At 54.6% G+C, this 100387-nt stretch carries 92 protein-coding genes, 2 tRNA genes and 1 pseudogene; 43 read left to right on the top strand and 52 right to left on the bottom strand.

Features of this window, described 5'->3' with window-relative positions; translation table 11 throughout:
• Positions 1–150: 150 nt before the first annotated feature.
• Positions 151–345: pseudogene (locus ACSZO1_RS00990) on the top strand (ChuX/HutX family heme-like substrate-binding protein); the annotation flags it as partial.
• A 57-nt stretch (positions 346–402) separates the two neighbouring features.
• Here ACSZO1_RS00990 and ACSZO1_RS00985 read toward each other — a convergent pair.
• From ACSZO1_RS00985 to rlmE, 17 genes are all read right to left on the bottom strand, one after another.
• Complete coding sequence (locus tag ACSZO1_RS00985; protein ID WP_437608625.1) at positions 403–2286, bottom strand: DEAD/DEAH family ATP-dependent RNA helicase; 1884 nt, start codon at positions 2284–2286, stop codon at positions 403–405.
• Positions 2287–2302: 16 nt separating this feature from the next.
• Entirely contained in the window at positions 2303–2359 is a 57-nt protein-coding gene (gene yrbN / locus ACSZO1_RS00980; protein WP_437608627.1) for a protein YrbN, read from the bottom strand.
• Positions 2360–2463: 104 nt separating this feature from the next.
• On the bottom strand, positions 2464–3348 hold the full coding sequence (gene nlpI, locus ACSZO1_RS00975; protein ID WP_437608623.1) for a lipoprotein NlpI: 885 nt from the start codon (positions 3346–3348) through the stop codon (positions 2464–2466).
• A gap of 122 nt (positions 3349–3470) precedes the next feature.
• On the bottom strand, positions 3471–5597 hold the full coding sequence (gene pnp, locus ACSZO1_RS00970) for a polyribonucleotide nucleotidyltransferase (RefSeq protein ID WP_437608621.1): 2127 nt from the start codon (positions 5595–5597) through the stop codon (positions 3471–3473).
• A gap of 312 nt (positions 5598–5909) precedes the next feature.
• Positions 5910–6179 (bottom strand): 30S ribosomal protein S15, encoded by a 270-nt coding sequence (rpsO, locus tag ACSZO1_RS00965; RefSeq protein ID WP_437608619.1) that lies wholly within the window; start codon positions 6177–6179, stop codon positions 5910–5912.
• A gap of 125 nt (positions 6180–6304) precedes the next feature.
• Positions 6305–7249: a tRNA pseudouridine(55) synthase TruB gene (gene truB / locus ACSZO1_RS00960; protein ID WP_437608617.1), complete on the bottom strand. Its 945-nt coding sequence runs from the start codon at positions 7247–7249 to the stop codon at positions 6305–6307.
• A complete protein-coding gene (gene rbfA, locus ACSZO1_RS00955; RefSeq protein ID WP_437608615.1) occupies positions 7249–7650 on the bottom strand; it encodes a 30S ribosome-binding factor RbfA in 402 nt (133 codons plus the stop codon). The genes truB and rbfA overlap by 1 nt, the downstream gene beginning before the upstream one ends.
• Positions 7651–7717: 67 nt before the next feature.
• Complete coding sequence (gene infB / locus ACSZO1_RS00950) at positions 7718–10390, bottom strand: translation initiation factor IF-2 (RefSeq protein WP_437608613.1); 2673 nt, start codon at positions 10388–10390, stop codon at positions 7718–7720.
• Between the two features lie 17 nt (positions 10391–10407).
• Positions 10408–11895 (bottom strand): transcription termination factor NusA, encoded by a 1488-nt coding sequence (nusA, locus tag ACSZO1_RS00945; RefSeq protein WP_437608611.1) that lies wholly within the window; start codon positions 11893–11895, stop codon positions 10408–10410.
• A gap of 24 nt (positions 11896–11919) precedes the next feature.
• The gene (rimP, locus tag ACSZO1_RS00940) at positions 11920–12372 is read right to left on the bottom strand and encodes a ribosome maturation factor RimP (RefSeq protein WP_437608609.1); all 453 of its coding nucleotides are present in this window, start codon (positions 12370–12372) and stop codon (positions 11920–11922) included.
• 212 nt (positions 12373–12584) lie between these two features.
• Positions 12585–12661: transfer RNA gene (locus ACSZO1_RS00935), tRNA-Met, on the bottom strand.
• Positions 12662–12720: 59 nt separating this feature from the next.
• A tRNA-Leu gene (locus ACSZO1_RS00930) sits at positions 12721–12807 on the bottom strand.
• 78 nt (positions 12808–12885) lie between these two features.
• Positions 12886–13218 (bottom strand): preprotein translocase subunit SecG, encoded by a 333-nt coding sequence (gene secG, locus ACSZO1_RS00925; RefSeq protein WP_437608607.1) that lies wholly within the window; start codon positions 13216–13218, stop codon positions 12886–12888.
• A gap of 218 nt (positions 13219–13436) precedes the next feature.
• Positions 13437–14771 carry a phosphoglucosamine mutase gene (gene glmM, locus ACSZO1_RS00920; RefSeq protein WP_437608605.1) on the bottom strand — a complete coding sequence of 445 codons (1335 nt, stop codon included), beginning with the start codon at positions 14769–14771 and terminating at the stop codon, positions 13437–13439.
• 4 nt (positions 14772–14775) lie between these two features.
• Entirely contained in the window at positions 14776–15612 is an 837-nt protein-coding gene (gene folP, locus ACSZO1_RS00915) for a dihydropteroate synthase (RefSeq protein WP_437608603.1), read from the bottom strand.
• Positions 15613–15698: 86 nt separating this feature from the next.
• The gene (gene ftsH, locus ACSZO1_RS00910) at positions 15699–17630 is read right to left on the bottom strand and encodes an ATP-dependent zinc metalloprotease FtsH (protein ID WP_437608601.1); all 1932 of its coding nucleotides are present in this window, start codon (positions 17628–17630) and stop codon (positions 15699–15701) included.
• A gap of 116 nt (positions 17631–17746) precedes the next feature.
• Positions 17747–18376: a 23S rRNA (uridine(2552)-2'-O)-methyltransferase RlmE gene (gene rlmE, locus ACSZO1_RS00905; RefSeq protein ID WP_437608599.1), complete on the bottom strand. Its 630-nt coding sequence runs from the start codon at positions 18374–18376 to the stop codon at positions 17747–17749.
• 128 nt (positions 18377–18504) lie between these two features.
• On the opposite strand from rlmE, the gene yhbY reads away from it, so the two are divergent.
• Positions 18505–18798 (top strand): ribosome assembly RNA-binding protein YhbY, encoded by a 294-nt coding sequence (gene yhbY / locus ACSZO1_RS00900; RefSeq protein ID WP_437608597.1) that lies wholly within the window; start codon positions 18505–18507, stop codon positions 18796–18798.
• A 166-nt stretch (positions 18799–18964) separates the two neighbouring features.
• Here yhbY and greA read toward each other — a convergent pair whose 3' ends face one another.
• The gene (gene greA, locus ACSZO1_RS00895; RefSeq protein ID WP_437608595.1) at positions 18965–19441 is read right to left on the bottom strand and encodes a transcription elongation factor GreA; all 477 of its coding nucleotides are present in this window, start codon (positions 19439–19441) and stop codon (positions 18965–18967) included.
• Between the two features lie 251 nt (positions 19442–19692).
• Between greA and dacB the strand changes: the two genes are divergently transcribed.
• Positions 19693–21126, top strand: a complete 1434-nt coding sequence (gene dacB / locus ACSZO1_RS00890; protein WP_437608593.1) for a serine-type D-Ala-D-Ala carboxypeptidase — start codon at positions 19693–19695, stop codon at positions 21124–21126.
• A gap of 35 nt (positions 21127–21161) precedes the next feature.
• Here the strand turns inward: dacB and ACSZO1_RS00885 are convergent, their stop codons facing one another.
• Positions 21162–23429, bottom strand: a complete 2268-nt coding sequence (locus ACSZO1_RS00885; RefSeq protein WP_437608591.1) for a TonB-dependent siderophore receptor — start codon at positions 23427–23429, stop codon at positions 21162–21164.
• 294 nt (positions 23430–23723) lie between these two features.
• On the opposite strand from ACSZO1_RS00885, the gene fes reads away from it, so the two are divergent.
• Entirely contained in the window at positions 23724–24947 is a 1224-nt protein-coding gene (fes, locus tag ACSZO1_RS00880; RefSeq protein WP_437608589.1) for an enterochelin esterase, read from the top strand.
• 52 nt (positions 24948–24999) lie between these two features.
• Here the strand turns inward: fes and cgtA are convergent, their stop codons facing one another.
• The 4 genes from cgtA to rplU form a co-directional block, all read right to left on the bottom strand.
• A complete protein-coding gene (gene cgtA, locus ACSZO1_RS00875) occupies positions 25000–26178 on the bottom strand; it encodes an Obg family GTPase CgtA (protein ID WP_437608587.1) in 1179 nt (392 codons plus the stop codon).
• Between the two features lie 16 nt (positions 26179–26194).
• Positions 26195–27160: a DMT family transporter gene (locus ACSZO1_RS00870; protein WP_437608585.1), complete on the bottom strand. Its 966-nt coding sequence runs from the start codon at positions 27158–27160 to the stop codon at positions 26195–26197.
• Between the two features lie 119 nt (positions 27161–27279).
• A complete protein-coding gene (gene rpmA, locus ACSZO1_RS00865; protein ID WP_437608583.1) occupies positions 27280–27537 on the bottom strand; it encodes a 50S ribosomal protein L27 in 258 nt (85 codons plus the stop codon).
• Between the two features lie 15 nt (positions 27538–27552).
• Complete coding sequence (gene rplU / locus ACSZO1_RS00860) at positions 27553–27864, bottom strand: 50S ribosomal protein L21 (protein ID WP_437608581.1); 312 nt, start codon at positions 27862–27864, stop codon at positions 27553–27555.
• 262 nt (positions 27865–28126) lie between these two features.
• Here rplU and ispB point away from each other — a divergent pair, with 262 nt between their 5' ends.
• A complete protein-coding gene (gene ispB, locus ACSZO1_RS00855; protein WP_437608579.1) occupies positions 28127–29098 on the top strand; it encodes an octaprenyl diphosphate synthase in 972 nt (323 codons plus the stop codon).
• A 300-nt stretch (positions 29099–29398) separates the two neighbouring features.
• Positions 29399–29686: a helix-turn-helix domain-containing protein gene (locus tag ACSZO1_RS00850; RefSeq protein WP_437608577.1), complete on the top strand. Its 288-nt coding sequence runs from the start codon at positions 29399–29401 to the stop codon at positions 29684–29686.
• Positions 29687–29917: 231 nt separating this feature from the next.
• Here the strand turns inward: ACSZO1_RS00850 and murA are convergent, their stop codons facing one another.
• The 7 genes from murA to mlaF form a co-directional block, all read right to left on the bottom strand.
• Positions 29918–31177: a UDP-N-acetylglucosamine 1-carboxyvinyltransferase gene (murA, locus tag ACSZO1_RS00845; protein WP_437608575.1), complete on the bottom strand. Its 1260-nt coding sequence runs from the start codon at positions 31175–31177 to the stop codon at positions 29918–29920.
• Positions 31178–31261: 84 nt separating this feature from the next.
• Positions 31262–31516, bottom strand: coding sequence for a BolA family iron metabolism protein IbaG (gene ibaG, locus ACSZO1_RS00840; RefSeq protein WP_437608573.1), 255 nt, complete (start codon positions 31514–31516; stop codon positions 31262–31264).
• A gap of 124 nt (positions 31517–31640) precedes the next feature.
• Positions 31641–31937 carry a lipid asymmetry maintenance protein MlaB gene (gene mlaB, locus ACSZO1_RS00835; RefSeq protein ID WP_437608571.1) on the bottom strand — a complete coding sequence of 99 codons (297 nt, stop codon included), beginning with the start codon at positions 31935–31937 and terminating at the stop codon, positions 31641–31643.
• A complete protein-coding gene (gene mlaC / locus ACSZO1_RS00830) occupies positions 31937–32569 on the bottom strand; it encodes a phospholipid-binding protein MlaC (RefSeq protein ID WP_437608569.1) in 633 nt (210 codons plus the stop codon). Before mlaC ends, mlaB begins: the two co-directional genes overlap by 1 nt.
• 12 nt (positions 32570–32581) lie before the next feature.
• Entirely contained in the window at positions 32582–33121 is a 540-nt protein-coding gene (gene mlaD / locus ACSZO1_RS00825) for an outer membrane lipid asymmetry maintenance protein MlaD (protein ID WP_437608567.1), read from the bottom strand.
• A gap of 4 nt (positions 33122–33125) precedes the next feature.
• On the bottom strand, positions 33126–33908 hold the full coding sequence (mlaE, locus tag ACSZO1_RS00820; RefSeq protein WP_437608565.1) for a lipid asymmetry maintenance ABC transporter permease subunit MlaE: 783 nt from the start codon (positions 33906–33908) through the stop codon (positions 33126–33128).
• 7 nt (positions 33909–33915) lie between these two features.
• Entirely contained in the window at positions 33916–34728 is an 813-nt protein-coding gene (gene mlaF / locus ACSZO1_RS00815) for a phospholipid ABC transporter ATP-binding protein MlaF (RefSeq protein WP_437608563.1), read from the bottom strand.
• A 416-nt stretch (positions 34729–35144) separates the two neighbouring features.
• Between mlaF and ACSZO1_RS00810 the strand changes: the two genes are divergently transcribed.
• The 11 genes from ACSZO1_RS00810 to npr all read left to right on the top strand — a co-directional run bounded on the left by ACSZO1_RS00810 (position 35145) and on the right by npr (position 43126).
• Complete coding sequence (locus ACSZO1_RS00810; RefSeq protein WP_437608561.1) at positions 35145–36122, top strand: calcium/sodium antiporter; 978 nt, start codon at positions 35145–35147, stop codon at positions 36120–36122.
• An 18-nt stretch (positions 36123–36140) separates the two neighbouring features.
• Positions 36141–37127 carry an arabinose-5-phosphate isomerase KdsD gene (gene kdsD / locus ACSZO1_RS00805; protein ID WP_437608559.1) on the top strand — a complete coding sequence of 329 codons (987 nt, stop codon included), beginning with the start codon at positions 36141–36143 and terminating at the stop codon, positions 37125–37127.
• 17 nt (positions 37128–37144) lie between these two features.
• Positions 37145–37711, top strand: coding sequence for a 3-deoxy-manno-octulosonate-8-phosphatase KdsC (gene kdsC / locus ACSZO1_RS00800; RefSeq protein ID WP_437608557.1), 567 nt, complete (start codon positions 37145–37147; stop codon positions 37709–37711).
• Positions 37708–38274, top strand: coding sequence for an LPS export ABC transporter periplasmic protein LptC (gene lptC, locus ACSZO1_RS00795; RefSeq protein WP_437608555.1), 567 nt, complete (start codon positions 37708–37710; stop codon positions 38272–38274). Before kdsC ends, lptC begins: the two co-directional genes overlap by 4 nt.
• The gene (lptA, locus tag ACSZO1_RS00790) at positions 38252–38806 is read left to right on the top strand and encodes a lipopolysaccharide ABC transporter substrate-binding protein LptA (RefSeq protein WP_437608553.1); all 555 of its coding nucleotides are present in this window, start codon (positions 38252–38254) and stop codon (positions 38804–38806) included. Before lptC ends, lptA begins: the two co-directional genes overlap by 23 nt.
• A 6-nt stretch (positions 38807–38812) precedes the next feature.
• The gene (lptB, locus tag ACSZO1_RS00785) at positions 38813–39538 is read left to right on the top strand and encodes an LPS export ABC transporter ATP-binding protein (RefSeq protein ID WP_437608552.1); all 726 of its coding nucleotides are present in this window, start codon (positions 38813–38815) and stop codon (positions 39536–39538) included.
• A 48-nt stretch (positions 39539–39586) separates the two neighbouring features.
• The gene (gene rpoN, locus ACSZO1_RS00780) at positions 39587–41020 is read left to right on the top strand and encodes an RNA polymerase factor sigma-54 (protein WP_437608550.1); all 1434 of its coding nucleotides are present in this window, start codon (positions 39587–39589) and stop codon (positions 41018–41020) included.
• 23 nt (positions 41021–41043) lie between these two features.
• On the top strand, positions 41044–41331 hold the full coding sequence (gene hpf, locus ACSZO1_RS00775) for a ribosome hibernation promoting factor (protein WP_437608548.1): 288 nt from the start codon (positions 41044–41046) through the stop codon (positions 41329–41331).
• Positions 41332–41482: 151 nt separating this feature from the next.
• On the top strand, positions 41483–41965 hold the full coding sequence (ptsN, locus tag ACSZO1_RS00770) for a PTS IIA-like nitrogen regulatory protein PtsN (protein WP_437608546.1): 483 nt from the start codon (positions 41483–41485) through the stop codon (positions 41963–41965).
• 37 nt (positions 41966–42002) lie between these two features.
• Positions 42003–42857, top strand: a complete 855-nt coding sequence (rapZ, locus tag ACSZO1_RS00765; protein WP_437608544.1) for an RNase adapter RapZ — start codon at positions 42003–42005, stop codon at positions 42855–42857.
• Entirely contained in the window at positions 42854–43126 is a 273-nt protein-coding gene (gene npr, locus ACSZO1_RS00760) for a PTS phosphocarrier protein NPr (RefSeq protein ID WP_437608542.1), read from the top strand. The genes rapZ and npr overlap by 4 nt, the downstream gene beginning before the upstream one ends.
• Positions 43127–43204: 78 nt before the next feature.
• Here the strand turns inward: npr and mtgA are convergent, their stop codons facing one another.
• From mtgA to arcB, 3 genes are all read right to left on the bottom strand, one after another.
• A complete protein-coding gene (gene mtgA / locus ACSZO1_RS00755) occupies positions 43205–43930 on the bottom strand; it encodes a monofunctional biosynthetic peptidoglycan transglycosylase (RefSeq protein ID WP_437608540.1) in 726 nt (241 codons plus the stop codon).
• Complete coding sequence (gene elbB, locus ACSZO1_RS00750; protein ID WP_437608538.1) at positions 43927–44580, bottom strand: isoprenoid biosynthesis glyoxalase ElbB; 654 nt, start codon at positions 44578–44580, stop codon at positions 43927–43929. The genes mtgA and elbB overlap by 4 nt, the downstream gene beginning before the upstream one ends.
• Positions 44581–44815: 235 nt before the next feature.
• On the bottom strand, positions 44816–47155 hold the full coding sequence (arcB, locus tag ACSZO1_RS00745; RefSeq protein ID WP_437608536.1) for an aerobic respiration two-component sensor histidine kinase ArcB: 2340 nt from the start codon (positions 47153–47155) through the stop codon (positions 44816–44818).
• Between the two features lie 712 nt (positions 47156–47867).
• Between arcB and ACSZO1_RS00740 the strand changes: the two genes are divergently transcribed.
• Positions 47868–53408, top strand: a complete 5541-nt coding sequence (locus ACSZO1_RS00740; RefSeq protein WP_437608534.1) for a glutamate synthase-related protein — start codon at positions 47868–47870, stop codon at positions 53406–53408.
• A 100-nt stretch (positions 53409–53508) separates the two neighbouring features.
• Positions 53509–55266, top strand: coding sequence for a sulfite reductase subunit alpha (locus tag ACSZO1_RS00735; protein WP_437608532.1), 1758 nt, complete (start codon positions 53509–53511; stop codon positions 55264–55266).
• 125 nt (positions 55267–55391) lie between these two features.
• Here ACSZO1_RS00735 and sspB read toward each other — a convergent pair whose 3' ends face one another.
• The 5 genes from sspB to zapE all read right to left on the bottom strand — a co-directional run bounded on the left by sspB (position 55392) and on the right by zapE (position 59058).
• Positions 55392–55877 (bottom strand): ClpXP protease specificity-enhancing factor, encoded by a 486-nt coding sequence (gene sspB / locus ACSZO1_RS00730; protein ID WP_437608530.1) that lies wholly within the window; start codon positions 55875–55877, stop codon positions 55392–55394.
• A 4-nt stretch (positions 55878–55881) separates the two neighbouring features.
• The gene (gene sspA, locus ACSZO1_RS00725) at positions 55882–56523 is read right to left on the bottom strand and encodes a stringent starvation protein SspA (RefSeq protein WP_437608528.1); all 642 of its coding nucleotides are present in this window, start codon (positions 56521–56523) and stop codon (positions 55882–55884) included.
• A 323-nt stretch (positions 56524–56846) separates the two neighbouring features.
• Positions 56847–57239, bottom strand: coding sequence for a 30S ribosomal protein S9 (gene rpsI, locus ACSZO1_RS00720; RefSeq protein ID WP_437608526.1), 393 nt, complete (start codon positions 57237–57239; stop codon positions 56847–56849).
• 15 nt (positions 57240–57254) lie between these two features.
• On the bottom strand, positions 57255–57683 hold the full coding sequence (gene rplM, locus ACSZO1_RS00715) for a 50S ribosomal protein L13 (protein ID WP_437608524.1): 429 nt from the start codon (positions 57681–57683) through the stop codon (positions 57255–57257).
• A 244-nt stretch (positions 57684–57927) separates the two neighbouring features.
• Complete coding sequence (gene zapE / locus ACSZO1_RS00710) at positions 57928–59058, bottom strand: cell division protein ZapE (protein WP_437608522.1); 1131 nt, start codon at positions 59056–59058, stop codon at positions 57928–57930.
• A 176-nt stretch (positions 59059–59234) separates the two neighbouring features.
• Between zapE and zapG the strand changes: the two genes are divergently transcribed.
• The 3 genes from zapG to degS all read left to right on the top strand — a co-directional run bounded on the left by zapG (position 59235) and on the right by degS (position 62209).
• Positions 59235–59636: a Z-ring associated protein ZapG gene (gene zapG, locus ACSZO1_RS00705; RefSeq protein WP_437608520.1), complete on the top strand. Its 402-nt coding sequence runs from the start codon at positions 59235–59237 to the stop codon at positions 59634–59636.
• 80 nt (positions 59637–59716) lie between these two features.
• On the top strand, positions 59717–61081 hold the full coding sequence (gene degQ, locus ACSZO1_RS00700) for a serine endoprotease DegQ (RefSeq protein ID WP_437608518.1): 1365 nt from the start codon (positions 59717–59719) through the stop codon (positions 61079–61081).
• Between the two features lie 81 nt (positions 61082–61162).
• Complete coding sequence (gene degS / locus ACSZO1_RS00695) at positions 61163–62209, top strand: outer membrane-stress sensor serine endopeptidase DegS (RefSeq protein WP_437608516.1); 1047 nt, start codon at positions 61163–61165, stop codon at positions 62207–62209.
• Between the two features lie 48 nt (positions 62210–62257).
• Here the strand turns inward: degS and mdh are convergent, their stop codons facing one another.
• A complete protein-coding gene (mdh, locus tag ACSZO1_RS00690; protein WP_437608514.1) occupies positions 62258–63193 on the bottom strand; it encodes a malate dehydrogenase in 936 nt (311 codons plus the stop codon).
• A 449-nt stretch (positions 63194–63642) separates the two neighbouring features.
• On the opposite strand from mdh, the gene argR reads away from it, so the two are divergent.
• The 3 genes from argR to yhcN (ACSZO1_RS00675) all read left to right on the top strand — a co-directional run bounded on the left by argR (position 63643) and on the right by yhcN (ACSZO1_RS00675) (position 65196).
• Positions 63643–64113 (top strand): transcriptional regulator ArgR, encoded by a 471-nt coding sequence (gene argR, locus ACSZO1_RS00685; protein ID WP_437608512.1) that lies wholly within the window; start codon positions 63643–63645, stop codon positions 64111–64113.
• A 434-nt stretch (positions 64114–64547) separates the two neighbouring features.
• Positions 64548–64811, top strand: a complete 264-nt coding sequence (yhcN, locus tag ACSZO1_RS00680; protein WP_437608511.1) for a peroxide/acid stress response protein YhcN — start codon at positions 64548–64550, stop codon at positions 64809–64811.
• Positions 64812–64926: 115 nt separating this feature from the next.
• Positions 64927–65196, top strand: a complete 270-nt coding sequence (gene yhcN, locus ACSZO1_RS00675) for a peroxide/acid stress response protein YhcN (RefSeq protein ID WP_437608509.1) — start codon at positions 64927–64929, stop codon at positions 65194–65196.
• 98 nt (positions 65197–65294) lie between these two features.
• On the opposite strand, the gene ACSZO1_RS00670 is transcribed toward yhcN (ACSZO1_RS00675), so the two are convergent.
• The 5 genes from ACSZO1_RS00670 to aaeX all read right to left on the bottom strand — a co-directional run bounded on the left by ACSZO1_RS00670 (position 65295) and on the right by aaeX (position 70202).
• Positions 65295–65564: a barstar family protein gene (locus ACSZO1_RS00670; RefSeq protein WP_437608507.1), complete on the bottom strand. Its 270-nt coding sequence runs from the start codon at positions 65562–65564 to the stop codon at positions 65295–65297.
• A gap of 23 nt (positions 65565–65587) precedes the next feature.
• Positions 65588–67003, bottom strand: a complete 1416-nt coding sequence (locus tag ACSZO1_RS00665) for an NAD-dependent succinate-semialdehyde dehydrogenase (protein WP_437608505.1) — start codon at positions 67001–67003, stop codon at positions 65588–65590.
• 67 nt (positions 67004–67070) lie between these two features.
• Positions 67071–69047, bottom strand: a complete 1977-nt coding sequence (gene aaeB / locus ACSZO1_RS00660) for a p-hydroxybenzoic acid efflux pump subunit AaeB (RefSeq protein WP_437608503.1) — start codon at positions 69045–69047, stop codon at positions 67071–67073.
• 11 nt (positions 69048–69058) lie between these two features.
• A complete protein-coding gene (aaeA, locus tag ACSZO1_RS00655) occupies positions 69059–69991 on the bottom strand; it encodes a p-hydroxybenzoic acid efflux pump subunit AaeA (protein ID WP_437608501.1) in 933 nt (310 codons plus the stop codon).
• 7 nt (positions 69992–69998) lie between these two features.
• On the bottom strand, positions 69999–70202 hold the full coding sequence (aaeX, locus tag ACSZO1_RS00650; RefSeq protein WP_437608499.1) for a p-hydroxybenzoic acid efflux pump operon protein AaeX: 204 nt from the start codon (positions 70200–70202) through the stop codon (positions 69999–70001).
• A 279-nt stretch (positions 70203–70481) separates the two neighbouring features.
• Between aaeX and aaeR the strand changes: the two genes are divergently transcribed.
• Positions 70482–71399 (top strand): HTH-type transcriptional activator AaeR, encoded by a 918-nt coding sequence (gene aaeR / locus ACSZO1_RS00645; RefSeq protein WP_437608497.1) that lies wholly within the window; start codon positions 70482–70484, stop codon positions 71397–71399.
• Positions 71400–71464: 65 nt separating this feature from the next.
• On the opposite strand, the gene tldD is transcribed toward aaeR, so the two are convergent.
• The 8 genes from tldD to csrD form a co-directional block, all read right to left on the bottom strand.
• Positions 71465–72910 (bottom strand): metalloprotease TldD, encoded by a 1446-nt coding sequence (gene tldD, locus ACSZO1_RS00640; protein WP_437608495.1) that lies wholly within the window; start codon positions 72908–72910, stop codon positions 71465–71467.
• 64 nt (positions 72911–72974) lie between these two features.
• On the bottom strand, positions 72975–76775 hold the full coding sequence (gene yhdP, locus ACSZO1_RS00635) for an AsmA2 domain-containing protein YhdP (protein ID WP_437608493.1): 3801 nt from the start codon (positions 76773–76775) through the stop codon (positions 72975–72977).
• Positions 76776–76937: 162 nt separating this feature from the next.
• Positions 76938–78407: a ribonuclease G gene (gene rng / locus ACSZO1_RS00630; RefSeq protein WP_437608491.1), complete on the bottom strand. Its 1470-nt coding sequence runs from the start codon at positions 78405–78407 to the stop codon at positions 76938–76940.
• On the bottom strand, positions 78397–78990 hold the full coding sequence (locus ACSZO1_RS00625; protein WP_437608489.1) for a Maf family protein: 594 nt from the start codon (positions 78988–78990) through the stop codon (positions 78397–78399). The genes rng and ACSZO1_RS00625 overlap by 11 nt, the downstream gene beginning before the upstream one ends.
• Before the next feature lie 8 nt (positions 78991–78998).
• Positions 78999–79487, bottom strand: a complete 489-nt coding sequence (gene mreD, locus ACSZO1_RS00620; RefSeq protein WP_437608487.1) for a rod shape-determining protein MreD — start codon at positions 79485–79487, stop codon at positions 78999–79001.
• Positions 79484–80668, bottom strand: coding sequence for a rod shape-determining protein MreC (gene mreC, locus ACSZO1_RS00615; RefSeq protein WP_437608485.1), 1185 nt, complete (start codon positions 80666–80668; stop codon positions 79484–79486). The genes mreD and mreC overlap by 4 nt, the downstream gene beginning before the upstream one ends.
• Positions 80669–80734: 66 nt before the next feature.
• The gene (gene mreB / locus ACSZO1_RS00610; RefSeq protein ID WP_003855260.1) at positions 80735–81778 is read right to left on the bottom strand and encodes a rod shape-determining protein MreB; all 1044 of its coding nucleotides are present in this window, start codon (positions 81776–81778) and stop codon (positions 80735–80737) included.
• A gap of 321 nt (positions 81779–82099) precedes the next feature.
• Complete coding sequence (gene csrD, locus ACSZO1_RS00605) at positions 82100–84043, bottom strand: RNase E specificity factor CsrD (RefSeq protein ID WP_437608481.1); 1944 nt, start codon at positions 84041–84043, stop codon at positions 82100–82102.
• 160 nt (positions 84044–84203) lie between these two features.
• On the opposite strand from csrD, the gene acuI reads away from it, so the two are divergent.
• The 17 genes from acuI (at position 84204) to ACSZO1_RS00520 (ending at position 100261) form a co-directional block, all read left to right on the top strand.
• Positions 84204–85181: an acrylyl-CoA reductase (NADPH) gene (gene acuI, locus ACSZO1_RS00600; RefSeq protein WP_437608479.1), complete on the top strand. Its 978-nt coding sequence runs from the start codon at positions 84204–84206 to the stop codon at positions 85179–85181.
• A 258-nt stretch (positions 85182–85439) separates the two neighbouring features.
• The gene (gene msrP / locus ACSZO1_RS00595) at positions 85440–86444 is read left to right on the top strand and encodes a protein-methionine-sulfoxide reductase catalytic subunit MsrP (RefSeq protein WP_437608477.1); all 1005 of its coding nucleotides are present in this window, start codon (positions 85440–85442) and stop codon (positions 86442–86444) included.
• The gene (gene msrQ, locus ACSZO1_RS00590) at positions 86445–87053 is read left to right on the top strand and encodes a protein-methionine-sulfoxide reductase heme-binding subunit MsrQ (protein ID WP_437608475.1); all 609 of its coding nucleotides are present in this window, start codon (positions 86445–86447) and stop codon (positions 87051–87053) included. It abuts the gene before it with no gap.
• A gap of 229 nt (positions 87054–87282) precedes the next feature.
• Entirely contained in the window at positions 87283–87735 is a 453-nt protein-coding gene (aroQ, locus tag ACSZO1_RS00585; RefSeq protein WP_437608473.1) for a type II 3-dehydroquinate dehydratase, read from the top strand.
• A 21-nt stretch (positions 87736–87756) separates the two neighbouring features.
• On the top strand, positions 87757–88227 hold the full coding sequence (gene accB / locus ACSZO1_RS00580; protein ID WP_437608471.1) for an acetyl-CoA carboxylase biotin carboxyl carrier protein: 471 nt from the start codon (positions 87757–87759) through the stop codon (positions 88225–88227).
• Positions 88228–88238: 11 nt separating this feature from the next.
• On the top strand, positions 88239–89585 hold the full coding sequence (gene accC / locus ACSZO1_RS00575; protein ID WP_437608470.1) for an acetyl-CoA carboxylase biotin carboxylase subunit: 1347 nt from the start codon (positions 88239–88241) through the stop codon (positions 89583–89585).
• Positions 89586–89687: 102 nt separating this feature from the next.
• A complete protein-coding gene (locus tag ACSZO1_RS00570) occupies positions 89688–89930 on the top strand; it encodes a YhdT family protein (protein ID WP_437608468.1) in 243 nt (80 codons plus the stop codon).
• Positions 89914–91371 carry a sodium/pantothenate symporter gene (gene panF / locus ACSZO1_RS00565; RefSeq protein ID WP_437608466.1) on the top strand — a complete coding sequence of 486 codons (1458 nt, stop codon included), beginning with the start codon at positions 89914–89916 and terminating at the stop codon, positions 91369–91371. The genes ACSZO1_RS00570 and panF overlap by 17 nt, the downstream gene beginning before the upstream one ends.
• 14 nt (positions 91372–91385) lie before the next feature.
• Positions 91386–92267 carry a 50S ribosomal protein L11 methyltransferase gene (gene prmA, locus ACSZO1_RS00560; protein WP_437608464.1) on the top strand — a complete coding sequence of 294 codons (882 nt, stop codon included), beginning with the start codon at positions 91386–91388 and terminating at the stop codon, positions 92265–92267.
• 373 nt (positions 92268–92640) lie between these two features.
• A complete protein-coding gene (dusB, locus tag ACSZO1_RS00555) occupies positions 92641–93606 on the top strand; it encodes a tRNA dihydrouridine synthase DusB (RefSeq protein WP_437608462.1) in 966 nt (321 codons plus the stop codon).
• Between the two features lie 24 nt (positions 93607–93630).
• On the top strand, positions 93631–93927 hold the full coding sequence (fis, locus tag ACSZO1_RS00550; RefSeq protein ID WP_000462905.1) for a DNA-binding transcriptional regulator Fis: 297 nt from the start codon (positions 93631–93633) through the stop codon (positions 93925–93927).
• Between the two features lie 418 nt (positions 93928–94345).
• Positions 94346–95275: a kdo(2)-lipid IV(A) palmitoleoyltransferase gene (lpxP, locus tag ACSZO1_RS00545; protein WP_437608460.1), complete on the top strand. Its 930-nt coding sequence runs from the start codon at positions 94346–94348 to the stop codon at positions 95273–95275.
• Positions 95276–95615: 340 nt separating this feature from the next.
• Positions 95616–96641 (top strand): amino acid ABC transporter substrate-binding protein, encoded by a 1026-nt coding sequence (locus ACSZO1_RS00540; protein WP_437608458.1) that lies wholly within the window; start codon positions 95616–95618, stop codon positions 96639–96641.
• A 69-nt stretch (positions 96642–96710) separates the two neighbouring features.
• A complete protein-coding gene (locus ACSZO1_RS00535) occupies positions 96711–97889 on the top strand; it encodes an amino acid ABC transporter permease (RefSeq protein WP_437608456.1) in 1179 nt (392 codons plus the stop codon).
• Between the two features lie 15 nt (positions 97890–97904).
• On the top strand, positions 97905–99005 hold the full coding sequence (locus tag ACSZO1_RS00530) for an amino acid ABC transporter permease (protein WP_437608454.1): 1101 nt from the start codon (positions 97905–97907) through the stop codon (positions 99003–99005).
• Between the two features lie 8 nt (positions 99006–99013).
• A complete protein-coding gene (locus ACSZO1_RS00525) occupies positions 99014–99775 on the top strand; it encodes an amino acid ABC transporter ATP-binding protein (RefSeq protein ID WP_437608452.1) in 762 nt (253 codons plus the stop codon).
• A 117-nt stretch (positions 99776–99892) separates the two neighbouring features.
• Positions 99893–100261: a VOC family protein gene (locus ACSZO1_RS00520; RefSeq protein ID WP_437608450.1), complete on the top strand. Its 369-nt coding sequence runs from the start codon at positions 99893–99895 to the stop codon at positions 100259–100261.
• Positions 100262–100387 lie beyond the last annotated feature (126 nt).

Raw genomic sequence — 100387 nt, 5'->3', positions numbered from 1 at the left:
GGGAGACCGTGTAAGAAAGCGTTAATTCCCGGCGTGATCGACAGTATGCCAATCAGTGATCGGAGGCATGCCAAATCGTGATCGGAGATGGATGCCAAATCATGATCGACCTTGATGCCAAACCGTGATCGATTCACATGCCATTTTGCAATCAAAGCAGAAAACTGCGCGCATATCGCGCTGGTGGAACGCAAATTTATGGGGATGGACACCGCGTCGATTCTGTTTCTGAACGCAGCAGGGGGCGCGATGTTTAAAATCTTTGCCGGCCGTGACGATCATCGTCAGTTGCTGGCGGAGCAGCTGTCTGCCTTCCGCACCCTTGCCCGGACACTGACGCAGTAAATCACAGGCGAAAAAAAACCAGCCCGCAGGCTGGATTTTTTTATTACGTCTTAATGATTACGCATCACGACGACGGGTTGGCGCATTGCCATCCTGACGTGGACCACGGTTGCCGCCGTCACGGCTGAAGCCGCCACGACCGCCTTCGCGACCACCTTCACGGCCGCCGAAACCACCACGGCCACCGCCACGACGCTCGCCGCCGCGATCACCACGGTCACCGCGGTCGCCACGATCGTTGCTGCGCGGTTGCGCATCGCCCAGCAGTTGCATATTCATTGGTTTGTTCAGAATACGCGTGCGGGTGAAGTGCTGCAGGATGTCGCTTGGCATACCTTTTGGCAGTTCGATAGTCGAGTGAGTACCGAACAGCTTGATGTTGCCAATGTAACGGCTGCTGATATCGCCTTCGTTAGCAATCGCGCCAACGATGTGACGAACTTCAACACCATCATCACGGCCCACTTCAATGCGGTACAGTTCCATGTCACCAACGTCACGACGTTCACGGCGTGGACGGTCGCCATCACGTGAATCACGCGGACCACGGTCATTACGATCGCCACGACGGTCATCACGACGATCGTCACGCTCTTTGAACTCGCGACGTGGACGTGGAGCCGGATCCGGTGGCAGGATCAGAGGACGTTCGCCCTGTGCCATTTTCAGCAATGCTGCAGCCAGGGTTTCCATATCCAGGTCTTCTTCCGGCTGCATTTTGCTCAGCAGTGCACGGTACTGATCCAGATCGCTGCTTTCCAGCTGCTGCTGTACTTTGCCGGCAAATTTCGCCAGACGACGCGCACTCAGCAGTTCTGCGTTTGGCAGATCCACTTCAGGAATCGTCAGTTTCATGGTACGTTCGATGTTACGCAGCAGACGACGTTCGCGGTTCTCAACGAACAACAGTGCGCGACCTGCACGACCTGCACGACCGGTACGGCCGATACGGTGTACGTAAGACTCAGCATCCATTGGGATATCGTAGTTAACGACCAGGCTGATACGTTCAACGTCCAGACCACGGGCCGCAACGTCAGTTGCGATCAGAATATCCAGACGGCCATCTTTCAGGCGCTCCAGCGTCTGCTCACGCAGTGCCTGGTTCATATCACCGTTCAGCGCGGCGCTGTTGTAACCGCTACGCTCCAGGGCTTCAGCCACTTCCAGCGTCGCGTTTTTGGTGCGCACGAAGATAATCGCAGCATCAAAATCTTCTGCTTCAAGGAAGCGTACCAGTGCATCAGTTTTACGGCCGTAAGCGGTCCAGTAGCTCTGGCTGATGTCCGGACGAGTGGTCACGCTGGACTGGATACGTACTTCCTGCGGCTCTTTCATAAAGCGACGGGTAATACGACGAATCGCTTCTGGCATGGTCGCGGAGAACAGCGCGGTCTGATGACCTTCCGGGATCTGCGCCATGATGGTTTCAACGTCTTCGATGAAGCCCATACGCAGCATTTCATCAGCTTCGTCCAGAACCAGTCCGCTCAGATTAGACAGGTTCAGCGTACCGCGTTTCAGGTGGTCCAGCAGACGACCCGGAGTACCGACAACGATTTGTGGTCCCTGACGCAGTGCGCGCAGTTGCACGTCATAACGCTGGCCGCCATACAGGGCCACAACGTTTACGCCGTTCATGTGTTTAGAGAATTCAGTCATTGCTTCCGCAACCTGCACCGCCAGTTCGCGGGTCGGTGCCAGTACCAGCAGTTGTGGTGCTTTCAGGCTGGAATCAACGTTATTCAGCAGCGGCAGAGAGAAAGCCGCGGTCTTGCCACTGCCAGTCTGTGCCATGCCCAGTACATCGCGGCCCGCCAGCAGATGAGGAATACATTCAGCCTGGATTGGAGATGGCTTCACGTAACCCATATCGTTCAGGGCGGACAGGATGGAGGCGTTCAGGCCCAGGTCAGCAAAAGTGGTTTCGATCTCAGTCATGTAGTACACAAGCCTCTTAAATTACGGCGGCCAGTCTACATAACTCGTCGTGAAAATTTTCAATCATTTTCATCAAAAAGTGTGAACCGGCTCAAATTAGTGGTTTCGACGAACAAAAAGGCCCTCATCCGTGAAGATGATGACATTTCAGAAATTCAGGCAAAGAAAGTCCGTCAGCTATTGCTGGTCAGATTCTGATAGATCGTCTTGTGTCTGGCCGAGTAGCGCCAGCTCCAACAATGCGTATCGGTGCTCAACGAAGTTATTTACGTTGTTCGCGACCGCCAGTTTGAACAACGCTTCTGCGTTGTCCTTCTCCCCCAGACTTAGGTAGTACTTACCTAAATAGAAGTTGGTTTCACTGAGATGTTCAGCGAGCGAGGTGTTATCCGTTGCGTCCGCCTGGAGACGTTCCATCAGCACTGCTTCGCTGATGTCGCCAAGGTAGAACTCGACAATATTCCATCCCCATTGATCTTTCACCGCTTTGTCATAACGCTGTTTCAGCGCGACTTTCGCTTTGTCAGCATCAATCTCACGTTCGGTCAGATAGAGCCACAAGCTACGGAAAGGATCGTTAGGATCGTCTTGATAAAACGCCAGCAGATCATCTTGCGCTAACGGGTATCGTCCACCGTAGTAGAGGGCGATGCCACGATTCAAATGCGCATAGTTGTAAGTTGGATCAAGCTCAAGTACAGAATCAAACGCTTCATAGGCAGCATCAAAATTGCCTGCCTGCGTTAAATATATGCCTAAGTAATTGAATACTTCAGGCATATCCGGTCTGATCGCCAGCGCTTGTGAAAAATCATTTCGCGCTAATGCCCTCAGACCCAAACTATCATACAACACTCCGCGCTCATATAACAGCTGTGCGCGTTCATCATCGGTCAGCGCCCGACTGGCAAGTATTTGTTCCATGCGCGCAAGAATGACTTCCTGCTGCAAAGTGGGCTGTAGTGGCACTGCCAGAACATCGTTCTTACGCCAATCGGAGTTGCTGCATCCTGCCAGCGAAATAGCTGTCGCAACGAAACACCAGCGCAAAAAAGGCTTCATTTCCCACTCCCGAAAACAAACATTGGGATGAACATCCTGTCATCCGCCTGCCGTGCACAAGGTATCCCGCCTCGCGATGAAACAGCTCTCCATGCACGCATGGAGAGCTCAATGGTCAATCGTTACTCAGCTTCTGGGTTAACGTCAGCTGCGGCTTCAGGCTGCTGCTCTGTCGCTTCTTTAATGCTCAGACGCACACGGCCCTGACGATCAACTTCCAGTACCTTCACCGGTACTTCCTGACCCATCTGCAGATAGTCGGTCACTTTCTCTACACGCTTGTCAGCGATCTGAGAAATGTGCACCAGACCTTCTTTACCGCCACCGATGGCCACGAAGGCACCGAAATCGACGATACGGGTCACTTTACCGTTGTAGATACGGCCAACTTCGATCTCAGCAGTGATCTCTTCGATACGGCGAATCGCGTATTTCGCTTTTTCACCGTCAGTTGCTGCGATCTTCACGGTACCATCATCTTCGATTTCGATGGTGGTGCCGGTTTCTTCGGTCAGCGCACGGATCACAGAACCGCCTTTACCGATCACGTCTTTGATCTTGTCCGGGCTGATCTTAATGGTGTGAATACGTGGCGCAAACTGAGAGATATCGCCACGTGGCGTGCTGATAGCCTGTTCCATCACGCTCAGGATGTGCAGACGCGCGCCCTTAGCCTGGTTCAGAGCCACCTGCATGATTTCGCGAGTGATACCTTCAATCTTGATGTCCATCTGCAGCGCGGTGATACCGTCACGGCTACCGGCCACTTTGAAGTCCATATCGCCGAGGTGGTCTTCGTCACCCAGGATGTCAGACAGTACAACAAACTTCTCGTCTTCTTTCACCAGGCCCATCGCGATACCCGCAACAGCAGCCTTGATTGGCACGCCTGCGTCCATCAGAGCCAGAGAAGCACCACAGACAGAAGCCATAGAAGAAGAGCCGTTAGATTCGGTGATCTCAGACACCACACGCACGGTGTAAGGGAATTCTTCCAGTTTTGGCATCACGGCCAGCACGCCGCGTTTCGCCAGGCGACCGTGACCAATTTCACGACGTTTTGGCGAGCCAACCATACCGGTTTCACCCACGGAGTATGGAGGGAAGTTGTAGTGGAACAGGAAGCTGTCGGTACGTTCGCCCATCAGCTCGTCCAGGCTCTGCGCATCACGGGCAGTACCCAGGGTCGCGGTAACCAGCGCCTGTGTTTCACCACGGGTGAACAGAGAGGAACCGTGAGTACGTGGCAGCACGCCAGTACGCACATCCAGACCACGGATCATATCTTTTTCGCGACCATCGATACGCGGCTCGCCGTTCAGTACACGGCTACGCACCACGTTTTTCTCGATGGCGTGCAGGATGTCGCCGATTTCTGCGTCGTCCAGAGACTCATCTTCCGCCAGCAGGGTTGCGATGGTTTCCGATTTGATCACGTCAACCTGAGCGTAACGCTCTTGTTTGTCAGTGATGCGGTAAGCATCGCTCAGACGTGATTCCGCCAGAGCCGCAATACGGGAAGTCAGCTCGGTGTTAACAGCTGGCGCCTGCCAGTCCCAACGCGGTTTACCGGCTTCAGCAACCAGCGCGTTGATGTTTTCGATAACCACCTGCTGCTGGTCGTGGCCAAATACCACCGCACCCAGCATCTGCTCTTCGCTCAGGATATCCGCTTCGGATTCCACCATCAGCACCGCACCTTCGGTACCGGCAACCACCAGGTCCAGTTTGCTCTGCTTGATTTCGTCGCTGGTTGGGTTCAGTACGTACTGATCGTTGATGTAACCCACACGAGCAGCACCGATTGGGCCGCTGAACGGTACACCAGACAGGCTCAGCGCAGCAGAAGCACCGATCATCGCCACGATATCCGGGTTAACCTGTGGGTTAACGGAGACAACGGTCGCAATCACCTGGATTTCATTGAAGAAACCTTCCGGGAACAGAGGACGTACCGGACGGTCAATCAGACGCGCGATCAGGGTTTCGCCTTCGCTTGGACGGCCTTCACGACGGAAGAAGCTGCCCGGGATACGGCCAGCAGCATAAGTACGCTCCTGGTAGTTCACCGTCAGCGGGAAGAAGTCCTGACCTGGTTTGGTTTTTTTCTGAGCAACCACGGTAACGAACACTGCAGTGTCGTCCATGCTTACCATCACGGCGGCAGTCGCCTGACGAGCCATCATACCGGTTTCAAGGGTAACGGTATGCTGACCATACTGGAATTTACGTACGATCGGATTCAGCAAAATAATATCCTTTACTCTAAGCAGGCACTTTCATCGTGCCCTGCCGTGGATTTTCAATCTTCCTCTGCATCCTCGCGACTAATGACAACCTTTATTCCATTCCACGCTGGATAAAGCCTCTCATTAGCCGCGCGAACCTCTGCAACGAAAGATCACACCTGACAACAATACATTAGTTTGCCTGAGAATGCTGCTCATTACCGGAAAAAAGGGGCCATAAGGCCCCTTTTTAGCGAAACTCGCACGAATCTGTCCACCAAACCGCGCTTTCATCAGGTTTACCTGAAAACGGCATGCGGACAGACTCTCAGACTAGCGACGCAGACTCAGACGCTCGATCAGGCTGGTGTAACGTGCAACGTCTTTACGTTTCAGGTAGTCCAGCAGTTTACGACGCTGAGAAACCATGCGCAGCAGACCACGACGACCGTGGTGGTCTTTTTTGTGCTCGGCAAAGTGACCCTGCAGGTGATTGATCTGCGCAGTCAGCAGAGCAACCTGAACTTCGGTAGAACCGCTGTCGTTAGCGCCACGACCGAAATCAGCGACGATTTGTGCTTTAGCTTCAACACTTAGAGACATGTTACCACTCCAAAATTTAAGTAAATGTACAGGCGCCGATCTCTAATTCAGCTACCCAGAATTACACCCTCAGGGGGTGCAAAGCCGCGCTATTCTACTCTGAGTCCGTTACGTTAGCAAATGACTCAGTCAGAATATTCCACGACCAGACGACGCGGCGCGACGCGGCCATCATCGTCAATTTCCGCCATACCGATAAACTTATGCTCGTCGCCTTCAGTGACGCGCACCAGTCCTTCACGCGGCGCACCCGCCACCTGTACCGGCTGCCCCTGCTTAAAGTAAGCAGCCACGACCGACAGCAGATTAACCTGCGGGAACGCTGCCGCCGGGCTGTCCATCGGCATCAGCAACGCATCCAGTTTTTCCGCTGGCGCGAGGCCTTCGGTATGTGCCTGTTCTGCCAGTGCCTGTAACTGCTCAAGCGTCACCATCTTACTGATCGGATAGCTGGCCACCTGCAGACGACGCAGCATGGTGACATGCGCACCACAACCCAGCTTCTCACCAAGGTCATCGATAATGGTGCGAATATAGGTGCCTTTCGAGCAGTGAATTTCCAGCTCCAGCTCTTCGCCTTCATGGCGGATGAACAGCAGTTCATACACCACGATGCTGCGCGCTTCACGTGGCACTTCAATGCCTTCACGCGCATATTCGTACAGCTTGCGCCCCTGATATTTCAGCGCCGAATACATCGATGGCACCTGCTGCGTCTCGCCGCGGAAGCTGTCGAGTGCGGCAGCCAGCTGCTCTGCGCTGAATGTTAGCGGGCGCTCACTGATTACCACACCATCTGCATCAGAGGTATCGGTGCGCTGACCAAGACGGGCAATCACACGATAACGCTTATCGGAATCCAGCAGATATTGCGAGAACTTGGTGGCTTCACCGAGGCAAATCGGCAGCATGCCGGTCGCCAGCGGGTCCAGCGCCCCGGTATGTCCGGCGCGATTGGCGTTGTAGAGGCGTTTCACTTTTTGCAGCGCATCATTGGAGGACAGGCTCTGTGGCTTATCCAGCAGTAATACACCGTGAATATCGCGACCGCGACGACGAGGACGACTCATTAATCCTCCTTGTCGTCTTCCGCGGCAGAACGACGTTCAACGTCATTCTTAATCACGTTAGTGACAAGGTTAGACATACGCATCCCTTCAACCAGCGAGTTATCGTAGAAGAAGGTCAGTGCCGGCACGATACGCAGACGCATCGCTTTACCCAGCAGGGAACGGATATAACCTGCCGCATCATCCAGCGCACGCAGGGCGGCTTTAATCGCGGCTTCGTCTTTGTCTTCGAGGAAGGTGACAAACACTTTGGCATAAGCCAGATCGCGTGACACTTCAACGCCGGACACAGTAACCATCATGCCCAGACGCGGATCTTTAATCTCACGCTGCAGAATCATCGCGATCTCTTTCTGTAATTCCTGGGAGACGCGCTGTGGGCGACCAAATTCTTTCGCCATAATAATACTCTCCAAATGATTCGGGAGGCCTGAGGCCTCCCGAATAAGTCACTTAGTCAGGCGACCATCAGGCGATGGTGCGTTGAACTTCGATAACTTCGAACACTTCGATCATGTCGCCTGGGCGAACGTCGTTGTAGTTCTTCACGCCGATACCACATTCCATACCGTTACGGACTTCGTTAACGTCATCTTTGAAGCGGCGCAGGGATTCCAGCTCACCTTCATAGATTACCACGTTGTCACGCAGGACACGGATTGGGTTGTGACGTTTCACGTTACCTTCAGTCACCATACAGCCTGCAATAGCGCCAAATTTCGGTGATTTAAAGACGTCACGCACTTCAGCCAGACCGATAATCTGCTGTTTGTACTCAGGCGCCAGCATACCGCTCATCGCCGCTTTCACTTCGTCGATCAGATTATAGATAACGGAGTAGTAACGCAGATCCACGTTTTCTGAATCAATCACGCGACGCGCAGAAGCATCCGCACGCACGTTGAAGCCGAGGATAATCGCGTTCGATGCTGCTGCCAGCGTGGCGTCGGTTTCGGTGATACCACCCACGCCCGAACCGATAATCTTCACCTTCACTTCGTCGGTGGAGAGTTTCAGCAGAGAATCGGAGATCGCTTCCACAGAGCCCTGTACGTCAGATTTCAGTACGATATTCAGCTCAGACACTTCGCCTTCAGTCATGTTAGCGAACATGTTTTCCAGCTTAGATTTCTGCTGACGTGCCAGTTTAACTTCGCGGAATTTGCCCTGACGATACAGTGCCACTTCACGCGCTTTCTTCTCGTCACGTACCACAGTCGCTTCATCACCCGCAGCCGGCACGCCGGACAGACCGAGGATTTCCACTGGAATGGATGGACCCGCTTCCAGCACTTCGCGACCCAGTTCGTCACGCATCGCACGCACGCGGCCATATTCGAAGCCACACAGGACGATATCGCCTTTGTTCAGCGTACCTTCACGTACCAGCACGGTTGCAACCGGACCACGACCTTTATCCAGGAAGGATTCGATCACTACGCCGCTCGCCATACCTTCACGGATAGCGGTCAGTTCCAGGACTTCTGCCTGCAGCAGAATCGCATTCAGCAGGTCGTCAATACCGGTACCGGCTTTCGCAGATACGTTGACGAACATGTTCTCACCGCCCCACTCTTCCGGAATGATTCCGTACTGGGTCAGTTCGTTCTTCACGCGATCCGGATCAGCTTCTGGCTTATCACATTTGTTCACCGCGACCACAACAGGCACACCCGCCGCTTTTGCGTGCTGGATAGCTTCGATGGTCTGTGGCATCACGCCGTCGTCCGCCGCAACCACCAGGATAACGATATCCGTCGCCTGCGCACCACGTGCACGCATCGCGGTAAACGCGGCGTGGCCCGGGGTATCGAGGAAGGTGATCATGCCGTTGTCGGTTTCGACGTGGTAAGCACCGATGTGCTGAGTAATACCGCCCGCCTCGCCTGAAGCGACTTTGGTGGAGCGGATATAGTCCAGCAGAGAGGTTTTACCGTGGTCAACGTGGCCCATGATGGTCACCACTGGTGCGCGGGATTCCTGCGCAGCATCGGTGTCACGGTCGTCCATTACAGCCTCTTCCAGCTCGTTTTCGCGGCGCAGGATCACTTTGTGACCCATCTCTTCCGCAACCAGCTGAGCGGTTTCCTGGTCGATGACCTGGTTGATAGTCGCCATCGCGCCCATCTTCATCATCGCTTTGATAACCAGAGAACCTTTCACCGCCATTTTGTTCGCCAGTTCGGCAACGGTAATGGTTTCACCGATGATCACATCACGGTTAACAGCCTGCACTGGCTTGTTGAAGCCCTGCTGCAGTGAGCTTGGCTTACGCTTGCTCTTACCGCCACGGGTCGCTGCACGCGCTTCTTCGCGATCGGCTTTCGATTCGGAGTGCTTGTTGCCTTTTTTCGGGCGGGAAGCCTTCGCAGGACGACCACGACCGCCTTCAACTTCACGATCGTTTTCATCTTCAGCCTGACGGGCATGCTGTGAGGTGGTCACATGATAGTCAGTGGTGTCTTCCGTTTCTTCAGAAGCTTCAGTCCAGCCACTGCCTTTCTCTTCCGCCATTTTACGTGCTTCCTCTGCTACACGCTTCGCGTCAGCTTCGATTTTACGGCGCGCTTCTTCTTCAGCTTTACGCTTCAGTTCTGCGGCTTCGGCTTCGCGACGGGCTTTCTCTGACTGGTTGGCCCGGGTTACTTCATCGGTATGTTGATTGCTCACTTTCTCTTTTTCCGCTGCTTCGCGTCTGGCTTTGTCGGCGGCTTCGCGTTTGGCTTGATCTTCAGCTTCACGTTGCGCTTTTTCTGCTGCTTCACGTTTAGCCTTTTCTTCAGCCTCGCGACGAGCCTGTTCTTCCGCTTCACGCTGCGCTTGCGCCTCTGCTTCCGCCTGGTCAGCGTCAGATTCGCCTTTCACATAAGTGCGCTTTTTGCGGACTTCGATTTGCACCGATTTACTTTTACCCCCGGTGCCAGGAATATTCAAGGTGCTGCGCGTCTTGCGCTGCAGAGTCAGCTTAGCTGACGCGCTGCCATGTTCACGGTTTAGGTGCGTCAGTAAGGTCTCTTTTTCCTGCTGGGTCACAGAGTCAGTTTCAGACTTACGGATACCTGCATCAGCGAATTGCTGTACCAGGCGCTCCACGGAAGTCTGAATCTCTGCGGCCAGCGATTTTACGGTTACATCTGTCATGCTGTTCCTTCCTGTTATTACGCGTCGTCACCGAACCAGCAAATATTGCGCGCCGCCATAATCAGCTCGCCCGCCTGCTCATCGCTCAGGCCTTCAATATCTGACAGATCGTCAACACCCTGCTCAGCAAGATCTTCCAGCGTGCAAACGCCTTTTGCCGCCAGTTTAAATGCCAGTGCGCGCTCCAGACCTGGCAGATTCAGTAAATCTTCCGCAGGTTTGTTGTCGCCGAGGCTCTCTTCTTTGGCTAATGCCAGGGTGGTCAACGCATTTTTTGCACGGTCGCGCAGCGCTTCTACCGTATCTTCATCAAGGCCGTCGATTTCCAGCAGTTCGTTGATTGGCACGTAGGCCAGCTCTTCCAGAGTGGAGAAGCCTTCTTCAACCAGAACGGTGGCGAAATCTTCGTCGATGTCGAGATGTTTGGTAAACACGTCAATGGCTGCATGCGCTTCAGCCTGGTGCTTCGCCTGCAGATCTTCGACCGTCATCACGTTCAGTTCCCAGCCGCTCAACTGAGAAGCCAGACGCACGTTTTGGCCGTTACGGCCGATCGCCTGAGCCAGGTTACCGGCTTCAACAGCGATATCCATGGTGTGATTATCTTCATCCACCACGATTGAGGCGACGTCAGCAGGGGCCATCGCGTTGATAACAAACTGCGCCGGATTGTCATCCCACAGCACGATATCAATACGCTCACCGCCCAGTTCACTGGAGACGGCCTGCACACGCGCACCACGCATACCTACGCAGGCACCGACCGGGTCGATACGCTTGTCGTTGGTTTTCACCGCAATCTTGGCGCGAGAGCCAGGATCACGTGCAGCCGCTTTAATTTCAATCACTTCTTCGCCGATTTCCGGCACTTCGATGCGGAACAGTTCGATCAGCATCTCCGGTTTGGAACGGCTGACAAACAGCTGCGCGCCACGCGCTTCCGGGCGAACGGCATACAGCACGCCGCGAATACGGTCGCCTGGGCGGAAGTTTTCACGCGGCAGCATATCTTCACGAATGATCACCGCTTCAGCATTGCTGCCGAGATCCAGCGTGATGTTGTCGCGGTTCACTTTCTTCACCACACCCGTGATGATGTCGCCTTCCTGCTCGCGGAACTGATCGACCACCATCGCGCGCTCAGCTTCGCGCACTTTCTGCACGATAACCTGCTTCGCCGTCTGAGTCGTGATACGGTCAAAGGTGACGGATTCGATCTGGTCTTCCACATAATCGCCCAGACCCAGCGCTTCATCTTCGAAACGCGCCGCATCCAGTGTGATTTCGCGGGTTGGCTGGGTGACTTCGTCCACCACTAACCAGCGACGGAAAGTATCGAAGTCGCCGCTTTTACGATCGATTTCAACGCGAACATCGATCTCTTGTTCGTATTTCTTCTTGGTCGCCGTCGCCAGTGCGCTCTCCAGCGCTTCGAAAATTTTCTCACGCGGGAGGGCTTTTTCGTTAGAAACTGCTTCGACAACAGCTAAAATTTCTTTGTTCATCCTGGTTAGCCTCAATCCGGACGTTTAAAAGTGGGGGACCAGATTCGCTTTCTGAATGTTGCTCAGAGCGAATACTTCATCGCTACCCTCAACGGTAACCGTGATCATTTCCCCTTCAACAGATTTAATGATGCCCTGCCATTTGCGGCGGTTTTGTACGGCCATACGCAATACCAGACTCACTTCTTCGCCAGCGAATCGCGCGTAGTGTTCAGCGGTAAACATGGGGCGATCGAGACCTGGTGAGGAGACTTCAAGGTTATAAGGCACGGTGATCGGATCTTCAACATCCATCACGGCGCTCACCTGATGGCTCACATCAGCACAATCGTCAACATTGATACCGTCTTCACTATCAATATAGATGCGCAGAGTGGACGTACGTCCGCGGACAAACTCAATACCGACCAGTTCGTAGCCCAGCGCTTCTACCGGTGCCGAAATCAGCTCTGTTAATTTTTGCTCTAATGTGGACAAGGCCACCCCCAAGACATAAAAAAAGGGCTTATTAGCCCAGTGTTACGATAGCCTGATAACAAAAAACCCCGAAAATTCGGGGCTTAATGCGACTGGACCCTGTACGCCGCAATTGCGGCTCGGCGCACCATCCAAAAGAATTTTTTTCAAAACTCGCTGTGACGCGCCATAAGATGCATACAGTATATTTGAAAAAGAACTCTAAGGGAAAGTGGTTGCGGGGGCCGGATTTGAACCGACGACCTTCGGGTTATGAGCCCGACGAGCTACCAGGCTGCTCCACCCCGCGTCCGAAAACGTGGCGAATATTACGCCGAACATGCATAAAATGCAAGTAATACTGAGATTTGGTACCGAGGACGGGACTTGAACCCGTAAGCCCAATCGGGCACTACCACCTCAAGGTAGCGTGTCTACCAATTCCACCACCTCGGCACTATTTACGACTTTTTACGACTTTTAAGCCGGCGACGTTTTTATTTCTGTCGCTGCGAAATGTTTACTGCTTCGGGCTTACTTAGGGATATCGCTGCTCGGCGTTGCCGGTTGCGCTGGCGCAGTCTGTTCAGACTTTGCTGGTGCAGTCAGGTTTTCCCATTCGCTGCCTTTGCTGGTTTTGTTGCTGTTCAGGTTACCCAGAATCAGGCTGATAATGAAGAACAGGGTGGCCAGCACTGCGGTCATACGGGTCATGAAGTTACCTGAACCGCTTGAACCAAACAGAGTACCGGAGGCGCCTGCACCAAAGGAGGCTCCCATATCAGCACCTTTACCTTGCTGCAGCATGATCAGACCGACAAGGCCGATTGCCACCAGAAGGAAAATCACTAACAGAGCTTCGTACATAATCAACCTGTTCCTTGCGCGCTAAACGCACATCTAAAAGCTTCAAACCAGTTACGTGGATACGCTATGCAATACCCATCAGAAGCGGGTGTGAATACTAACCAAAGCACCCTGCACGCGCAAGCGCAATTTCAACACCAACGACTGATTGCGGAAAAAAACGGCAAAAGAGGGAGTTAACGCCCTCCCCCATTGCATGGGGGAGGGGGACGAAAACATCAAACTGCTTTCACTGCATCCGCAATACGATGCGCCAGCGCAGTGACCTGCGCTTCATCTTCACCTTCCACCATCACGCGGATCAAGGGCTCGGTGCCAGATTTGCGCAATAACACGCGGCCACGGCCATGCAGCTCTTTCTCTACGTCAGCGGTGATCGTTTTCACTGTCTCATCTTCCAGCGGGTCAGTTTCGCCGCTGAAACGCACATTCACCAGTATCTGCGGCAGCAGTTTCATGCCGCTGCACAGATCGTGCAGTGTCATATGGTTACGCTGCATCGCGGCCAGCACCTGCAGACCGGCGACAATGCCGTCACCAGTGGTGGTTTTGTCCAGCAGGATCACATGGCCGGAGTTTTCTGCGCCGATGCGCCAGCCTTTTTCCTGCAGCTTCTCCAGCACATAGCGGTCACCCACTTTGGCACGGGCAAACGGAATCCCCAGCTGTTTTAACGCCAGCTCCAGACCCATATTACTCATCAGCGTGCCGACCACGCCGCCACGCAACTGCCCCTGACGCAACCCTTCGCGGGCGATGATATACAGAATCTGATCGCCATCAACCTTATTGCCGAGGTGATCCACCATCATAATACGGTCGCCATCACCGTCATACGCCAGGCCGATATCGGCTTTCTCCGCCAGGACACGCTCCTGCAGCATGCGAACATCAGTCGCGCCGCACTCTTTGTTGATATTCATCCCGTCAGGCTGGCAACCGATAGCAATCACCGTGGCACCCAGCTCACGCAGCACATTTGGCGCAATGTGATAAGTGGCGCCATTGGCGCAGTCGACGACAATCTTCAGCCCTTTCAGGCTCAGCTCACTCGGGAAGGTGCCTTTGCAGAACTCAATATAGCGACCAGCGGCATCAACGATGCGGCTGGCACGGCCCAGCTCGGCAGATTCGACGCAGGTGATCGGCTTTTCCATTTCAGCTTCGATCGCTTCTTCCACATCATCCGGCAGCTTGGTGCCGTCGATGGAGAAGAACTTAATACCGTTATCGTAGTACGGGTTATGCGATGCGGAAATCACGATGCCCGCTTCCGCGCGGAAGGTGCATGTCAGGTAAGCCACCGCAGGTGTTGGCATCGGGCCGGTAAATGCCGCAGACAGTCCTGCCGCCGCCAGCCCGGCTTCCAGCGCCGACTCCAGCATATAGCCAGAGATACGAGTATCTTTGCCGATGATAATTTTCTTTGAGCCGTGACTCGCCAGCACTTTGCCCGCCGCCCAGCCCAGTTTGAGCACAAAGTCCGGCGTAATAGGCGTCTCACCCACTTTGCCGCGGATGCCATCGGTACCAAAATACTTACGATTACTCATAGCGTTACTGTTCCTTCGCTGAACGTGTCGCCTCGACAACTCGCATCGCCTCGACGGTTTCTTTAACATCATGCACGCGGATAATCTGCGCGCCCTGCATCGCGGCAATCACCGCACAGGCAATACTGCCGGTTAACCGCTGTGACGGTCCGACATTAAGCAGCTGGCCAATCATTGACTTGCGCGACATTCCCACCAGCAGCGGCAGACCAAAGTGATGGAAATCGGCCAGATGCGCCAGCAGCTGATAATTGTGGGAGAGATTTTTACCGAAACCGAAGCCCGGGTCGAGCAGCAACTGCTCTTTTTTGATCCCGGCAGCGGTACAACGGGCAATCTGCTGCGCCAGATACGCATCCACCTCGGCGACAATATTTTGATAGTGTGGTGACTGCTGCATCGACTGCGGGTCACCCCGCATATGCATCAGGCAGACCGGCAGGCCACTTGCCGCAGTGGCTTCCAGTGCGCCAGGCTCCTGCAGTGAGCGAATATCATTAATAATATGCGCACCGGCACGCGCAGATTCACGGATGACTTCGGCTTTCGAGGTATCCACCGAAATCCAGACTTCAAAACGCTGGGCAATGGCTTCCACCACCGGAACCACCCGGTCCAGCTCCTCCTGCACACTGACTTCCGCCGCACCTGGACGGGTCGACTCACCGCCAATATCGATAATCGTCGCGCCCGCGTTAATCATCTCATTGGCGTGGGTCAGTGCTGGCACCAGCGTGTTATGTTTGCCGCCATCGGAAAAAGAGTCGGGAGTGACGTTCAAAATGCCCATGACTTGTGGATAAGAGAGATCCAAAACCGAGTTTCTGGCGTGCAGCTTCATTTTGCTTTCCTTTGGCAGAACAACTTAATTTTAAACAGAAAAAACCCCGGTCTGCGCCGGGGTTTTGGTCGATTCGACAAGCCGAATTATTTGTCGCCTAACTGCTCAGACATTGTGTTGCCTGGGTTTGGCGTACGCGGTTCGTCAACCGGACGTGGTGCTTTTGGCGTACCGTTATTATCGGAATTGGTGCTGCCTAGATCTTCCCAACCCGCTGGCGGACGCACATCACGGCGTGCCATCAGGTCATCGATCTGCGGAGCATCAATGGTTTCATACTTCATCAGCGCGTCTTTCATCGCGTGAAGGATGTCCATGTTTTCATTCAGCAGGCGGCGTGCACGCTGGTAGTTTTGCTCAACCAGCGATTTCACTTCCTGATCGATAATACGCGCAGTTTCATCGGACATATGCTTGGCTTTCGCGACGGAACGGCCAAGGAATACCTCGCCCTCTTCTTCCGCGTACAGCAATGGACCCAGTTTGTCCGAGAAGCCCCACTGCGTCACCATGTTACGCGCGATGTTGGTCGCGACTTTGATGTCGTTCGACGCACCGGTAGAAACATGTTCCGGACCGTAGATAATCTCTTCCGCCAGACGACCACCGTACAGCGTGGAGAGCTGGCTTTCCAGTTTCTGGCGGCTGGCGCTAATCGCATCGCCTTCCGGCAGGAAGAAGGTCACCCCCAGCGCACGGCCGCGCGGGATAATGGTCACTTTATGCACCGGATCGTGTTCCGGCACCAGACGGCCAATAATCGCGTGTCCGGCTTCGTGATACGCGGTGGACTCTTTCTGCTGTTCCGTCATCACCATGGAGCGACGTTCCGCACCCATCATGATTTTATCTTTGGCTTTCTCGAACTCGACCATCGACACGACACGGCGGTTACCGCGCGCAGCGAACAGTGCGGCTTCGTTGACGAGGTTAGCCAGGTCCGCACCAGAGAAACCTGGCGTACCACGGGCAATCACTGATGCTTCGATATCGGGTGCCAGCGGCACACGACGCATATGCACTTTCAGAATTTGCTCACGACCACGCACGTCTGGCAAGCCAACCACCACCTGGCGGTCAAAACGGCCTGGACGCAGCAGCGCAGGGTCCAGCACGTCAGGACGGTTCGTCGCAGCGATAACGATAATACCTTCGTTACCTTCGAAACCATCCATTTCAACCAGCATCTGGTTCAGTGTCTGCTCACGTTCATCATGACCACCGCCCAGACCAGCGCCACGCTGACGGCCAACGGCGTCGATTTCATCGATAAAGATGATGCACGGCGCGGCTTTCTTCGCCTGCTCGAACATGTCACGCACACGGGAAGCACCAACACCGACGAACATTTCGACGAAGTCAGAACCGGAAATGGTAAAGAATGGCACTTTCGCTTCACCGGCGATCGCTTTCGCCAGCAGTGTTTTACCGGTACCCGGTGGCCCCACCATCAGCACGCCTTTCGGAATTTTACCGCCCAGTTTCTGGAAACGGCTTGGCTCGCGCAGGTATTCCACCAGCTCGCCCACTTCCTCTTTGGCTTCATCACAGCCAGCAACATCAGCAAAAGTGGTTTTGATCTGATCTTCCGTCAGCATACGGGCCTTGCTCTTGCCGAAGGACATCGCGCCCTTACCTCCGCCGCCCTGCATCTGACGCATAAAGAAGATCCAGACACCAATCAACAGCAACATCGGGAACCAGGAGATAAAGATAGACGCCAGCAGGCTTGGCTCTTCTGGTGGTTCACCGACTACTTTTACATTTTTGGTCAACAGGTTATCGAGTAACTTGGGATCGTTGACAGGGATGTAGGTCGTGTATCGGTTACTGTCTTTTTTCGTTACGTTGATTTCACGCCCGTTAATACGTGCCTCGCGGACCTGATCCTGGTTCACTTCCGACAGGAAGGTTGAGTAATCAACCCTACGGCCATTCGACTCGCTGGGCCCAAAGCTCTGGAATACCGACATCAGCACAACTGCGATGACTAACCAGAGAATCAGGTTTTTCGCCATGTCACTCAAGGGATTAACCTCATATTACAACTGTGTTAACAGACAGCTAAGGGTACTATAGAACCTTGATATCTGGAACCACAGTGATGTTGCCAATGGTTCCAGTTATTTTAGCGCTATAGTTTGCGCCCTGTCGCTACAATGTACACCTCACGCGAACGTGCACGCGAAGCGTCCGGCTTACGAATTTTTACTTTCGTAAACAGGGAGCGAATTTCCCGCAGGTATTCATCAAAGCCATCTCCCTGAAATACTTTCACCAAAAAACTGCCGCCAGGTGCCAGTACATCACGACACATATCCAGCGCCAGTTCAACCAAATACATCGAACGGGGAATATCCACGGCAGGTGTGCCGCTCATGTTGGGTGCCATATCGGACATCACAACCTGAACCTTTGCCTCACCCACTCGATCCAGCAATGCCTTCAGCACGGTTTCTTCACGAAAATCGCCCTGCAGGAAATCAACACCGACAATCGGGTCCATCGGCAGAATATCGCAGGCGATGATGCGGCCTTTCGCGCCGATCTGCGTGACCACATATTGCGACCAGCCGCCCGGCGCGGCGCCGAGGTCCACCACGGTCATGCCCGGTTTGAACAGCTTATCGCTCTGCTGGATCTCATCAAGTTTAAACCAGGCGCGCGAACGCAACCCTTTTTTCTGCGCTTCCTGCACATATTTATCGCTAAAGTGTTCCTGTAACCAGCGACTGGAACTGGCCGAACGCTTTTTACCTGTCATACAATTTCCAACTATTCTTCATCATAAGCGATAAATAAACCGCCCAAAACCGTTCTGCCGTTTGGTGATACACTGGAGATGGCGGTAGAATGTACCGTTTTCAATCCCAATGTAAGTAAAAAAATACGATGACTTTGAGTACCAAACAAAAACAGCACCTGAAAGGTCTGGCACACCCGTTAAAACCCGTCGTCATGATGGGTAACAATGGCCTGACCGAAGGTGTGCTGGCCGAGATCGAACAAGCACTTGAACACCATGAACTCATCAAGGTGAAAATCGCTACGGAAGACCGTGAGACCAAAAACCTTGTGGTTGAGGCTATCGTGCGCGAGACAGGTGCAAATAACGTGCAGGTAATCGGCAAAACGTTGGTGCTGTATCGCCCAACAAAGGAACGCAAGATTTCCATACCGCGCTAATGTCCTGGGCGATGCACCTGAGGGTTTTTCTCACGTGCCCAGGTCATTAATGGCAAAATTGCCATGCTCCTGCATCAGATAAAAGGCCGCACTGCGGCCTTCTTCTTATCTTTACAATCAACCGGGAGAAACCCGTCTTATCGGTGATATTTTCACCAATAAACAATCAGATATATTTCACATCGAGGATTTCGTACTCCACATCCCCGCCCGGCGTTTTAATCACAACCACATCATCAGCTTCTTTACCCACCAGGCCACGCGCCATTGGTGAGTTAACAGAGATCAGATTCTGCTTAAAATCCGCCTCGTCATCGCCCACGATGCGATAAGTAAACTCTTCGTCACTTTCCACATTCAATACGGTAACGGTGGAACCAAAGATCACGCGACCATTGGCGTTCATTTTAGTGACATCGATCACCTGCGCATTGGAAAGTTTTGCTTCAATTTCCTGAATACGCCCTTCGCAGAATCCCTGCTCTTCACGCGCCGCATGATATTCAGCGTTTTCTTTCAGGTCACCGTGCTCACGCGCTTCAGCAATAGAGGCAATAATACGGGGACGGCGAACCGTTTTCAGCTCATCGAGCTCTTCACGTAACTTCTCCGCGCCCCTTAACGTCATCGGAATCTGGTTCATCTCAATACCTCGTAATCTGTCCTGTTCAAAGTGTCGTCATCCTGACGGAGTGACTACAGCAGCCGCGTTCTGCGGCGCTGACTGCTGAATTGCAAACAAAAGAAACCTGACCCGGGGTGAAGCCCCAGGGTCAGGATCGGTTTTGCATTTTGATACGTATTTTACCCCAGAGTTCCCTGTGGGTCATCGTTTACTTTGCCCCTCAATGCGCCGTAGTATGACAGCTCATTTACTGTCAGTACCGCGAGATTATGCGATTTTCACGACTTGTTACCGGATTGACCTTTGCGTTTATGCTGCAGGCGAACGCGGCGCCCGTTGAAGAATACAGCCAATATTTACCTGATGGCGCCAACCTGGCGCTGCTGGTGCAGAAAGTCGGCGCCACCACGCCGATCATCGATTATCACGGTCAGCAAATGGCGCTGCCCGCCAGTACCATGAAGGTCGTGACCGCGCTGGCGGCGCTGCTGCAACTGGGGCCCGATTACCGTTTCCACACTACGCTGGAAACCAAAGGTGCCGTCTCCGGCGGTACGCTAAATGGCGATCTGGTCGCCCGTTTTGGCGGAGATCCCACTCTGACGCGCCAGGATCTGCGCAATATGGTGGCGGTACTGAAAAAGCAGGGTGTACAGCATATCGATGGCAACCTGGTGATCGATACCTCGGTCTTCGCCAGTCACGATAAAGCCCCCGGCTGGCCGTGGAACGATATGACTCAGTGTTTCAGCGCCCCGCCAGGCGCGGCGATTGTTGATCGCAACTGCTTCTCGGTGTCGCTGTACAGCGCACAAAAAGCGGGCGACAACGCCTTTATTCGCGTGGCTTCCTACTATCCGGTGAATATGTTCAGTGAAGTGCGCACGCTGGCGCGCGGATCGTCTGATGCACAATACTGCGAGCTGGACGTGGTGCCGGGTGAACTGAATCGTTTTACGCTGACAGGCTGCATGATGCAGCGCGCCGAGCCGCTGCCACTGGCCTTCGCTATCCAGGATGGCGCCAGCTATGCCGGTGCGATTCTGAAAGCGGAACTGCAGGATGCCGGCATCGACTATCGTGGTCATCTGGTGCGTGAAAAACGTGTCAGCGAGCCAGGCTCTGTGCTGGCGCAAACGGAATCCGCCCCGCTGCGTGATTTGCTGAAAATCATGCTGAAAAAATCCGACAATATGATTGCCGATACGGTGTTCCGCACTATCGGCCACGAGCGTTTTAATGTGCCCGGCACATGGCGTGCAGGACAGGATGCGGTGCGGCAAATTCTGCGGCAAAAAGCCAATATCGATATGGGTAACAGCATTCAGGTGGATGGCTCCGGGCTGTCACGCCATGATCTGATTTCTCCGGCCACCATGATGCAGGTGCTGCAATATATTGCGCAGAACGATCAGCAGCTGAATATTATCTCGATGCTGCCGCTGTCGGGTTATGACGGCACGCTGCGCTATCGTGGCGGTCTGCATGAAGCGGGCGTGGATGGCAAACTGTCGGCGAAAACCGGTTCACTGCAGGGCGTGTATAACCTGGCGGGATTCCTGACGACTGCCAGCGGCCAGCGCGTCGCCTTTGTCCAGTTCCTTTCCGGCTATGCAGTGCCACCGGAAGATCAGCGTCAGCGCCGAATTCCGCTGGTGCGCTTCGAAAGCCGCCTTTATCGCGACGTCTACCAGAACAACTAACAGAAACGGGGAAAGCATGCTTTCCCCGTGATGTTTTAGAACTGCGTGTTCAGACTCATATAGAAAGTACGACCTGACTCGTTATAGGTATTGGCACCTGCGCCATCCATATAACTCGTCCCTGCGGTATTACCTGTACGCTGCGAATTACCCTGACGGAAATGACGCTTATCAAGCAGGTTATCAATACCCAACGTCACGCTGACGTACTTATTAACATCATAGGTACCGCTCATACCGAGAATGGAGTACGGACTCACTTCCGCCAATGAGCTGCCCGTCAGCAGTTTGTGCTGGTAGTCATATTTTTTCGGTGTCTGACGACCATACCATGTGAACGTGGTTTGCAATGACAGATCCTGAGTCGCCTGCCATGCTAGTGTTGAGTTCAGCGTATATTCCGGAATAACCGACAGACGATCGCCAGTAGACTTATTCTTACTTTTCAGCATGTAAGTCAGATTGTTATTCCAGCTGATATCGTCAGAAACCGGAATATTGACCGTACCTTCAAGTCCTTCGACTACGGCTTTTGGCACGTTTTCCCATTTATAAATATTGGTTGTGCCATTGCTGGATGTGCCGGTACTGACATAACCCGATTCGATCTTATTACGGTAATCGTTACGGAACCATGTAATCCCAGCCTGATAACCTTCATGCTTATATTCGATACCAATTTCTTTATTAATGCTGGTTTCCGCTTTCAGATCGGCATTACCTAACAGGTAACATGGCGTGGTACCACCACCATCAGCACAACCCTGACCATTGCTGTACAGAAGATAGTTGGGATTCGTCTGGTACAAACTCGGGGCTTTATAGGCACGTGCGATGCCCATCTTAAGCGTGAAATCATCCGTCAATCCCTGGGTTAAATTCAGCGACGGACTCCAGTTGTTACCGACAATCGTGTGATGATCGAAGCGCAGACCCGGCACTAACATGGTGCTGTCCGTCAGCTCCATATTATCTTCGGCAAACAACGAGAAAATTTCTGCTGAAGAGTAAGGGCTGCGACCTGTACTGCTGACACCATCGATAGTACCGGAGGCAAGCGTCTGTGTGTTTGAAACACTATCCTTCATTCGCTGCTGGTTCCACTCAACGCCTAAGGTGGCGGTCTGATTCACCAGTAGCTCGAACGGAATGCTAACCTCGCTGTGCATCAGCACATCATCCAGCTGAATATCAGAGAAGTTGTCGTTGGAGAAAATCCCCTCAACACCCCCAGCAAGACCTTCGTTCATCCGCGAGTTACGCGTGTTTTCGTACTGAACAAAGTTTTTCGTGCTGACGCCGTTATCCCATGCCCCTTCCCAGGTGATGGCAAAGTTCTGGCGATACATACGGTTGGTTTCTTTACCGTAATTTTCCTGCACCAGGGTATTGGTGTTGGTGTTCTGGGTATCACCGGCATACAGGTTACCCTGACGGCTATAACCTGCTTTAAACTCCAGCGCCTGCATCGGCGCAAACGCCCAGCGCAGCAAGCCGTTAATATCTTTATTTACAGAACCTTCACGTCCGGCAGGCACCGTGCTGGCGTAACTACCGATGCGCGTAGAGCGATGGTCTTCGTTGATATACTGTGCATCCGCTTGCGTCTTACTCAGTCCGCCATACAGACGTAAGCTGACATCATCGCCTAATGGCCCGGTCAGGCTAAAGTTAGTACGTTTGGTGGAACCTTCAGCTTTGTGCTCCGGCGCATTGAAGTAAGTATTCCATGAGCCATGCCACTCACTGGTGGAGTCCTTTTTGGTGATAATATTTACCACACCACCCGCCGCACCATTGCCGTAACGCGCCGCTGCCGGACCACGAATGACTTCAATATGATCGATCATTTCCGGCGGCACCCAGTTGCTGTCGCCACGCGTATCACGCTCGCCGCGCCAGCCCAGACGCACTGAGTTACGGCTGGTCACCGGCATACCATCGATCAGAATCAGCGTGTTCTCAGGCCCCATACCACGGATATCAATCTGGCGGTTGTTACCGCGCTGGCCACTGGTGGAGTTGCCGGTCAGATTAACGCCGGGCATGGTACGGACAATTTCGGAGACATCACGGGCAGGAGGACGTTTCTTGATTTCATCGGCGGTGATAGTGGAAACCCCTGGCGCCTGCAGTGTCTGCTCTGCTGCGGTAACGACCAGTGTACCTTCACTGTCGCCAGATTTTTCGCCTGAGGACGCTGTCGTACTGCTGTTTTCCGCTGCCACTGCGGGGAAAGATACCGTCGCCACCAGGCCGAACTCCAGCAACAGTGCCAGAGATAAACGGGATAATTTATTCATTTTTTTCATCCTGGATCATGAACACCGCAGCCATGCACCAGAGTGACAACGATGTAGACTCACCAAAACACGATGTGTAGTAGTTTCAGGAAGGGAAATCCCCTGCTGGTGCGGGAAATACAGAATTGATGAGGCAAATCAGTGCGCTCATCGGGGACATCCATGAGACTCACTGTCGCAAATTTGCAATCAGCGGACACACCCTATTGCAAATACGAATACTTATCAATAGCATTATTTATTACTTAACTAAACCATTTCCTGACGCTCACAAGAAACTTACAATGAAAAATCATGGTGTTAACTAGCAATATCGGCAGTGAAGGCTGGTGGCAAAAAATCAGGCAACAGGGTACGCCGCTGATCGGCACGGCGAGCAATGGATCGCATCTGGTCACTTTTTACTGGCGCGATCCTGAAGGCGATGAATCCCGTTCCACGATCCAGCATGTGTGGATCAATATCACCGGCATCACCGATCATCATCAACAGGCACAACCTCAGTCGTTGCAGCGTATCGCCGGTACTGATGTCTGGAGCTGGCAAACGCAGCTCGATGCCCGCTGGCGTGGCAGCTATAGCCTGATTCCCCAGCGTGCGACAGAGACTGCGCATCGTCCTCCTGCCGCTGGCGCGGATATGCAGCAAACGCGCAGCTGGTGGCGAGAGGTGTTTACCGCCGCCCAGGGCGATGCATTAAATCCACAGCACAGCTGGAAAAGCGGGCGCGGCCATATTACTTCGCCGCTGCATATGCCGCTGGCGCCGCCACAACCTTACTGGCTGGCCGCAGAACAGCAGCCACGCGTCCCCCATCACTACAACAGCTATCAGTGGCACAGTGAGCGCCTTGGAAACAGCCGTACGGTCTGGGTGATTACCACAGGGGGTGAGGATCCTGCCAGCCGTCCACTGGCGATCCTGCTCGATGGCAAATTCTGGGCGCAGACGATGCCCATCGGCGCGCCATTACAGGCAATGACCGATGACGGCGAGCTGCCACCGGCAGTGTATTTATTGATCGATAGCGTCGATACACAACAGCGTGGTCGCGAGCTGCCCTGCAATGCTGATTTCTGGCTGGCAGTGCAGCAGGAATTACTGCCACAGCTGCGCGGCTGGGCCAGCTGGGATAATGATGCCACGCACACTATTGTCGCCGGGCAAAGCTTTGGCGGCTTATCCGCCGTGTATGCCGCGCTGCACTGGCCGCAGCAGTTTGGCTGTGCACTGAGCCTCTCCGGATCATTCTGGTGGCCACAGCGTGACAGCGAGGAAGGATGGCTGTTGCAGCAAATTGCCGGAGGCCTTGCGGATCAGGCAACACTGCGTTTTTATCTTGAAGCGGGTTTAAACGAACCGCTTATCGTGCGGGTTAATGATCGTCTGTCGCAACAGCTGGGTGCTGCCGGACATCAGGTAGACTATCAAAAGATTTACGGTGGTCATGATGCACTGTGCTGGCGTGGCGGGCTGACGGAAGGGTTAAAGCGGCTCTGGTCGGCATCCCGGCGCTGAACATCGTTCAACTGCAATAAAAAAGGGCGGTATCAATACCGCCCTCTGAAGATTAACGCTGATAGATAATTTCGACGCCTTCGTCGTCGTCTTCATCCCAGTCGTCGTCCCAGTCATCATCTTCTGCAGCTTCAGCTTCTGCTTCAGCCAGCTGCTGACGATGATAGTCGTCCCACATAAACTCGACTTTCTCGGGTTTCTTCTCTTCCTGCAGCTCTTCTTTCGGATTGGCGTTGATAAACGACATCACATCCCAGCACAGCGCATTGACGCCAACGCGGTTCGCTGCGGAAATCAGGTAGTATTTATCTTCCCAGCCCAGCGCTTGCGCAATGGCTTTCGCACGGGCTTCAGCTTCGGCCTCATCCAGCAGGTCAACTTTGTTGAACACCAGCCAGCGTGGTTTCTGGTACAGCTTCTCGCTGTATTTTTCCAGTTCACCAAGGATAATGCGCGCATTTTCCACTGGATCAGATTCATCAATCGGTGCCAGATCGATCAGGTGCAACAGCACTCGGCAGCGCTCAAGATGCTTCAGGAAGCGAATACCAAGACCCGCCCCTTCCGCCGCGCCTTCAATCAGACCCGGGATATCCGCCACCACAAAGCTCTGCTCGCTATCCATACGCACCACGCCCAGGCTTGGCACCAGGGTAGTAAACGGATAGTCCGCAACTTTCGGTTTCGCCGCAGAAACGGCGCGAATAAAGGTCGATTTACCGGCATTAGGCAGACCAAGCATGCCCACATCCGCCAGCAGCATCAGTTCCAGCTGCAGATCGCGTTTCTCGCCCGGCGTACCCATGGTTTTCTGACGCGGGGTACGGTTCACGGAAGATTTAAAACGCGTGTTGCCGAGGCCGTGCCAGCCGCCTTTCGCCACCATCAGCTTCTGATCATGGCGCGTCATATCGCCCAGCGTTTCACCCGTGCCCTGATCGATCACGCGGGTGCCCACTGGCACTTTAATAATGATGTCTTTGCCGCGCTTACCGGTGCAGTCACGGCTCTGGCCATTCTGACCACGCTCGGCACGGAACGACTTCTCGAAACGGTAGTCGATCAGGGTGTTGAGGTTTTCATCAGCCAGCATATACACATCGCCGCCATCGCCACCGTCGCCACCGTCCGGACCACCTTTCGGGATATATTTCTCACGGCGGAAACTGACACAGCCGTTGCCGCCGTCACCCGCGACCGCCAGAATCGTCGCTTCATCTACAAACTTCATTTTACTTCTCCGTAAATCATTCGCCCGTCGGCCCGAGCGGTGGCGCCGTAACAGGTTTGTTCCGCTGTGGCCACAAGCGATGACCAATTGCGGAAAACATGGCGCCAGCGACCACAACCACTGCACCGATAAAGCCGAGCAGGTTCAGGGCTGGCACAGCAAAAGAGTGCGGCCAGGCCAGCGATAATAATTCTGAAAACAGCAGTGTAAATAACGGGGTCAGCGTCACTAACGCGCTGACCTGCGCCGCCTGCCAGCGCGCATACGCTTCCGCTAACGCGCCATAACCCACCAGGGTATTCGCACCGCAATACAGCAGGCAAAGCCACTGCCAGCCATCCAGCTGCAGGATGCGTTCTGTCTGCGCCAGCGGCAGCAAGGCAATAGTACATAAAGTGTACAGCAAAAACAGAATTTGCTGTGACGCCAGACGTCGCAGCAGAACTTTTTGTGTCACCCCGTAGATGATCCACACTGCTGCGGCGCAAACGCCGAAAATCACGCCCAGCGTATAATCCGTCAGGCGGGTAAAGATTTCGATCAGGCTGGTGTTGAAAAACATCGCCAGACCGCAAATTAATGTGACAGCGCCAATGATCTGGCTGGTGCGCATCTTTTCTTTCAGGATAAAGACGCTGGCAATCATCATGCCCACGGGAGCCAGCTGTGCAATCACCTGTGAGGCTGTTGGGCTCAGATACTGCAGCGAAGAGCTGAACAGCACAAAATTACCCAGCAAACCGCAGGTCGCAATCACCAGCAGTAACGCCCAGCGCGTGCGTAAACAGATATGCAGCGGCGGCAGCTGGCGTTTCATCACCAGAATCGCGCCCAGGCCAACCGTCGCCATCAGAAAGCGATAAAATACGATGGTAAACGGATCCATCACCACCAGTATCTGCTTCATTGCAATGGGCAGCGAACCCCAGCACATTGCAGTGACCAGTGCCAGCGCAATGCCTGTACCTGCCTGCTGTTTCATTACCTGCGTCCTGCCTGCAGTCAGTAAAGACCAGAATGTAAAAAGCCCCGCAACAAATGCGGGGCTTATTTTCGTCAGTTATCGCTGCCTGAAATCCGGCAACTTATGACGCGAAAACCTTACTCAGCAACGATGCTGATGTATTTACGGTTGTTCGGGCCTTTAACTTCGAATTTGACCTTGCCGTCTGCAGTTGCAAACAGGGTGTGGTCACGACCGCAGCCTACGTTAGCGCCGGCGTGGAACTTGGTGCCACGCTGACGAACGATGATGCTACCAGCCAGTACAGATTCGCCGCCGAAACGTTTTACGCCCAGACGTTTTGCGTTGGAGTCACGACCGTTACGAGTCGAGCCGCCAGCCTTTTTGTGTGCCATTTGTCAGATCTCCTCTTAGGCGCTGATGCCAGTGATCTTCACATCAGTGAACCACTGACGGTGACCCTGCTGCTTACGGTGGTGCTTACGACGACGAAACTTAACGATCTTAATTTTCTCGCCACGACCATGAGCAACTACTTCCGCTTTGATCACGCCGCCAGCAACTAATGGAGCGCCGATCTGAACGTTTTCGCCGTTAGCAATCATCAGAACCTGGTCGAACTCAATAGTTTCGCCGGTTGCGATGTCCAGCTTTTCCAGGCGAACGGTCTGACCTTCGCTGACTCGGTGTTGTTTACCACCACTTTGGAAAACCGCGTACATATAAAACTCCGCTTTCCGCGCATGCCTTTTGTTATTTTCAGGCGGCGCTATAAATATTCACAATAGGGCGCGAATTCTACGCAAAAACCCAGGCGTTGACAAGTGCCCTGTCACAAGGATTGCAGAAAAAAAACGCAGCGTGATTGTGGACGTTTCTCCGCCGCGTTTTTCAAGTACAATAATCCATTACTTGCCGCGTGTTACGGCGTGCAGACGCAAGGCGCGTATATTGCAGTGAACCAGGCCATAGCTGAACAGACTGATGAACCTAGAACAGATTAATGAATTGACCGCGCAGGATATGGCGGCCGTCAACGAGACAATCCTTGCACAACTGAATTCTGATGTTTCGCTCATCAACCAGTTGGGCTACTACATCATTAGCGGCGGCGGGAAACGCATCCGCCCAATGATTGCGGTGCTCGCCGCTCGTGCCATCCACTACACGGGCAGCCAGCATATCACTGTCGCGGCGCTGATCGAATTTATTCATACCGCCACCCTGCTGCATGATGATGTCGTGGACGAATCTGACATGCGCCGGGGTAAAGCGACGGCTAACGCCGCGTTCGGCAATGCTGCCAGTGTACTGGTGGGGGACTTTATCTACACCCGTGCATTCCAGATGATGACCAGCCTCGGTTCGCTGCGGGTACTGGCTCTGATGTCTGAAGCGGTCAATGTGATTGCCGAAGGCGAAGTCCTGCAGCTGATGAACTGTAACGATCCCGATATTACGGAAGAGAGTTACATGCGGGTGATCTACAGTAAAACGGCGCGTTTATTCGAAGCGGCGGCACAATCTTCGGCGATCCTCGCGGATGCGACCGAAGCGCAGGAAAAAGCGTTGCAGGACTACGGGCGCTATATTGGCACCGCCTTCCAGCTGATCGACGACCTGCTTGATTACAGCGCAGACGGCAAAACGCTGGGCAAAAACGTCGGTGACGACCTGAGCGAAGGCAAACCCACTCTGCCGCTGTTGCATGCAATGAAGCATGGCAATGCGGAGCAGTCGGCAATGATTCGCAGCGCCATCGAAGAAGGTAATGGCCGTCATTTACTGGAACCCGTATTGGAAACAATGCGCCAGTGCGGTTCACTGGAGTGGACGCGTAATCGTGCGGAGCAGGAAGCAGATAAAGCGATTGCGGCATTACAAGCCCTGCCTGAATCACCGTGGCGCAGCGCGCTAGAAGCGCTGGCACATATGTCAGTCCAGCGCGAGTTTTAAGTTTACAGGGGGAATACTCTCGTATTCCCCGCAGTTCCTCATACAGCATCTTTCCCCAGATTTCCGCTTTCGCAGGAGAGCCTCCCTGAGTATCCCGCTTCGGGCAGCAATCTCTCAAATCATTCGCCCTCTCGTCGTGTTACACGCCATTTCATCCATTCTGCGTGCCGTCACGCAATTCTCCGTTCTGGCTGAGAAATTACTGGAATTTTATGGAAATAAGTTGCTATAAATTAGCCAGTAATCTCAGGAGAGATACGATGGATTCTACTAAATGGACGTTATCAGGGAGGATTGCTGATGCAGGCAAACAACAAAGACTGGCACCCCGCAGACATTATCGCCGCAAGAAAGAAAAAGGGAACCACACTGGCAGCAGTATCACGCCAGGCAGGACTGAGTTCATCAACACTGGCCAATGCACTCAGCAGGCCATGGCCGAAAGGTGAGTGGCTGATTGCGGAAATCATTGGCGTACATCCGGCGAAAATCTGGCCGAGCCGCTATTACGATCGTGAAACACAGCAGCTCATCGATCGCCGCAAACTGATACGCCACCTTGAAAAAAACGCGGCGAGTGAGGAATAAACGTATCAGGGCCGGACTGAGTCTGGCCCTCGCCTGGCGCTGCCCGACACCGGATTAACATCCGCGGACATAACGCTGATGATAATGCTGCAACACGGCCAGGACAGCGCAATGGTCATGAGAATGACAGGCCTGTCTGCGGACGAACTGAAACACATGCACCATTAAACATCGCCACTCAACAAATAAAAAAAGGCCGAACTGAGTTCGGCCTTTTAGCTCGTCGGGCGATTATTCGCCGCTGACACGCTCGATATTCGCGCCCAGCGCTTTCAGCTTATCTTCGATATGCTCATAGCCGCGGTCGATATGGTAGATACGGTCAACAATAGTGATGCCTTCCGCAATACAACCCGCCAGCACCAGGCTCGCCGATGCACGTAAGTCGGTCGCCATCACCTGCGCACCAGACAAATGCTCAGTGCCATGGCAAATCGCCGTATTGCTTTCGATTTCCGCACGTGCGCCCATACGAATCAGTTCCGGCACATGCATAAAGCGGTTTTCGAAAATCGTTTCGGTAATCACGCCAGTACCTTCAGCCACCAGGTTCAGCAGGGTAAACTGAGCCTGCATATCGGTCGGGAAGCCAGGATGCGGGGAAGTGCGCACAGTGACCGCTTTTGGTCGCTTGCCGTGCATATCCAGACTGATCCAGTCTTCGCCCACTTCAATATCCGCGCCCGCTTCACGCAGCTTGGCCAGCACCGCATCCAGCGTATCTGGCTGGGTATTGCGGCACAGCACTTTACCGCGCGAAATTGCCGCCGCCACCAGGAACGTGCCGGTTTCGATACGGTCTGGCAGCACACGGTAAACACCGCCGCCCAGGCGTTCAACACCTTCGATGGTAATGCGATCGCTACCCGCGCCGCTGATTTTCGCGCCAAGGTTATTGAGGAAGTTTGCCGTATCGACAATTTCCGGCTCACGCGCGGCGTTTTCGATAACGGTGGTGCCCGTCGCCAGCGTCGCGGCACTCATAATGGTCACGGTCGCGCCAACGCTGACCTTGTCCATCACGATATGTGCGCCTTTCAGACGACCATCAACCGACGCCTTCACATAGCCTTCTTCCAGCTTGATTTCCGCACCCAGCTGTTCCAGACCGGTAATGTGCAGATCCACCGGACGTGCGCCAATCGCACAGCCACCCGGCAGAGACACCTGGCCCTGACCAAAGCGCGCCACCAGCGGACCTAACGCCCAGATAGAGGCACGCATGGTTTTCACCAGATCATAAGGCGCGCAATAAATGCTGACATCACTGGCGTCCAGATGCACCGAGCCATTGCGCTCCGCTTTCACCCCAAGCTGGCTGAGCAGCTTCATGGTGGTATCGATGTCCTTCAGTTTCGGGACATTCTGAATCTCAACCGGCTCTTCGGCCAGCAGAGCGGCGAACAGGATAGGCAGCGCGGCATTCTTGGCTCCGGAGATTGTGACTTCACCACTTAGCCGGGTTGGACCCTGTACACGAAATTTATCCATTGCTACTGCTCTCTGTTAGAAACTGCTTTCTGTTGGAAACTGAAAAGCGGTCCGCCAGCTGGCCTGATGCCACGCGGGGACAGCTTAGAAACCGTTCAGGATACGGTCACGCGCCCACTCTGCAGGCGTATAGGTCTTGATCGACACTGCATGAATACGGTTATCCGCAATATATTCCATCAGCGGCGCATAAACCGCCTGCTGCTTCTTCACGCGGTTAAGTTCAGCAAACATCTCACCAACGGCAATAACCTGAAAATGGCTGCCATCACCCGTGACATGTACTTCATCTAACGGTAACGCGCTCATCAGCACGGACTGGATTTCACTATTTTCCATGGGGCTCTCATAAACAGTGTGACATTTTTGTCGGGTATAGTAGTGGAAACGACATTTATCTTAAACAAGCAAAAAGCCCCTGATCGCTCAGGGGCACAACCCGCTTACTGACGTACGACGACAACTAAGCCGGGGAAACAATGAGTTGCTGCAAATTATACAGGGTAATTAACGAGCGTAATTTACCGTTGATGCCGGTAAATAATGGCGTTTTCCCCTGCTGCTGTCGCAGCTGGCGCAGATGAACCAGCAGCGCCAGTCCGGCGGAATCGACCCGCTCCAGTGCGGAAACATCAATCGTATCGATCTGCTCCATCACTGTTTCACGCTGCTGCCACAAGGCCTGTAGCGTCTCGCGATCCAGCTCCCCCTGTAAATGCAGGGTGGCGGACTCAATCCGCCAGCTCAGTTGCTGCGCCATTATTTTTTCTGTTCCAGAGTAATCCGCTGCGCTGCGTAAGATTTCAGCTGCTCAGTCAGACCATCAACCCCTTTCTGACGCAGGGTATCACTCCATTCATTCTGCTTGGTGGTGATCATACTGATCCCTTCAGCAATCATGTCATACGCCTGCCAGTCGCCGGTACGGCTGTTTTTACGCCACTGGAAATCAAGGCGCACTGGCGGACGGCCATTCGGATCGATAATCGTCACACGGATCGCCACAATCGTGGCGTCACCCAGCGGCTGTTCCGGGGCGATCTGGTAAGTCTGGCCGTTATACATCGCCAGCGCCTGACCATAAGCCTGCTCAAGATAAGCGCCAAAAGCCTCAAAATAGGCATCACGCTGTGCCGGAGTGGCTTCTTTGTAGTAACGACCTAATACCAGCGCACCGGCATACTTAATCTGCACATACGGCAGCAACTCTTCACGCACCACCTGGCGCAGATAGTCCGGATTCTGTTTGATTTTAGGCTGTTCATTTTTCAGGCGGGTAAAGGTTTTTTCCGCCGCTTCATTCATCAGCTTGTAAGGATTGCTCTGGTCAGCAGCCGATGCTGCCAGTGGCACAACCGCCAGCAGCGCGGCGATCAGAAAACGTTTCAACATAACTCTAGCCTCTTAGGGTTGTTCAGGTGCTGGCGCGGAACCCGCAGCCGGAGCAGCGTCCTGCTGCTTAGTTTTATCGCTATTGTCGCCGCTCTTATACAGGAACTGTCCGATCAAATCCTCCAGCACCATGGCAGATTTGGTGTCCTGCAGCGTATCGCCATCTTTCAGCAGCGCCGTCCCCATTTCAGGATCGTCAAAGCCAAGATTCAGCGCCAGATATTGCTCACCCAGCAGACCGGAGGTGCGGATTGCCAGCGAACTGGTGTCCGGGATCTTGTCGTACTGCTGTTCAATATCCATGGTGACACGTGGCGAATAGGTTTTCGGATCGAGGCGAATATCGCTGACGCGCCCAATCACCACCCCGCCAATTTTCACCGGCGAACTTTTTTTCAGGCCGCCGATATTGTCAAACGTGGCGTACAATTTCCATGTTGGCTGAGTGCCCAGCGACTGCACATCCGCCACACGCAGGCAGAGGAACAATACTGCGGCCAGCGCCAGCAGCATAAAGACACCTACCCAAATTTCACTTTTCCTGGTTTGCATTGAATCAGTTCCCAAACATCAGTGCCGTCAGCACAAAATCTAAACCGAGCACCGCCAGTGATGAATGCACCACCGTGCGCGTTGTCGCCCGACTAATCCCTTCCGAAGTCGGAATCGCGTCATAACCGTTAAACAGCGCGATCCACATTACCGTCACGGCAAACACTGCGCTTTTAATCACACAGTTAACCAGATCCATGCGGAAATCGACCGCGTTCTGCATCGCCGACCAGAAGAACCCACTGTCGATGCCTTTCCAGCTGACACCCACCAGCGATCCGCCCCAGATACCCACCGCGGTAAAAATCAGCGCCAGCAATGGCATACTGATAAAACCAGCCCAGAAGCGCGGCGAAATCACCCGGCGTAGCGGATCTACCGCCATCATCTCCATACTGGAGAGCTGTTCAGTGGCCTTCATCAGACCAATTTCCGCCGTCAGCGCAGAACCCGCACGACCGGCAAACAGCAAGGCGGTGACCACCGGCCCCAGTTCACGCAGCAGCGAAAGCGCCACCAGCATGCCCAGGCTGCTTTCCGCGCTATAGGTGGTCAGCACCAGATAGCCCTGCAGCCCCAGCACCATGCCAATAAACAGCCCGGAGACCACGATAATCAACAGCGACAGCACGCCGACGCTGTAGAGTTGTTTAACCAGCAGCGGCGCATGTTTGCGAAACTCTGGCTTGCCCATCAGGGCATGGAACAGCATCAGTCCGGCGCGACCAAAAGCAGCGAATACGTTTATCCCCTGTCGCCCGAATGATGCCAGCGCACGTAATAACATCAGTTACTTATCTCCCTGAACCGACCAGGTCAGTAAGGTAATCCCCGGCGGGAAAACGGAATGGCACCGGTCCGTCAGCGATACCATCAATAAACTGGCGCACCCGTGCATCCTCATTGTGATTCAGTTCGGCGGGGGTGCCCTGCGCGATAATTTTTTGCCCCGCCACAATATAGGCGTAATCGGCAATGCTCAACACCTCTGGCACATCGTGTGAAACGACGATGCAGGTCACGCCCAGTGAATGGTTAAGCTCATCAATCAGCTTCACCAGTACACCCATGGTGATCGGATCCTGACCGACAAATGGCTCATCAAACATGATCAGATCCGGTTCAAGGGCGATCGCGCGCGCCAGTGCCGCGCGACGCGCCATACCACCCGACAGCTCAGAGGGTTTCAGCTGAGCAGCCCCGCGCAGGCCCACCGCTTCCAGCTTCATCATCACCGTGCTGTGCAGCAGCTCTGGCGGCAGCTGGGTATGTTCACGCAGCGGCCATGCCACGTTTTCATACACCGTTAAATCGGTAAATAACGCACCGGACTGGAACAGCATGCTCATTTTTTTGCGCGCGTCGTACAGGCGCGCCCGGGAAAGCGTGGGAATATTTTCGCCGTTAAACCAGATTTCACCGGCATCCGGTTGCAACTGGCCGCCAATCAGGCGCAGCAGTGTGGTTTTGCCGATGCCTGATGGCCCCATAATGGCGGTCACTTTCCCTTTTGGCACCGTCAGCGAGATGTTGTCGAATATTGGCCGGTCGCCGCGCGAAAAACTGACGCCGCGCACCTCGACCAAATTCGTTTCCGTCTGGCTCATTCGTTCACTCATCCTAAATGTTCAGATATCGACCCGCATAATGCAGGTTGCAGGCCGCTGTCGCCAGGGTGCCTGTAAACTGCAGTATCACTGGTATATCAATTTACCGTCTGTGGCTGCAGATTGCAGACCAGGACGACTACTTTTACAGAAACTTACCGCTTAAGTTAGGCAATAACAGTCATGACAAGTTCTGACCTCCGCGCGTTTTCGGACAAACAGTCGCGGAAAATGTTGCGATATTCGCGCCCAAAAGGCCGTAGCAGCGACATAATCGGTAAGACAAGGTTGTCATCTTATCGTCATTAGTTTTACTTTTTGCTCATGGATCGTCAAAATTACCGCCATTCTCAGTTTTTGACGGCCTGACGTCGTTTCAGGCACGCGGACGATTCTACCCGATCAAAGGATTTTTCATGCTTTTAGCTGCAGCACTATTAGTTATCGGTTTGATTTTACTGGTCTATGGTGCAGATCGTCTGGTGTTTAGCGCCGCTATTTTATGTCGTTCGCTGGGTATCCCGCCGTTAATCATTGGTATGACCGTTGTCGGTATCGGCACTTCGCTGCCAGAATTGATTGTTTCACTCTCCGCCGCCACCCATGGTCAGATGGATATTGCCGTCGGCACCGCACTCGGCTCCAATATCACCAATATCCTGCTGATTTCCGGCGGCGCCGCGCTGCTGCATCCGCTGACCGTACACTCCAACCTGGTACGGCGTGAACTGCCGCTGATGCTGCTGGTCACATTACTGTGCGGTATGATGCTGTTTGATAACCAGTTAGGCCGCCTGGATGGCATTGCCCTGATTATTATCGCCGTATTGTATCTGGCCTTTATTATCAAAATCGCCCGCCGTGCTGAACGCGATAACAACGACAGCCTGACACGCGAACAGCTGGCCGAGCTGCCACGCGATGACGCCGGTAACACGGTAGCGTTTCTGTGGCTGGCGATGGCGCTGATTATGCTGCCGATGTCGACCCGCATGGTGATCGATAACGCGACCGTGATTGCCGACTACTTCGGCGTCAGCGAACTGGTGATTGGCCTGACGATTATCTCGGTGGGCACCAGCCTGCCGGAGCTGGCGACAGTGATTGCCGGCGCACTGAAAGGTGAAGATGATATCGCCATCGGCAACCTGATCGGTTCCAACATTTATAATATTGTCATTGTGCTCGGTATTCCGGCGCTGCTGTATCCCGGCGCCATTGATGTCAGCGCCTTTGCGCGGGATTACTGGGTGATGCTTGGCGTCAGCGCGCTGTTTACGCTGATCTGCCTGCGGCGCAGCCGCCGCATTGGTCGTGCAGTGGGTCTGCTGCTGCTCTGTGGTTTCATTGCCTGGGTGGCTGCGTTGTACCTGCTGCCTAACGGCATCATCTGACTGAAAGGATTGCATACCATGTCTCACGTCAACCTCGAACCCGGTTTCGATTTCCAGCAGGCAGGGAAAGAAGTGCTGCGCATCGAACGCGAAGGTCTGGAAGAGCTCGATCAGTACATCAACGACGACTTTAGCCGTGCCTGCGAAATGATGTTTTACTGCCAGGGCAAAGTGATCGTGATGGGCATGGGCAAATCCGGCCATATCGGCAAAAAGATGGCGGCGACCTTCGCCAGCACCGGCACCCCGGCGTTTTTCGTCCACCCCGGCGAGGCCAGCCATGGTGATCTCGGCATGGTAACCGCCAGTGATATCGTGATAGCGATTTCCAACTCCGGCGAATCCGCCGAGATCCTCGCGCTGATCCCGGTATTAAAACGCCTGCACGTTTCATTAATCTGCATGACCAGCCGCCCTGACAGCGCCATGGGGCGCGCGGCGGATATTCATTTGTGCGTGAAAGTCCCGCAGGAAGCCTGTCCGCTGGGGCTGGCACCGACTTCCAGCACCACCGCAGCGCTGGTGATGGGTGACGCGCTGGCTGTCGCGCTGCTGAAAGCACGCGGCTTTACCGCAGAAGATTTTGCCCTCTCCCACCCCGGTGGCGCGCTGGGGCGTAAATTATTGCTGCGCGTCAGTGATATTATGCATCAGGGCGACGAGGTCCCGCATGTCAGCAAAGAGGCCTCGCTGCGCGATGCCCTGCTGGAGATTACCCGCAAAAACCTCGGTATGACGGTGATTGTCGATGACCTGATGAAAATCGAAGGGATTTTCACCGACGGTGACTTACGCCGGGTATTTGATATGGGCATCGACTTCCAGAACGCCTCTATCGCCAGTGTGATGACTCGCGGTGGCATCCGTGTCCGGCCGGGCATGCTGGCAGTCGATGCGTTAAACCTGATGCAAACCAAACACATCACCGCCGTGATGGTTGCCGATGGCGACCAGTTGCTGGGTGTGGTACATATGCATGACATGCTGCGCGCAGGCGTAGTCTGAAAAGGAAAACAGTAACAATGAGCCAGACAGAGGCAATCGTCGACACGTTCTACGGCCCGGTAGCCCAGGAAGTGATGACGCGCGCGAAACAGATCCGCCTGTTAATATGTGATGTAGATGGCGTGATGTCTGACGGCGTGATTTATATGGGCAATAATGGTGAAGAGCTGAAAGCCTTCAACGTGCGCGATGGCTATGGCATTCGTTGCCTGCTGACCTCAGGCGTGGAAGTGGCTATTATAACCGGCCGCAAAGCGAAACTGATGGAAGATCGCTGTAAAACTTTAGGCATTACGCATCTTTACCAGGGACAATCGGATAAGCTTTTGGCCTTCCGCGAACTTCTGGATACACTGTCGCTGAGCGCCGATCAGGTTGCCTATATCGGCGACGACCTGATTGACTGGCCGGTAATGGCGCAGGTCGGGCTTAGCGTGGCGGTCGCCGATGCCCATCCGGTCTTGCTGCCACGTGCGCAGTATGTGACGCGCATCGCGGGCGGACGCGGCGCGGTACGCGAAATTTGCGATCTGATATTGATCGCGCAGGATAAGTTTGATGATGCCAAAGGGCAATCTGTATGAGTAAAACCCGGCGCTGGATTACGCTGACACTGGCCCTGATTGCCATTATTCTGGTGGGCTGGAACCTGGCGGGCAACGACGCGCCGCAGCCTGCTGCGGGCAATAGCCAGGAACCGACGTATACCAGCGCGAACACCAGCACGGTGGCGTACAACCCGCTGGGTAGCCTGAGTTACAAACTCGTCTCCGATAAAGTGACGGCGTTTGAAGTGGAACAGCTGAGCTGGTTCGATAATCCGGTGATGACCACCTACGACGAAAACAAGGTCGCAACCTGGTCAGTGCGCGCGGATAAAGCCAAACTCACCAAAGATCGCCAGCTGTATCTTTATGGTCATGTGGAAGTGAACAGCCTGACCCAGGATTCGCAACTTGAGCGCATTAAAACTGATAATGCCCAGGTGAACCTGATCACTCAGGATGTCACCTCTGAAGATCAGGTCACACTTTATGGCCGCAGCTTTAACTCTACAGGTATGAAGATGCGTGGAAATTTACGGACGAAAACTGCCGAGTTGCTTGAAAAGGTTAAAACCTCCTATGAAATTCAAAATGCACAATAAACACAGCCTTAAGTTACTGCTGCTCAGCACCCTGTTCGCCACCGCTCTGCCTGCTCTGGCGCTGACCGGCGACTCGGATAAACCGGTCAATATTGACTCGGAAAACCAGGCGCTGGATATGCAGGGCAATGTCGCGACCTTTACCGGCAAAGTCATCGTCACCCAGGGCACAATCAAAATCACCGCGGATAAAGTGGTGGTGACACGTCCAGGCGGCGACAGCAATAAAACCATCGTCGATGCCTATGGCGCGCCAGCCACCTTCTACCAGATGCAGGACAACGGTAAACCGGTTCAGGGCCATGCAGAAAAAATGCATTATGAGCTGGCGAAAGATTTCGTTGAGCTGACCGGCAATGCTTATCTTGAACAGCTCGACAGCAATGTGAAAGGCGATCGCATCACCTATCTGGTGAAAGAGCAGAAGATGCAGGCTTACAGCAACAGCGGCAAACGCGTCACCACCGTACTGGTGCCTTCGCAGCTGCAGGACAAGAGCACGCCGTCTGACGGCCAGAAAAAGAGTAACTAATTCGTTATGGCAACATTAATCGCTGAGAACCTGGCGAAGGCCTATAAAGGCCGCCGTGTGGTGGAAGATGTCAGCCTGGAAGTGAAATCAGGCGAAATCGTTGGCCTGCTCGGCCCGAATGGTGCCGGTAAGACCACCACCTTCTACATGGTCGTGGGCATTGTACCGCGCGATGCTGGCCGTATTGTGATTGACGACGAAGATATCAGTATTCTGCCGCTGCATGCGCGCGCGCGCCGCGGCATTGGCTATCTGCCACAGGAAGCCTCTATTTTCCGCCGTCTCAGCGTGTACGATAACCTGATGGCGGTATTGCAGATCCGCGATGACTTAACCACTGAGCAGCGCGAGGATCGCGCAAAAGAGCTGATGGAAGAGTTTCATATCGAGCATCTGCGCGACAGCATGGGTCAGTCTCTCTCTGGCGGTGAACGCCGTCGCGTGGAGATCGCCCGTGCGCTGGCGGCAAATCCCAAATTTATTCTGCTGGATGAACCCTTTGCCGGGGTTGACCCCATCTCAGTCATTGATATTAAAAAAATTATCGAGCACCTGCGCGACAGCGGGCTCGGCGTACTGATTACCGACCATAATGTCCGCGAAACGCTGGCAGTATGTGAACGGGCTTACATTGTCAGCCAGGGGCATCTGATCGCCCATGGCACACCAGAAGCAGTACTGGCCGACGAACAGGTAAAACGCGTCTACCTGGGCGAAGAGTTCAGACTCTGATATGGTGTTGTTTTCACGCAGTATCTCTTGGGAATTTGAATCCTGACTATGAAGCAAGGTTTGCAACTCAGGCTTAGCCAACAGCTCGCGATGACGCCGCAATTGCAGCAGGCGATCCGTTTGCTGCAACTCTCTACGCTTGAACTCCAGCAGGAGATCCAGCTGGCGCTGGAAAGCAATCCATTGCTGGAACAAACCGATCTTCATGATGAAGTCGAGGCGCACGAGTATCAGGAAAAAGAAGCCCTGGATACCCGCGAGGCGCTGGAACAGAAGGACATGCCGGAAGAGTTGCCGCTGGACGCCAGCTGGGATGAAATCTATACCGCAGGAACGCCGTCCGGCAACAGCGTCGACTACCATGACGATGAACTGCCGGTGTATCAGGGGGAAACCACCCAGAGCCTGCAGGACTACCTGATGTGGCAGGTGGAGCTGACGCCATTCACGGATACCGACCGCGCTATCGCTACCTCGATTGTCGATGCCATTGACGATACCGGCTATCTGACCGCCACACTGGAAGAGATCCGCGACAGCATCGGTGATGAAGAGCTGGCGCTGGACGAAGTGGAAGCCGTGCTGAAACGTATTCAGCGTTTTGATCCAATCGGCGTTGGCGCCCGCGATCTGCGTGACTGCCTGCTGGTGCAGCTGTCGCAATATCCTGATGACACGCCGCTGCTGAAAGAAGCACGTCAGATCGTCAGCGAACACCTCGATCTGCTGGCCAACCACGATTTCCGCAGCCTGATGCGCTCCACCCGGCTGAAAGAAGACGTGCTGAAAGGCGCGATGCTGCTGATCCAGTCGCTCGATCCGCGTCCGGGCCAGTCGATCAACACCAGCGAACCCGAATATGTCATTCCCGATGTGCTGGTGCGCAAAGTCGGCACCCGCTGGACAGTGGAACTGAATGCTGACAGCGTGCCACGGCTGAAAATCAATCAGCACTACGCCGCAATGGGTGGCGGCACGCGCAACGACAGCGACACGCAATTTATCCGCAGCAACCTGCAGGAAGCCAAATGGCTGATTAAGAGCCTGGAAAGCCGTAATGACACGTTGCTGAAAGTGACGCGCTGCATTGTTGAACAGCAGCAGGCGTTCTTTGAACAGGGTGAAGAGTTTATGCGCCCGATGGTACTGGCGGATATCGCCTCTGCCGTCGAAATGCATGAATCCACCATCTCCCGCGTGACCACGCAAAAATATCTGCACAGTCCGCGCGGCATTTTCGAACTGAAGTATTTCTTCTCCAGCCACGTGAATACCGAAGGCGGTGGCGAAGCCTCCTCGACGGCTATTCGCGCACTGGTGAAGAAGCTTATCTCGGCGGAAAACCCCACTAAACCACTGAGCGACAGCAAGTTAACCACCATGCTTTCCGAACAGGGCATCATGGTGGCGCGCCGTACTGTCGCCAAATACCGAGAGTCTTTATCCATCCCGCCATCGAACCAGCGCAAGCAATTGGTTTGATCTGAACTGAGAAGGAAGACACTATGCAGCTGAATATCACCGGGCAACATGTTGAGATCACCGATCCATTACGTGATTTTGTGAACAGCAAATTTGCCAAACTGGAGCAATATTTTGACCGTATTAATCAGGTCTATATTGTGCTGAAAGTGGAGAAAGTCACCCAGGTGGCTGATGCAACGCTGCATGTGAATGGTGGAGAATTACACGCAACCTCGGAAGCGGTGGATATGTACGCGGCCATTGACGGGCTGATCGATAAACTGGCGCGTCAATTGACCAAACATAAAGACAAGTTAAAACAACACTAAATTCACTTTTGCCTCATCGGCAACGGCGCGCAGCGGAGGACGTCTCTCCGCCAGTGCGCCGCTGTCGATAATAATTTGCTGCTTTTCCCATCACATGGCGAGTAAAGTAGGCAGATGAGCGGGCACAAGCGAACACGTAAGTGAAACTATGATGAACAACGATCTCACACTGGAACTGACCTCTGTCCTCAGCGTTGACTGCACCCGCAGCGGCGTACACTGCCAGAGCAAAAAGCGGGCGCTGGAAATTATCAGCGAGTTAGCAGCCAAACAGCTGAACCTGCCGCACCAGACCATCTTCGAAGCGATCCTGACGCGCGAACGTATGGGCAGTACAGGCATTGGCAATGGCATCGCTATCCCGCACGGCAAACTGGAAGAGGATACGCTGCGCGCGGTGGGCGTGTTTATTCGCCTCGATCAGCCGATTGCCTTCGACGCAATTGATAACCAGCCTGTGGATCTGCTGTTCGCGCTGCTGGTGCCGGCCGATCAGTGCAAAACCCATCTGCACACGCTGTCGCTGGTGGCCAAACGCCTGGCGGATAAAACCGTGTGCCGTCGCTTACGCAGTGCGCAGAGCGATGAAGAGTTGTACGAGATCATTACTGAAAGCCAGGAAGAGAACCATTAAAACACTGGTGCGGTTGTATTAATCGGGAGAAAAGTTAATGGTGCTGATGATCGTCAGCGGTCGTTCAGGTTCAGGTAAATCAGTCGCACTGCGCGCACTGGAGGACATGGGATTTTACTGTGTCGATAACCTGCCGGTGGTGTTATTGCCTGAACTGGCGAACTCTCTGGCCGATCGCAACATATCTGCGGCGGTCAGCATCGATGTACGTAATATGCCGGAATCGCCGGAAGTCTTTGAGAAAGCGATCACCAGCCTGCCGGACAGTTTCTCGCCGCAGCTGCTGTTCCTGGATGCCGATCGCAACACGCTAATCCGGCGTTACAGTGATACACGCCGCCTGCACCCGCTTTCCAGCAAAAATCTGTCGCTGGAGAGTGCTATCGATGAAGAGAACGATCTGCTGGAGCCGCTACGCTCCCGCGCCGATCTGATTATCGATACCTCGGAAATGTCGGTGCATGAGCTGGCGGAGATGCTGCGTACGCGCCTGCTGGGCAAGCGTGAGCGCGAGCTGACCATGGTGTTTGAGTCCTTTGGCTTTAAACACGGCATTCCGATTGATGCAGATTATGTGTTTGACGTGCGTTTCCTGCCTAACCCACACTGGGACCCGAAACTGCGCCCGATGACGGGTCTTGATCGCCCGGTCGCCGCCTTCCTCGATCGCCATACCGAAGTGCATAACTTTATCTATCAGACCCGCAGCTACCTGGAACTGTGGCTGCCAATGCTGGAAACCAATAACCGCAGTTACCTGACGGTGGCAATTGGTTGTACCGGTGGCAAGCACCGCTCAGTGTATATCGCCGAACAGCTGGCGGATTATTTCCGTTCACGCGGGAAAAATGTTCAGTCACGTCACCGTACGCTGGAAAAACGCAAATCATGACCGTAAAGCAAACTGTCGAGATCAGAAATAAGCTGGGTATGCACGCCCGTCCGGCGATGAAGCTGTTTGAACTGGTTCAGAGCTTTGACGCGGAAGTGCTGCTGCGTAACGAAGCGGGCACCGAAGCCGAAGCCAGCAGCGTGATTGCGCTGCTGATGCTGGATTCAGCTCAGGGTGGCCAGATTGAAATTGAAGTGAGTGGCCCGCAGGAACAGCAGGCGCTGGCTGCGGTCATTGAACTGTTTGAAGCGGGCTTTGACGAAGATTAACGCCGCGCAGCGGTGATATTCCCCCCTTCCCGCACATAATCAGTACCTGACGTAGCGCGTAAGACCGCGATACGTCAGTCAGTCCAGTTTATGCTCGCGTAAAAAGTCCTCACCACCCAGCTGCCGCATCTGGCGCATTATCCACAGCTGGCGCTGCCGCACATAACCTGAGGGTGCATTCGCTTTGTAACGCAGCGGGCTTGGCAGCACCGCCGCCAGCAACGCCGCTTCTGACTGCGTTAAGCGGGAAGCGGGTTTACGGAAATAGCGCTGCGCGGCCTCTTCGACACCAAATACCCCTTCACCAAACTCTGCCACATTGAGATAGACCGTCAGAATACGGCGTTTCGTCCACACCACTTCGATGCCCAGCGTGAGACCGGCTTCCAGCCCTTTCCGCAGCCAGCTGCGGCCATCCCAGAGAAACACGTTTTTTGCCGTCTGCTGCGACAGCGTCGATGCGCCGCGAATACGATTCGAACGCTGATTATGATCCAGCGCAGCCGCAATCGCATCGGTATCAAACCCCCAGTGACTGGGAAACTTCTGATCCTCGGCCGCGATCACCGCCAGCGGCATCCACGGCGAAATATCATCCATGCTGACCCAGTCAGAGTGGGCGACATACGCAAAATCGCCGCGCAGCCAGGCACCAATCTGCCGTTCCACCATCACCGCCGAGAAAGGCACAGGCAGAAAAGCAAAAATAACGATCCCGGCACTCCACACTCCGGCGATCACCAGCAGTGCACGCAGCAGCCAGAACTTCATCCACTGCAAGAGGTTCCCTTTACGTCTTCTCATGCCATCATTTCCAGCACGCGCTTCACCAGCTTGTCGATGCCGTCCGCAGCTTCCGGAATCGAACGCGCCAGCATATACGCCGGGGTGGTGACCACTCTGTGCTCTTCATCCACCACAATATCATCCACCGGACAGGGAACATGAATTCCCCCCATCGCTTCAATCGTTTCGGCATAGTCAGCATCGGTTCCGGTAGTCACCCGAACAGGTGCATTAAGCAGTCTGGGAATTAACGCCGGAGCAACACAAATAAAGCCGATTGGTTTACCCTGCTTATAAATTTGCCGGGTAAGATTTTGCAGATTTTCATCGATTTCGCAGTTTTCACCGGCCGTAGCAAGGCTGCTCAGGTGATGCGCCACGCCAAAACCACCTGGTACGATGAGCGCGTCAAGCTGAACGGAGTCAGCCTGATCAATAGGTAAAACTTTTCCCCTGACGAGACGTGCAGATTCCACCAGCACATTGCGTGACTCCGTCATCTCTTCGCCAGTAAGATGATTAATAACAGTAGCTTGCATCTTATCCGGCGCAAAGCAAAAGGCTTTAGCACCCGCCCGTTCAATCGCCAGTAACGTCAAAACTGTCTCGTAAACTTCGCTGCCATCATAAACACCACAGCCGCTCAAAATTACACCAATGCTGCGCATAGTTTCATTCCCTACTTGACTGTGTTAGCAAATTAATGTTTGCTGTATTTAAACGCTGCGCTATATCACACATTTTAATGAATCTTGTTAAAACTTATCCAGGATTTGCTAAGGTGTTTCTTAGCGTTTACCAATACCAAAGTCTGGGCACAAAGCATTCCAATGATGAGAATTGCGCAGACGACGATTTCCCTGGTGTTGGCGCAGTATTCGCGCACCCCGGCCCAAGCCGGGGTCATTTTTTTTCAGCATCCTGAACCCACTCGCGCAGTACCGCGACGTCATGACGCCACTCCTGTTTCAGCTCGTCGATCCACTCCTGCACGTTATCCCACCACGCAGGTAACTCCGGACTCTGAATCTGCTTCGCCAGTTGCTGCAGATGCTGCAGACCAACCGACCCCGCAGCGCCCTTAATTTTGTGCCCCTCTTCGGCAATTCCTTTCTGGTCGCGCGCCATCATATTGGAATCCAGTACCGCCAGATAACCCGGCATCATCTGCTCAAACATCGTCAGACTCTGGTTAATCAGGGAAGGGCCGACCAGATCGAGGTACTGCTCCAGCATCGGAATATCCAGCAGAGCCAGTTTTTCACTCTCCACCGCATCATTCTCCTCATGGCTGTCATCGGCTTCCCAGTCCCAGTATTTTTTAATCATCGCCGTCAGTGCCGGCACCGCCAGTGGCTTGCTCAGCACATCGTCCATACCGGCATCGAGATACTCGCGTTTGTCTTTCAGCACGTTTGCCGTTAACGCCACCAGCGGTGGCAGATGCTGCCCGGCAAAACGCTGATGAATCGCGCGCGCCACATCCAGCCCGGTCATATCCGGCAGCTGGATATCCAGCAGCACCAGGTCAAACTCCTGCGGATCAAACATCTCCAGCGCTTCAGCGCCAGTCATTGCCACTTCCACGCTGTTGCCCAGTTTCTCCAGCACGGAACGCGCCACCACCACATTCAGCTCGATATCTTCCACCAGCAGCACATGCAGCGCCGGTAACGGCAGCTCATCTTCTGGCAGCGTATCCGTGACCTCTTCCACCACCTGCGGCGCACTGATCTCGACAGTAAAGCAGGAGCCCTGGCCCGGTGCGCTGCTGACGGTAATATCACCGCCCATGTTTTGTGCCAGCCGCCGCGATACCGCCAGCCCGATGCCTGTACCGGTCGCCGGTTTACCGCCGTGCTGATCTTTTACCTGGTAGTACATGGCGAAAATTTTGTCCTGCTCATCCTGCGGGATACCCATGCCGGAATCCTGCACCTCAAAGCGCAGGCGCTCGCTATCTGGCTGATACTGCACACGCACCACAATTTCGCCCTGCTGAGTAAATTTCACGGCATTGCCGATTAAATTCCACAGGATTTGTCGTAAACGCGTACCATCCGCGACAATTTTATCTGGCAGAGGCAGTTCAGGCTGCATGACAAATTTCAGCCCTTTCGGCTGCGCCAGCAGCCCGGAAAGGTTCTCCAGGTCAGCGATAAAGCCGGTGAAATCGAGCGGCTGGTTATCGAGCTGCACTTTGCGCCGTTCGATTTTGTCCATCTCAATCACATCGTTAAAAATATTGCCGAGGGTAATCGCAGACACATGGATGGTTTTCAGGTATTTCAGCTGCTCCTGGTTCAGATCGGTATCCAGCAGAATACGGCTCAGGCCGACGATGCCATTTAGCGGCGTGCGCAGCTCATGGCTGATCGTAGAGATAAAGGTGGTCTTTTCGCGGCTGGCGTTCTCCAGCGCGTCCTGGTAGCGTTTACGCTCGGTAATATCGCGGCCAAAGCCCATCAGGCCGCTACGTTTACCGACGCGGTCATAATAAGGCACCTTACGGATTTCAAAACAGGCTTTGCGCCCGTCAGGATATTGCAGCCACTGCTCATAGGTGAGCGACACATTATGGCGGAACACCTTCTCATCGGTTTCCAGCACTTTGGTCGCTGCTTCTTCGTCATACACATCCTGTGGCGTCAGGCCGATCAGCTGCTTCTCACTTTTGCCGGTCAGCAGTTCCATCGCGCGGTTACAGCCGGAAAACTGCTGATCGATATTGCGGTAGAACACCAGATCGGGCGAAGCATCCAGGAAAGAGCGCAGGAAAGAAGATTGCTGTTCCAGCTCGATTTGCGCCTGCTCACGCCGCGCCATCTCTTCTTTCAGCTTCTCCATCACCATCAGGCGCGCCTCTTCGGCTTTAATACGATCGGTAATTTCCTGATTCAGCTGGCTGATGGTCTCCTGCATCTGCTGGTTGAGGGCCAGATCGCGATGACGCATTTCCTCCAGCTTATCCACCAGCCGCGCCAGCCGCTGGCGCGACTCTTCCAGCTGCTCCACCACGACTGACAGGAAATAAACCGCCCACGGGGTAATCAGCAGGCCGAAGAAGACCGAGCGCACCATATCGATGCTTTCCACATGACCGCGCAACAGCATCGTCACTGCCATCTGCACAATCATCGCCAGTACCACCAGCGCGGACGCCAGCAACAGGGAAAAACGCACCAGCCCCAGCTTGACCATCAAATCAACGTAATACTGCGCTAATAAACGAATTTGTTTCATAACCGCTTCCTTACCGATCGATATCAACATCATATCGCACTTTCCTTCTTTTAGGCGGAGCGGTGTAAAGGGGGGTAAATTCGCACCAAAATGGTGCGAAAACCGCGCCTGGCGGAGCTTTCGCGCATTTTCCCCAGCAAAGGTATTGACTAATTTTATTAACCGCATAATCTGGAGGGCCGCCTGAAAGAAAGGCGGCCCTCCGCAACGATTGCTTTTCAATGTGATGGCCTTGTTTTGTCGTCCGATTTCCTTTTATCTAAACGAATAACCATTCACCTTTAATGATATTCTAGTCACGCACCAGGTAATTAGTTTTACTAATGATCGCCCGCTATTTAATGCAAATATCTGTCCCGGGCAAAAACAGATTCATCCTGCGGTTAAAACGATCCAAACAGAATATTATGCTGAAATGAATTCCAGCACCAGCATGGTGCAGCCATTTGCTCGCTGCACTATAGTGAGTCAGCTCACACTTATGATGGTGCAACACCTGCTATAATTGCGATAAAAAAAGCAACAAAAACGTTTAAATACAAAAACATAACCATATAAAAGCGTAAAAAGGCATAAGAAAGAACGGTATTTGACCTATGTACGCTTTCCCGATAAGTTGGAATTCCGCTGGAAGCTTTCCTGACGGGCCCGTGTCTCGGCATATCTATGCAAAACAAGAAGAGTCAGAAGTAGTAATTTTTAGGAGGCCTCAATGTCCAATCCAAACCCGTATCCCTATGGCTTGTATGACCCATCAAAAGACAGTGATAGCTGTGGCGTGGGTTTTATTACCCGTAAGGATGGCGAGCAAACCCACGAGGTTCTCCAGATGGCGCACAGCGCCCTGTGCACCGTTCCCCACAGGGGCGGTATGTCAGCAGAAGGTGTTGGCGATGGCGCAGGGGTTAACGTCGATCTGTCCCTGAACTTCTTCCGCAAGATCACCGGCCTGCAACTGGAAGCCGGACGCTTTGGCGTCGGTAACTTCTTTGTGCCAAAAGATGCCGAACTGCGCGCCAATGCTGAACGTCTGGTTGAGCAGACGCTGGCTACTTATGGGTTCGACATTCTGCTGAAACGCGATATGCCGCTGGATAACAGCGTGGCGCGTCCGGCAGCTGCACAATTCCAGCTGCCTATCGCCCAGTGGGTGTTTAGCGCACCGCAGGATATTGCCGACCAGGATGCGCTGGAAAAACGCATCTACCGCGCGCTGCTGGATATCGAAGCACGTGCCTTTACTGAAAGCGCTTTTACCGAAAACGGAAGTGGCGGACTGTATCCGCTGTCGCTCTCTTCGCGCACCCAGGTGTTTAAAGCGCGTCTGAATTCCAATGAAGTGATCCCTTACTTTAAGGATCTGACCGATCCGGATCACCAGGTTCGTGGCCTGTTCTTCCACACCCGTTTCTCCACTAACACCGATCCGCACACCACCATGGCGCAGCCGTTCCGCCTGATGGCGCATAACGGTGAACTGAATACCGACCGTAAAAACCGCATCGCCGAAGCGGCGCTGATGCTGGCGCGCGGCAAGAAGATTGTGCGTCCGAAAGGCCAGTCCGACAGTTCGCGTCTGGACCAGAGCATCCACAGCCGTCTGATGGAAGATGAGTTGGACCTGATCACCGCCGTGGTCTCCATGATGCCGCCAGCGTGGGAAAACGACGACTCGCTGTCGCCACAGGTGCGCGCGATGCTGGAGTACTTCTCCCTGTATGAAGAGAAGAACGATGGCCCGGCTGCGCTGATTTTCGGTAATGGCGAAGTGATTGGTGCACGTCTTGACCGTCTCGGCCTGCGTCCGCTACGCTCAGTGGAAACCGCGGAGTATATCGGTGCGATGTCCGAAGCCGGGCAAATCGCCTTCCCACCGGAAAGCGTGCTGCGCCGTGGCCGTATCGAAGCCGGTGGCATGCTCTATTACGATCACCGCGAAAAACGCAGCTATACCACCGTGGAAGCGCTGGAAAAGCTGGCGGCAGAAAAAGATTATCCGGCACTGCTGGCGAAATCACGCGTCAGCCTGAAAGATCTGCCAGAGATCCCGGCGGAAAAACTCGGTTCACCGCTGCGCTATAGCGGCGACCTGAAAACCTATCAGCGTTTTGTGGCTTACTACTACAACCAGGAAAGCTTCAAATTCATGATGGACCCGATGCTGACCACCGGCGCTGAGAAAATCTCGGCAATGGGCTACGGCAACGCCATCAACGTATTGTCCGACCACGAAGGCGGCATGGCGCACTACTTCTCACAGCGCTTTGCTCAGGTCACCAACCCGCCGCTGGACTCCATCCGTGAAGCGGACGGTATGACCCTGCGTGTGGCGCTGGGTGCGAAACCGCACCTGGGCCGCAGCAAAGGTCGCCAGATTGTGGTGCCAACGCCGATCCTGACGCACCTCGATATGCTGCGTCTGCGTGAGCAGGATGTCGCGCCTTACGAACGTTTCGAAATGCTCTATCAGCCAGTGATCGGCACCGACATCATCAGCCGCGCAGCGAACGCCAACGCGCTGGAAAAAGCCATCGATGACCTGGCACAGCAGGTGGTGGATTTTGCCCGTGCGCAGGGCGGGATTGCGGTGATTACTGACCGTCATATCTCCTCTACGCAGGCTGCGATGCCAATGCTGCTGGTGGTTTCTGCTATCAACCAGCGTCTGGTGCAGGAAGGCCTGCGTCTTGACGTGTCGCTGGTGGTAGAAAGCGGCCAGAGCATCTCTTCTCACCATATCGCCGCCGCGCTCGGTTTCGGTGCGTCCGCTATCTATCCGCTCGGCGTGCAGATGCGTGCTGAAGAGAAATATGGCGAAGGTGAAGAAGGCAATAAAGCGTTTAAACGCTACGCCAAAGCAGCCGAAAAAGCGCTGATGAAAACCATGGGCAAAGTTGGCCTGTGTACCGTGGAAAGCTACAGCTGCGGTGAATTCTTCGAGCCGAACTTCCTCGATACCGAAGATCCGGTGCTGAAGAAGTACTTCCCGAATATCAAAACGCCAGTGGGCGGCGCTGGCTTTGCCGCGATTTCCCAGATGGCAGTGGACTGGCACCAGAGCGCGCTGAAAATTCAGGGTGAGTCCGATGTGCCACTGCTCGGTCTGTTTAAAGAGCGTGCAGAAGGTGCCGGTCACTCTTACGGCACCATCGCGGTACGTACCTTTATTGATATGACTGAGCAGCCGATCACGTTTGCCGATAAGCCACGCGAAGAAGATCAGTTTATCCGCCTGCTGACGCTGGCGAAGCTGGACAATGCGTTTAACATCAAAGCGAAGTCCTTTAAAGACAGCAGCTTCGAACGCATCCCGAACGAGGTGATCGACGCCTTCACCATCACGCCGGATTACCGTCACTTCTCCAGCCTGATGCACGAAGAGCGTAAACGTCGTCCGGCGGCGCTGCGCGATATTCTTGCCTTCCCGGCAGATTTAACGCATGTCGACAGTGAGGCGGAGTTCTCACGCAAACTGAGTCGTTACGCCCTGCTGAACAACGGTTTTGCCGTGCGCGGTCTGGCGTGTGAAAGCCAGGAAGAAGGTCACTTTACCCTGCGCTTTGTCGATGCGATTGACGGCCTGAAACCCGAAAACGAACGTTTCGCGGCGCTGGCGCGTGCGCTGAAAACCCGCTTTGTTGACGATATCGTTAGCAGCGAAGTGACACCGGGCGCGCTGCAACTGCAGGCCACAGGTAAAGCCGCAGACTATCTGTCACGCCTGTTCACGTCAGCACCATCAATTCCGTTAAGTGACGTACAACCGGCACACGAAATTACCCGCACTTTCGCCTCTGGCGCGATGAGCCATGGCGCACTGGTGGCTCCGGCGCACGAAGCGGTGGCGCACGGCACCAATATGGTCGGCGGCATGAGTAACTGCGGTGAAGGCGGCGAGCACTACTCCCGTCACGGCACCATCCGTGCTTCACGCATCAAGCAGCTGGCGTCAGGTCGTTTCGGCGTCTGGGCCGCTTACCTGGCCGATCCGATGCTGGAAGAGCTGGAGATCAAAATTGGTCAGGGTGCAAAACCCGGTGAAGGCGGTCAGTTGCCGGCACCAAAAGTCACAGTAGAAATCGCGGCAGCCCGTGGCGGTACGCCTGGCGTTGAGCTGGTGTCACCACCACCGCACCACGATACCTACTCGATTGAAGACCTGGCGCAGCTGATCCACGACTGTAAAGCCGCACGCGTCAGAGTGATTGTGAAACTGGTATCGTCCGAAGGTATCGGCACTATCGCCGTCGGCGTGGCGAAAGCGGGCGCAGACGTGATTAACGTGGCGGGTAACACCGGTGGTACGGGCGCAGCGTCCGTCACCAGCCTGAAATACACCGGTCGCGTGGCAGAAATCGGTATCGCCGAAGTACACCAGGCGCTGTGCGCTAACGGCCTGCGCGACAAAGTGATTCTGCGCTGCTCCGGCGCGCAGCAGACCGGCAGCGACGTGGTGAAATCCGCACTGCTGGGCGGTGACAGCTTTGAATTCGGCACCACCGCGCTGATGATGCTGAAATGCGTGATGGCGAAAAACTGTAACGTCAAATGCCCGGCCGGTCTGACCACCAATGCCGAAGCCTTTGATGGTGACCCGCGCCAGCTGGCGCAGTACTTTATGAACGTGGCGCACGAAGTGCGTGAGATGCTGGCGCGTATGGGCCTGCATTCCCTGCGTGAAGCGCGTGGCCGTTCCGATCTGCTGCACCTGATGGATCACCCGCGTGAAGTCGGCAAACTGGATCTGCGTGCGATGCTGACCGTCGTGCCAGAACAGAAGATTGATCGTCCGGTCTATCTGGAGAAAGACTTCGAGCTGGATGATGGCTGGGTGAAACTGCTGAATGGCGAGCTGGTCGAGCGCGCCAGCCGCGATATCCACTTTGGCGAGAATGTCACGCTGAACAACCGTAACAAGAGCGTGGGCGGTCAGCTGGCAATTGATATCGAGCGTATGCTGAACCACCAGCTGGATGAGCAACAGCTGAAGAATATCCCGGCAGTGCTGCAGGACGACCGTGGACGCCGTTATCTGGCGCCAGCGACCGTCAATATCACCACCTCCGGTTCTGCCGGTCAGTCCTACGGTGTGTTCTGTAATGACGGTATGCGTATGACGCATCAGGGCACCTGTAACGATGGCGTGGGTAAAGGCCAGTGCGGCGGCGAGTTGATCATCAAATCACCAGGTGGTGGTTCACCGGAAGGCGACGGCAACGTGCTGATCGGTAACTTCGCCCTGTTTGGCGCCACCGGCGGTCGTCTGTTTGTGCAGGGCCAGGCGGGTGACCGCTTCGCGGTGCGTAACTCTGGCGCCACGGCTGTCGTGGAAGGCGTCGGTGATTTCTGCTGTGAATATATGACCAACGGCGCGGTGCTGAACCTTGGCACCTTCGGCAAAGGCTTTGGTAATGGTATGAGCGGCGGTTTCGCCTACCAGTACGACCCGTACCGTGCGCTGGCAGCGCACGCAGCGGGTGATTCCGTACTGTTTGGCTCGATTGCCGATGATGACGAAATGGCTCGCGTACACAAACAGGCCGTGCTGACCATGCTGAACTGGCATCTGGAAGCCACCGGTTCCGAGCGTGCCGCCTGGCTGCTGGCGCACTGGGAAACCGAGTGCCAGAACTTTGTCTACGTGATGCCACGTTCCCTGCTGCTGTACCAGGATGGCGGTGAAATCCTGAAGGCGAAGGCACGTAAAGATCTGCTGGAAGAGCTGTCCACCGCGCTGGCGGGCCATCAGGTGAGCAAATTCAAGCAAGCCTGGCGTGATGGCAAAACCATCGCCAAAGGGGCGGTGCCAGACTATGGTGCGACCGATACCCAGGATATGTTCGTACTGCTGAATAACTACAGCGTACTGAACTATGCACAGCAGCTGGCGCTGTCACGCATGCCAAAAGGTGCTTCAGTTGAAGATGCTGCGGTGCAGAAAGCAGTACGTAACCTGCTGATGACCGAAGATTTCGCGCTGGTCAGCAAGCTGCAACGCCATGCCCGCGCGGCGATTGAGAATTACAGTGATGAAGAGCTGGCTTCGCTGATTGCAGCGAAGCGTATGTCGGACTACAAAGCGGCGCTGACGCAACGCAATATCCGTTCGATGGACAGTCTGGCGACCTATGGCTGGATTATTTATCAGGATGCCTGCAACCGACAGATTCTGGGTGGACTGCCTGACTTCGAAGAGCTGTTTGCCCGTGCAGCATTACCTGAATTAGCCGCGGCGGTCGGGAAACTCTCCTGATTGCACGCCAGACGGAACGCTTGCCCTGACGACTTCGCGTTGCCGCCGCATAAGCGGCAATGTGAAGCATAACGGATATGAAGATTGAGAACAGAAAACGATGAAGATTCCATACATTCCTGAAGATGCGCCATTTAATGGTGAGCAAAAATACTGGCTGGCCGGTTTCCTCGCAGGTCTGCACTCCCGTCTGCTGGTGCTGGAAGGTCAGCAGCAGACTGCCGCTGCGACAGGCGCGGCGGCGACCACTCAGCTGCATATTCTGTTTGGTTCGCAGACCGGTAATGCTGAAGCGTTAGCACAGAGCGCCGCGAAAGCCGCACGCGCGAAAGGTCTGGTGCCAGTGGTGCAGGGCCTCGGTGAAGTGGATATTGAAGTGTTCGCCGCGATGCGTCATGTGCTGATCGTCACTTCGACCTACGGTGAAGGCGAAATGCCGGACAACGCCCAGCTGTTCTGGCAGGCGATTTCCGCCAGCACAGCGCCGCGTCTGGAGCAGATGCACTTCGCCATTCTGGCAATTGGTGATACCAGCTACGATGGTTTCTGCCAGGCAGGTAAATTTATCGATATGCGCCTGGAACAACTGGGTGCAAAACGCGTGACGGACCGTATCGATTGCGATATCGATTACGAAGAGCCCTCTGAACAGTGGATTGCCGGCGCAATGCCACAATTCGCCGCCAGCGCAGGCAGCACCGGCACCGTGCTGGAAAGCGCGCCGGAAGCACCGGTTATCCCGGGCAGCAACAAACAGAATCCATACGCTTCCGCGCTGGTGACCAACAAACGCCTGTCAGGTGACAATTCCGGCAAGGATATCCGTCACTTTGAGTTTGACCTGACGGACAGCGGACTAAAGTATGAAGTGGGTGATGCACTGGGCGTGTTCGCGGTTAACGAACCTGCGCTGGTCAGTCTGCTGCTGACGCAGCTGAAAGCCGACTACGACACGCCAGTCCCGGGCTTCGAGCGCAGCCTCGGCGATCTGCTCACCTACCAGTTTGAAATTTCCGAGCCTTCACGCAAGCTGATCGAATGGGTAGGCCAGAACACCACTAACCAGGAACTGCGCCATATTCTGCAGCACGACGACAAAGACACTATGGGCGTCTGGCTGTGGGGCAAAGACACCCTCGATCTGCTGCAACTGGATCTGACCCGCTCGCTCAGCGTGCCGGAATTTGTCGCGATGCTGCGTCCGCTGCAGCACCGTGCTTACTCGATCTCTTCCAGCCAGAAAGCGCATCCAAATCAGGTGCATCTGACTATCGCTTCTGTACGCTACCAGAGTGGTGGCCGTGCACGCAGCGGCGTGTGCTCAACGTACCTCGCGGACCGCGTCGGCCGTGGCGAAAAACCGGCAATCTTTATTTCGCCAAACAAAGGCTTCCGCGTACCTGCCAACGGCGACGCGCCACTGATCATGGTCGGCCCGGGCACCGGTATTGCACCGTTCCGCGCTTTCCTGCAGGAGCGTGAAGTGACCGGTGCGCAGGGCAAAAACTGGCTGTTCTTCGGCGACCAGCATCAGGAGCATGACTTCATCTACCAGGATGAGCTGAACGGCTGGCAGGAAAGCGGTCTGCTGACCCGCCTGGATCTGGCGTTCTCACGCGACCAGGCGGAAAAAATCTATGTGCAGAACCGTATGCTGGAACAGGGTGCAGAGCTGTACGCCTGGCTGCAGGAAGGTGCCTACTTCTATGTCTGTGGTGATGCCTCGCGCATGGCGAAAGACGTGGATAAAGCGCTGTATAAGGTCGTGGCACAGTTCGGCGGCATGTCTGAAGAGCGTGCAGCGGACTATATCGATCAGCTGAAGAAAGAAAAACGTTACCTGCGCGACGTGTATTAATCGTTTTCTGTCTGAAGAAACCGCCAGCATGCTGGCGGTTTTTTTTCGTCTGTCATCCACCATTGGTGTGCACAAATGGCGGCCAGCGGGCATAAAAAAACGGGCCAGATGGCCCGTTAAGCATTTTATTTCACGACACGCAGTGCCGGACGCCCACCACGCGGTGGCGGGTCGTCATCCGGGTTATCGTCCTCATCACGGACATCATCCGGGCGATCGCCATCAATCACCGACATTACGGTTTCCGGCTCACTCTGCTCAGCGTCGAACTCACCCTGCTCATAGCAAGGCTCAGGTTCGAACATGGTGCCTGCTCCGTTCTCACGGGCATAGATCGCCAGTACGGCATACAGCGGCACGGTGACCTGACGCGGCACACCGCCAAAGCGCGCATTAAAGCGCACTTCGTCATTGCCCAGTTCGAGGTTACCTACCGCACGCGGCGCGATGTTCAGTACAATCTGGCCATCACGCGCATACTCCAGCGGCACCATCACCCCGGGCAAATTGATGTCTACGACTAAATGCGGCGTCAGCTGGTTATCCAGTAGCCACTCATAAAACGCGCGCAACAGATAAGGGCGACGTGCGGTTAGTTGAGACATTTCCATACTTTTAGCCCCGCGTTTGCAGGCGCATTTCACGTTCCGCTTCCGTCAGGGAAGCAAGGAAGGAGTCACGCTCAAAGACACGTGTCATATAGCCTTTCAGCTCTTTCGCGCCACTGCCGACCAGCTCAATGCCTAACTGTGGTAAACGCCACAGCAGCGGAGCCAGGTAGCAGTCAACCAGGCTAAATTCTTCGCTCATAAAGAACGGTGTACGAGAGAACAGTGGAGCAATCGCCAGCAGCTCTTCACGCAGCTGTTTACGTGCGTTTTCAGCTTCCTGCGCATTGCCGTTCTCAATCGTGCGCATCAGGCTGTACCAGTCCTGCTCCACACGGTGCATCATCAGACGGCTTTCACCACGCGCCACCGGATAGACCGGCATCAACGGCGGGTGCGGGAAACGCTCATCAAGGTATTCCATAATGATACGTGATTCATACAGCGTCAGCTCACGATCCACCAGCGTTGGCACGGTGCGATACGGGTTGAGGTCAATCAGATCCTGAGGCAGATTATCCATTTCAACCTGCTCGATCTCGACACTGACACCCTTCTCAGCCAGCACGATACGCACCTGATGGCTAAAAATGTCCGTCGGACCAGAAAACAGCGTCATTACCGAACGTTTGTTGGCAGCGACAGCCATGAAAACCTCCAAGTTTATCGGGAAAATTACTGCGAATAGCCAACCACGCGGCGACTAACCTGCTTGATATAACCGCTCGCTTCCCAGGGTCGCCCCGCCCCGGTATCCTGACCGGTACAGCAGAGACAACCACCCGGCTAAACGGGCGCAAAGTGACACATAGTTTACCAGATTTTAGGCAGCTTGTGGGGGCCGTGTTGTAGATTTGGCGGGAAAATGCGAGTACACGCGGAGATTTGAGCCGTTCATGGCACAAACAGAGATAAAAAAACCCGGCACGAAGGCCGGGTTTTTGCGATAACGCGTACTGTAAACAGTGCGAATTAACGTTTGGAGAACTGTGGACGACGACGTGCTTTACGCAGACCGACTTTCTTACGTTCAACCTGACGCGCGTCACGGGTGACGAAGCCAGCTTTACGCAGTTCGGAACGCAGAGATTCGTCGTACTCCATCAGAGCGCGGGTGATACCGTGACGGATCGCACCTGCCTGACCAGAGATACCACCACCTTTAACGGTGATGTACAGATCCAGTTTACCAATCATGTCTACCAGTTCCAGCGGCTGACGAACTACCATGCGGGCAGTTTCACGACCGAAGTACTGTTCCAGAGAACGCTGATTGATAACGATGTTGCCGCTACCTTGCTTGATGAAGACGCGAGCGGTAGAGCTTTTGCGGCGACCAGTGCCGTAGTTTTGAGTTTCAGCCATTGCCATTAATCCCGATTAAATGTCCAGAACTTGCGGTTGCTGTGCCGCATGGTTGTGCTCGTTGCCAGCGTAAACTTTCAGTTTACGGAACATAGCACGACCCAGCGGGCCCTTTGGCAGCATGCCTTTAACCGCGATCTCAATGACACGCTCAGGACGGCGAGCAATCATCTCTTCAAAGGTCGCTTGCTTGATACCACCGATGTGGCCGGTGTGGTGATAATAGATCTTATCGCTACGCTTGTTGCCGGTAACAGCAACTTTGTCAGCGTTCAGAACGATGATGTAATCACCAGTATCAACGTGCGGAGTGTATTCCGCTTTGTGCTTACCACGCAGACGACGAGCCAGTTCGGTCGCCAGACGACCTAAAGTTTTGCCTGTCGCGTCAACAACATACCAGTCGCGCTGTACGCTTTCCGGTTTAGCTGTAAAAGTTTTCATCTAAAAGCTTACCCAAATTAAGTTACACGTTGGTGAAATCCCAAACGCTTGAATAAACGGTTGAGGCTCACACGACCATCTTGACCAGCAAGCCACCCCTTCGAATGAGTTACTGGAACACGCAAGGTTTTTGGGAAAAAAAACCATTGCTGTAACGTGGGGTCGCAAGATTATAGAGAAGTCATCCCCGAAGCGCGACCCTTTTTTGCGCTGAAATCGACAATTACTGGCTGTTTTTTGCCGTTCAGGGCAGATGCGGCAGCCGCAGGTACTCTTCACTCTGCATTTCCTGCAGGCGTGACAGGCAGCGCTGGTACTCAAACTTCAGCCGCTCACCCTGGTAGATATCAAACAGCGTGGTTTCCGCTGCCACCACCAGCTTCACATGGCGCTCATAAAACTCATCGACCAGCGCCAGAAAACGCCGCGCCTGGTCCTCATTACGGTTGGTCATCACCGGCACATTAAACAGCAGCACACTGTGAAAACGGCGCGACAGTTCAATGTAGTCGTGCTGGCTGCGTGCATCACCACACAGAGACACAAAATCCATTGCCACCACCCCATTCGCCATACCGATGGTCGGCAACGGACGGTGATTCACCTCCAGCACCGGATGTTCGCCGTCACGCGCCACGCCTGCCAGTGCGCTGTACATGCGATCCATTTCGCGCGCGGTTGTCTCATTCAGTGGTTCCATCCACAAATGAGCCGACGTCAGGGTACGCAGACGGTAATCGATACCGGCGTCGACATTCATAATGTCGCAGTGGCGCTTAATCAGTTCGATGGCCGGCAGGAAACGCGCGCGCTGCAGACCGTTACGGTACAGCTCATCTGGCGGAATATTCGAGGTTGCCACCAGCGAGATACCGCGGGCAAACAGCGCTTCCATCAGCGTGCCAAGCAGCATGGCGTCGGTGATATCCGACACAAAAAATTCATCAAAGCACAGGATATCGGTCTGCGCCTTAAAACGGTCCGCGATAATCTCCAGCGGATCGGCCTGCCCCTGCAGCTGTGTCAGCTCTTCATGCACATGCAGCATAAAACGGTGGAAGTGCAGACGCTGTTTGCGTTCACCAGGAATCGCCCGAAAAAACATGTCCATCAGCCAGGTTTTGCCGCGCCCGACGCCGCCCCACATATACAGGCCGCGCACCGGCTCGACGCGCGCGCTTTTCTCCTTGCCCATCAGTCTGCCCAGTTTGCCCAGCAGCCCTTTTCCGCTGCTGGCGCTCGCCGCGGGTGCAGCGATCAAAGCCTGACAGATAGCGTCTAAACGGGTAATGGCTTCACGCTGGACATCGTCGGGTTGGTAATCACCATTAGTCAGTGCCAGCTGATAAAGCGCCAAAGGAGAAATTGTCTGCATTGTTCAATCACATTCCCTGAAAAAGTGGTCTGTCACATCATCGGTTGACGAAAAAAAGGCCGCTCTACACTAAGCTATGCTGCCGCAGGATTCCACTTCCATTAGATTAGCGGGTATAGTGGCTATTATTATGTTGAAAGGCCCTACGGACAACGAAGACAACATGGGAGTCATTTATGACCTGGGAATACGCGCTTATTGGGTTAGTGGTTGGTGTCGTTATCGGCGCGGTCGCAATGCGTTTTGGTAATAAGAAATTGCGTGAGCAACGCAGCATGCAGTACGAACTGGAAAAATCCAAAGCCGAACTGGCTGACTATCGTGAAGAGCTGACGAATCATTTCGCGCAGAGTGCCGAGCTGTTAGGCAATATGGCGCGCGATTACCGTCAGCTGTATCAGCATATGGCGAAAGGCTCGAACGATCTGCTGCCAAATCTGCCGGGTGAGAAAAACCCGTTTGCCTATCAGTTAACCGAAGCCGAAGCGGACAACGATCAGGCGCCGGTACAAATCCCGCGTGATTACTCTGAAGGGGCCTCCGGCCTGTTGCGTGGTGAGCGCGCCACGCGCGATTAACGCTTCATGATTCAGGGCGCTGCGGCGCCCTGCTGTGCAGTCCTGTTTGCCCCATTTATTGCAGCGAGAGCGTCGTAACGATGAAGAAAAAATCATTATTGTTGAGCGCAGTAGCCTTAAGTATCGGTCTGAATGTTGCCCTTGCCCCCAGTGCCAGCGCGGCACTGCCGGCGCAAATTCAGGGGCAGGCGCTGCCAAGTCTGGCGCCGATGCTGGAAAAAGTGCTGCCTGCGGTCGTCAGCGTCCATGTTGAAGGCACCCAGACCGCCAGCCAGGATATCCCTGAACCGCTGAAACGTTTCTTTGGTCAGCAGGGCGGCGAGGCAAAACCACAGCCGTTTGAAGGGCTCGGTTCCGGAGTCATCATTAATGCTGCCAAAGGCTATGTGCTGACCAATAACCATGTAGTGAATGGCGCCGATAAGATCAAAGTGCAGCTCAGCGATGGCAATGAATACGATGCCAAACTGATTGGCCAGGATGAGCAAACTGATATTGCGCTGATTCAGATTAACGGCGCGAAAAACCTGACAGAAGTCAAAATTGCCGACTCCGACCAGCTGAAAGTCGGCGATTTCGCTGTCGCCATCGGTAACCCGTTCGGTCTGGGACAAACCGCGACCTCAGGGATTATCTCCGCACTGGGCCGCAGCGGGCTGAATCTGGAAGGCCTGGAAAACTTTATTCAGACCGATGCCGCAATTAACCGCGGCAACTCCGGCGGCGCGCTGGTCAACCTGAACGGTGAGCTGATCGGCATTAACACCGCCATCCTCGCCTCCAGCGGCGGCAATATCGGTATTGGCTTCGCTATCCCGGCCAATATGGCGGTCAACCTGGCGCAGCAGCTGATTGAATTTGGCGAAGTGAAACGCGGCCAGCTCGGTATCAAAGGCACCGAAATGACGCCGGAAATGGCAAAAGCGTTTAATGTTGATGCGCAGCGCGGCGCATTTGTCAGCGAAGTGCTGCCGAAATCGGCGGCCGCCACGGCCGGCATTAAAGCGGGCGATATTATCGTGTCCGTTGATGACAAGAAGATCACCAGCTTTGCCGAACTGCGGGTGAAAATCGGCACCACCGCGCCAGGTAAAGAGGTGAAGATTGGCCTGCTGCGTGAAGGTAAGCCGCAGACAGTGACCGTTAAGCTTGAGCAGAGTGCACAAACCACCGCCAGCGCCGCCCAGCTTTCTCCGGCGTTGCAGGGCGCCACCCTGAGTGATGGCCAGCTGAAAGATGGCACCAAAGGGGTGAAAGTCGATAATGTTGATAAATCGACCCCGGCGGAACGTGCAGGACTGCATAAAGATGATGTCATTATTGGCATCAACCGCTCGCCGGTCACGAATCTGGCCGAACTGCGCAAAATCCTTGAAGCGAAGCCGCCGCTGGTGGCGCTGAGCGTGGTGCGTGCAGGCGAAAATATCTACCTGTTACTGCGCTAAATCACGATGCGGACACAACTCCGTGTGTGTCCGCATCAGTCGTGCTATTCTGCTGACGTTCTTTCCTGTTGATATAACACCATGTTTCCTAAACTTTTGCGTTCAGTGATTTTTGGCCTGATCGTGGCGGCAATTTTACTCGTCGCGATGCCTGCGCTGAGAATGGGCAGCAACATGCTCTCTGCGCCAGAAAACAGTGCCGACGAGACACCCGTGAGTTATAACCCCGGTGTGCGACGTGCTGTGCCTGCCGTGGTCAATGTCTATACCCGCGGCCTGGATAACAATATCACCGCGCTGGCCTCCGGCGTGATCATGAGCGCAAAAGGCTACATTCTGACCAACCGCCATGTGGTCAGTAATGCCAATCAGATTATTGTCGCCCTGCAGGACGGTCGCTTTTTTGAGGCACTGCTGGTCGGCTCCGACAGCCTGACCGACCTGGCGGTGCTGAAAATCACTGCCACTAACCTGCCGGTGATCCCGATGAACCCAAAACGGGTGGCGCATATTGGCGATATCGTGATGGCGATTGGTAACCCTTATAACCTCGGGCAGACCGTGACCCAGGGGATTATCAGCGCCACCGGACGCGTGGGTCTTAGCCCGTCCGGTCGCCAGAACTTCCTGCAAACTGACGCCTCCATTAACCACGGTAACTCCGGTGGTGCCCTGATCAACTCGCTGGGCGAGCTGATGGGCATCAACACGCTCTCCTTTGATAAGAGCAATGATGGCGAAACGCCGGAAGGCATTGGTTTTGCCATTCCCACCGCGCTGGCGACCAAAATCATGGATAAGCTGATTCGCGACGGGCGTGTGATCCGCGGCTATATCGGCATCAACGGCAGCGATGTGCGTCAGCGCCCCGACCAGAGTATGGGCATTGAACATATCCAGGGTATCCTGGTCAGTAAGGTAAATCCGGGCAGCCCGGCGGAACAGGCGGGAATTCAGGCGAACGACGTGATTACCAGTGTCGAGGGTAAGCCGGCGATATCGGCACAGGAGACGATGGATCAGGTGGCGGAAATCCGGCCAGGATCGGTGGTGCAGGTGCAGATATTACGCGGTGATCAGCGACTGACGCTGCCGGTGACTATTCAGGAATATCCGGAACAAAACTGAGAGCAAACCGATATAGCAGGGAGCCGCATAGCAGCTCCCTCGCCGTGATTACTTCACAAACTCTTCGCCCTGCTTAATATCACTCTTCAGCGTATCCAGCATGCCTGTCAGCGACTGCTGCTCAAACGCGCTCAGCGCACCAATCGGTTTACGCTCCTGAATACCGTTTTTCCCTAGCAGCAGCGGCTGGGCAAAGAAACGGGCGTGTTCGCCGTCACCTTCAACATAGGCGCACTCCAGCACATTGCTGTCGCCCTGCAGTGCACGCACCAGTGACAGACCAAAACGCGCTGCCGCCTGCCCCATCGACAGGGTTGCAGAACCGCCACCCGCTTTGGCTTCCACCACTTCAGTACCGGCATTCTGAATGCGTTTAGTCAGGTCAGCCGCTTCCTGTTCGCTAAAGCTGACGCCCGGGATCTGTGACAGCAGTGGCAGAATAGTGACACCAGAGTGACCACCCACCACCGGCACTTCAATCTCCTGCGGCTGCTTGCCTTTCAGCTGCGCCACAAAAGTGTTGGCGCGGTTAATATCCAGCGTGGTGACGCCAAATAGTTTGTTTTTGTCATAAACACCGGCTTTTTTCAGCACTTCCGCCGCAATCGCCACGGTGGTGTTCACCGGATTGGTAATCACACCAATCAGCGCTTTCGGGCAGGTCGCAGCAACCTGCTCGATCAGATTACGCACGATACCGGCATTAACGTTAAACAGGTCGGAACGATCCATACCCGGCTTACGCGCCACACCAGCAGAAATCAGCACCACATTTGCGCCCTTCAGCGCAGGCGTGGCGTCTTCGCCGCTAAAACCTTCAATTTTGACGGCAGTAGGAATGTGGCTCAGATCAACAGCCACGCCAGGGGTAACGGGAGCGATGTCGTACAGAGAAAGCTCTGAACCTGCAGGAAGCTGGGTTTTAAGCAGAAGTGCGAGCGCCTGGCCAATACCGCCAGCGGCTCCGAGAACTGCAACTTTCATCCTAAACTCCTTATTATTGTGTGAGCAAAACGTGCCGTGAATCCATTGGGCTGACGAGAATAACCAACCCATGAGGTAATGACGAGAAAGATGTCGCCTTTCTGTACACAGTTGCGCTGAAACCAGTCAAAACGCAGCATAATTGACCACAACACCTCCCGATCTGACGCCAAATAGCTCGATTTATAGCCAGATAGTTCTGCGGCTACCATAACCCGCGTATGCGATCAAAACAACATCAATCCGATAACATTTTGTTCACTTTGTGCGCTACATCTATGCGCATATCCGCGGTTGTCATTCGTGGCTAAATTTGCCAGAATGCGCGTCCGCAGTGAAATAGCCCCTGTTTAGCCCAAAGTTAATTTGCATAACAATTCATCTAAATGCATAATAATTTATCGCTGACTTATGGCGTCCTGTTGTTTCCTCTTTTATATCGGTAACCTATGCGTAACCCATCAAAACAAGAAGATCTGATTAAGGCATTCAAGGCCTTACTGAAAGAAGAAAAATTTAGCTCGCAAGGTGAAATTGTTCAGGCGCTGCAGGACGAAGGTTTCGACAATATCAACCAGTCCAAAGTCTCGCGCATGCTGACCAAGTTTGGTGCGGTACGTACCCGCAATGCCAAAATGGAGATGGTCTACTGCCTGCCTGCCGAGCTTGGCGTACCCACCACCACCAGCCCGCTGAAAAATCTGGTGCTGGACATCGACTACAACGATGCGCTGGTCGTGATCCATACCAGCCCGGGCGCAGCACAGCTGATTGCACGCCTGCTGGACTCACTGGGTAAAGCCGAAGGCATTCTCGGCACCATCGCCGGTGACGACACCATTTTTATTACTCCTGCACGCGCCTTTAGCGTAAAACAGCTGTATGACGCCATTCTGGTGCTATTCGAACAAGAGCTATAAATAGCGTAGCTGAAACTCTGGCGTAACTTGCTACTTACCTCGCATTATCATCATCTTTACTTAGAGCCGACCCGTTCGGCTCTATTTATTTGTCGGCTACCCAGCCATCCTTCCGGCCGAAACAACCACAATAAGATGACAATCTCATGTCATCTGTCGCTATTTTCCCGCCATACAGCGTGATCCACTGCAAAGTTACGCACGAATAGCTAAATTCACTTATGTGATTGTTTTTACATAAATTCAACATGTGACGGGCAAAATATAAGCATTTTTTATAACCCATGGTTATTAAAAAGTCATTTCCATGCAAAGAATCCCAAAAAAAGATTATTATCAGAGTATTAATTTCCTACGTGATTAGATCTATACTTGTTTTCGTGATGAACATCACAGTATGTAAAAAGATAAAAACAGACGACGAGGAAATGAATATGAACATTAAAACTAGTATCGCAACCATGAGCCTGCTTTCTGCACTGTCATTTGGCGCTTTTGCAGCGCAATCTATCAATGCTGAACAGGCACAAAATCTGCAATCAATGGGCACTGTCAGCGTCAGCGCGATTACCGCTTCACCTTCAGATATCCGTGAAGCACTGTCACAGAAAGCCGATCAGCAGGGCGCCAGCGCGTACCGTGTGATTGAGGTTTCTGACAACAACAGCTGGCACGCCACTGCAGAACTGTACAAGTAAGCAACGACATTACCACGGTATTAAAAACATTAAAGCTGAACGGCAACCCCAAGAATAAAAACGGCTTTTCAACCCTTTCGGTTGCCATGAACAATCTATTTCTGGAGTAAAAATAATGAAAACGTCTATCGCAATCGCTGCATTAGGTCTGGCTTCCGTACTGTCTTTCGGCGTCAGCGCCGCGAACCTGGTGACTCAGCAGCAGGCTGACAGCCAGAACCTGCAATCTGTCGGTGTGATTTCCGTCAGCGGCCTCGATGGTTCACCGATGACCATTCGTCAGGCACTGTCTGAGAAAGCCAACAAAGAAGGCGCCAGCTCTTACCGCATTATCGAAGCGCGTAACGACGGCAACTTCCACGCCACCGCAGAAATCTATAAATAATCATTCCTCGTTGATCGCATTTGATCTAACGAACCTTTTGGCCCCGTTCGCCGGGGCCCTTTTTGCCGAGGCATACCTTCTGATGGAGGTAAGCGTGTTTAACGCACATTGAAGCGGAGCTGGCCTTCCAGCTCCTCTTCAGCCTCATCAAAAAGCAAGATCAACGCTCCATAGCGCCGCTTCTGTCCCGATCCTAAATGAATAAACTCGATTTCCAGCGGTAACGGCAGCACAGAAAGCGTCACCGCATCCCAGAGTGAATCCAGATCGCTAATCAGTCTGTCGGCCAGCGCAAAGCGCTCGGTAAACTGCCGATAGAAATGAGCCTGATCGACAATCTCATTGAAATCAAAGCTCTCTTTTCTCATGCCCGGCTGCTCCCTACGGATGATTACAGCCCACCAAGGTGCAGGGTTTTCACTTCCAGAAACTCCTCCAGTCCCAGCACCGAACCTTCCCTACCCAGTCCTGACTCTTTTACCCCACCAAAGGGTGCCAGCTCGGTCGACACCGCACACTCGTTGACGCCCACCATTCCGCTTTCCAGTGCAGCCGATACGCGGAACACACGCTGCAGATTCTGTGTATAAAAATAGGCAGCGAGACCAAATTCCGTCTCATTCGCGCGGCGGATCACCTCCTCTTCATCGTCAAAACGGAAACAGGCCGCGACCGGCCCGAAAGTTTCCTCCTGCGCCAGCGTCATATTGTCACTGGCATCAGCAATCACCGTCGGCTGCCAGAAGTTACCGCCCAGGGCATGAGGAGCCCCACCGGCGACAACACGTCCGCCTTTCGTCACCGCGTCGTCGACATGTTCCGCCACTTTTTTCACTGCGGCCTGATCAATCAGCGGCCCCACCTGCACACCATCATCGGCACCATTACCCACTTTTAGCTGCTTCACCGCCTCCGCCAGCTGGTGAACAAAGCGATCATAGATGCTGCTCTGGATAAAGAAGCGGTTGGCGCTGACGCACACCTGGCCTGCGTTACGGAATTTATTGGCAATAGCACCATTGACTGCGGCATCAATGTCGGCATCGTCGAAAACGATATAGGGCGCGTTGCCGCCCAGCTCCAGCGACACTTTCTTGACGCTGTCGGCAGCGTTGCGCATCAGCAGTTTGCCCACCTGAGTGGAGCCGGTGAAGGAGATTTTACGTACCTGTTTGCTGGCCATAATGGCGTCACTGATCGCCTGAGTATCCCCCGCCACGGCGTTAAGGACGCCATCCGGCACACCCGCTTTTTGCGCCAGCGCCAGCAACGCAAAAGCGGAAAGTGGCGTGTTGTTCGCCGGTTTGATAATGCCGGTGCAGCCCGCCGCCAGCGCCGGGCCGAGCTTGCGTGTCAGCATCGCCATCGGGAAGTTCCACGGCGTGATCGCCGCCACCACGCCAATCGGTTCGCGGGTCGCCAGAATACGTGCTCCGGGTTTTGCCGGTGGGATAATCTCGCCGTTGGCGCGCTTCGCCTGCTCGGCAAACCACTGAATAAAGCTGGCGGCATACTCCACTTCACCTTCCGCTTCTTTCAGGGGCTTACCCTGCTCAGCGGTCATCAGTCTGGCGAGCCAGCTTTTCTGTTCGATAATCAGCTGATACCAGCGCTGCAGAATGTCCGCGCGGGCAGCAGCGGCGATCGCCTGTTCCGTTTCGGCTTTCCCCGCTTTTGCCACCCGGGCAATGGTTTCCCCCGTCGCGGGATTGAGCACCGCAAAGGTGTCGCTGAGTGGTTGCCAGCGGCCATCGGCCAGCCAGCCGGTCTGGAAAAGGTCGTTATCCTGCAGGAATGAATGGGACATGGATTTCCTCCTGATCGCTTTGCCATCCTGTGTCTTACAGTATAGCTGGCGATCAGGAGAGGTCGGTTTACGCCAGAATCAGGGTGTTCTGATATCTCTTCAGTACATCTGCAAGGCGTTTTACCGGTTCGGTGACGCTTTCCGGCGCATGCCAGGTCACCAGTTTCTGCTGGTATTCGTCCAGTTCACGCAGTAAACGCTCATAGTAATAACGTCGCTTGTCATCACTGCGTGCGGCGATTACCCGGTCAGCGGTATAGCGCAGCTGTTTATGGAAGGCAGAAAGTTCCGGATTAACCGGCACTTCGGCACTGCGCAGGCGCTGATGACCAATAATCAGCGTCAGCGCCAGACGGTATTTGTTGATATCCGTCGGGAACAGGTTCAGCAGCAGGAACAGTTGCTGGTACAGCGCAGGGAGATGGTTTTCATTACGCCGGGCAAGATTCGTCGTCATCGCCGACACCGCGGCATACATAAAGCGGTTCAGGATGGTGCGGGCAATGCGCGCCTTCGACGTATCGCGGATTATCAGGATCACCATCAGCGCGACAAACGCACCAATCATCTGGCCCAGCGCGCCATCGAGGAAGGTGTGGATATGGAAGGTCATCGGATTATCCAGCACCAGAATATTCAGCGTACCAACAAATGCACCGAGGGTGCCGATCTGACGACGCTGAATAAAGATCCCGGCAATAAACGCCAGCACGCCAAGGGCGATCAACAGCAGTAACAGACTCTGCTGGGTGGCGGGCAGGATCACCATAAAGTAGAGACTGCCCAGCGGGAACGCCACAATCATGCCGTAGACAAAGTCTTTTGCCATCCCCAGCGGATTCGGCGTGCGCATCGCCAGCGCGGTAATCACTGCCAGCATCACCATACAGCCACTGCCGGAAGTCCAGCCGGTGTACAGCCAGAACAGAGAGCCGATCGCGGTAGCGACAAAGGTACGAATCCCATTGACCAGTGCGTGATGCGTCTCCGCCGATTTGGCTTTAATTACCACCTCTTCACGCTCCAGGATCTCTTCCTCTACTTTGCTGATGCTGCTGTTGGTATGTACCCCTTTCAGCAACAACAGATACTGTGTGGCGGCACCCACCCAACTGGCCAGCGTCAGCGGCGTCTGTTTACTGCCGCTGGCAGTGATCACCCGACGCATCAGCTTCATGCGTTTATGCACGTCGCTAACGCTGGTCACCTCTTTATCAAACAGTATCCTGTACTGCGGCGGCAGATAATTCGGACGGCTGTTCTGGATTAAAAAAGTCTCCGCCGCCTGAGTAATCAGCGTGAGCGACACCGTATGCAGCGCTTTTAAGCGACGGTTGACCTTCTCCCAGCGTGGCGACTCCAGCATCAGATGGCTGCGCATGCCGTTCAGCGCGTTGGTGCGCCGCACCAGACTGCCCCAGGATTTATCCACCGCCTCTTTATCATCGTGGGCAATGCAGAGCTGCAGCAGCTTGTAGTGATCCACCAGCAGCGCATCAATTTCACGGTCAATATTGTTTTTAATCGAGCGCGGGGAAAACAGCAGGTCCGCCACTACCGCACAGACGATACCAATCACGATCTCACTGCAGCGCTCAATGGCGAACTGCGGTGCCAGCAGCACGGAACCATTGGTGGTGGAGTCCGCGGTCACCACGATAATCAGCGCGGTATAACCCGCCAGCCCGAGCGCGTAGGAGTTTTCCACTTTAATTAATGACGACAGCCAGACGCAGACGCCCGCCCAGAGACAGCACAACAACAGCATCACTACCGGCGCGCGAATGGTGCTGATCATGATCGCCAGCGCGGCGATACAGCCAATAAAAGTACCGATGATGCGCAGCAGGCCGCGATGGCGCAGCGCGCCAGAGAAGGGATCGCCACCCGCAACGAACGCGGTGCCGCCCGCCACGATGCCGGCGGTCATCACCGCCCAGCGCGGGGTTTCCAGATTGAAATGAAAGCCGACAAACAGCGCCAGCATAATCGCGCAGGCGAGTTTGATCGGAAAACGCAGCCGTTCAACGCTAAAACCTTGCATAACGCCTCCGCTTAACCGAACTCACGTAAGCGGTGCAGGAAGCGGGTCATCGGCGGTAACTGTTCGCGATCGCGATCCACTTCGCCGGTCACCACCACAGTCGCCGTGGTGCCCGAAGGATAGAGATTACCTGGCTGCTGATCGAGACGGATCTTCACCGGCACGCGCTGCGCCAGACGTACCCACTCCAGGTTGGAATCGATGGTCGCCATGCCTTTGCTGTCGACGGTGCTGCTGCTGTTATTCACCCCGGCGGCAAAGCTGTCTACCGTACCGCGCAGAATGCGGTTGCTGCCCAGCGGCGTGATTTCAACACGATAACCCGGACGCAGCCCGGAAAGTTTGGTCTCTTCCATATAGGCCAGCACATAGAAACTGTCCTGCTTCACCAGCGCCACCGAGGTGGAACCACGGGTAATAAACTCCCCGGCATAGACATTCAGGTTAGTGATCCAGCCACTGGCCGGTGCGCGGATCACGGTACGATCGAGATCCAGCTGCGCCAGATCGCGCGTCGCACGCGATTTTGCCAGCTGATGTTCGCTGGTCTGCAGATCGCTGTTCGACTGATCGATCGCTTCGCGCGACATCACATTCGATCCCAGCTGATTGCGGCGGCTGGCTTCACGGCGCTTCTCTTTCACCAGCGCATCGTAATAGGCCACATCCGCTTCGGCTTCTTCCAGTGCTTTCTGGAAACGCGGCTGGTCGATGGTAAACAGCCCATCGCCCTGCTTCACCAGCTGGTTATCGTGCACCTTCACTTCGGTAATCAGGCCGGTGACATCCGGGGCGATAGCCACCACATCGGCGGTAAATTTGGCGTCGCGGGTCCACGGCGACTCGGTGTAAAACACCCAGGCGCGGAAGATAACCACAACGGCGATGATAACCAGAACAATAGTGATCGCGTAGCGCGCGATTTTTCTTATTAGAGCTTTCACTTTGACCTCAGACGAACAGACGGGATACCAGGTAAAACAGACAGCAGAACAGTGCAGTATTAAACAATGCCGGGTGCCAGACTAAATCGTAGATGCCGGTCGGCATCAGCACGCGACGCACCAGCCAGAACAGCATCAATGCGACGATAAGTTCAAAGAATACGGGAGGGAACGACAGCCCAAACACGACAATAACCGGAAGCACACTCATTTTTTATCCTTTTACATATCGGTGCCGGACCGGCCATGATGCCAGAGCAATACCGCTCCCGATGCTTAACGGAAGCACTGCTTACGGATTGATGATGGTCAGACGACAGGTAAACTGTCAGACGAAAATCAGAACCGTTACTTAATGATAGATTACCATTAAGCAATCTCGACAATGGGATGAGCCACCAGACGGCGACCCGGCAGCTATATAGTAACGTTGATGACTATATGTTTTCTACAAATTGTGATCTAAATCACTTTTAAGCCAGAGTGAATAATGGAAAAACTAAAGGGGATGGCGGTGTTTGCCAAAGTGGTCGAGCTTGGCTCGTTTACCGCCGCCGCACGCCAGCTGCAAATGAGCGTTTCCGCCATCAGCCAGATCGTGGCCAAACTGGAAGATGAGTTGCAGGTGAAGCTGCTGAACCGCAGCACGCGCAGTATCGGCCTGACCGAAGCCGGGAAAATTTATTTTCAGGGCTGCCGCCGCATGCTGTCCGAAGCCCAGGAAGTCCATGAACAGCTGTATGCGTTTAACAATACCCCCATCGGTACTCTGCGCATCGGCAGCTCGTCCACCATGGCGCAAAATGTGCTCGCCACCATGACCGCCGATATGCTGCGCGAATACCCTGGCCTGACGGTTAACCTGGTCACCGGCATTCCGGCGCCGGATTTGATTGCCGACGGGCTGGATGTGGTGATCCGCGTCGGTGCGCTGCAGGACTCCAGCCTGTTCTCACGCCGCCTCGGTTCGATGCCAATGGTGGTATGCGCCGCAAAAAGCTATCTGGCACAGAACGGCACACCGGAAAAACCTAGCGATATCAGCAACTTCAACTGGCTGGAATACAGCGTGCGACCGGACAATGACTTCGAACTGATTTCGCCGGAAGGGATTTCGATTCGCGTCTCGCCGCAGGGACGTTTTGTTACCAATGACTCCCAGACACTGACGCGCTGGCTGAAAATGGGCGCCGGCATCGCCTATGTGCCACTGATGTGGGTGATTGATGAGATTAACGCGGGCAAGGTAGAGATTCTGTTTACCCGCTATCAGTCCGATCCGCGGCCGGTGTATGCGGTATACACTCAGAAAGACAAACTGCCGCTGAAAGTGCAGGTGTGTATTAACTACCTGACCGAATACTTTAAACAGGTGGCAGCGATTTATCAGGAACATCGCCAGGGGTAAGCAGAAATGAAGAGGGACAGCATGCGCTGTCCCCCGGCTAATCGACTACAGGTGACTCAAAAGTGTCAGGCTGTACCGCCCACCGTCAGCTTATCCAGCTTCAGCGTCGGCTGCCCCACGCCGACCGGTACGCTCTGCCCCTCTTTGCCGCACACGCCGACGCCTTTATCCAGCGCCAGATCGTTGCCGACCATTGAGATCTGCTGCATCGCTTCAATACCGGAACCGATCAGCGTCGCGCCTTTCACCGGTTTGGTCACTTTGCCTTTCTCAATCAGATAGGCTTCCGAAGTGGAGAAGACAAACTTACCGGAAGTGATATCAACCTGACCGCCGCCAAAGTTCGGCGCATAGAGACCATATTCGACACTCTCGATAATCTCCTGCGGCGTCGATTTGCCCGCCAGCATATAAGTATTGGTCATCCGCGGCATCGGCAGATGCGCATAAGATTCACGGCGACCATTGCCGGTTGGCTTCACGCCCATCAGACGCGCGTTCAGCTTATCCTGCATATAGCCTTTCAGAATCCCGTTCTCAATCAATACATTGTACTGACCCGGCACCCCTTCATCATCCACCGCCAGTGAACCACGCAGACCAGCAATGGTGCCGTCATCCACCACGGTACACAGTTCAGAGGCCACCAGCTGGCCCATCTGACCGCTGAACACCGAAGTGCCACGACGGTTAAAATCACCTTCCAGACCATGACCAACCGCTTCATGCAGCAACACGCCAGGCCAGCCTGCGCCCAGCACTACCGGCACCGAACCGGCTGGTGCCGCAATCGCAGACAGATTCACTAACGCCATACGCACCGCTTCACGCGCCCAGGCTTCCGCACGCACGTCGCCATTTTCGTCAGCGAGGAAAAATTCGTAGCCGCTGCGTCCGCCACCACCGCTGGAGCCGCGTTCACGCTTGCCATCCTCTTCCACCTGCACACTGATGGAGAGACGCACCAGCGGGCGCACATCCGCCGCCAGCGTGCCGTCGGTCGCCGCCACCAGCACCTGCTCATATACGCCGGTCAGACTGGCAGTCACTTCCTGCACACGTTTGTCTGCCGCACGCGCCGCCTGATCAACACGATGCAGCAGGGCGATTTTGTCTTCACGCGTCAGGCTGCTCAGCGGGTCCAGCGTGGGGTAGAGTGACGGATACGTCACGGCGCCGAGCACTTTGCTGCGACCGTCGCCCTGCTCACGCACAATACTGCGTGCCGCCTGCGCGCTCTGGGTCAGAGCATTGAGGGTAATCTGGTCGGCATAGGCGAAACCGGTTTTCTCACCGCTTACCGCCCGCACGCCGACACCCTGATCGATATGGTAAGAGCCGTCTTTGATAATACGGTCTTCCAGCACCCAGGATTCATGATAGCTGGCCTGGAAATAGAGATCGGCGTAATCCAGTCGACGTTCTGAAAGCTGCCCTAACAGGGTAAAGAGGTCCTGATGATTAATATTGTTAGCAGTTAGCAACTGCTCACTTACCAGATTCAGCGTCATCGTTTCTCGCTCATTATGGGACTCGTTACTATAAGCCTGCGGTAAATCCCCCGCGCCGTCAAATTCACTTTGCGCTGTTTTCCCGGGGCTTACGCAACACTTCGTTAATTTCCGGCTTATCAATCGGCCCGCTGATATGGTAGCGCAGCACAGAAATCTTGTTCCACAGCGGCCCCAGCACCTTGCTGGCGGCAAATACGGCAGCGCCCACTACCGGGTTGACGACAAACGCCGTCGCCACCCCCACCGTAGTGGAAATTTCAGGCGCGACGACCGCTTCCATATCAATACTGCGCTGTACCAGATCCACTTTGCCCTGCATGGCGATATCGGCTTCCAGCCCATCCACCAGCAAATTATCGGTCTGCATTAAGCCATTTTCGATCCATGCCGTGCCGTTAATGGAGTCAAACCAGAAGCCCTGACTAAACGTATCACTGAAGTCGAGGCGCAGTTTGCGCAGCAGCGAATCAAAGCTTACCAGCCGCAGCAGCTGACCGGCACGGCCGGTGCTGATATCTGTGACCTGACCTTTGCCCAGATGGCTTTTCAGCACACCACTTAGCGTCTCTTCCGATGGCTGCCACGGCACGGAACGCCAGTGCAGATCGTAGTCGAGAGTGAATGGCGCATCACGCAGCGGGGTACTGATACCAAACCAGTTCGCAGCATCGTTAATCTTGTTACCGCTCAGTTGCCCTTTCAGCGAGGTACGCTGCTCTGCCGGACGGTTAATCCACTCACCGTTGACCGTCATGCGCGCGTTACCGCTGTCAATCAGGCCATTTTTCAGCGTCAGGGTATCGTTATCAGGCGTCAGATCCGCCTGTATGCGGCCAAACTTCTGACCACGCAGCCAGCACTCATCACAGATAATGGCTAATTGCGGCCAGCGACTGAAATCGATAGCGGATGTCTCTGGCGGGAAAGGTGAACCCGCAGTCCCGCCATTCGCGGCAGCAAACTGCGGATTGTAATACAGGTAGCTGAACCGGGCGCGCCACGGGGCATTTTTCGCCATGGCCAGCGTGCCACGCACTTCTCTGCCCTGCGCCTGAATTTCCGTATTGCCCGAGACATTCTCACTGATGGTCGCTTCCAGATCGCGCCATTGCTGGCCCGCCAGCGTCAGCGACGGTGTGCACAGAATAATATTACCCGGCAGATAACCACTGCCAGCCTGCGCTTCGCTGCTGCCCGCCAGCAGTGCCAGCCAGGCTTCGCCATCGAGCGACGGCAGGTTGAGCACCATGCCAGAGGCATCCGGCAGCGGAGGCGTGCTCTGACTGTCATTCAGCCAGACACCACGCTCAACCTGCAGGCGATCGCCCAGCAGCCAGCGACTGTTAAAACGGTGCGTCTTATCCATCACGCCGCTGATATCAACGCTTTTCTGATTGCCACTGGCGCTAACCTTAAACGGTAATGCGCTGCCTGCGGCTTTATACAGTGGAGCAGGTAAGTGACTGCTTACATTTTGCAGATCGCCATCAATATCGACCTGATACGTTGCGCCGCCATTATGCGGCAGGTTCACGGCCACCTTACCATTCCACGCCGCGCTACCTTCCAGCTTATCGGCCAGCGCTTTCGGCACTCCGGTGATCGCAGCAGGACGCCAGTCGCCTTTCAGATTAACGCCGACCTGATACTCTTTTTCCCCTTCCACGGTGGAGAAGCTGACGCCCAGCGGCTGCCCAAACCAGTTCGCGCTTAACTCATCGCTTTGCAGCGTGCCGTTGTCATAACGGAAACGCCCGGTGAGCTGTTTCAGCGTGGTGCCCAGCGGTTTAATCAGCAGACTGTTATTATTCAGCCCCACTTCACCACTGGCGCGCACCAGTTTCCCGTCCAGCGGGATATCCAGATGTAAGCGACCACTTACATCGCCGCCAATCTGCAACTCATCAAGTGCGGCACCGAGGGAAGATTTAATCGGCGTCTGATTGAAATAGCTGCGCACATCCGGCCCCGCGCCACGAATATCGCCATCAATAATCAATTTTTCCTGCAGATAGTCCGGGATCACCGCGGTGATATTTTTCCCCTGCACCTTACCCAGCAGGGTTTCCGGCGCATTCATCCACAGGCCGTTATTGACGAAATCCAGATCAATCGCCAGGTCTTCCAGCGCAGGCCAGCCAGGCTGGAATTCATACAGTGCATGGCGCAGCGGCACCCACACTTCAAAAATGCCTTCATTGTGACGGAAGGGGAACTGCAGCGGGTCACCGGCAAAGATCAGCGAGGCATTCTGGACCTGACCGCCTTTCAGCGCACCTGTCAGATAATGCGCGGTTTCACGCCCCATCAGTGGCTCAGGGAAATAGCGCCAGGCTTCAGCCGCATCAGTAAGGTTAATACCGGCCAGCAAATCCAGACGCGGCGCTTCATGCGCCAGCTGGCTGTAACGGAAATCGCCATTCAGCCACAGTGAACGCGCCTGCACATCAAGATCGCGCCCGCTTAATGTCAGCCCATCATCACCGTACTGCCAGTTAATTGCGCCGCTGGCATGGTGAATTTCCAGCGGGGCGCGGAACATGCTGCTGTATGGCAACGTGGCATTGTTAAGCTGCAGGTCGAGGCGTCCCTGCGCCACGCTGCCTGACAGTTTGCCGTCAAAATGTTCCATTCCCGGCAGCAGTTGCCACGGCTGCCAGCTCAGATTGCGCCATTGTGCCTGAAAGCGCGTATTCTCCGGCTGCTTCACCGGTATATCCAGCGCCAGCGCCTCCAGCTGACCACATGGCTGCAATGCGCGCCAGTTTTCCAGCAACTGCGGCGCAAGCCGGGAAAATAGGGGAATAAAGGGTTCCAGATTCTGCAGATCAAGCTGTGTGGCACGCACACGCCACTCCGCGGTGCGGTCTGGTCCAGGCTGCGCGTTATCCTCCGGCTGCCATAGCAGAGAGAATTGTCCCTGCGGCCAGGCTACGCCATCGGTGGTCATTCGGGTTTCCGGCACGGTGACCGACCAGCCGCTGTTAACCCGCGCCACATGAGCAGTCAGATTATCGACTTCCAGCCGGTGCTCACGCTGGTCACCCTGCCAGTCAGCACCGCCCTTCTTCAGCCAGACATCGCCCGCGTAGACTTCGCCCTGTTCGAGGCTCAGCCAGGCCGCGAGGCTGAAACGCGCGCTGTCGAGACTGACATTATCGCGCATCCACTGACCCAGCCACGGTTTAACATCGACATCATCAGCCTGCATCCAGATGCGGCCATTATTCAGCAAACCGTTGTTATCACTCAGATCCAGCCGCACCTGTACCACGCCGTGCTGGCCGGTAAAACTGGAAAGGCTGACCTCACCTTCCGCGCGATGGCGCGTGGCCTGATTCAGCCAGGTGAGTTTCGGGATCGCCAGTTCAGCGCGCTGGCCGGAAGGGGTAAGAAAACTGATGCTGCTGTCGCGCAGATCGAAGTGATCGAACTGGCGCAGGAACAGATCGCTCAGTTGATCGGCTTTCAGACTGCTGCGGTTATCGTCACTCTCAATCAGTGAAGAGTTGGAAGTGAGATGCATCTGCCAGAAGGTGAGATCGCGGAACTGCCAGCGGGCATGCAGCAGTGACTGCCAGACATCCAGCGCCAGCGTGACGCGATCAATGGTCAGTCTGCCGCCATCTTTCAGCTCAACGGCGAGATCGCTGAGCTCCAGCGTCGGACCAAAGTTTTGCCAGCTGCCCTGCATTTCGCTGGCGGTAATGGGCAGTTCGCTGACCGCTGACACTTTCGCCAGGATGTCGTCGCGATAGCTGTTGAGGTGCGGCAAGACCAGACGCAAGCCACTGATCAGCAGCGCAACGATCACAATCACGGTTGCGACGGCTAATAACAGGACCCTGGGCAGTTGCCTCACACACCTCTCCTTTGCAAATCATCACTCCAGTTGCGCCTCCTCCGCAGGCGGAAGAGGCCGGTAAGGGAGAGCGGTATCGCCGGTTCCCCCTCCCTCATCCTCCCCCGCAAACGGGGAAAGGGGAGTTACCTCCTCTTCCGCCCTCTTTGAGGAGGAAAGAGATTACATCATCACCACATCAAACTGCTCCTGGGTATAGAGCGGTTCGATTTGTACTTTCACCTGCTTGCCGACGAAAATTTCCACCTCAGCCAGTGCATGCGATTCTTCGCTTTTCAGCGCTTCGCCAACAGCCGGTGAGACATACACCAGGAAGCGATCAGAATCATAAGCATGATGCACACGCACAATCTCACGCATAATTTCGTAGCAGACGGTTTCGACGGTTTTCACCGTACCACGCCCTTTACAGGCCGGGCAGTCCTGACACAACACATGCTCAATACTTTCACGGGTGCGCTTACGCGTCATCTCCACCAGCCCCAGCTGGGAGAAACCGTTAATACCGGTTTTCACCCGGTCTTTACTCAGCGCCGAATCCAGCGAGTGCAGCACGCGGCGACGGTGCTCTTCATTATTCATATCGATAAAGTCGATAATAATAATGCCACCGAGATTGCGCAGTCGCAGCTGACGGGCAATCGCCTGCGTCGCTTCAATATTGGTGTTAAAGATGGTTTCATCGAGATTGCGATGGCCGACAAACGCGCCGGTATTGATATCGATGGTGGTCATCGCCTCGGTCTGGTCGATAATCAGGTAGCCACCCGATTTCAGTTCAACCTTACGATCCAGCGAACGCTGAATTTCATTTTCCACATCATACAGATCGAAGATCGGCTGTTTACCGGTATACAGCTCCAGCTTCTCCGTCATCTCCGGAATATATTCGCTGGTGAACTCCACCAGATTTTCATAGGTCAGACGGGAGTCGATACGGATACGATCCAGCGCCGCGCCGGCAAAGTCACGGATCACACGCTGCGACAGCGCCACTTCGCCATACAGGCGACAGCGGGTCTGATTGCGCTTCTTGCGCTCAATCACCTTGGTCCACAGGCGCTTAAGAAACGCCGCATCCGATGCCAGCTCATCTTCGCCCACCCCTTCGGCGGCGGTGCGGATAATATAACCGCCCAGCTCGTCGCAGTAAGTGTTGACCACTGCTTTCAGGCGCTCGCGTTCCTGTTCACTTTCAATACGTTGCGACACACCAACGTGAGAGTCGCCCGGCATAAACACCAGATAACGCGATGGCAGAGTGATGTCAGTAGTCAGACGCGCGCCTTTGGTGCCCAGCGGATCTTTCACCACCTGCACCATCAGATCCTGCCCCTGACGCACCAGCTCCGAGATATCGCGCACGCTGAAGTTCTTCTGCTCGTCGCCCGCCACACATTCGGTGTGCGGCATAATGTCCGAGGCGTGCAAAAACGCGGCTTTATCCAGCCCGATATCGACGAACGCCGCCTGCATGCCCGGCAAGACGCGGCTGACGCGGCCTTTATAGATATTGCCAACAATCCCGCGCCGCGCTTCGCGCTCGATATGAATTTCCTGCAAAATCCCGCCGTCAATATACGCCACACGCGTTTCTGACGGGGTAACGTTAACCAGCAATTCAGCTGTCATAGTGTCCTCTCAGTTCACGCAGCGACGCAAAATGGCTCAACAGCTCAGTGGTTTCCACCAGCGGTAAGCCAACAACTGCGTGATAACTGCCATTAATTTTTCTGACAAAGTTGCCGCCCAGCCCCTGAATGCCGTACGCACCCGCTTTATCCATCGGCTCGCCGCTGGCGACATAGCCCGCGATATCTTCGGCGGACAACACGCGGAACGTCACCTCGGTGGTCACAAGGCAATCCAGTTGCTGGTGACGATCCGCCAGCGCCACCGCTGTCAGCACCTGATGGGTAGCGCCTGACAGTTTTGCCAGCATCTCGCGCGCATGCTGCTCATCACGCGGCTTTTCCAGCACTTCACCGTTCAGCACCACAATGGTATCTGCCCCCAGCACCGGCAAATCTTCTGCCGCCACCGCGACGCCAGCCTGCGCTTTCTCGCGCGCCAGCCGCAGCACATAGTGTTCGGCCGCTTCATTCGCACGGCGCTGCTCTTCGACTTCCGCCGATAAACGTTCAAAGTGCAGACCCAGCTGCGTCAGCAGTTCACGCCGACGTGGTGAGCCGGAAGCAAGATACAGGGATAGCATAGTTTTCCTTACTGAACAGCGAATTGACGACGAATCTTTCTCATCAATAAGAATAGCCAGGGCCATAACAGACCGTCGACGAGTGCATTCCAGAAAATTTCCGGCCGGAAAGAGACATCAATAACCAGAAATTCTGCCCAGAAAACAATCACATCCATCGCCAGTGACAAGACCATAACCATTAATGCCTGTTGCCACAATGCTAAGTTACGGAAAAGCTGGAATTTAAATGCAACCAGATAAGCAATGATACTGAGCGCCAGTGCACGCACGCCGAGAGTGGAGCCAGAGACAAGGTCCATAATGCCCCCCATCACGAAGCCGGTGCCGACATTCACCCGGTGCGGCAGCGCCAGTATCCAGTAAATCAGAATCAACATCAGCCAGGATGGCCGGTACATAAACAGCTGTTCCGGCCATGGCATAATTTGCAGCACGAGGGCGAGCAGGAAAGAGAGCCAGATGACCCAGCGACCATGGCTGCGATAGCTACTCAAGGCTGGCCTCCACGGGTGGCTGAGGGTTGTTGCCCGCTGGCGGGAGCTGGCGGTGCAGACCCCGCACGCGGATTCGTGGTCACAGGCTGCGCGTTGTTAGTCCGCTGATTACTGCCTGCCGACTGCGTATTGCCTGAACGGGCGCTATTCGCCGCAGGCGTCGTACTGCCGCTGCGTGAATTTGTGCCCGCGGGCTGCGTGCCCGCCCGCACATTATTGCCCGCTGGTGGTCCGGCTGGCGCTGGTGGCGCTGGCGGTCCCATTTCATCGGCAGCAGGCAGCACCTGCGGCATCATCTGCATCAAACGCTCGTTCGCTACACGATGCACCTCTTCCGGCGCCATCGGCAAGTCGCCATGGGGATCAGCGCCCCACAGCAGCAACAGATAACGCAGACGTTGCAGGCCCGCAGTTGGTCGCGCCTGGATCACGGTATACGCGCGTTGTGTATCCACTTTCACCGACGATACCACGCCTACCGGATAGCCTTCCGGGAAGCGCCCGCCGAGACCGGAGGTCACCAGCACATCCCCGACGCGAATATCGATATTGCCCGGCAGATGTTCCAGCTGCAGATCTTCGGTACAGCCGTTACCCGCCGCAATGACGCGAATATCGTTACGCAGTACCTGAATCGGCAGCGCATGGGACGCATCGCAAATCAGCAGTACCCGGCTGGTGACTTTACCCACTGCCACAACCTGGCCGACCACACCTTTATCACTGATCACCGGCTGGCCTTCGTAAACACCGTTCACGCTGCCTTTATCGATAACCATCTGATCGCTGTAGGGATCGGTCCCTGCAGACAGCACCTGGGTGACCATCTTGTGTTCATCCTGGCGCAGCGGCGAGCCGAGCAGTTCACGCAGACGTGCGTTTTCCTGCTTATACTGGCCAAGCATCAGCAATTCGCTGTTTTTCAGAAAGAGTTCACGCTGCAGCGCTTTGTTTTCCAGCTCCAGCTGCTGACGGGAAGCCAGAGTTTTGGAAACGTTGTCCAGAATTTGACGTGGCCCGTTGGCCAGAAAATAGAATGGGCTGACTGCGGTGTCCATGTAAGTACGAATGCGGCTGAATGACCCCATGCGACTGTCGGCAATAATCACTGCAATTGCCACGATGACCGCCAAAAAAAGGCGTAACTGCAGGGATGGGCCCCTGCTGAAAATCGGCTTCATAAACGCATCGTATTCCTCGACATCAAGAACAGGGAGCGCGGGCCACGCCTGCACTCCCCTGGCAGATTATTCTTCGCTGAACAAATCGCCGCCGTGCATGTCGATCATTTCCAGTGCTTTACCGCCGCCGCGAGCGACGCAGGTCAGCGGATCTTCAGCAACCACCACCGGGATGCCAGTCTCTTCCATCAGCAGGCGATCGAGGTTACGCAGCAGTGCGCCACCACCGGTCAGTACCATACCGCGCTCAGAAATATCGGACGCCAGCTCTGGCGGGCACTGCTCCAGCGCCACCATTACCGCGCTAACGATACCGGTTAACGGTTCCTGCAGTGCTTCAAGGATTTCGTTGGAGTTCAGTGTAAAGCCACGCGGCACACCCTCAGCCAGGTTACGACCACGCACTTCGATTTCGCGCACTTCATCACCCGGGTACGCCGAACCGATTTCATGCTTAATACGTTCCGCCGTCGCTTCACCAATCAGGGAGCCATAGTTACGACGTACGTAATTAATGATAGCTTCGTCGAAACGGTCACCACCGATACGCACGGAGGAGGAGTACACCACGCCGTTCAGGGAGATCACCGCGACTTCAGTGGTACCACCACCGATATCCACCACCATTGAACCGGTCGCTTCAGAAACCGGCAGACCTGCACCAATCGCTGCCGCCATCGGCTCTTCAATCAGGAACACTTCACGCGCGCCTGCACCCTGGGCAGATTCGCGGATGGCGCGACGTTCCACCTGCGTGGCGCCGACTGGTACGCACACCAGCACACGCGGGCTGGGACGCATAAAGCTGTTGCTGTGCACCTGCTTGATAAAGTGCTGCAGCATTTTCTCGGTGACAAAGAAGTCGGCGATAACGCCATCTTTCATCGGGCGGATCGCGGCGATATTGCCTGGCGTACGGCCCAGCATCTGTTTTGCATCATGACCGACGGCAGCGACGCTTTTTGGCGAGCCAGCACGATCCTGACGAATGGCCACGACAGAAGGTTCATTCAGAACGATGCCCTGTCCTTTCACATAAATGAGGGTATTGGCGGTACCCAGGTCGATGGACAAGTCGTTGGAAAACATGCCGCGAAATTTTTTAAACATACTAAAGAGTAATCCTGCAAGCTGGGGGCGAAAAATAAAATCCGTTTACTTTACCAACCACGCGCTGGCGCCACAAGGCGCAAAAACGTTCTGAGTCGCTGAAAAGTCGCACAATCTCGCGCTAATGACACAACCCCGAAAGCGATACCACAGCACAACGCCGGAAATCAGGGATGATGCTTTCTTCAGCATGGCTGGCAAGCGGACATAAGATACATAAAATTTAACATTTTTCAGGTTCATCGGTTCACCGACGCAACCGCCTCGAACCACAACCGCGCCGCTATTCTACGTGAAATTGCCAGTAACGGCAGACTAAACTCACTCTCTTTGTGAATATTTTTTCAGATTGCTGTTGACTGGCTGTGAAGCAGCGAAAAAGTCACCCTGCCCGCCCGCCACACCCAGCCCGGTAAGGGCCTGCCACTCGGTGCGCGTTCTGACGCCCGCGGCAAATACCCGCGTCGGCGTTGCCTTGCAGACCTCAATCAGACTTTGCACAAACAGCTGATTTTCCGTACGACGCTCAATATCACGCACCAGCGCCGGATGCAGCTTCACGATTTCCACTCTGAACTGTTTCAGGTACGCCGAGCTGACCACCGTCAGACCCGCCTGATTCACCGCGATACGGCAGCTGAATCCCTGCAACATACGGAACACCGGCTGTAACCGGTTGATATGTTGACAAACATCCGCCTCGGCAAGTTCAAATAAAATCCGCCGCCGTTGCGATTTTGTGCACTGTAACAACGCATCGCGCAGCCAGCGCAGGAAGGGGCGTTGTAATAACGAATCCACCGTTACTGGCAGCGCCAGCGTTTCGTCCGGCCAGACATCCAGCAACGTCATAATGCGCGCCACCAGCTGGCGGTCATAGCTTTCCGACATCCCCATCTGCTGCACCAGCGGCATATACTCCGCCGCCAGCAGCTCTTTTTCGCCATCAAAAATACGCGGCAGCATTTCACGGTGATGCACCTCACCTTCGCGGGTCACCGCCGGTTTCTGGTACAGCCGCGGCCCGCCCAGCGTCAGGGTATGCTCCAGCAGAGTACGCCATTTGACGCTGCCGCGTCCGGTTTCACTGGCATTGCCCTCACCCACCGACCAGTTATTCCCGCCCAGCAGCGCCGCATGGCGTGTCGCCAGTTCGACGTTTTCCATCACCTGCTGCGTGGTCTGTCCGCTGCGCCAGGCGCTGATGCCAATGTGGATCATATCTTCCCGATCCAGCATGCGTGTCGGCGGCAGGGTATCCACGGCGGTAATCAGCTGGCTGGCAATGCTGTCAGCATCTTTCAGCGTGCGGTGCGGCAGCAGTACCGCGAAATCGCTGCGGAAATAGCGTGCCAGCAACGCGCCAGGATAACGCATCACAAACGTGGACAGCATATTGACCAGATCAAACAGATAATCTTCCACTGCCTGCTGGCCGCTGTTTTCGCGCAACAAATCAAAATCCGGCACACGGATCATCATCACCACGCCGTGCGCACCGACATCTTCAGGATCTTCCAGCAGCGTGGCCAGCTGGTTGTCGAAAAATAGCCGGTTATTCAGCCCGGTTTTCGCGTCCTGCGCGGCAAAGGCGCGAATTAAGGTATCCACGCGAATGCGCTGTTCGCCCGCTTCCTGTAAATCATTCAGCAGCATATCAATGGCGCTGCTGGCACTGGCCGGCCATTCATGCACTGCCCCGCGCTCGACGCTGGCGCGCTCGCCCGTCATCACCCGCTGTGCCCGGTTTTCGAGACTCTCCAGTCCTTTTAAATGGCGATACAGCCAGCGATGCGACAGCAACACAATCAGCATCATAATCACGCCGACCACCACCACCGCAATCATGGTGGAAGCGCCAATAAAGGAGCGGAACCAGGTGCTGGCCGGGTCCAGCCAGGCAATACGTACCGACAGCGAAGGATGTTTAATCAGAGGGATATCCGCCTGGCGAAAACGATTCGGCTCATCTTCAATCAGTGGATTCTGGTGGCGCTGCAGTGTCAGCCGGGTGTTCAGCTGGTCGTGGATTTCAATGCGTTCGATATTGAGTGGCGGCATCATCCGCCGCAGCCACGGCTCCAGATCGGCGACGGGCTCCTTCATCAGCGCCATATCAATTTCGGTCACCATCACCTGCACACGGTGTTCGACACGCTGATTACTCAGGTAGAAGAAACTCAACGCACAGCCCACCAGCATCAATAGCATAGCCAGCGCACTGAGGAGTGCTATAAAAGCAGAGAGTTTGGTTGTTAATCGCATCCTTGTGCCTTGTACTGGGGTATCAGAATCGGCTTAGCGCCAAAAATAACATATCGGATGCGCTTTTGTTTGCGCAGGGACAGTAAGTGCTAAGTTTTGGCGAGTATAGTCGCAGGAGCCAGATTTTCAGCTGGTGAATAAACGCTTTCAGGAGATTCTTATGCAGGCATTACTATTAGAACAATCCGAGGGAAAAACACGCGCCGCGATCAAGACGCTGACCATTGATGATTTGCCCGCAGGCAATGTCACTGTCGATGTTGACTGGTCCGGCATTAACTATAAAGATGCGCTGGCGATCACCGGTAAAGGCAAAATCATTCGTAACTTCCCGATGGTGCCCGGCATTGATTTCGCCGGACGCGTACACCATAGCGAAGATCCGCGCTTTCATGCCGGGCAACGCGTTCTGCTGACGGGCTGGGGCGTCGGGGAAAATCACTGGGGCGGACTGGCTGAGCAGGCGCGGGTCAATGGTGACTGGCTGGTGCCGCTGCCGGAAGGCCTGGAAGAACGTCAGGCGATGATCATCGGCACGGCAGGTTTTACCGCCATGCTGTGTGTGATGGCGCTGGAAGAAGGCGGAGTCACGCCGGAAAGCGGTGAAGTGCTGGTGACCGGTGCCAGCGGCGGCGTGGGCAGTACCGCTGTCGCATTACTTCATGCGCTCGGCTATCGTGTGGCGGCCGTCAGCGGCCGTGAAAGCAACCATGATTACCTGCGTCAGCTGGGTGCCAGCACAATTCTGTCACGCAGTGAATTCAGTGCAGAGTCACGCCCGCTGGAGAAACAACGCTGGGCGGGGGCGATTGATACCGTCGGTGACCAGGTGCTGGCCAGTGTGCTGGCGCAGATGAACTACAACAGTACCGTGGCCGCCTGTGGCCTGGCGGGTGGCTTTGCCCTGCCGACCACCGTGATGCCGTTTATCCTGCGCAATGTGCGTCTGCAGGGGGTCGACTCGGTGATGACGCCTGTGGCACGCCGCACTGAAGTGTGGAAACGCCTGACCAAAATTCTGCCTGCCTCCTTCTATCAGCAGGCGACCACCGAAGTGCCGCTGGCGCAGGCTGCCGATGCAGCGCAGCGCCTGCTGAATAATGATGTGACCGGACGGACACTGGTTAAAGTGCGTTAACGCCAGTCTGCCCCTTCCCCCGCAAGCGTGGGAAGGCAGGGATGGGGGAACAAACGACACTGTGCTACTGGCTCACCCTCCCTGGCCCTCCCCCATTTTATGGGGGAGGGGATCTTGATCGGCGACGCCATCACCCTCAGTATCTCGCTCCACCAGAAACCCTGCCCGGAAATACTCTTTTGCAGCTTAATCCTCGCTAACTTTCACCGCCTGTATCATGCTGAATACAGTCCCATCTTTGTCTGAGCGAGCATACTGATGAAGCCTGTCACCAAACTGACCGAAGCCGATGTCACCCCGGAAGCCGTCTTTAACCAGCGCCGTCGTGAAATACTGAAAACCCTTGGCCTGAGTGCCGCCACACTAGCTCTGCCGGGCATGGCGCATGCTGACCTGCTTTCCTGGTTTAAAGGCAACAACCGCCCACCCGCTCCGGCGGGCAAAGTGCTCGACTTCAGTAAACCGGCACAATGGCAGGCCGACCTGCCACTGACACCGGAAGACAAAGTCAGCGGTTATAACAACTTCTATGAATTTGGCCTCGATAAAGCCGATCCTGCCGCCAACGCCGGTTCGCTGAAAACGGATAACTGGAAAATCCGTATCGAAGGTGAAGTGGCAAAACCCCTGACGCTGGATATGGACGACATCTTTAAGCGTTTCCCGCTCGAACAGCGCATTTATCGCATGCGCTGCGTCGAAGCCTGGTCAATGGTGATCCCGTGGGTCGGTTTTGAACTGGGTAAACTGCTGCAGGCAGCCGAACCCACCAGCAACGCCCGCTATGTCGCCTTCCAGACCATTTATGCCCCGGACCAGATGCCCGGACAACAGGACCGCTTTATTGGCGGCGGGCTGGAATACCCGTATGTCGAGGGTCTGCGCCTCGATGAAGCGATGCACCCGCTCACCCTGCTGACCACCGGCGTCTACGGTAAAGCGTTGCCGCCGCAAAACGGCGCGCCAATCCGCCTGACGGTGCCGTGGAAATATGGCTTTAAAGGCATTAAATCGATCGTCAGCATCAAACTGACGCGTGAACAGCCGCCCACTACCTGGAATCAATCTGCGCCGAACGAGTACGGATTTTACGCCAACGTGAATCCTCACGTTGATCACCCGCGCTGGTCGCAGGCCACCGAGCGTTTTATTGGTTCCGGCGGCATTCTGGACGTCAAACGTCAGCCCACCCTGCTGTTTAATGGCTATGCTGAACAGGTAGCATCGCTGTATCACGGACTGGATTTGCGGGAGAATTACTGAGTGCGCCTGACGCTAAAACAGATCACTGGGCTGAAAGTACTGCTGCATCTTGCTGCCTTTTTGCCACTATTATGGCTGTTTCTCGCCATCGACCAGGGCTGGCTCAGCGCCGACCCGGTGAAAGATATCCAGCATTTTACCGGCAGAATGGCGTTAAAACTGCTGCTGGCGACACTGCTGGTGACACCGCTGACCCGCCTGCTGAAACAGCCTCTGCTGATCCGTACGCGGCGGTTACTGGGGCTGTGGTGCTTTGCCTGGGCGACGCTGCATCTGTGCAGCTACGCCACGCTGGAGCTGGCACTGAACAACCTGAACCTGCTGGGCGCAGAGCTGGTCAGCCGCCCTTATCTGACGCTCGGTATGATTAGCTGGCTGTTATTGCTGGCACTGGCGGTCACCTCACTGCAACGCGCGCAGCGCAAATTAGGCAGCCGCTGGCAAACGCTGCACAACTTTATCTATCTTGTCGCGATCCTCGCACCGATTCACTATCTCTGGTCAGTCAAGATCCTGTCGCCACAACCCGTCATTTACGCCGCAATTGCGCTGATCCTGCTGGCATGGCGTTACCGGAAAATACGTAAATGGTTCGCGAAGTCGCCGTGAAGAGTGCGTGTTACTCCGCAGATCTGTCATCAACTGGCTGGCTTTTCCTGCGTATGGTTGAAAATCTTCGCTGATAAGACCAGTATTTAGCTGCTAATTGTCACGAAATCGTTATAATGCCGAACTTTGGTGACAATGCGACGCCAAATTTCACCGTGAAAAAGTGACAAATGGGTTTTCACAAGGTATTTTACGCGTTGCCTAAATTATCGCAGGAGATAGCAGCAAGATGGCAGACAAATTTCATATCCTGCTTCTGAACGGTCCGAACCTGAATCTGCTGGGCACACGCGAGCCAGAGAAGTACGGAAAGACCACATTAGCGGACGTTGTCAGCGATCTGACCTGTCAGGCTGAAGCGCTGAATGCTAAACTCAGCCATCTCCAGTCCAATGCGGAACATGTGTTAATTGATCGCATTCACCAGGCAAAAGACAATGTCGATTATATCGTCATCAACCCGGCGGCATTCACTCATACCAGCGTGGCGTTACGTGACGCATTGCTGGCGGTGAGCATTCCGTTTATCGAAGTGCATCTCACCAATGTGCATGCCCGCGAGCCTTTTCGCCACCACTCATATCTGTCTGATATTTCTGCAGGTGTAATTTGTGGACTCGGTGTCGACGGTTACTCCTGGGCTTTACAAACGGCAGTAAAACGCCTGTCAAATTCTAATTAAACAGAGTACGGAACCACACTCATGGATATTCGTAAGATTAAAAAACTGATCGAACTGGTTGAAGAATCAGGCATCGCTGAACTGGAAATCTCTGAAGGCGAAGAGTCTGTTCGTATCAGCCGTGCACCTGCCAATACTGGCTACCCGATGATGCCGCAGGTGTATGCTGCGCCAGCACCACAGCCAGCTCTGGCGGCAGCCGTCGCGCCTGCAGCAGCAGCGCCAGCAGCTGCGGCACCTGCCGCTGCTGAGATCAGTGGCCACATCGTACGCTCCCCAATGGTCGGTACCTTCTACCGTACACCAAGCCCGGATGCGAAAGCCTTCGTGGAAGTGGGCCAGAAAGTGAATGCAGGCGATACCCTGTGCATCGTTGAAGCGATGAAAATGATGAACCAGATCGAAGCCGACAAATCCGGCACTGTGAAAGCGATCCTGGTTGAAAGCGGCCAGCCTGTTGAATTTGACGAGCCGCTGGTAGTCATCGAATAACGAGGCGAACCATGCTGGATAAAATTGTAATTGCTAACCGTGGTGAGATCGCGCTGCGCATTCTGCGTGCCTGTAAAGAACTGGGCATCAAGACTGTTGCGGTACACTCCACTGCGGACCGCGACCTGAAACACGTACTGCTGGCTGACGAAACCGTGTGTATCGGTCCGGCACAGTCCGTAAAAAGCTACCTGAACATTCCTGCGCTGATCTCCGCCGCCGAAATTACTGGCGCGGTAGCGATTCACCCGGGATATGGCTTCCTGTCCGAAAATGCCGACTTTGCTGAGCAGGTTGAGCGTTCCGGCTTTATCTTTATCGGCCCGAAAGCTGACACTATCCGCCTGATGGGTGACAAAGTGTCCGCGATTACCGCGATGAAGAAAACCGGCGTACCTTGCGTGCCTGGTTCTGATGGCCCACTGACTGACGATATGGATAAGAACCGTGCTCACGGTAAACGTATCGGCTATCCGGTGATCATCAAAGCCTCCGGCGGCGGCGGCGGTCGTGGTATGCGCGTTGTGCGTAACGAGAAAGATCTGGAACAATCCATCAATATGACCCGTGCGGAAGCGAAAGCCGCTTTCAACAACGATATGGTCTATATGGAGAAGTATCTGGAAAACCCTCGCCACGTCGAGATCCAGGTTCTGGCTGACGGCCAGGGCAACGCTATCTATCTGGCGGAACGTGACTGCTCCATGCAGCGTCGTCACCAGAAAGTAGTGGAAGAAGCGCCAGCACCGGGCATCACCAGCGAAATGCGCCGCTACATCGGCGAGCGCTGTGCGAAAGCCTGTATCGATATTGGCTACCGTGGCGCAGGTACTTTCGAGTTCCTGTACGAAAACGGCGAGTTCTATTTCATCGAAATGAACACCCGTATTCAGGTAGAACACCCGGTGACCGAAATGATCACTGGCGTGGATCTGATCAAAGAGCAGCTGCGTATTGCTGCGGGTCAACCGCTGTCGATCAAACAGGAAGAAGTGAATATCAAAGGCCACGCGGTGGAATGCCGTATTAACGCCGAAGATCCGAACACCTTCCTGCCAAGCCCGGGTAAAATCACCCGCTTCCACGCGCCAGGCGGTTTTGGCGTGCGCTGGGAGTCTCATATCTACGCCGGTTACACTGTACCGCCGTACTATGACTCCATGATTGGCAAGCTGATCACTTACGGTGAAACCCGTGATGTGGCGATTGCGCGTATGAAGAACGCGCTGGCCGAGCTGATTATTGACGGCATTAAGACCAACGTCGAACTGCAGATGAAAATCATGTCCGACGAAAACTTCCATCATGGTGGCACTAACATCCACTATCTGGAGAAAAAACTCGGCCTGCAGGATTAATCATCCGGCAGTTGCCTGAGTGATAAAGGCCGGTCTGATCGACCGGCCTTTTTCTATTTACCCGCAGGGTAAATGTTGCTGGTTATCAGCTGAGGATAACTTATGGATGCACGTTTTGTGCAGGCACACAAAGAAGCATGCTGGTCAATCGTGCTGGCGGTTTGCTACCTCGCGACCTGGGTCGCCACCAGTTGGCTGGCGGGCAGCGAAACGGGCGTCAGCGGGCTACCGCGCTGGTTTGAAATCTCCTGCCTGTATGTCCCCGCGCTGTTTATTTTTCTCTGCTGGGTGATGATCCGCGGCGTGTTCCGCGATATCTCACTGGAGGATGACAGTGGAAATTGAAGTCATTCTGCCGTTAATCGGCTATCTGCTGCTGGTGGCCGGTTTATCCGTCTATGCCATGCGCAAACGCCGTGAAGGCTCATTTCTGAACGAATATTTTCTTGGTGGACGTTCGATGGGCGGCATCGTGCTGGCCATGACGCTCACCACCACCTATATCAGCGCCAGTTCCTTTATCGGTGGCCCGGGTGCCGCCTATAAATATGGTCTTGGCTGGGTGATGCTGTCGATGGTGCAGGTGCCGGCCGTCTGGCTGGCGCTCGGCGTGCTGGGCAAAAAATTCGCCATTCTGGCGCGCCGCTACAATGCCGTGACGCTGAACGATATGCTGTACGCCCGTTACGGCAGCCCGCTGCTGGTCTGGCTGGCCAGTCTGAGCCTGCTGGTTGCCTTTATCGGCGCGATGACGGTGCAGTTTATCGGCGGCGCGCGTCTGCTGGAAACCGCCGCCGGTATTCCTTATGACGCCGGGTTGCTGATTTTCGGCCTGACCATTGCGTTGTACACCGCATTCGGCGGCTTCCGTGCCAGTGTGCTGAACGATACCATGCAGGGGATGGTGATGCTGGCAGGTACTTTCCTGCTGCTGTTTGCCGTGATCCACGCAGCGGGTGGTATGCATGCGGCGGTGGAAAAGCTGCAGCAGATCGACCCGCGCCTGCTGGAACCACACGGCGTGGATAATATTATTCATCCGGCGTTCCTCAGCTCGTTTGCCGTGCTGGTGTGCTTTGGCGTGATTGGTCTGCCGCATACGGCGGTGCGCTGCATCTCGTACAAAGACAGCAAAGCGGTACATCGCGGCATGATTATCGGCACCATCGTGGTGACTATCCTGATGCTGGGTATGCACCTGGCGGGTGCGCTGGGCCGTGCCATCGTGCCGGACCTGAAAATCCCCGACCAGGTGGTGCCGACGCTGATGATCACCGTCCTGCCGCCGTTTGCCGCCGGGATCTTCCTTGCCGCGCCGATGGCATCGATCATGTCGACCATTAACGCCAAACTGCTACAATCTTCCGCAACGATCGTCAAAGATCTGTTTCTGCGTGTCCGTCCGCAGCAGATCAGCAATGAGCCGCTGCTGAAACGCATGTCCGGTATCATCACACTGTTGCTGGCGGTGTTGCTGCTGCTGGCGGCGCGTCATCCGCCGGATATGATTATCTGGCTCAACCTGCTGGCGTTCGGCGGGCTGGAAGCGGTCTTCCTCTGGCCACTGGTGCTGGGGCTGTACTGGGAGAAAGCCAATGCCGCAGGTGCGCTGAGCGGTATGATTGTCGGCGCTGTCGTCTATGTTGCACTGGCAAGTTTCAATATTCAGTGGCAGGGCTTCCATCCGATTGTCCCTGCCCTATTGCTGAGCCTGATCGCCTTTGTGATCGGTAATCTGTTTGGTCGCCCGGCGTCGCAGCCGGACGATGCCACAACCCCTGTTTGAGTAAGAGAATCGCTATGCCATGGATACAAATCAAGATTAACACCACGGGTGACAATGCCGAGGCACTGAGCGATGCATTGATGGATCAGGGTGCGGTCTCCGTGACCTTCCAGGATACCCATGACAACCCGGTATTCGAACCACTGCCTGGCGAAACGCTGCTGTGGGGTGATACCGATGTGATTGGCCTGTTCGACGCCGAAACCGAGATGGATGTGGTGGTGGCAGGCCTGCAGCACCATCCACTACTGGGTGAAGGCTTCCACCATAAAATCGAGCAGATCGAAGATAAAGACTGGGAACGTGAGTGGATGGATAACTTCCACCCGATGCGTTTCGGTGAGCGCCTGTGGATCTGCCCGAGCTGGCGCGATGTGCCAGATCCCAATGCCGTGAATGTGATGCTGGACCCAGGTCTGGCATTTGGCACCGGTACGCACCCAACGACGGCGTTGTGCCTGGCGTGGCTGGATGGGTTAGATCTGCAGGGTAAAACCGTGATCGACTTCGGCTGCGGCTCCGGCATCCTGGCGATTGCCGCGCTGAAACTGGGCGCGGCGCAGGCCATCGGCATTGATATCGATCCTCAGGCGATCCAGGCCAGCCGTGATAACGCTGAACGTAATGGCGTTTCGGATCGTCTGTCGCTGTATCTGCCACAGCAGCAACCGGACAATCTGTCGGCGGATGTGGTTGTCGCCAATATCCTTGCCGGCCCGCTGCGTGAGCTGGCACCGCTGATTGGCGTGCTGCCGAAGCAGGGTGGTCACCTGGGTCTCTCCGGTGTACTGGCCAGCCAGGCGGAAAGCGTATGTGAAGCCTATGCGGATAAATTCACCCTCGATCCGGTTGCGGAAAAAGAGGAGTGGTGCCGCATTACCGGTATCCGCAAGTAACAGAGATCGGTGGGCTAAGAAAGCGCTTCTTAGCCCAGGGTAAAGCAGGTAATCAGAGAGGGTTGTGAAGTCGCACGACTGTTGCTTTTTTACACTACCACAACCCCCTCTCGCTGCCCGGATATCATGTTTATCGCGCTTTACGGCGTGATTTATGTTGTTATCTGGCTCACAAAAAAAGAAAAAACTTTGTACACAATTTCGTCTTTATTTTTTAACTTGTTGTATGTAAAAGGAAAATATTAGTCAGCTAACCTCCTGAGCACTATTCCCTGCACATTCTCAGCGAATTGTTCAAAGTTTGGCCTTTCATCTTCGTTAAAAAATGCGTAATATACGCCGCCTTGCGAACATATATGGTCACTTCTTTTTCATGCGCATAGGACAACACCAGCTCCGTAATCGACTGATCGCCGCGCCAATGGCCGGGATTACCGACAGACCTTTCAGGACACTCTGTCACGAGATGGGAGCCGGGATGACCGTGTCGGAGATGTTATCGTCAAACCCTGAAGTCTGGGCCAGCGATAAGTCCCGTTTGCGTATGGTACACAGTGATGAGCCCGGGATCCGCACCGTGCAAATAGCCGGATGCGACCCTGATGAGATGGCAGAAGCCGCGCGTTTTAATGCGCAGTCTGGCGCGCAAATCATCGATATCAACATGGGCTGTCCGGCCAAAAAAGTGAATCGCAAGATGGCGGGATCGGCATTGTTGCAATACCCTGAGTTGGTACAGTCCATCCTCTCAGCGGTAGTGAATGCTGTAGACGTTCCCGTGATCTTAAAGATTCGCACCGGCTGGGATACAGATAATCGCAATTGCGTAGAGATTGCCCAATTGGCTGAACGTTGTGGTATTCAGGCCCTGACAATACATGGACGCACACGCGCCTGTTTGTTCAACGGCAATGCTGAATATGACAGCATTCGGACAGTTAAGCAGAACGTTTCCATTCCGGTTATCGCGAATGGAGACATTACTGACCCGCATAAAGCCAGAGCGGTGCTCGACTATACGGGGGCTGATGCCCTGATGATAGGCCGCGCTGCTCAGGGAAGACCGTGGATCTTCCGGGAAATCCAGCATTATCTGGACACAGGGGAGCTGCTGCCACCCATGCCACTGGCAGAGGTGAAGCACTTGCTCATCGGACACATACGGGAACTGCACGACTTTTATGGTGCGCGCAAGGGATACCGTATTGCCCGGAAGCACGTGTCCTGGTATCTCCAGGAGCACGCCCCGAACGACCAGTTTCGGCGCACATTCAACGCCATTGAGGATGCCAGCGAACAGCTGGAGGCGTTGGAGGCATACTTCGAAAAACTTGCCTAATAGAAATAAAGAGCTGACAGAACTATGTTCGAACAACGCGTAAATTCTGACGTACTGACCGTATCTACCGTAAACTCACAGGATCAGGTTACCCAAAAGCCTCTGCGTGATTCGGTCAAACAGGCACTGAAGAACTATTTTGCTCAACTGAATGGTCAGGATGTGAATGACCTGTATGAGCTGGTACTGGCTGAAGTAGAACAGCCTCTGTTGGACATGGTGATGCAGTACACCCGTGGCAACCAGACCCGTGCAGCACTGATGATGGGTATCAACCGCGGTACACTGCGTAAGAAACTGAAAAAATACGGCATGAACTGATTTTATCAGTAACCCTGCCGGATAAGGGCGCCACTGTCTGCAGACAGCGCGCCCTTTTCTTTTTCCCTCCCGCCCTGCCTCTCTTTATGCTGCGGTCAGCCGCAGGTTCAGCCAGCACTGGTTTCTGCGCCTGTCGATGATAAAAAATAACCAGTTCCGCTAATCTTTTTCATCATCAAGCCATAAAAAAAGCGCATAATAGCGGCTTAAAGCAAGGCGTGACTGCTCAGGATTGCGCCTTTTTTATGCCTGTCTGCCGTCGGATATTGCTGAAAGTGTAAAAAAACAGCAAAATCGCCAACTTTCAGGCTTCAGGGATGTCAGACGTTCTGAACCAGGACCATGGAATACTGTTCCCTCCTCCCGGGGTAACACGATTTATACGCAATATATTGATAGCAAAGATAACGAGAACATGATGAAAAAAGCAAAAGTGTCACCGGTGTTCACGCGCGATCTGCTCCATCCGCGCTACTGGCTGACCTGGGCGGGATTAGGCCTGCTTTTCCTTCTGGTCCAGTTGCCTTTTCCACTACTGGAAAAACTGGGTACCTGGATGGGACGCACCTCAATGCGTTTTCTGCCGCGCCGGGTCAGGATCGCCCGCCGCAATCTGCAACTCTGCTTCCCTGATTTGCCACAGGATGTGCTGGAACAGCGCATTATCAGTAATTTCGAATCGCTGGGAATGGGATTACTGGAAACTGGTATGGCCTGGTTCTGGCCGGAGCGCCGCGTTAAGCGCTGGTTTACCGTTAATGGTCTGCATAATCTGCAGCAGGCGAAAAAAGACCAGCGTGGCGTGCTGATTATTGGTGTTCATTTTATGTCGCTGGAACTCGGTGGCCGCACCATGGGGATCTGTCAGCCAATGATGGCCATGTACCGCCCGCATAATAATAAGCTGATGGAGTGGGTGCAGACCAAAGGGCGTATGCGCTCCAATAAAGCGATGATCAACCGCCGTGACTTGCGTGGGATGGTCGGTGCGCTGAAAAAAGGCGAAGCGGTATGGTTCGCACCGGACCAGGATTACGGCCCGAAAGGCAGTGTGTTCGCGCCACTGTTTGCCGTTCCCCAGGCCGCAACGACCAGCGGAACCTATATGCTGGCACGCATGGCGAAACCGGCCATGGTCACCGTAGTGCTGATTCGCAAAGAAGACGGCAGTGGTTACGAACTGGTGATCCAGCCAGAGCTGCAGGGCTACCCGTTAGAAGATGAACAACAGGCCGCCGCGTGGATGAATAAAGTGATTGAGCGTGAAATCATGCGCGCGCCAAACCAGTATATGTGGCTGCACCGCCGCTTTAAAACCCGGCCAGCAGGCGCTGCTTCCCTCTATTAATCCCCCCGCTTTTCTGCCAGCCCGTGAAGTAAAACTCGCGGGCTTTTTACTTTCCCCCCGTAATAATTGCGGGTGCGGTCACATTGCTTCGCGATAGTGAAACTATTTGCACTATTTATGATCGGCTCGACTGGCTTTGCCTCAGTTTGGTGCGCGATTATTAGGCAAACTTTCTTTGCCAACCCGATTATTAACATCTCTTTTCACAGAATTCAGGACCCTGCAATTCTGGCATTACCTTTGCAAAGTCGTGAATGGCTATACGCCGCAGACAGGAAAAAGTGCACTACAACAAAGCGCACTATCTATAAAAAAACAATCACGCCACACAGGATGCTTTATGAACAAGATGATGCTTTCCACTCTGGTTGCCACTGCAGCACTGTTCGCAGTCGCTAATCAGGCTCATGCGGGTACCACACTGGACGCCATTAAAAAGAAAGGTTTTGTGCAGTGCGGTATTAGCGACGGTTTGCCAGGCTTCTCTTATGCAGATGCCAGCGGTAAATTTACCGGTCTGGATGTAGACATTTGTCGCGCAACAGCTGCAGCCGTCTTCGGCGATGCCAGCAAAGTAAAATACACCCCACTGACCGCGAAAGAGCGTTTCACTGCGCTGCAGTCCGGTGAAGTGGACATCCTCTCTCGTAACACCACCTGGACCTCCTCACGCGACGGCGGCATGGGCTTTATGTTTTCCGGTGTTAACTACTACGACGGTATCGGCTTCCTGACTCACCACACGACCGATCTGAAGAGCGCGAAAGAGCTGGATGGCGCAACCGTTTGTATTCAGGCCGGTACTGATACCGAACTGAACGTGGCTGACTACTTCAAAGCCAACAAAATGCAGTATACCCCGGTAACGTTCGACCGCTCTGACGAATCCGCGAAAGCGCTGGACAGCGGCCGTTGCGATACGCTGGCTTCCGACCAGTCTCAGCTGTATGCGCTGCGCATTAAACTGGGCAAACCAAACGAATTTACCGTACTGCCGGAAGTGATCTCGAAAGAGCCGCTGGGTCCGGTGGTGCGTCGCGGTGATGATGACTGGTTCACCATTGTGAAATGGTCATTTAACGCCATGCTGAATGCTGAAGAGATGGGTATTACCTCGAAAAACGTTGATCAGCTGGCCGCTAAACCGACCACGCCTGATATGGCTCACCTGTTAGGCGCTGAAGGTGACTTCGGTAAAGATCTGAAGCTCGACAACAAATGGGCTTACAACATCATCAAACAGGTTGGTAATTATCAGGAAAGCTTTGACCGTAACGTCGGTAAAGACAGTGCGCTGAAAATCGCACGTGGTCAGAACGCCCTGTGGAAAGATGGTGGTCTGCAATACGCTCCTCCAGTGCGCTAATTCCTACCGTATAACGGGGCGCCGCACGAGCGGCGCCCACGTCAGAGTTTTCGTTACTGAGGTTTCAACATGTCTCAACGCCCAACCGTCAAAAGGGATTTTTCATTCAGCAATCCTGCGGTGCGCGCATGGCTGTATCAGATTATCGCGATCGCCGCGGTTTTCATTATTGTCGGTTACCTGATCCACAATACGATAATTAACCTTGCCAGCCGTGGTATCACCTCCGGCTTTGACTTTCTTGACCGCAGCGCCGGTTTTGGTATCGTCCAGCACCTGATTGATTATTCAGAAGGGGATACCTATGCACGCGTGTTTCTGGTCGGCCTGACCAATACGCTGCTGGTTTCTGCGCTCTGTATCGTTTTTGCTTCTGTCCTTGGCTTTGTTATCGGTCTGGCGCGCCTGTCAGATAACTGGCTGTTGCGGAAAATATCCAATATCTATATCGAAATCTTCCGTAATATCCCGCCATTACTGCAGATCTTCTTCTGGTATTTTGCCGTATTACGCAACCTGCCTGGACCACGTGATGCACTGAATGCCTTCGATATCGCTTTTGTCAGCAACCGTGGCCTCTATATCCCGTGGCCGGAATATGCACCGGGTACCGTGCCGTTCCTGGTCGCGCTGCTGCTGGCTGTTATCGCCAGCGTGGCTCTGTTCCGCTTCAACCGGACACACCAGTTAAAAACCGGTCAGCTGCGTCGTACCTGGCCCATCGCACTGGCGCTGCTGATTGGGCTGCCACTGCTGGCAAACCTGTTCTTCGGCGTGGCAACGCACTGGGATGTCCCTGAACTGCGTGGCTTCAACTTCCGTGGCGGTTTCGCCCTGATCCCAGAGCTGGCGGCGTTAACCCTCGCGCTGTCGATTTATACCTCGTCGTTTATCGCCGAAGTGATTCGCTCGGGTATTCAGTCGGTCCCACATGGTCAGCATGAAGCCGCACGCTCGCTGGGATTGCCGAATCCGGTCACACTGCGCCAGGTCATCATCCCACAGGCGATGCGCGTGATTATTCCACCGCTGACCAGCCAGTACCTGAATATCGTGAAAAACTCCTCGCTGGCAGCCGCGATTGGTTATCCGGATATGGTATCGCTGTTTGCCGGAACCGTGCTGAATCAGACCGGTCAGGCTATTGAGACGATTGCCATCACCATGGCGGTCTACCTGATTATTAGCCTGTCGATTTCGCTGTTAATGAATATCTACAACCGCAAAATCGCGCTGGTTGAGCGTTAAGAGAACGGTAATTTTATGACGATAAGTACACACGAAACCGCCCCGGCCAGCACCAACGCCTTCGCGCGTGCAGTGCTCTGGGCACGAAAAAATCTGTTCTCCAGCTGGTTTAACTCCGTGCTGACACTGCTGTGCCTGTGGATTATCTGCACCGCAATTCCACCGGCACTCAACTGGCTGATCTTTCAGGCTAACTGGCAGGGGGAAACCCGCGCAGACTGCACTAAAGAAGGCGCCTGCTGGGTGTTTATCCATGCCCGCTTTGGCCAGTTTATGTATGGGCTTTACCCCCATGAACTGCGCTGGCGCATTAACCTGGCGCTGGTGATTGGCCTGCTGTCGATCATTCCGATGTTTATCAAAAGTATGCCGCGTCGTGGCCGCTATATCGCCGTCTGGGCGGTGGCCTATCCGATCACGGTATGGCTGCTGCTGTATGGTGGTTATTTTGGCCTGGAGCGGGTGGAAACCCGCCAGTGGGGTGGTCTGACGCTGACGCTGATTATCGCGTCCGTGGGGATTGCCGGCGCACTGCCGTTAGGCATCCTGCTGGCACTGGGGCGCCGCTCACGCATGCCGGTGCTGCGTTCGCTGTCAGTCATCTTTATTGAGTTCTGGCGCGGCGTACCGCTGATCACCGTTCTGTTTATGTCTTCGGTGATGTTACCGCTGTTTATGGCGGAAGGCACCACCATCGACAAACTGGTGCGCGCGCTGGTCGGGGTGATCCTGTTCCAGTCAGCCTATGTAGCAGAAGTGGTGCGTGGCGGCCTGCAGGCGCTGCCGAAAGGGCAATATGAAGCCGCGGAATCACTGGCACTGGGCTACTGGAAAACGCAGTTCCTGGTGATCCTGCCGCAGGCGCTGAAACTGGTCATTCCGGGGCTGGTGAATACCATCATCGCCCTGTTTAAAGATACCAGTCTGGTGATCATCATTGGTTTGTTTGATTTGTTCAGTAGTGTGCAGCAGGCAACCGTCGACCCCACCTGGCTGGGAATGTCGACCGAAGGTTATGTCTTTGCTGCACTGGTCTACTGGGTTTTCTGTTTTGGCATGTCGCGCTATAGCCAGCATCTGGAGAAGCGCTTCCACACCGGGCGTACACCGCACTGAGGTTTAAAATGACGCAATCTGTAATGAATTCTGACGACGCGATGATGATTACGCTCGAAAATGTCAACAAATGGTACGGGCAGTTCCATGTGCTGAAAGATATCAACCTGAAGGTGAAACCGCGCGAGCGCATCGTGTTATGCGGCCCATCCGGTTCGGGCAAATCCACCACCATCCGCTGTATTAACCATCTTGAAGAGCATCAGCAGGGGCGGATTATTGTCGATGGTACACTGCTGAATGATGACCTGCGCAATATCGAACGCGTGCGTACTGAAGTCGGCATGGTGTTCCAGCACTTTAACCTGTTCCCGCACCTGACAGTGCTGCAGAACTGTACGCTGGCACCGATTTGGGTGCGGAAATCCTCGAAGAAAGAGGCCGAGGAACTGGCAATGCACTACCTGCAGCGTGTGCGCATTGCTGAACATGCACATAAATTCCCGGGTCAGCTGTCCGGTGGACAGCAGCAGCGTGTCGCCATTGCTCGTTCACTGTGTATGAAACCGAAAATCATGCTGTTTGATGAGCCAACCTCGGCACTCGATCCGGAAATGGTGAAAGAAGTGCTGGATACCATGATTGGCCTGGCAGAAGATGGTATGACCATGCTGTGCGTAACCCATGAAATGGGCTTTGCCCGTACCGTGGCCGACCGGGTGATCTTTATGGATCGCGGTGAGATCGTCGAGGAGGCGCCACCGCAGGAGTTCTTCTCTAATCCTAAGTCTGAACGTACCCGTGCGTTTCTGTCGCAGGTTATTCACTAATCCTCTTAGCCCCGCCTGGCGGGGCTTTTTCTTCATCTTACCCGCTTCTCTCCTGCCACTTTCTGGCAGTCATGCCTGCTACGCTGCTCGTGAACATTCATCACTGGAGTCAGCACTATGCTTAATCCCAATTTGATCCTGCTTTACGTGGCAGATCCCTTACGCAGCAGCGAGTTTTACCAGCAATTACTTGGCTGTGCACCTGATGTGGCGCTACCAACATGGGCAGCCTTCTCCTTCGATAATGGACTGAATCTGGGGCTATGGTCGACCAGCGCGCGAGACTTTGTGTCGACAGGAAATGGCCACCGTGCAGAACTTTCTTTTATGGTGGCAGATGCAACGCGGGTTGAAGCACTCTATCAGCAGTGGCTGGCGCAGGACGTCACCATTGAACAGCCCCCATTTGATGCTGTGTTTGGCCGCACTTTTGTCGCACTGGACCCTGATGGTCACCGGTTACGTGTTTGCACGCCCGATGACTGATCCCTCCAAACGCAAAAAACCCCCAGCTTTCGCTAAGGGTTTTCGCTTGTTTGATGCCTGGCAGTTCCCTACTCTCGCATGGGGAGACCCCACACTACCATCGGCGCTACGGCGTTTCACTTCTGA

Origin of the sequence: Erwinia sp. V71 (genome assembly GCF_965644245.1) — a bacterium.
Taxonomy (GTDB): domain Bacteria; phylum Pseudomonadota; class Gammaproteobacteria; order Enterobacterales; family Enterobacteriaceae; genus Erwinia.
Note: the sequence above shows the minus strand (reverse complement) of the source record. Positions and strands in the feature narration are given on the sequence as shown.

Bases quoted from the DNA above. Each gene is read 5' to 3' on its own strand.
- ACSZO1_RS00985 (WP_437608625.1), bottom strand. From the start codon at position 2,286: ATGACTGAGATCGAAACCACTTTTGCTGACCTGGGCCTGAACGCCTCC.
- nlpI (WP_437608623.1), bottom strand. From the start codon at position 3,348: ATGAAGCCTTTTTTGCGCTGGTGTTTCGTTGCGACAGCTATTTCGCTG.
- rpsO (WP_437608619.1), bottom strand. From the start codon at position 6,179: ATGTCTCTAAGTGTTGAAGCTAAAGCACAAATCGTCGCTGATTTCGGT.
- truB (WP_437608617.1), bottom strand. From the start codon at position 7,249: ATGAGTCGTCCTCGTCGTCGCGGTCGCGATATTCACGGTGTATTACTG.
- rbfA (WP_437608615.1), bottom strand. From the start codon at position 7,650: ATGGCGAAAGAATTTGGTCGCCCACAGCGCGTCTCCCAGGAATTACAG.
- infB (WP_437608613.1), bottom strand. From the start codon at position 10,390: ATGACAGATGTAACCGTAAAATCGCTGGCCGCAGAGATTCAGACTTCC.
- nusA (WP_437608611.1), bottom strand. From the start codon at position 11,895: ATGAACAAAGAAATTTTAGCTGTTGTCGAAGCAGTTTCTAACGAAAAA.
- secG (WP_437608607.1), bottom strand. From the start codon at position 13,218: ATGTACGAAGCTCTGTTAGTGATTTTCCTTCTGGTGGCAATCGGCCTT.
- glmM (WP_437608605.1), bottom strand. From the start codon at position 14,771: ATGAGTAATCGTAAGTATTTTGGTACCGATGGCATCCGCGGCAAAGTG.
- folP (WP_437608603.1), bottom strand. From the start codon at position 15,612: ATGAAGCTGCACGCCAGAAACTCGGTTTTGGATCTCTCTTATCCACAA.
- ftsH (WP_437608601.1), bottom strand. From the start codon at position 17,630: ATGGCGAAAAACCTGATTCTCTGGTTAGTCATCGCAGTTGTGCTGATG.
- rlmE (WP_437608599.1), bottom strand. From the start codon at position 18,376: ATGACAGGTAAAAAGCGTTCGGCCAGTTCCAGTCGCTGGTTACAGGAA.
- yhbY (WP_437608597.1), top strand. From the start codon at position 18,505: ATGACTTTGAGTACCAAACAAAAACAGCACCTGAAAGGTCTGGCACAC.
- greA (WP_437608595.1), bottom strand. From the start codon at position 19,441: ATGAACCAGATTCCGATGACGTTAAGGGGCGCGGAGAAGTTACGTGAA.
- dacB (WP_437608593.1), top strand. From the start codon at position 19,693: ATGCGATTTTCACGACTTGTTACCGGATTGACCTTTGCGTTTATGCTG.
- ACSZO1_RS00885 (WP_437608591.1), bottom strand. From the start codon at position 23,429: ATGAATAAATTATCCCGTTTATCTCTGGCACTGTTGCTGGAGTTCGGC.
- fes (WP_437608589.1), top strand. From the start codon at position 23,724: ATGGTGTTAACTAGCAATATCGGCAGTGAAGGCTGGTGGCAAAAAATC.
- cgtA (WP_437608587.1), bottom strand. From the start codon at position 26,178: ATGAAGTTTGTAGATGAAGCGACGATTCTGGCGGTCGCGGGTGACGGC.
- ACSZO1_RS00870 (WP_437608585.1), bottom strand. From the start codon at position 27,160: ATGAAACAGCAGGCAGGTACAGGCATTGCGCTGGCACTGGTCACTGCA.
- rpmA (WP_437608583.1), bottom strand. From the start codon at position 27,537: ATGGCACACAAAAAGGCTGGCGGCTCGACTCGTAACGGTCGTGACTCC.
- rplU (WP_437608581.1), bottom strand. From the start codon at position 27,864: ATGTACGCGGTTTTCCAAAGTGGTGGTAAACAACACCGAGTCAGCGAA.
- ispB (WP_437608579.1), top strand. From the start codon at position 28,127: ATGAACCTAGAACAGATTAATGAATTGACCGCGCAGGATATGGCGGCC.
- ACSZO1_RS00850 (WP_437608577.1), top strand. From the start codon at position 29,399: ATGCAGGCAAACAACAAAGACTGGCACCCCGCAGACATTATCGCCGCA.
- murA (WP_437608575.1), bottom strand. From the start codon at position 31,177: ATGGATAAATTTCGTGTACAGGGTCCAACCCGGCTAAGTGGTGAAGTC.
- ibaG (WP_437608573.1), bottom strand. From the start codon at position 31,516: ATGGAAAATAGTGAAATCCAGTCCGTGCTGATGAGCGCGTTACCGTTA.
- mlaB (WP_437608571.1), bottom strand. From the start codon at position 31,937: ATGGCGCAGCAACTGAGCTGGCGGATTGAGTCCGCCACCCTGCATTTA.
- mlaC (WP_437608569.1), bottom strand. From the start codon at position 32,569: ATGTTGAAACGTTTTCTGATCGCCGCGCTGCTGGCGGTTGTGCCACTG.
- mlaD (WP_437608567.1), bottom strand. From the start codon at position 33,121: ATGCAAACCAGGAAAAGTGAAATTTGGGTAGGTGTCTTTATGCTGCTG.
- mlaE (WP_437608565.1), bottom strand. From the start codon at position 33,908: ATGTTATTACGTGCGCTGGCATCATTCGGGCGACAGGGGATAAACGTA.
- mlaF (WP_437608563.1), bottom strand. From the start codon at position 34,728: ATGAGCCAGACGGAAACGAATTTGGTCGAGGTGCGCGGCGTCAGTTTT.
- ACSZO1_RS00810 (WP_437608561.1), top strand. From the start codon at position 35,145: ATGCTTTTAGCTGCAGCACTATTAGTTATCGGTTTGATTTTACTGGTC.
- kdsD (WP_437608559.1), top strand. From the start codon at position 36,141: ATGTCTCACGTCAACCTCGAACCCGGTTTCGATTTCCAGCAGGCAGGG.
- kdsC (WP_437608557.1), top strand. From the start codon at position 37,145: ATGAGCCAGACAGAGGCAATCGTCGACACGTTCTACGGCCCGGTAGCC.
- lptC (WP_437608555.1), top strand. From the start codon at position 37,708: ATGAGTAAAACCCGGCGCTGGATTACGCTGACACTGGCCCTGATTGCC.
- lptA (WP_437608553.1), top strand. From the start codon at position 38,252: ATGAAATTCAAAATGCACAATAAACACAGCCTTAAGTTACTGCTGCTC.
- lptB (WP_437608552.1), top strand. From the start codon at position 38,813: ATGGCAACATTAATCGCTGAGAACCTGGCGAAGGCCTATAAAGGCCGC.
- rpoN (WP_437608550.1), top strand. From the start codon at position 39,587: ATGAAGCAAGGTTTGCAACTCAGGCTTAGCCAACAGCTCGCGATGACG.
- hpf (WP_437608548.1), top strand. From the start codon at position 41,044: ATGCAGCTGAATATCACCGGGCAACATGTTGAGATCACCGATCCATTA.
- ptsN (WP_437608546.1), top strand. From the start codon at position 41,483: ATGAACAACGATCTCACACTGGAACTGACCTCTGTCCTCAGCGTTGAC.
- rapZ (WP_437608544.1), top strand. From the start codon at position 42,003: ATGGTGCTGATGATCGTCAGCGGTCGTTCAGGTTCAGGTAAATCAGTC.
- npr (WP_437608542.1), top strand. From the start codon at position 42,854: ATGACCGTAAAGCAAACTGTCGAGATCAGAAATAAGCTGGGTATGCAC.
- mtgA (WP_437608540.1), bottom strand. From the start codon at position 43,930: ATGAGAAGACGTAAAGGGAACCTCTTGCAGTGGATGAAGTTCTGGCTG.
- elbB (WP_437608538.1), bottom strand. From the start codon at position 44,580: ATGCGCAGCATTGGTGTAATTTTGAGCGGCTGTGGTGTTTATGATGGC.
- arcB (WP_437608536.1), bottom strand. From the start codon at position 47,155: ATGAAACAAATTCGTTTATTAGCGCAGTATTACGTTGATTTGATGGTC.
- ACSZO1_RS00740 (WP_437608534.1), top strand. From the start codon at position 47,868: ATGTCCAATCCAAACCCGTATCCCTATGGCTTGTATGACCCATCAAAA.
- ACSZO1_RS00735 (WP_437608532.1), top strand. From the start codon at position 53,509: ATGAAGATTCCATACATTCCTGAAGATGCGCCATTTAATGGTGAGCAA.
- sspB (WP_437608530.1), bottom strand. From the start codon at position 55,877: ATGGAAATGTCTCAACTAACCGCACGTCGCCCTTATCTGTTGCGCGCG.
- sspA (WP_437608528.1), bottom strand. From the start codon at position 56,523: ATGGCTGTCGCTGCCAACAAACGTTCGGTAATGACGCTGTTTTCTGGT.
- rpsI (WP_437608526.1), bottom strand. From the start codon at position 57,239: ATGGCTGAAACTCAAAACTACGGCACTGGTCGCCGCAAAAGCTCTACC.
- rplM (WP_437608524.1), bottom strand. From the start codon at position 57,683: ATGAAAACTTTTACAGCTAAACCGGAAAGCGTACAGCGCGACTGGTAT.
- zapE (WP_437608522.1), bottom strand. From the start codon at position 59,058: ATGCAGACAATTTCTCCTTTGGCGCTTTATCAGCTGGCACTGACTAAT.
- zapG (WP_437608520.1), top strand. From the start codon at position 59,235: ATGACCTGGGAATACGCGCTTATTGGGTTAGTGGTTGGTGTCGTTATC.
- degQ (WP_437608518.1), top strand. From the start codon at position 59,717: ATGAAGAAAAAATCATTATTGTTGAGCGCAGTAGCCTTAAGTATCGGT.
- degS (WP_437608516.1), top strand. From the start codon at position 61,163: ATGTTTCCTAAACTTTTGCGTTCAGTGATTTTTGGCCTGATCGTGGCG.
- mdh (WP_437608514.1), bottom strand. From the start codon at position 63,193: ATGAAAGTTGCAGTTCTCGGAGCCGCTGGCGGTATTGGCCAGGCGCTC.
- argR (WP_437608512.1), top strand. From the start codon at position 63,643: ATGCGTAACCCATCAAAACAAGAAGATCTGATTAAGGCATTCAAGGCC.
- yhcN (WP_437608511.1), top strand. From the start codon at position 64,548: ATGAACATTAAAACTAGTATCGCAACCATGAGCCTGCTTTCTGCACTG.
- yhcN (WP_437608509.1), top strand. From the start codon at position 64,927: ATGAAAACGTCTATCGCAATCGCTGCATTAGGTCTGGCTTCCGTACTG.
- ACSZO1_RS00670 (WP_437608507.1), bottom strand. From the start codon at position 65,564: ATGAGAAAAGAGAGCTTTGATTTCAATGAGATTGTCGATCAGGCTCAT.
- ACSZO1_RS00665 (WP_437608505.1), bottom strand. From the start codon at position 67,003: ATGTCCCATTCATTCCTGCAGGATAACGACCTTTTCCAGACCGGCTGG.
- aaeB (WP_437608503.1), bottom strand. From the start codon at position 69,047: ATGCAAGGTTTTAGCGTTGAACGGCTGCGTTTTCCGATCAAACTCGCC.
- aaeX (WP_437608499.1), bottom strand. From the start codon at position 70,202: ATGAGTGTGCTTCCGGTTATTGTCGTGTTTGGGCTGTCGTTCCCTCCC.
- aaeR (WP_437608497.1), top strand. From the start codon at position 70,482: ATGGAAAAACTAAAGGGGATGGCGGTGTTTGCCAAAGTGGTCGAGCTT.
- tldD (WP_437608495.1), bottom strand. From the start codon at position 72,910: ATGACGCTGAATCTGGTAAGTGAGCAGTTGCTAACTGCTAACAATATT.
- rng (WP_437608491.1), bottom strand. From the start codon at position 78,407: ATGACAGCTGAATTGCTGGTTAACGTTACCCCGTCAGAAACGCGTGTG.
- ACSZO1_RS00625 (WP_437608489.1), bottom strand. From the start codon at position 78,990: ATGCTATCCCTGTATCTTGCTTCCGGCTCACCACGTCGGCGTGAACTG.
- mreC (WP_437608485.1), bottom strand. From the start codon at position 80,668: ATGAAGCCGATTTTCAGCAGGGGCCCATCCCTGCAGTTACGCCTTTTT.
- mreB (WP_003855260.1), bottom strand. From the start codon at position 81,778: ATGTTTAAAAAATTTCGCGGCATGTTTTCCAACGACTTGTCCATCGAC.
- csrD (WP_437608481.1), bottom strand. From the start codon at position 84,043: ATGCGATTAACAACCAAACTCTCTGCTTTTATAGCACTCCTCAGTGCG.
- acuI (WP_437608479.1), top strand. From the start codon at position 84,204: ATGCAGGCATTACTATTAGAACAATCCGAGGGAAAAACACGCGCCGCG.
- msrP (WP_437608477.1), top strand. From the start codon at position 85,440: ATGAAGCCTGTCACCAAACTGACCGAAGCCGATGTCACCCCGGAAGCC.
- aroQ (WP_437608473.1), top strand. From the start codon at position 87,283: ATGGCAGACAAATTTCATATCCTGCTTCTGAACGGTCCGAACCTGAAT.
- accB (WP_437608471.1), top strand. From the start codon at position 87,757: ATGGATATTCGTAAGATTAAAAAACTGATCGAACTGGTTGAAGAATCA.
- accC (WP_437608470.1), top strand. From the start codon at position 88,239: ATGCTGGATAAAATTGTAATTGCTAACCGTGGTGAGATCGCGCTGCGC.
- ACSZO1_RS00570 (WP_437608468.1), top strand. From the start codon at position 89,688: ATGGATGCACGTTTTGTGCAGGCACACAAAGAAGCATGCTGGTCAATC.
- panF (WP_437608466.1), top strand. From the start codon at position 89,914: ATGACAGTGGAAATTGAAGTCATTCTGCCGTTAATCGGCTATCTGCTG.
- prmA (WP_437608464.1), top strand. From the start codon at position 91,386: ATGCCATGGATACAAATCAAGATTAACACCACGGGTGACAATGCCGAG.
- dusB (WP_437608462.1), top strand. From the start codon at position 92,641: ATGCGCATAGGACAACACCAGCTCCGTAATCGACTGATCGCCGCGCCA.
- fis (WP_000462905.1), top strand. From the start codon at position 93,631: ATGTTCGAACAACGCGTAAATTCTGACGTACTGACCGTATCTACCGTA.
- lpxP (WP_437608460.1), top strand. From the start codon at position 94,346: ATGAAAAAAGCAAAAGTGTCACCGGTGTTCACGCGCGATCTGCTCCAT.
- ACSZO1_RS00540 (WP_437608458.1), top strand. From the start codon at position 95,616: ATGAACAAGATGATGCTTTCCACTCTGGTTGCCACTGCAGCACTGTTC.
- ACSZO1_RS00535 (WP_437608456.1), top strand. From the start codon at position 96,711: ATGTCTCAACGCCCAACCGTCAAAAGGGATTTTTCATTCAGCAATCCT.
- ACSZO1_RS00530 (WP_437608454.1), top strand. From the start codon at position 97,905: ATGACGATAAGTACACACGAAACCGCCCCGGCCAGCACCAACGCCTTC.
- ACSZO1_RS00525 (WP_437608452.1), top strand. From the start codon at position 99,014: ATGACGCAATCTGTAATGAATTCTGACGACGCGATGATGATTACGCTC.
- ACSZO1_RS00520 (WP_437608450.1), top strand. From the start codon at position 99,893: ATGCTTAATCCCAATTTGATCCTGCTTTACGTGGCAGATCCCTTACGC.